The sequence below is a fragment of the Streptomyces sp. NPDC101118 genome, assembly GCF_044759445.1.
Classification (GTDB): domain Bacteria; phylum Actinomycetota; class Actinomycetes; order Streptomycetales; family Streptomycetaceae; genus Streptomyces.
The window spans coordinates 57672-143401 of sequence record NZ_JBIVZG010000022.1 but is presented as its reverse complement, the minus strand read 5'-3'; the positions used below and the strand labels follow the sequence as shown (position 1 = coordinate 143401).

Below are 85730 nucleotides of genomic sequence, written 5' to 3'. Positions count from 1 at the left end.
CCGGCATCTACGACCTCACCCTCCTCAACAAGGTCCTCAAGGCCGCCGGCAAGCCCGAGGTCTCCGACGCCGGACTCGGCGCCAAGTAAGCCCGCAAGCCCTTCCGTTCCCAGGAGGTGACGACCATGGCCACCACATTCGCCAAGGCTGCCGAAGGCACCGCCCACACGGCGGCGCACGCCGCCCGCATCGAGCACGTCTCGAAGTCGTTCCCCGGCCCGGCCGGACAGCAGCTCGTCCTCGACGACATCAGCCTCGATGTCGCGCGCGGCGAGTTCGTCACCATCCTGGGTGCCTCGGGATGCGGCAAGTCCACGCTGCTCAACCTGGTGGCGGGCCTGGACCGGCCGTCCCAGGGGTCCATCGAGACCCCCGGCGGCCGCCCGGCGCTGATGTTCCAGGAGCACGCCCTCTTCCCGTGGCTGACCGCGGGCAAGAACATCGAGCTGGCCCTGCGGCTGCGCGGGGTCGCCAAGGCCGAGCGCCGCGGGGAGGCCGAGCGCCTGCTGGAGCTGGTCCGCCTCGGCGGCGCGTACGGCAAGCGCGTGCACGAGCTGTCCGGCGGCATGCGCCAGCGCGTCGCGCTGGCCCGCGCGCTGGCCCAGGACAGCGAACTGCTGCTGATGGACGAGCCGTTCGCGGCCCTGGACGCCATCACCCGCGACGTGCTGCACGGCGAGCTCACCCGCATCTGGGAGGAGACCAACGTCTCCGTCCTGTTCGTCACGCACAACGTCCGCGAGGCGGTCCGGCTCGCGCAGCGCGTGGTGCTGCTGTCCTCGCGGCCCGGCCGCGTGGCGAAGGAATGGACCGTGGGCATCCCGCAGCCGCGCCGCATCGAGGACGCGGCCGTCGCGGAGCTGTCCGTCGAGATCACTGAACACCTGCGTGGGGAGATCCGCCGCCATGGCCAGCACTGAGACCACCGAGAAGGCCGCGGCCAAGGCGGACGACCTGGCCGGCCTGGAAGCCGGCCTGGACGCCCTCGACGCCGTCGAGACCCACCGCGCGCCCGTGCGCGAGGTGCTGGTCAAGAAGGTCCTGCCGCCGCTCCTCGCCGTCACCCTGGTCCTGGTCGTGTGGCAGGTCCTGGTGTCGGCGAAGGTCACCGACGAGACCAAGCTGCCCGCGCCGTCCGCGGTCTGGGACAGCCTGTCCGAACTGTGGCTCCAGGGCACCCTGCTGGAGGTCATCTGGACCTCCGTCTCCCGGGGTCTGCTGGGCTTCCTGCTCGCGCTGGCCATCGGCACCCCCCTCGGCCTGCTGGTCGCCCGGGTCAAGGCCGTCCGCGCGGCGATCGGCCCGATCCTGTCCGGCCTGCAGTCCCTGCCGTCGGTGGCCTGGGTGCCGCCGGCCGTCCTCTGGTTCGGCCTCAACGACGCGATGATGTACACCGTCATCCTGCTGGGTGCCGTCCCGTCCATCGCCAACGGCCTGGTCTCCGGCGTGGACCAGGTGCCGCCGCTGTTCCTGCGGGCCGGCCGCACCCTGGGCGCCACCGGCTTCAAGGGCGTCTGGCACGTGGTGATGCCGGCCGCGCTGCCGGGCTACCTGGCGGGCCTGAAGCAGGGCTGGGCCTTCTCCTGGCGCTCGCTGATGGCCGCCGAGATCATCGCCTCCTCGCCCGACCTGGGCCTCGGCCTCGGCCAGCTGCTGGAGAACGGCCGCAACAACATCGACCTCCCGGGCGTGTTCCTGGCCATCCTGCTCATCCTCGTCGTCGGCATCGCCATCGACCTGCTGATCTTCAGCCCGGCCGAGCGGTACGTGCTGCGCAGCCGCGGCCTGCTGGTGAAGTGAGCCCGCCGTGTACGACGTCTCCATCCTGCCCACCACGTCCGGCGCGGTCCGCCCGGCGCCCGGGCCGGCTCTCGGTCCGGCCGGCGGTCCGGCGGTCGATCCGGCCCGCGGTCCGGCGGTCGATCCGGCCCGCGGTCCGGCCGGCGGTCCGGCCCGCGGCCCGGCCGGCGGTCCGGCCCGCGGCACGGCGGTGCCCGGCCCTGCCGGCGGCCCGGCGCTGCTGGTCATAGCCCACGGCAGCCGCGACCCGCGGCACGCGGCGACCGTGCACGCCCTCACCGGGCTCGTGCGGGAGCTGCGGCCCGGGCTGCGGGTGGAGACGGCGTACCTGGACTTCAACGCGCCGTCCGTCCCCGGGGTGCTCGCCGCGCTGCACGCCTCGGGGGTGCGGGAGGTCGTCGCCCTCCCGCTCCTGCTCACCCGCGCCTTCCACGCGAAGGCCGACATCCCGGCGGTGCTGGCGGAGGCCACGTCCCGGCTGCCGGGACTGGAGGTCCGGGTGGCGGACGTCCTGGGCCCCGACCCCCTGCTGCACGCCGCGCTCGAACGGCGGCTGTGGGAGGCGGGCCTCTCTCCGGCGGACCGCGCGACGACGGGCGTCGTCCTCGCGTCCGCCGGTTCCTCAGACCCGGAGGCGATCGCAGCGATCGCTGAAACCGCGCGGGAGTGGCGGCTCACCGGTTGGTGCGCCGTGCGGCCTGCGTTCGCCTCCGCGGCCCTGCCGACCACGGCAGAGGCCGTACGGGCGCTCCGCGCCGAGGGCGTCCGGCGCGTCGTCGTCGCCCCGTACGTGATCGCTCCCGGCAGGCTGCCGGACCGCATCGCGGCGGGCGCCGCCGGAGCGGACCTCCTGGCACCCGTCCTGGGTGCCGCCCCGGAGCTGGCGGCGCTGGTCCTCGCCCGTCACGACGCGTGTGCCGCCGTGGCCCCGGCCGCCCTCTCCGCCTGACCGGTCCGGTGCCGGGTGCGGGCCGTTGCCGGTCCCGTGCCAGGTGCGGGTCCCATGCCGGTCCCGTGCCAGGTGCGGGTCCCATGCCGGTCCCGTGCCAGGTGCGGGTCCCATGCCGGTCCCGTGCCAGGTGCGGTGCCGTGCAGGATGGGTGCCGTGCAGGATGCGGTGCTGGCCGTCTGCCGGGTGCGGGCCGTTGCCCTGCGGGGCTTTCTCCCCGCCCCGCCCCTTCTCCGTTTCCCGGGCTTCGCCCGGACGCTTTCGGGGGCTCCGCCCCCGGACCCCCGCTCCTCAAACGCCGGAGGGGCTGGATGTGCCGGCGGCACGGGATATGCCTGCAGCGCGGATGTGCTGGTGGCGCGGGATGTGCCTGCGGCGCGGGATGTTCCGGCGGGGGCTGGGTTCGCGCAGCGAAATCCAGCCTCGCCGGCATTTGAGGCACGGGGTCCGGGCGGAGCCCCGGTTTCGCTCCAGCCTCGCCGGCGTTTGAGGCGCGGGGTCCGGGCGGAGCACCGGTTTCGCTCCAGCCTCGCCTTCGCTCCAGCCTCGCCGGCGTTTGAGGCGCGGGGTCCGGGGCGGAGCCCCGGTTTCGGGAAGGGGCGGGGTGGGGAACCGGCTCCGCGCAGCGGCAACGGCCCGCACCACCACGGCCCCGCACCCGGCACGGAACCCGCGCCCCCGGCAACGAACGGCACCCGGAACAAGACCGGCGCCCCCGGCACGCAACGGCACCCGGCACGGGACCCGCGCCCCCGGCAACGCACCGCACCGCACCGCACCCGGCACGGGACCGGCACGGGACCGGCACGGGACCGGCTAGCGCCGCGTCACCGCCTCGTCGGCCAGCACGGTCAGGTCCCCGATGGACATCGCACCCGGCGGGAGCCCCTCGCGCGCGAAGATGTTCGCCGCGTGCCGCAGCGTGTCGTTGACCGGCGTCGGCACCCCGTGCAGCCGGCCCAGCAGCGAGATCTCGCCGTTGAGGTAGTCGGCCTCCACCGTGCCCGTGCCCCGCCTCAGGCTCTGCCAGGACGACCCGCCCCGCACCCCCGGCGGCGGCACGATCTTCCCGTCCCGCGCGGCGGACTGCTCCGCGTCGCTCACGACCTGGATGCGGGCCGCGGCGAAGACGGCCCGGGCCTCCGCCACCGCGCGCGCGGCCAGCAGCGCCTTGGCCGGGTGCGGCTCGGGCCCGGTGGTGGCCTGGATCGCGTTGGCGACGTTGTGCAGCAGCTTGCCGTACTTCCAGCGCATCACGTCCTCGACCACCGGCGCCTCGAAACCGGCCTTCGCCAGGTCCTCCGCGATCCGGCCGGCCGTCACGTCCGTCCCGGACGGGTAGCGGCCCACGTGGAGCATGCCGGTGAGCGGCGCGCACAGCGCCTCCACCGCGCCCGGTTCCAGGAAGGACGACGGCAGCCACACGCACACCCCGTACACCCGGTCGAAGCGGCGCAGTGCCAGCCGCTCGGCCTCGACGCCGTTCTGCGTGCACACCACCGGCAGGCGCTGCGCGGCCGTGCCGCCGCCGGCGACCTCGGCGGCCGCCCAGGTGTCGAGCGCGGCCACCGCGTCCTGCGTCTTCACCGCCAGCACGAGCACGTCGTCCGGCCGCAGCTCCCCGAGGTCGGCCGGCCCCTCGGCCACGGGGAGCCGGTGCACCCGCGTGCCGTCGGCGGTGGTCAGCCGCAGGCCGTTCGCCCGCAGGGCCGCCGCGTGCGGGCCGCGCGCCACGAGCACGCTCTCGGTCCCGCTCTCCGCGAGCCGTCCGCCGATGGTGGCGCCGATCGCGCCCGCTCCGATGATGATGTAGCGCATGTTCCGAGCCTGGCACACGGAGGGCGCCGGGTTACGGTCGGGGCATGGTCGAAACGACGTACTCCATCGGTGGCGACTTCACCGTCCGACGGCTGGGTTTCGGTACGGGCGGGCTGGTCGGCCCCGGCTACTGGGGCCCGCGCGGCGAGCGGGCGGCGGCCCGCGCACTGCTGCACACCGCGCTCGACCGCGGCGTGAACCTGATCGACACGGCGGACAACTACGGTCCGGACCTGGCCGAGGAGCTGATCGCGGAGGCCCTCCACCCGTACCCGGACGACCTCTTGGTCGCGACGAAGGGCGGGGTGGTGCGCACCGGCCCGGACACCTGGCACGTGGCGGGCCGGCCCGAACAGCTGCGGGCGATGTGCGAGGCGAGCCTGCGGCGGCTGCGGACGGACCGGATCGGCCTGTACCAGCTGCACCGGCTGGACCCGGCCGTGCCGATGGCCGAACAGCTGGGCGCGCTGCTGGAGTTGCGGGCGGAGGGCAAGATCCGGCACATCGGCCTGGACACGGTCACCGCCGAGCAGCTGGAGGAGGCGCTGAAGTACGTCCCGGTGGCCTCGGTGCAGAACCGGTACAACCTGCTCGACCGTTCCTCGGAGGCGGTGCTGGAGCTGTGCGGGGAGCGGGGGATCGCCTTCCTGCCGTGGTTCCCGCTGGGCAACGGGGCGCTGACCCGGCGGGGTGCGGCGGCGCTGTCGACGGTGGCGGCGGAGCACGGGGCGAGCACCGGGCAGATCGCGCTGGCCTGGCTGCTGCACCGGTCGCCCGTGCTGTGCCCGACGCCGGGGACCGGCTCCGCGGAGCACCTGGCGGAGAACCTGGACGCGGGGACGGTACGGCTCTCGGCGCGCGAGACGGAGCTGCTGGAGGCCCTGGTCTGAGCGGAGGGCAGCCCGGCAGGCCCGCCGGCCCGGCGACTCGTCAGCCGCCGGCCCGTCAGCCGTCCACCATCTCCAGGAGCTTGAGGACGGTGTTCCAGTTGCGGGTGGTGACGTCGAGGCCCTTGAGCCGCGAGGGGCGCAGCACGGTCTCGGCCAGCTTGGAGCGGCCGAGGCCGTCCGGGGTGTGGAGGTAGATCACCCGGTCGCCGAGGGCGTACTCCTCGGGCAGCAGGGCACCGGCGTCGATGTCGGCGAAGCGTGCCGGGTCGGGGTCGCCGGAGAGCAGGGTGGCGTGCAGCTGCCTGCCCTCCAGTTCCGCGGCGGGGAACGGGCAGGCGTCGGCGACGGCCCGCAGGCGGGCCCCGTCGAGGACCAGGCAGGGCACCGCGAAGCCGAACTCGGCCTCGATGGCCTCCTCCAGGCCCCGCCGCACGGCCTCGGGGTCGGCCAGGGTGCTGTCGAAGACGGCGTTGCCGCTCTGCACGTAGGTACGGACCCCGGTGTGGCCGAGTTCCTCGATGAGGGTGCGCAGCCGCGCCATGGGCACCTTCTTGGCGCCGCCCACGTTGATGCCGCGCAGCAGGGCCACGTACGTCGTCATGCCCGCACTCTAGCGAGCCGGCGCGGTGCGAGACTTGTCCGGTTCGGCGGCGGTCATGGCGAAGGGGTACCCGGATGGACGAGGCGCGGGCCAGGGAGGTCCTCGGAGCGGCCGGCTTCGGCGAGGGCGCGGAGCTGCTCGCGCTCGGCGAGAACGCGGTCTTCGGTGCCGGGGACCTGGTGGTCCGGGTGGGCCGCGACCCGGGGCTGCTGCCGCGCGCCGAGCGGGAGCTGGCCGTCGCCGCGTGGCTGGCGGCCGCCGGGGTGCCGGCGGTACGGCCGGCCGAGCCGGCGGCGCGGCTGGTGGACGGCCATCCGGTGACCGTCTGGCACCGGCTGCCGGCGGCGGTGCGCCCGGCCGGCCCGGCGGACCTGGCGGCCCTGCTGCGCCGGGTGCACACCCTGCCCGCCCCGGACTTCACGCTGCCGGGCCGGGACCTGCTGGGCGGGGTGGAGCGGTGGCTGCGGCTGGCGGGCGACGCGGTCGACCCGGCGGACGCCGCGTTCCTGCGGGAGCGGCGGGACGCCTTCGCGGCGGAGGCCGCCGCCCTGGTGCCGCACCTGCCGCGGGGCCCGATCCACGGCGACGCCCTGCCGCGCAACGTCCACGTGGGCCCGGACGGCCCGGTCCTGGTGGACCTGGAGACCTTCTCCCTGGACCTGCGCGAGCACGACCTGGTGGTGATGGCCCTGTCCCGCGACCGGTACGGGCTGGCGCCCGAGGCGTACGAGGCGTTCTGCGCGGCGTACGGCTGGGACGTGCGCGACTGGCCCGGCTGCGCGGTGCTGCGGGGCGCTCGCGAGACGGCGAGCTGCGCGTGGGTGGCCCAGCACGCCCCCGCCAACCCGGCCGCCCTGGCGGAGTTCCGCCGCCGCGTCACCTCCCTCCGCGAGGCCGACCCGCAGCTCCGCTGGCACCCCTTCTGACCGGCGGGCCGGGCCCGGCCACCAGACGAGGGCGCCGCCGCCGACCGCCTTGGCCCGGTGTGCGGCGGCGACGATGTCGGCGAGCCGCGCCGCCGCGTAGCCGGGTCGTGGCCGCCCTCCCGGGCCGGCCGGGTGAGGTGCGGGCGCAGGGCCTCGCACTCCGCGAGGAAGTCGTCGGCCTCCGCCGGCTCGACGTGGAGGTCGCCGCGGTCGAGGCGCGGGAGGAACCGCGCCCCGAGGGCCCGTGTCCCGGCGGCCCCTACAGCCGCGTCCGCGTGCTCTCGTACCCGGCCGGGGTCCGGCCGTGCGCGGGGTCCTCCAGGAGGTCGTGGCCGCCGTCGGCGTCGAGGACGAAGGTGTGCGCCGGCAGGCTCACGGGCGCCGGTCCTCCCGGCCTACGCCGGTACCGCGGCCCGGAGGGGCCAGGTGCCGTCGACCACGGCGTCCGGGGTGCCCTGGCGGCGGAGGTAGGCCTGGAAGTTGGCGGCCCAGGAGGCGTGCCAGGTGATCTGGCGGGCGTGCAGGCTCTCGGGCGGGAGTTCCGCCACTCCCGGGTGGCGGGCGGCTATCGCGCGGGCCACCTCCACCGCGGCCAGGGCGTCGGCCGACGCGTCGTGCGCGCCGTCCAGCGTGACGCCGTAGACCGCGCAGACCGCCTCCAGCGTGCGCTTGCCCGGGCGGTAGCGGTCCACGGCGCGGTCGATGGTCAGCGGGTCCACGACGGGGCCGGTCGGGTCCCCGCCCAGCCGGTCCGCGAGGGACGGCAGGCCGTGCCGGGCCAGCTCGGCGGTCAGCAGCGTCAGGTCGAAGGCCGCGTTGTACGCGACCACCACCGCGCCCCGCCGCCACAGGTCCACCAGCACGTCCGCGACCTCGTCGGCCACCTCGCGCGCCGGGCGCCCCTCGGCCGCGGCCCGCTCGGTGCTGATGCCGTGGATGGCCGAGGCCTGCTCGGGGATCGGTATCCCCGGGTCCGCCAGCCAGCCCCGCCGGCGCGTGACCGTGCCGTCCGTCACCTCGACCACCGCGGCCGTCACGATCCGCGCGTGCTGCGGATCCGTACCCGTCGTCTCCAGGTCGAATCCGGCCAGAACTCCCCCGTGCCAGGTCATCGTCCCCCCTCACTCATCGTGGCTCCACCCTGCCACGGGCCTCTGACACCGCCGACGAGGGGGCCCGGGGGACGAGCCGGGGGGACGAGGCGCGGGCGGGCGGCCCCGGCGGGCCGCGCGCTCAGGAGACCGGCCGGGAGTCCTGCCAGACCGACTCGAACTCCTCGCGGTACGTGGGGAACAGCCCGTGCTCCGCGTCCCGCGGCACCCCGCCCCGGGCGCCGCCGCGCAGCACCAGCACCGGCGCCTCCATGCCCCGGGCCCGCCGCAGGTAGGACTGGACGACCGCTATCCCGCCGGTGCCGCCCTCCCCGTCGACCAGGTAGGCGGTGAAGCGCGGGGTCTCGTCGAAGACGTGGATGGCGAAGTTCGAGGGGTCGCCGAGCCGCGCCCGCACCCGGCGGACGTGCAGGATGTTCATCTCGACGGAGCGGCTCAGCTCGCCCTTGCGCAGGCCCAGCTCCCGCTCACGCCGCTTGACCGCGCTGCTCGCGGGGTTCAGGAAGAGCAGCCGCACCCGGCAGCCCGCCTCCGCGAGCCGCACCAGCCGCCGGCCGGAGTAGTTCTGCACCAGCAGGTTCAGGCCTATCCCGATCGCGTCCAGCCGGCGCGCCCCGCCGAACAGGTCCTCCGCCGGCAGCTGGCGCTGGAGGCGTACCCGGTCGGGGTGGACGGAGACCACGTCCGCGTACCGGTCGCCGACCAGGTCCTCCACGGCGTCGATCGGCAGCCGGTCCGCGGAGGGGCTGCCCGCGCCGCCGCCGAGCACCTCCAGGAGCCGGGCGGAGGCGCGCTCGGCCTGGGACAGCACCGCCTGGGACAGCGCCCGGTTGCGGGAGACGACGTTCCGCGTGACCTCCAGCTCGTCGAGCGCCAGCTCGACCTCGCGCCGGTCGTCGAAGTACGGCTCGAAGCAGGGCCAGTGCTGCACCATCAGCTCGCGCAGCTGCGGGAGCGTCAGGAAGCTCAGCACGTTGTCGTCGGCCGGGTCCAGCAGGTACCCCTTGCGGCGGCTGACCTCGCGGACGGCCACCGCCCGGTGCACCCACTCCTGCCCGGCGGGCCCGGCCGCGGCGACGACCCAGTCGTCCTCGCCGTGGACGGGCTCGTAGATCGGGCGCAGCACGGCCCCGACGACCGCCCGCAGCCGCTGCTCGATCAGGTTGAGCCAGATGTAGGCCCGGCCCGCGCGCTGGGCGCGGGTCCGGACCTCGCCCCAGGCCTCGGCACTCCAGTCCAGTTCGGCCCCGGTCCCCGGCCCCGGTCCGGCCTCGGCCGGCCGGGCCAGGGAGACCGCGGCGGACGGCACGCCTCCGGGGTCGTCCGTGGGGCCGCCCTCGTGACCCGCGTCACCAGGGGGAAGCTCCAGCCCTCCCGAGCTCACCCGTGCACCGCCTTCTGCTTCCGCAAGCCGCTCCAACGATCAAGGAAGGGTACTCCCCGAGCGGCGGGCGGTGCAGCCGGATGGCCCCGGACCTTTCCCAACTCTCCTACTGGGGGCGTCCGTTCTGTCCGGTCAGGGCGGACGGAGTGAGCGGATTCATAGCGGTCACGTCACGGGGGCTGAGCTGGAAGCCCTGCCAGTGGACGGGCATCGGCTGCTGGTCCTCGTCGCGGGCGACGTGGTGGAAGCCGATGTTGACCCACGCGATGGGGTTCTTCAGCGTCTCGCCGTTGACCCAGGTGTCCACGCTCTTGCCGGCGCCGGGGCCGCAGTTGCGGATGTTGTGGGTCGCGAACTGCTCGCAGGCCTTGTACTCGGTGAAGTAGACGTCGTGGCGGGTGTACGGCCGTCCGGGGTACTTCGCGGTCGCGCCCGGCACGATCTCGTAGGAGCGGGCGTGCCCGTCCTTGTTCTTGCCGGTGGCGCTGACCATCCGCCACCAGCGCATGGCCTTGGCGTCGCCGGCGAGCTCCTTGGTGACCTGCTTGCGGGTGGTGCGGGTCTTGGGCGTGCTGCCGTCGGCGCTCGGGGTGACCTCGGAGTCGTACTGCTCGACCTTGCCGCCCGGGGTGCCGTCGAGGGCGAAGTTCAGCCGCCAGAAGATGTTGTGGCTGTGGCTGGTGGCGTACGCCTTGGCGCCCTCCCCGATGGGCCAGCCGCGGCCGTCGCCGGCGTCGTAGTCGGCCGGGGAGAGGCTGCCGGTGGCGCCGACGTTGGCGCTGATCATGCCGTCGTCCTGGAAGCGCCACTCGGTGATGTACTCGTACCAGCCGACCTTGTTGACGGTGTAGACGAGCAGGTCCTTGCTCTGCGCCTGCCAGATCTGGCCGGGGGTGTCGCCGGCCATGCGGTACGCGTGCCCGCGGGCCCGGGTCGTGGCGCACAGGCCCTTCACGTCGGTCTGGGACTGGTCCCAGGAGTTGACGACCTTGACGGTCTTGATGCTGCCGCCGGGGCACTCGTCCGGGGCCATCTCCTGGAGGCCGCCGCCGAAGCCGGCGCCGGTGAGGTCGTCGTACTCGGCCTTGCCGTCGTCGTACGGGACGTGGATCTGGCCGAGCTTGGCGGAGGTCAGCACCATGATCGGGTTCGGCTCGCCCTTGGGCTGGTACGAGATCTGGTCCAGGACGAGGCCCGCCTCGCTCTCGTACCGCCAGCACATCCGCCAGGTGGTGCCGCCGGTGAGCGTCTGTTCGATGCGGTAGGCCTCGCTGCAGTCGGGCGTCGCGGCGGCCCTGGCCGCGGGGGCCTTCGGGTTCGCGGGGGCCTTCGGGGCCGCTGCGGCGGGGGCGGCGGCCGCGGTCGCGCCGCCGAGGAGGGCCGAGACGGCCAGGGCCACCGCGGCGCGCCGGCGGGCGCGGTGGGCTCGGTTCACGTGCATGGTGTGGAACTCCTGTGGCAGGAAAGAGCTGAAGGGCGGGTACGTCTCACCGGGGCTGGTCCACCGGGAGGCGGGATCCGTCACGAGAACGCGGAAGGCCCGGGGTCACCCGGGACGGCGGGCCGGAGTCCGGCCGGTGGAGCGAAGGGGTCTCAGAGCTTGTGGACGGTGCGCGCGCTGAGGTCGACGACGAGGGACCGCACGTCGATCCAGGGACCGTTCTTCACCTTCAGGAACAGCCGGACGCAGCGGTGCCTGCCGCACTCCCGGAGCTCCTTCGGTCCCGGGTTCTCCGCGTTGACGCGGTAGATCAGGGCGTTCTGGAGGGCGAGCTGCTCCGGCTTGGTCAGCGCCTTGCCGGTGGCGTCCCGGTAGTCCTTGCGCAGTCCGTCGCCCGCGGGGGCGGCGATCATCAGCCGGGTGGCCTCGACGGCCTCCTCGCGGGCCAGCGGCGGCTGGGCCTCGCGCTGGTTCTCGGTGGACTCGACCTTCCCCGTGTCGAGGTTGACCGTGTACGTGGTCAGCGTGTCGGTCTTGTAGTCGTACGAACTGAGCTGGGCGCGGCGCGGCGCCCCCTTGCGTCCGACGTCCTCGGGGCGGGTCTCGGCCAGGTCGGCGGTGAGCCACTGCGGGCCCCGGCCGCCCCGGGCGTCCTCGCTCTGCTGCCCCGCCTTCCCGGCCGCGAGCGTGCGCAGCCGCGCGAGCTCGCCGTCGGTCAGCGGGTCGCGGCCGACGCCCTTCGCCCCCTCGCGCGCGGGCGCCTCGACGGTGCCCGGCCGGGCCCCGGGCTGCAGGCCGCCGTCCTTGCCGGACTCCCCCGCGGCCCCTGCCCCCACGGCGTTCCGCCCGCCCTCGGCGGTGTCCGCGGCCCCCGCCGCGCCCGGCAGGGTGATGCCGATCATCACGGCCGTCCCGGTGACCGCGACGGCCGCTCCCGCCACGAGCTTCCCCAGATGGCGGCGTACTGTTATGGGCACATTTCCCCCTTACATGCATACCTGGTATGCGTGGTCACCCGGTAGGACGGTCACAAGTCCCCGCGGGTTGCCCTGGTTTCGGGGAAGATCTGGCAGGGGCCATCCGGTCGCCGGATCAGAGTGGAAGAGTCGCATTGATGCAGGTCTGGCCAGGACAGGCGTATCCCCTGGGCGCGACGTACGACGGCGCCGGGACCAACTTCGCGGTGTACTCGGAGGCCGCCAGACGCATCGAGCTGTGCCTGCTGCACGACGACGGCTCGGAGACCGCGGTGGAGCTGCGCGAGACGGACGCCTTCGTCCGCCACGCCTACCTGCCCGGGATCATGCCGGGGCAGCGGTACGGCTTCCGGGTGCACGGCCCGTACGAGCCCGAGCGCGGACAGCGCTGCAACCCCTCGAAGCTGCTGCTGGACCCGTACGCGCGGGCCATCAGCGGCCGGATCGACTGGAACGAGGCGGTGTACGGCTACCACTTCGGCAAGCCGGACTCCCGCAACGACCTCGACTCCGCCCCGCACACCATGAGCTCGGTGGTGGTCAACCCCTACTTCGACTGGGGAAACGACCGGCCGCCGCGCATCGACTACCACCACACGGTGCTCTACGAGGCCCACGTGAAGGGCCTCACGATGCGCCACCCGGAGCTGCCGGACGAGCTGCGGGGCACGTACGCGGCGCTGGCGCACCCGGCCGTCATCGGGCACCTGACCAAGCTGGGCGTGACCGCACTGGAGCTGATGCCGGTCCACCAGTCCGTCAACGACCACCGGCTGGTCGACGACGGGCTGAGCAACTACTGGGGCTACAACACCATCGGCTTCTTCGCCCCGCACAACGCGTACGCCTCCTGGGGCGACCGCGGGCAGCAGGTGCTGGAGTTCAAATCGGCGGTGCGGGCCCTGCACGAGGCGGGCATCGAGGTGATCCTCGACGTGGTCTACAACCACACCGCCGAGGGCAACCACCTCGGGCCGACGCTGTCCTTCCGGGGGCTCGACAACGCCTCGTACTACCGTCTGACCGGCGACGCCCGCTACTACATGGACACCACGGGGACCGGGAACTCGCTGCTGATGCGGTCCCCGCACGTGCTCCAGCTGATCATGGACTCGCTGCGGTACTGGGTGACCGAGATGCACGTGGACGGCTTCCGCTTCGACCTGGCGGCCACCCTGGCCCGCCAGTTCCACGAGGTGGACCGGCTGTCCTCGTTCTTCGACCTGGTGCAGCAGGACCCGGTGGTGAGCCAGGTGAAGCTGATCGCCGAGCCCTGGGACCTGGGCGAGGGCGGCTACCAGGTGGGGAACTTCCCGCCGCTGTGGACCGAGTGGAACGGCAAGTACCGCGACACCGTGCGGGACCTGTGGCGCGGGCAGCCGCGCACCCTCGCCGAGTTCGCGGGGCGGCTCACCGGCTCCTCCGACCTGTACCAGGACGACGGGCGGCGCCCGCTGGCCTCGATCAACTTCCACACCTGCCACGACGGCTTCACGCTGCACGACCTGGTCGCGTACAACGACAAGCACAACGAGGCCAACCGCGAGGGCAACCGGGACGGGGAGGCGTACAACCGGTCCTGGAACTGCGGGGTGGAGGGTCCGACCGAGGATCCGGTGGTGCTGGAGCTGCGCGCCCGCCAGATGCGGAACTTCACCGCCACCCTGATGCTCTCGCAGGGCGTGCCGATGCTCAGCCACGGAGACGAGTTCGCGCGCTCCCAGGGCGGCAACAACAACACGTACTGCCAGGACAACGAGGTGTCCTGGGTGGCCTGGCCCGAGCCGGGCAAGCCGGCCCCGGGGCTGCTGGAGTTCACCCGGGCCATGGTGCGGCTGCGGCGCGAGCACCCGGTGTTCCGGCGGCGCCGGTTCTTCCACGGCCGCCCGGTGGAGGGCACGCACGACGAGCTGTCGGACATCGCGTGGTTCACGCCGGAGGGCGAGCAGATGAAGGCCCGGGACTGGCAGTCCCAGCACGCGCGGGCGATGGGGGTCTTCCTCAACGGGGAGGCGATCTCGGAGCCGGGCCCGCGCGGCGAGCGGATCACCGACGACTCGTTCCTGCTGCTGTTCAACGCGAGCCCCGACGAGCTGGAGTTCACCCTGCCGGCCGGGCACGGGGCCGAGTGGTGGCTCATCGTCGACACGGCCCGCGAGGACGTGATGTCACCCGGTACCGGCCCCAGCCTGGCGGCCGGCGACCGGGTGACGCTGACGGGACGGTCCCTCGCCGTGCTTCAGCGGCCGGCGTAGTCGGGGGCGGTGGCGGCGGAGTCCGGGCGGCGGGTCCGGGCCGGGACGAAGGCCCTGCCCCGCCCCGTGCCCGCGCCCGGCGCCGGCATCCGGGTGAAGAGCGCGAGGCCCAGGCAGCAGGCCGCCGCGGCGACGGCCACCGCGAAGGCACCGGTGGGCCCGTACCGCTCCGCCAGCCGGCCCGACAGGGCCAGCGCCAGCGCCTGTCCGGCGACCAGGGAGCTGGCGGCGAAGGCCATCGCCTCGGCGAGCCGGGAGGCGCGCACGTGACGCTCGGTCAGCGCGAACGCGGTGATCAGGTGGGGTGCGTACGCGGCGCCGAGCACGGTCACGACCACGTACAGCCCGGCCAGCGATCCCGTGAACAGCAGCGGCACGGACAGCCCCAGCGCGGCTGCGGTGGCCAGGCGCCACCGCAGCCGCAGGCCGAAGCGCGCGGGTACGGCGCCCAGCGCGAGCCCGACGAACGCGCTCACCACGCCCATCGCCGCGTACACCAGCCCGGCCTGCCCCGGCACGCCGAGGCGGGCGGTGAGCGCCGCGATCCCGGCCTGGCAGGCGCCGAACATCGCGCCCTGGAGGAAGAGCGAGCCCCGCAGGGCGTACACGAGGCCGGGCGGGCGTCCGGTGCCGCGGGCCCGCCGTACCCCGTCCCCGCGGGTCCCGGCCGTGACGGCGGCGGTCGGGTGCAGGGCGAAGGCGGTGCCGAAGACGGCGACCAGGGCGGCGGCCCCGCCGAGGGCGACGGCCGGGTGGGCGACGAGCGCGGCCAGCCCCACCAGGGCCGGGCCGATGACGAAGGAGACCTCGTCCAGGGTGCCTTCCAGGGAGTGCACGGCCCCCACCACGGGCGAGCCGGCCCCGGCGCGGTGCGCGAGGGCCACCGACCGGGTGCGGGCCAGCGGCCCGACGAGCGGTACGGACGCGCCGGTGAGGGCCCCGACCGCCGCGAGCGGGACGGTGGCGAGGTCCGTCAGGGCGCCGGCGACGAGGGCGGCGGTGGCCACGGCGTTCACGCCGGCCGCCGCGAGCACCACCGGCCGCTGGCCGTACCGGTCCGCGAGGCGGCCGAGCAGCGGCCCGCAGACCACCTGTCCGGCGGAGAGCGTGCCGCCGACCACGCCCGCCGTGGCGAGCGAGCCGCTGGTCTCCGCGACCAGCAGCACGCTGCCGAACTGGGACATGGCGACGGGCAGCCTGGCGAGGAACGAGACGAAGGGGAGGAGGGGCCCGGTCAGGGCGATGACTTTTCGGTAGGTGTCGATGGTTCCAACCACCTACCGACGGTAACCGAGCGCAGTCACCCGGATGCACTGGGCAATGGCACGGAATCGCGAAGGGTGGGTACGTACGTTCTCATGACCCAGCAGTACCCGAGCCGCGCTGCGGCACCCACGTCCACCTACCGGCTGCAACTCCAGCCGGAGTTCCCCTTCGACGCGGCCCGCGCCGCCGTACCGTACCTCGCCTCGCTGGGCGTTTCCCACCTGCACCTGTCTCCCGTGCTGGAGGCGGTGCCCGGGTCGGCCCACGGCTACGACGTGGTGGACCACACGCGGGTGCGGGAGGAGCTCGGCGGGGAGGCGGGGCTGCGCGCGCTGTCGCACGCCGCACGGCGGCACGGCATGGGGCTGGTCCTGGACATCGTGCCGAACCACATGGCCGTGCCGGCCCCGGCCCGCCTGAACCGGCCCCTGTGGGAGGTGCTGAGGGAGGGTCAGGAGTCCCCGTATGCACGCTGGTTCGACATCGACTGGGAGGCCGGCGGGGGCCGGCTGCTGCTGCCGGTGCTCGGCGACGACCTGGGCCGCGACGCGCTGGAGGTGTCGGAGGGGGTGCTGCGGTACGGGCCGCACGCCTTCCCCCTGCGCGCGGGCACGGCGGGGCTGCCGCTGCCCGAGCTGCTGGCGGCCCAGTGGTACCGGCTCGGCTGGTGGCGGCTGGCCCGCACCGACCTCAACTACCGCCGGTTCTTCACCATTTCGGAGCTGATCGGGGTGCGGGTGGAGGACCCGGTGGTGTTCCGGGCCACCCACGACAAGGTGCTGGAGCTGGTGCGCGACGGGGTGGCCCAGGGGCTGCGCATCGACCACCCCGACGGGCTGGCGGACCCCGAGGCGTACCTGCGGCGGCTGGCGGACGAGACCGGGGACCGGGCGTGGACCGTGGTCGAGAAGATCCTGGCCCGCACGGAACGGCTGCCGGCCCGCTGGCCGGTGGCGGGCACCACCGGGTACGACGCGCTGTACCGGCTGGACGGGCTGCTGACGGATCCCGCGGGCGCGGCCGGACTGGCGGAGCTGTACGCCGAGTTCACCGGGCTCGCCGGGGCGGAGGGCGGTGCGTGGACGGCCACGGCCCGGCAGTCGGTGCGGGAGCTGCTGCGGCACGACCTGGTGGCCGAGGTGGAGACGCTGGTGCGGATGGCCGTCCGGGGCCGCGCGGCGGACGCGGGGGCCGTCCGGGAGGCCGTGCGCGAGCTGCTGGCGGCGGTGCCGGTGTACCGGCCGTACCCGCGGGACGGGGGCGCGGCGGTGGTGCCGGAGCCGGGGGCGCTGCGCGGCGATCCGGGGGCCCTGGCGCTCGTACGGGAGCTGGCCCTGGGCGGGGACCCGGCCTTCGAGGCGCGCTTCGCCCAGACCTCGGCGGCGCTGCGGGCCAAGTCGCTGGAGGACCGGGCGTTCTACCGGTACGCGCCGCTGCTGTCGGCCACCGAGGTGGGCGGGGACCCGGGGCGGCCGGCGGTGCCGGTCGGGGAGTTCCACGCGTACGCCGCCGGGCTCGCCCGGGACTGGCCGGACACGGGGACGGTGCTCTCCACGCACGACACGAAGCGCAGCGGCGACGTACGGGCCCGGATCGCGGTGCTCTCGCAGTGCCCCGGGCGGTGGCGGGAGGTACTGGGGCGGCTGCCGGCGGGGCCGGACCGGCAGGTGGCGTGGGTGGCCGCGCAGACGGTCTTCGGCCTCGGCGGGCGGGAGCCGGAGCGGGTGGCGCGGGCGCTGGGCAAGGCGGTGAAGGAGGCGGCGCTGCGGACCAGTTGGACCGATCCGGACCCGGAGTACGAGGCCGCGGTCGAGGAGTGGGCGGCCGGCGCGGACCTCTCGCCGGTGCTGGACCTGGCCGCCGAGCTCGCCCCGCACGCCCGGGCGAACGTCCTCTCCGCGACACTGCTGCACCTCACGATGCCGGGCGTCCCGGAGGTCTACCAGGGCTGCGAGACGGACTACCGGGCCCTGGTCGACCCGGACAACCGGGCCGCCTTCGCCCCGCCGGGCGGCACGCTCCCGCCCCCGGCCGGCCCGCCCGGCGGGGACGAGAAGCTCGCGCTCACCCGCGCCGCGCTGCTGCTGCGCAGGGCGCGGCCCGCCGCCTTCGGCGCGGACGGGGGCTACGAGCCGCTCGCCGCGCGGGGGCCGGCCGCCGGGCACTGCGTGGCGTTCTGCCGGGGCGGCGAGGCGGTGACGGTGGCCACCCGTCTCTCGCTCCGCCTCGCGGAAGCGGGCGGCTGGCGGGACACCGAGGTCCGGCTCCCGCCGGGCCGCTGGGCTCCCGTGTTCCCCTCGCCCGGACACCCGTTCTCCGGCGGCTGGCTCCCGCTGGCCGACCTCCTCGCCGGGGCTCCGGCGACGCTGCTGGCACGGGACGCCTGAGCGGGGGGATGCCGCCCGTGTTCCCGGGGAGGGGCGGGCCATGCCCCGGACCCACCCTCCTCCCGTTCACCCGGAGCCCCCGGACCCCGGAGGGCTCCGCCCCGTACGGCTGCCTCCCGTGCACGAAGCCGTCGGGGGGACGCCTTCCACGGGGCGCCAGGGAGCAGCGGCGTCAGTGGGCTCTGCCAGGGTGTGCCCCGTGGAGGAACTGGTGGAGCGTGTCGACGATCAGGATCGCGCGCTGGGGGTGCTGGTCGGCCGCCGGCAGGCCGTCCCCCACCTTCCGCACCGCGCAGTCCTGACCTTGCCCGCCTCCGCTCGCACCCCCGGCCACCCGCCGGAACACCGTCGCCGGCACGTCCTCCCCGAGCCGGCTACCCTCCCGGCGCAGCGACGAGCTTCGGGCCACCGCCCGGCCCCGCCGGCGCTTGGGGCGGGGGGCCGGGCGGAGTTCGGGGGCGGGGTCCGGGGCGCAGCCCCGGTGAACGGGAGAAGGGCGGGGTGGGGTCCGCCCCGCAGGGCCGGGACCCGCACCCGGGGCAGGCCCCTGCCGGCGGACGCCCGGCGGCGCCCGGGCCGGCGGGAAGGCCGGGCGGCGTCAGGCCGGGCCGCGTCAGGCCGGGCCGCGTCAGGCCGGGCGGCGGCCAGGTCGTTCCGGGGGGCGGAGGTCAGGCCAGGGCCTGGTCCAGGAGGGACGTGGCCGCGTCCACCGCGGCGGTCAGGGAGTCCGGGGTCGGGTTCGGCGGGAGGGCGGTCAGGACGGTGTCGATGCCGCGCAGGCCCGCCCGTGCCAGCAGCCGCTTCTCGTTCGTCACCCACTCGCCGCGCGCCGCCAGCACCGCGTGGGCGCCCTGGCAGGCGGCCGTGGCGATCGCCCCGGCCGTCTCGGTGGTCCCGCCCCGCGCGGCGAAGGCCGCCCGCGCGTAGCCGAGGGTGGCCCGCGCGTCGCCCGCCCAGCGCTCGGCCGCGCTGCGCCGCAGCGCCTCCGGGTACTCGGGCTTCGGCAGTTCCCCGCGCAGCGCCCGGTTCACGGCCAGCTCGGCCACCACGAGGTACGTGGGGATGCCGGCCAGGTGGAACATCAGCCGCTCCACCTCGAACCGCCCCTCGCGCGCCTCGGCGAGGTGGTGCTCGACCTCGTCGAGGTCCCGGTAGTGGACGTCGATGCGCCGGCCGTCCACCTCCAGCCAGGCGCCGCCGTTGAACACGCCGCCGCCCCAGCCGCCGAGTTCGGACACGTGGCCGGGCCAGCCGAGCGCCCGTACGTCCTCGGGCGAGAAGTCGCCGCGGTAGTAGACGGCGAAGTCCCAGTCGCTGTCCGGGCCGTGCGTGCCGGAGGCGCGGGAGCCGCCCAGGGCCACCGCGGCCACGCCGGGGATCCCGGCGAGCCGTCCGGCCACGTGGTCGGGGAACGACTCGTCGTCGTGGAGGTGCGCGGAAGCGGTGTTCGTGATCATGGCCGGAGCCTAGCCCGGCGGCGTGGAGACCGCACCGGCGTTCGGGGACCACCGGTACCGGGCAGCACCCCCGTCCCGCACCGCGGAGGGCCGCGCCAGCGGGTCCGGGAGCACCGGCCGGGACCTCCGGCCCGGCCCCGCCGGCCACCGGCCCCAATTCGGTACCGGGACCGCGGTACAGGGGACACTGGGCGGGCACAGCTACTGGGGTGACCCTTTTCCGTGACATGCGCTACCCCACCGCCCGCGAACTGGCCGTGACCGCCCGCGTGCTCGCGGACGAGCACCCGGAACTGGCCCGGCTGCGCCAGGTCGGCAGCTCCCGGGCCGGGCGCCCCCTGTGGCTGCTGTCGGCGGGCGAACGTACGGGCCCCCGCGACGCCCTCGTCGTCGCCGGGGCGCACGCCAACGAGCCGGTGGGCGGGGCGACCGTCCTCGCGCTGGCCCGCCGGGTGCTCCGCGAGCCGGCCCTGCGCGCCGCCGGTTCCTGGCACTTCCTGCTGTGCGCCGACCCGGACGGGGCGGCCCTGCACCGGACGCCGCGGCCGTTCACGCTGCTCGACTACCACCGCAACTTCTTCCGGCCGCCCGGGCCGGAACAGCCCGAGTGGGCGCCCTCTTTACTGCCCCCGGACCGGCTGCCGCCCGAGACCCGGGTCCTGCTCGACGTGATCGACGAGGTCCGGCCGCTGCTCCAGGTGTCCCTGCACGGCACCGACCTCGGCGGCAGCTGGGTGCAGCTCACCCGGGACATACCGGGCCTGGCGGAGCCGTTCGGGAAGTCGGCGGCCGAGCTGCGGATCCCGGTGGAGACCAGCGCCTCGGACGCGGCCGGCTGGTCCTCCCCCGGGCCCGGGATCTTCGTGATGCCGGATCCGGGCGGCGGGGGCGCGGAGGTGTTCCACCCCGAGGACACCCGCCTGTCGACCTGGTACCACGTCCACCGCCACGGAGGGACGACCGCGATCGTCGAGGTCCCGATGTGGGCCGGCGACCTGGTCGACGACCCGGCACCGCACCCCGACCCGCGGGGCGCCCTGCGCGTGCTGGCCGCGCGGCTCACCGAGGACGCGCGGCGGGTGGCCGAGGTGCTGGCCGCCGCCCGGCCCGGGCTGCCCCGGGACGACTCGGCGCTGCTGCGCGCCGTCGACTGGACCCTGGCGCTGATCCCGGCCCTCACGGAGCAGTGGCGGGACGGGGCGCCGCCGGAGGCGACGGCCGCGTACGTGGGCAGCGTCGAAGCCTTCGCGTGGCGGCTGGCGCTGCGGGCGGCCGCGATGCTGCTGCGGGTGCTGCGGGCCGCCGGTCACCCCGCCGCGCCGGGGCTGGACCGGCTGGTCACGGGCTGGTGCACGGAGTTCGGGGCCCGGTTCGAGGCGCGCTGGGTGCCGGTGGCCACGCAGGTGGAGCACCAGGCGCGAACGGCGGTGGCGGCGTACGGGAAGCTGACGGCGGTGTCCGGCTGAGCGGGCACCGGTACGGGCCTCCGGGCGCCGGTACGGGCCGTCCTCCGGTACGGGCCTCCGGCCGATGCGGGGCGGCCGGTGGCCCGTACCGGTGGGCCGCCGCGCGGGGCGCTACCGCCCGGGGTGCCAGGTGTACCGCTGCTTGGGCCGGGAGCGGGCGCCGAGGCGGTCGTAGAACGCGATCGCCCCGGTGTTCCAGTCGGGCGTCTGCCACTGCACCTCGGTCAGGCCGAGGGACCCGGCGTGGTCCCGCACCGCCGCCATCAGCGCGGCACCGAGGCCCCGGCCGCGGGCGGCCTCGGTGAGGTAGAGGCAGTCCATGTGGAGGTGGCGGGCGCCGTCCCAGAACGCGAACTCGGTGGAGAGCGCGGCGTATCCGAGGAGCTCCCCGTCGGCGTCCTCGGCGACGAGGACGGTCAGGCCGGGGTCGCGCTCCGCGCCGAAGAGGAACGGGCGGAGGCGGTCGGCGAGGCCGGGGGCGGGCGGCTCGGCCCGCTCGTACGCGGCGTGTTCACGGATCAGGTCCACGATCCGGGGCAGGTCCGCCGCGACGGCGGGGCGGACCGGGAGGGCGGGGCCGGGGCCGGTCGCGGGGTCCGGTGTGCTGGCGTGCTCGGTCATGCCCGCCATCCTGCGCGGCCGGCTCCGCGGGCCGCCGGCCGGGTCCCCCGTCGGTGTCCCCGGGGCCCGGCCCGGGCCCCGGATCCGGTTCAGTCCGTCGAGAGCCGGAAGGACATGCTGCCGAAGCCCACCTGGTCGCCGTCGCGGACCACCGTCGAACCGGTGACGCGGCGGCCGTTGACCGTGGTGCCGTTGGTGGAGCCGAGGTCGTGCAGCACCCAGAGGCCGTCCCGCATGCTCAGCTCGGCGTGGACGCGGGAGACGGTGTCGTGACTGAGGCGCAGCCCGTTGCCGGGGTCGCGGCCGATCCGCAGCGCGTGCGAGCCGGGCCGGGGCAGCAGCAGCTTGGGCAGCTTCTCCTTCTGCCAGGCCCGGCGGACGTCCACCGTGACGGCCGAGACCCGGCTCACCCAGCCGAACAGCCGCTTGCTCCACGGGTTTTCGGAGGCCAGGTCGGCGGTGAGGGCGCTCAGTTCCTCGGAGCGGCGCGCGACGAGGGCGAGTTCCATCCGGCGCAGGAAGGTGTCGTGGGACAGCTTGCCCTGGGCGGCTCCCTCGCGGAGCAGGCCGAGGGCGCGGTCCCGCTCGGCGTCGGAGAGCCGCGCGGGGTAGGTCTGGAACTCGAAACTCGATGTCACAGGGTGATTGTCGGCCCGTCAGTGCCGGAGTGTCCAGAAGAGCGCCGTCCGGCCGGGGATGATGGGCGCGGGCATGTTGGCACCGTCGGCTACGAGGGGACCGGTCCATTGCGGTTCGAGGTGTGGGCACCAGAGGCGGAACGGGTCGCGCTGCGGCTGGACGCGGGCACGCGCCCGATGGCGCGCGATCCGCGGCGGGCGGGCTGGTGGGTGGCGGAGGCGCCGGCCGCCGACGGGGACCGGTACGGGTTCCTGCTGGACGGCGACGAGGTGGTACGGCCGGACCCGCGGGGGCGGCGGCTGCCGGACGGGCCCGACGGGCAGAGCGCGGTGGTGGAGGCCGCCCGCTTCGAGATCGGTGCCATGTCACAGGTGACCGTGTTGCAGGACGCGGTGCTGTACGAGCTGCACGTCGGCACCTTCACCACCGAGGGGACCTTCGACGCGGCGGCGGAGCGGCTGGAGCACCTGGCGGAGCTCGGGGTGACCCACGTGTCGCTGATGCCGGTCTGCCCGTTCCCGGGACGGCACGGCTGGGGGTACGACGGGGTGGCTCCCTGGGCGGTGCACGAGCCGTACGGCGGGCCGGCGGGCCTGGCACGGTTCGTGGACGCCGCGCACGCGCGGGGCCTGGGTGTGGTGCTCGACGTGGTCCACAACCACCTGGGCCCGTCGGGGAACCATCTGCCCGCCTTCGGCCCGTACTTCACCGACCGGCACGCCACGCCCTGGGGCGCGGCGGTGAACCTGGACGCGCCCGGTTCCGACGAGGTGCGCGCGTACCTGACCGAGAGCGCTCTGGCCTGGCTGCGGGACTACCGGGTCGACGGGCTGCGGCTGGACGCGGTGCACGCGCTGGCGGACGACCGGGCGCTGACGTTCCTGGAGGAGCTGGCCGAGGCGGTGGACGCGCTGGCCGCCGAGCTGGGCCGCCCGCTCTTCCTGATCGCCGAGTCGGACCGGTGCGACCCGCGCACCACCACGCCCCGCTCCTCGGGCGGCCTGGGCCTGCACGCGCAGTGGAACGACGACTTCCACCACGCCCTGCACACCACGCTCACCGGCGAGTCCCACGGCTACTACGAGGACTTCGCGCGGGCCCCCCTCGCCGCGCTGGCCAAGACGATGACCCGGGCGTTCTTCCACGACGGCACGCACTCGTCGTTCCGCGGCCGGCGGCACGGGCGGCCGGTGGACCGCCGCCGCACGCCCGCGCACCGGTTCCTGGGGTACGCGCAGACCCACGACCAGATCGGCAACCGGGCGCTGGGCGACCGGCTGGCAGCGAGCCTCTCCCCCGGCCTGCTGGCGTGCGCGGCGGCGGTGACGCTGACCGGGCCGTTCGTGCCGATGCTGTTCATGGGCGAGGAGTGGGGGGCCACGACACCCTGGCAGTACTTCACCGACCACCCCGATCCTGCGCTGGCCGAGGCGGTACGGGCGGGCCGCCGCCGGGAGTTCGCGGCGCACGGCTGGGCCGCGGCCGACGTGCCGGACCCGCAGGACCCGGCGACCCGGAACCGGTCGGTGCTGGACTGGCAGGAGCCGGGCAACTCCCCGCACGACCGGCTGCTGGACTGGCACCGGACCCTGGTCGCGCTGCGGCGGCGCCAGCCGGACCTGCGGGACCCGGACCTGGCGGCGGTGCGGGTGGCCTTCGACGAGGAGCGGCGCTGGCTGACGTACCGCCGGGGCGACGTCAGGGTGGCCGTGAACTTCTCGCCTCACCCGGTGACCATCGCGCTGGGGCACAACGGCATGCGGGTCCTGGCCGCCTGGCAGCCGACGGACCCGCCGGGCTCGGACGGCCGGCTCCACCTGCCCGGCGAGTCGGCGGTGGTCCTGGGTCCCTGAGTCGGGGGCGCGACGGGCAGGCCCGCGGACAGGCCGGCCACCACGCCCCGGCGGGCGCCCGGCCGGTGCGGCGCCGGCCCCCGCCGTACCGGGGCGGGCGCGCCGCGGACCTGCGGTCAGGCCGGGGCCCTGCGGCGGGCCGGGGCGGCGGGAGCCGGGACGGCCTCCGGGTGCCGGGCGCGGTGCAGCTCGTAGTACTTGAGCTGGTCGTCCTCGGCGACCGGCCGGAGGCCCACCGCCGTCATCACCCGCTGCGATGCGACATTGTCGTGTGACGTGTCACCGCGCACGCTGTGTGCCCCCAGTTCCCATGCCAGGTCCACCAGCGCCCGCAGCGCCTCCGTCGCGTACCCCTGCCCGCGCGCCGAGGGGATCAGCCCGTACCCGATGGTGACCCCGCCCTCCTCGTCGGGCGGGCCGTGGAAGCCCAGCCCGCCGATCGCGGCCCCGTCCGACCGTCGCCGGATCTCGTACGCGCCGAACGCCCCGGGGTCGCCCGACTCCGCACACGTGGTCAGGAAGTTGCGCGCGCCCACCAGGTCGACCTCGGCCGGGTAGCCGGCCGCCCAGCGGTCGGCCGGGAGCGGTGCGCGCGCCAGGAGCCGCTCGGCGTCGGCGGCGCTCATCGGATGCAGGACCAGTCGTGCGGTTACCACGTCACCCATGACAAGGCTGACTATCACATCGTCCCGGGGTTCGCCTACGACCCGTCAGTTTCCCGTCGCGCTTTTGACGCCCGGCGTCGGCTCACGGCCTCGGGATGCGGTCTCAGCCGACGACGGCCATCTCGCGCGGCGCGTTGTTCAGCCGGCGCCCGCCGTCCTCCGTCACGGTCACGATGTCCTCGATCCGGACCCCGAACCGCCCGGCCAGGTAGATGCCCGGCTCGATGGAGAAGCACATCCCCGGCACGAGCGGCCGTTCCTCGCCCTCCACCATGTACGGCGGCTCGTGCGTGGTGACGCCGATGCCGTGCCCGGTGCGGTGGATGAACTGCTCGCCGTAGCCGGCGTCGGTGATCACCTTCCGGGCGACCCGGTCCACCTCCTGGCAGCCGATCCCGGGCCGCACCGCCTCGAAGGCCGCCTGCTGGGCCTCGCGCACCACGTCGTGCACCCGCCGCTCGGCCTCCGACGGCTCGCCGACGTGCACGGTGCGGGAGATGTCGGAGCCGTAGCCGTGCTTGAGGCCGCCGAAGTCGAGGACGACCATGTCGCCGTCGGCGATGACCCGCTCGCCGGCCTCGTGGTGCGGGTTCGCGCCGTTGGGCCCCGACCCGACCACGGTGAAGTCGACCTGGGAGTGGCCGTGACGGCGCAGCAGCCGGGCGAGGTCGGCGGCCACCTCGCTCTCCCGCCGGCCCGCGAAGCGCACGCCGAGCACCTCCGCGTACGCGGCGTCGGCGGCCTCGCCCGCGGCGGCGAGCCGGGCCAGCTCCCGCTCGTCCTTCACGGCCCGCAGCATGGGCAGCACGTCGGTGACCGCGGAGTAGGTCGTGCCGGGCAACTCCCGCTGGAGGCCGAGCAGGTGCATGGCCCAGGCGTTGTCGCTGACCGCGAAGTGCCCGTCGACGTCGAGGCTGGGGGCGGCCGCGGCGTAGGGGCTGCTGCCGTCGGACCAGTCGCGCAGGGTCAGTGCGGGCGCGCCGGGCGCGGCCTGGGCGTCGGGCGCCTCCAGCGTGGGCACCACGAGCACCGGGTCCTGTCCGGCGGCGAGCACGAGCAGCGTGAGCCGCTCGGTCTCGATGGGCTGGTAGCCGGTGAGGTGCGTGAGGTCGGGTCCCGGAGCGATCAGCAGTCCGGCGAGGCCGGCGTCGGCGGCGGCCGTCGCGGCGCGTTCCATCCGGGCGGCGTAGTCGGCGGCGGTGAAGGGGGCGGGCTCGGGGTGCTCACGGTGCGGACTCGTCATGGTCATCATCCTGGCGCCCCGTCAGGCGGCCCGCCAGCGCAGCGGCGGCTCCCTCCAGGATGCCGGAGGAGAGGAGTTCCGTACGGTGCACCAGGCGCGGGGCGGCGAGGGGTACGGCGCGTCCGGCGGGGCAGCCGCGGGCGACCCGGTCGGGCAGCAGGGCCAGGCCGTGGCCGGCCGCCGCGAGGGCGCAGAGGGTGTGGACGTCGGTGCCCTCGTAGCGCAGGGCGGGGGTGAGGCCGCCGGGGCGGGCCCCGGCGGCCGCGGCGAGGGCGTCGAGGGGGAAGCCGGCGCCGGGTGCGTCGAGCCAGCGCGCGTCGGCCAGGTCCGCCAGGCGCAGCGCGGTCCGGTGGGCCAGGGGGTGCCGCTCGGGCAGCAGGACGGCGAGGGGGCCCTCGTCGGCGCCGACGACGCCGAGGGGTGCGACGTCGGACAGCCGGAGCGGGTCGTCGGGCGCGGCGACGCCGTCGACCAGGGCGAGGTCGCACGCGCCGGTGGCGACGGCGGCGGGGATCTCCTCGCGGGGCAGGACGCGCAGGGTGACGCCGGTCGGGGGCAGCGCGGCGAGGGCGGCCGGGCCGAGCGCGAGGGGGCTGGCGGCGAGGGTCAGCTCGTCGGGCGGGGCGGCGGTGAGGCGGGCGATGTCGGCGCGTGCGGCGTCCAGGCGGAGCAGCAGGGGCCCGGCGTGTTCGAGGAGCCGTTCCCCGGCCCGGGTGGGTGCGACGGGGCGGCGCGTGAGCAGGGCGGTGCCGAGGTCGCCCTCCAGCGCGGCGATCTGCTGGGAGACGGCGGACTGCGTGTAGCCGAGGGTGTGGCCGGCCGCGGAGAAGGAGGCGAGCCGGGCCACGGTGACGAAGGTGCGCAGGAGGTGCGGGTCCATGGGCCCAGGATGGATCATGATCACCATTAGTGTTGCTGATGGGGGATGCAGTAATGATCGTTGGCGCTGAACCGCTCCGGCGTCCCAGGATGGTCCGCATGACGATCGCTCGTATCGCCCTCGTGGGCGACCGCTCCCCTCATGTGACCTCCCACGTCCGCGTTCCCGGACTGCTCGCCGCGCTCGCCGAGCGGGACCGGCTGGTGCTGGACGCGTACTGGATCCCGACCGCCGACGCGGAGGCGGAGGCCGCCTCCGGCGCGCTGGCCGGGTTCGACGCCGTCTGGGTGCTGCCCGGCAGCCCGTACGCCAGCGAGGCGGGTGCCGTCGCGGCGATCCGTACCGCCCGCGAGGCGGGCATCCCCTTCCTGGGCACCTGCGGCGGCTTCCAGCACACGCTGCTGGAGTACGCGCGCAACGTGTGCGGGCTGGCCTCGGCCGCCCACGCCGAGAACGACCCGGCTGCGGAGGACCCGCTGATCGCGCCGCTGGCCTGCTCGCTGGTGGGGCACGAGGGGGTGGTCCGGGTGGCGCCGGGCAGCCTGGCCGAGTCGGTGCTGGGCGCGGAGCGCTCGGTGGAGCGGTACCACTGCAACTACGGGCCCGACCCGCGGCACCTGCCGGCGCTCCAGGAGCACGGGCTGGTCCTGTCGGGCCGGGACGAGGACGGGCAGGTGCGGGTCGCCGAGCTGCCGGGGCACCCGTTCTTCCTGGCCACCCTGTTCCAGCCGGAGCTGTACGGGGACGGGAGCCGGCCGCACCCGGTGGTGCGGGCGCTGGCCGCGGCGGCGGTGGAGCACGCCCGGGCCCGCGCGGGCGCCGGCGTCTAGCCGTACCGGGTCCGGCTCGGTACGAAGCCCACGGCCCGGGCTCACGCAGGGCCCCGGCCGGCGCTCCACGGGGGTGGGCGGCGGCCGGCGCCCGGGCCGGACCGGGGGCCGGCGTTGCGCCGTACGGGTGGCGCGGAGGCGGTCCGCTGATCGGCTATGCTGTGCGTGCACATCGAACGGGTGGTCTGCCACCCTTCGTGGTGGGTGTAGCTCAGTTGGTAGAGCACCTGGTTGTGGTCCAGGTGGCCGCGGGTTCGAGTCCCGTCACTCACCCTGTTGATCCTGTGGGGCGTACGAGTTTCTCGTACGCCCCACAGGCGTTTCCGCCCCCGGCGGGGGCGGCTCCGGGCGGGCCCGTCAGGCGGGGCGCAGGAACGCCTCGACCTCCGTGGCCAGGGCCACCGGGGTCTCGTGCATCGGGTAGTGGCCGGCGCCCGGGACGACGCGGATCTCGCAGTTCGGGTACCAGACCTGCCAGGTGGCCCGCATCACGTCCGCGGTGAGCGCGAGGTCGTACTGGCCGACGAGGACCAGCACCGGCACGGTGCTGCCCTTGACGGCCGTGGACAGGTCGAGGGACTGCCAGCTGGCGAGGTAGCCGCCGAAGGCCTCGGGGCGGGACACCTCCAGGGAGTGCCGGACCATGCGGTCCAGCCAGTGGCGGCTCGCCCGGTTGCCGGTGACCAGGTCGAGGATGGCCAGCCGCTTGGCCGGGTCCTCGGCGGCGCCGTGGAAGAGGGCGTGGGTGGCGTCGTCCATCTCGTAGGGCGCGGCCGGCACCGGCGCGAGGCCGACCAGCCGCTCGACCCGCTCGGGCGCGCGGACCAGCACCTGCTGGATGGCCTTGCCGCCCATGGAGTGGCCGACCAGCGAGAAGGTGGCCCAGCCGAGCTCGTCCGCGAGGGCGAGCACGTCGTCGGCGATCTCCGGCAGGGTGTACCGGCCGGTCTCGTCCTTGCGCAGCCCGTAGCCGCGGTAGTCGGGGAAGGCGTACGTGAAGGTGTCCGGGTCGAGGTAGTCGAGCACGGAACCCCAGTTGGCCGAGGTGCCGAACCAGTCGTGCAGCACGATGACGTGGTTCGGCCCGGTCCCGACGGTCCGGTGGGCGATGGCCATACGGTCTCCTCGCGGTGGAGTGGCGGGGTGCGCGGGCGCACTGACGCCGTATGGTCTGCCCACCGGACCGGGGATCACACCGGGTGGTGCGGTCGCCACCGGGCCGGCCGGCGGTGGTGCCGGGTCACGCGGTGGCGGCGGTGGGTCACGCGGTGGCGATGCCGGGGTCGCTGACGCCGGAGGCGCCGGTCTCCACGTGTCCCGCGAGGCGGCGCAGGAAGGTGCTGTCGCCGTCGGAGACCACCGTCAGGTCGTACCAGCTGCGGCCGGCCCGCAGGTCGATGCTCTGCGTGAGCGTCGCGCCCGCGCGGACGGTGAAGGTCTGCGCCGTGCCGCCGTAGGCGTTGGTGACCGTCAGGTGGACGTCCGCCGCGCCCGCGTTGGTGAAGGTGAGGTCGATGTTGCCGGTGGTGGAGTTGTGGCGGGCGGTGACCTCGGGGCCGGCGGTCTTGCCGGGGTTGCGGAAGCGGCGCAGGAAGCCGTTCGGGCCGTGCACGGTCAGGTCCGTCAGGCCCTTGGAGTACTTGGTGTTCCAGCTGTCCGACAGGGACTTGCCGGCCTCCGCGGTGTACGTCCAGGGGGCGTCGGTGCGGTTGGCGGAGGTCACGTAGAACTGCGCGCCGGCCTGCGCGCCGCCGCTGAAGGTGAGCTGGTACTTGCCGGTGCTCGGGGTCGCCAGGCCGTCCACGTACGGCGCGTACCTGAGCGGGCGGGTGGGCTTCGAGCCGGGCTCCTGCTTCGGCATGGTGCCGACGGCCGGGGCGGGGGCGAGGAAGTCGGGGTGGCGGTCGCGGTCCGGCGGGTAGTAGCCGGCGGTCGGCGGCAGGACCGCGGCGCTGCTGTCCGCACGGCTGAAGTCGAAGGCCGAGGTCAGGTCGCCGCAGACGGCGCGGCGCCAGGGCGAGATGTTGGTCTCCTTCACCCCGAAGCGGCGCTCCATGAACTGCAGGACCGAGGTGTGGTCGAAGGTCTCGGAGCAGGTGTAGCCGCCGGTGCTCCACGGCGAGACGACGAGCATCGGGACGCGGGGGCCGAGGCCGTAGGGGCCGGCGACGTATCCCGTCTTGCCGGGGAAGTAGTCGAGCGCCGTGGGGGCGGTGGACAGGCCCTCGGCCGCGGAGCCGGGGGCGTACGGGGGCACGACGTGGTCGAAGAAGCCGTCGTTCTCGTCGTACGTGATGAAGAGCGCGGTACGGGCCCACACGTCGGGGTTCGAGGTGAGCGCGTCCAGCACCTGCGCGATGTACCAGGCGCCGTAGTTCGAGGGCCAGTTGGAGTGCTCGGAGAAGGCCTCGGGGGCGGCGATCCAGGAGACCTGGGGCAGCCGGCCGGCCTGCACGTCGGCGCGGAGGACATCGAACAGGCCGTCTCCCGCCTTGGCGTTGGTGCCGGTGCGGGCCTTGTCGAAGAGCGGGTTGCCGGGCTGGGCGTTGCGGTACGTGTTGAAGTACAGCAGGGAGTTGTCGCCGTAGTTGCCGCGGTAGGCGTCGTTGATCCAGCCCCAGCTGCCGGCGGCGTTCAGGCCGTCGCCGATGTCCTGGTAGATCTTCCAGGAGACGCCGGCCTCCTGGAGGCGCTCGGGGTAGGTCTTCCAGCCGTAGCCGGCCTCGGCGTTGTTGAGGACCGGGCCGCCGCCGGTGCCGTCGTTGCCGGTGTACCCGGTCCACAGGTAGTAGCGGTTCGGGTCGGTCGAGCCGATGAACGAGCAGTGGTACGCGTCGCAGAGGGTGAACGCGTCGGCCAGCGCGTAGTGGAACGGGATGTCGTTCCGGGTCAGGTACGCCATCGTGGTCGCCGTCTTGGCGGGCACCCACTGGTCGTACCTGCCCTTGTTGAAGGCCTTCTGGCCGCCGGCCCAGTCGTGGTTGAGGCCCTGGAGGAACTCCATGCCGAGGTCCTCGCCCGCCGGGCGGAAGGGCAGGATCTCCTTCTTTCCGTCGGACTGGTTCCAGACGGGCTTGCCGCTGGGCAGGGTCACCGGGCGCGGGTCGCCGAAGCCGCGTACGCCCTTCATCGACCCGAAGTAGTGGTCGAAGGAACGATTCTCCTGCATCAGGACCACGATGTGCTCGACGTCCTGGAGCGTACCGGTGGTGCCCTGGGCGGGGATGGACGCGGCCCGGGCGATGCTGTCGGACAGCATGGTCAGCGCGGCGGCGCCACCGGCCATCTGCATGAACCGGCGTCGGTTGAGTTCTGCCATCGGGGTGTCGACCTCTGGGGTGTGAGGGGGGAGGCAAGGGGCGCCCCTAGAACAGCGCTCAAGGGGTACCGCCCGGAGACTCCCCCGTGACGCCCCGCGGTACGCCAGGCGAACGCCTCCCCCCGTTCACACCCGTCACGGCCGCACCGGGGCGGGTGTGAAACCGGGGGTGGGGGTGGGGTGGTGGGGTGCGGGAGGGGCCGGGCTCGGTGGCCGGGGCGCGGTCGTCGAGGTGCGGCCGCTGGGGTGCGGCCGCTGGGGTGCGGTCGCTGGGGTGCCATCGTCGGGGCGGTCAGCTCCGGTCCCCGCGGGGGGCGTGGAGGGGACGGTGGAGGGGGCGGCGGGCCACGCCGAGGACGGCGTCGGCACGGAAGTAGCCGGCCTGGCGGGAGTCGACGCTCGCGGCGGGGTTGTCGCCGAGCAGCACGAGGTGCCCGGGCGGCACGGTGTCCTCCGGGACGTCGGCGAGGGCGGGTACGGCGGCCCGGGGCACGGGGTCGCCGGGGACGGCGGCCACCCGCTTGATGATCCGGACCGGCGCGCCCCCGGCGGTGCCCTGGGTCAGCACCACGGCCGTGCCCGGCCGCGGCGCGGCCCAGCGGCGCACCAGCACACGGTCACCGTCCTGGAAGGCCGGCTCCATGCTGGCCCCGCGCACGGTGACCAGGACGAACGCCCGCGCGGGCAGAGCCGCGAGGGTGAGCAGCACGGCACCCGCGGCGGTGTACGCGGCCGCCCCGTACACCCCGACGGCGAGCAGCACCCCGGCCGCGCCCCAGCCGGCGGACGCGAGGAGGGGCAGCACGGGGAGCCGCCGGGAAGCCCGGCGCCCGGGCCGGGGCCCGGGGTGCGCCGGGCCGCCTCCCGGCGCCCCGGCAGGCGATGCCCGGACCGGCGGCGGCCCCTGGTGCACCGTCAGTTCCCCTTCGGGCCCGGCGCGTTGCGCGTCCCGGGTCGCGCTCAACGGCTGAACGGACACCGTCCGGGGCCCCGGAGCTTCCGGGACACCACGGTGGCCGGACCCACCGGACCGCCCGGACCGGCTCGGGGCGTGGCGTGGCGGCGGCGGAGGGACTGGGCCACGGGACGACCCGCCCGGAGCGTCGGCGGGACCGCCCCGGTGCGGGGCGGGCCCGTGCGGGGCGGGGTCGTACAGGGCAGGGTCGTCGGCCGTCATGCGGCGTCCCCTGGGGCGAGGGCGCGGCCGTCCGGCGCCACGGCCGGCGGGGCGGGTGCCGGGAGGGGCGCGCCGGCGGGGAGCTGCGGGGCGTCGCGGTAGCCGGCCGCCTGGAGGGCGAACAGGCGGGCGTACGCGCCGCCGGTGGCGGTGAGGGCACGGTGGTCACCGCGCTCCACGATCCGGCCGCCGTCCAGGACGACGATCAGGTCGGCGTCCCGCACCGCGCCCAGCCGGTGCGAGATCAGCAGGCTGGTGCGGCCCCGGCGGTGCCGGCGCAGGGCGGTGTGGATCTCGTGCTCGGCGGCGGCGTCCAGGCCGGCCGAGGGCTCGTCGAGGACCATCAGGTCGCAGCGTTCGCGCAGCAGGGCCCGCGCCAGGGCGAGGCGCTGCCACTGCCCGCCGGACAGCTCGACCCCGGCGGCCGGGTCGCGGGGCGGCCCGTCCGGGAGGCCCGCGACGTCCTCGTACGGGTCCTGCGTGCCGCCCGCGAGGGTGTCCTCGCGGCCTGCCGCCGGCGCTCCGCCCAGCGCGGCGGTCCGGGCGTCCCCGGCGGTGTCCCGCGCACCCCCGGAGGTGTACGGGACGTCCTCGGAGGCGTCCCTCCGACCCTCCCCCGGCCCCTCCGACGGGCCGTCCGGGGCCGGGCTCGGGAAGAACAGACGGGTGAGCAACGTGTCGTAACCCTGTGGGAGTTCACGGATCCGGCGGTCGATGCCGGCGCGTTCGGCGGCGGCCCGGATGCGGACCGGGTCGTCGAGGGCGTCGAGGTCGCCGAGCGCGATGTTCTCGGCCGCCGTCAGGTCGTACGTCATGTAGTCCTGGAACACGGCGCCGATCCGGCGGCGCAGCGCGGCCGGGTCGAGGTCCCGCAGGTCCGTGCCGTCCCACAGGATCGCACCCCGGGTCGGGTCGTACATCCGGCACAGGAGTTTGACCAGGGTCGACTTGCCCGCGCCGTTGAGCCCGACCAGGGCCAGGGAGCGCCCGTACGGGATGGTCAGGCTGACGCCCCGGAGCACCCAGGGGTGGCCCTCGGAGTAGCGGAACCACACGTCCCGCAGCTCGATCCCCCGCCGCAGCGGCTCCGGTGCGGCGGACCGCACGGGCACCGGCAGGTCCGGACCCGCCGTGGTGACGGCGAGGTAGTGGTCGAACATCAGCAGCGCCTGGTGGGTCCGGGCGATCTCCCCCGCCAGCGCGGTCAGCGCGCCCTGGACCCCGGCGAGCGCCGCGATGAAGACGGTGATGTCGCCGACGGACAGGGCACCGGTACGGGCGGCCCCCACGGCCCACAGCAGTCCGCCGCCGGCGACCGTGGCCGTCAGCAGGCCGAGGCCGGACTGGACGGCCAGGTCCCGCCGGTCCACGGCCCGCTGGGCGGCGTTGGCGGTGTGGCGCTCGGCGCGCATCCGGGCGCGCAGGAAGGGCCCGGTGCCGAACAGCCGTACCTCCTTGGCCGCGTCGACGGTGGTGAGGAGGTCCGCGTAGAACAGCTCGCGCCGCTCGGCCGGGCCGATGTCCCAGAACATCCGGGCGCGGCGGCGGGCCAGGGACAGCTGGGCGAGCAGCACGGGCAGCCCCGCACCCAGGACCAGGGCGGTCATCACGGGGCTGACGACGAGCAGCGAGCCGAGGAAACCGGTGATGGTGAGCGCGGCGGAGACGATGCCGAGGAGGCCGTCGACGGACTGGTTCGGGGTCATCCGGCCGGCCTGCTGGGCCAGCCGCAGCCGGTCGAGGAAGCGCGGGTCCTCGAAGCGGGCGAGCCCGGTGAACTCCTGGACGGCACCGAACAGCCGGTCCTGGGCCAGCAGTTGGACCGCGCGGTCGGTCTCGGCGCGGAGGTAGCGGGTGGCCTGCGGGGTGAGAGCGGTGAGCAGGCCGACGCCGGCGAGGGCGGCGCCGTGGCCGAGGAGCGTACGGGCCGGCGCGCCCGCCGCCATGCCGTCCAGGACGGCCTTGGTGAACCAGGCGGCGGCCACCGGCAGCGCGGCGGCGGCCAGGCTCACGGCGACGAACACCGCGAGCGCCCCGGGCGCCGCCCGCCAGGCCAGCGCCCCGGCCGCCGCCAGGCGCCGCGCGGTGGTCCGCAGCCGGGAGGCCGCGGACCGGGAAGCGGCAGGGCGGGAAGCGGCAGGGCCGGCGCCGGGCCCGGAGGCCGCGGGGGCGGCGGTTGCAGAGCCGGCGCCGGGCCCGGCGGTCGCGGGAGCGGCGGTCGCGGGAGCGGCGGTCCCGGCGCCGGGCCCGGCGGTCGCAGGGCCGGCGCCGGGGGCGGTGTTCATGCCGCGGCCTGGGGGACGCGGGCGAGCTCCACCTGGTCGGCGGTGACCAGGACCCGGCCGTCGGCGGCGGGCGCCACCCGCAGCACCGTCGGGTAGGCGGTGGCGTTGAAGGCCGCGCCGACCGGCCCGTCGGCCTCCTCCACGACCACCCGCGCGACGGGGGCGAGGGCCTCGGTGAACGCGGCCGCCGCCTCGGGCGTCCCGACCACGGTGGCGAGGACCGCGTCCCGGCCGCCGGGCAGGCTGCGCGCGTGCGCGACGAAGGCGGGCAGCTTCTTGCGGCAGGGGCCGCAGGTGGGCGAGAAGAAGGCGACGAGGGTGTCGTCGTGGAGGTCGTCGCGGCCGACCGGCACGCCGTCGACGGTGGTGGCGGTGAAGGCGCCGACCTCCTCCCCCACGGCCAGGGCCGGGGTGCCGGAGCCGAGTTCGGCGAGCAGCGCGCCCTGGTCACGCAACCGCTTGATCACGCCCAGGGTGAGGACCAGGTCCAGGGCGCACAGCGCCCCGACGAGCAGCAGGGCCGCGATCACGAACGGCATGGGGTGTCTCCTGTGGGCTGAAGAGCTGGACGATGTCGTCGAGGGCCGCGACGAGTACGGCGACCAGCACGCCGGCCGCCGCGGCGAGGGCGGCACCGCCGGGGTGCGCGGGTCCGGCCGGCCGGACCGCGAGGACGGCCCCGGCCGCCGCGAGCGCCGCGAGCAGGGTGTTGCGTACGAGGTGACGGGCGCCCAGCGGGGTGACCGACGGGCCGAAGCACCGGCAGGGCGGGGCCGCACCGCGGTGCAGGGCGAGCGCGATGGACAGGCCGAACACGGCCGGCAGGGCGGTGGCGGCCAGGAAACCGGCGACCCGGAACCGGGTGCCGGGAAGAAGCAGCAGCACGGGCACCGCGGCTTCCGCGAGGATCACCGCGGCCGCGACCGCGGGAATTCCGCGGCGGGGCGCCAGTGGCATTCCGGCGACGGAATCCGTGAATTCCAGGAAGGATTTCCGGATCGACTTCCGGCCGAATACCTTGCTCACCGCGGAGGCCAGGAAGAGGAATCCGACGAGGCAGCGGATTCCGAGGGCCAGATACACCATGGGGTCTCCCGATCGGGGCGACGGGGAGCGGACGGCACGGGGCGGACGGTCGGCGCGGCGGTGGGGCACGGGCGGCACGAGGGGCGCCCGCCGCAGCGGGCGGGACGCCCCCCTCTCGTCACCGGGCCGCTACCGCGCCGGTCAGCCGCAGTACAGGTCCGCGGTGCAGGTGTTGACGGAGCAGGACTTGCCGCCGCACTGCCAGCAGGACGGCCACCACTTCCAGCCGCAGGCCTCGGCGTCGACGGCGGGGACGAGGCGCTCCAGCAGGCCGGCGCCGAATTCCTCGAGCTTCTTCAGCATGGGGTTCTCCTTGGTCGAAGGACGCGGGATGTGACGTGTGCTGTGTGTGCTGCGTGTACCGCGTTGTTCCTCTTGCCGTCCGGCGCGTTCACCGGACTGATGAAGATTCTGCCGTCGGCACCGGCAGCCACTCTTGTAGGAATTCCGCCTCCTCGTCCTCGTTGTCTTCCTTCCGGAATCCGTCGGCATCCCATTCGGCGCGGAACCGGCGGGGCGTGTGGCCGGTCATCGCCTTGAACTCGCGGGCGAAATGGGCCTGGTCGTGGAAGCCGGCGGCCACGGCCACGGTGGCCACGGGCTCACCGGCGCCGAGCAGCCGGACGGCCTCCCGCAGCCGCAGCACCCGGGCCACCGCCTTCGGGGTGAGCCCCACCTGGGCCTGGAAGCGGCGCCCCAACTGGCTGCGGCACCAGCCGGCTTCGCGGGCCAGCTCGGCCACCGGCAGCGTGCCGCGCGAGCGGACCAGGGCCCGCCAGGCCCGCAGGACGGGCGGGGCGGGCTCGGGCGGGCCCGGCAGGAGCCGGGCCAGGGCCCCGTCGAGCAGGGCGCAGGACCCGGCCCAGTCCGGGGCGTCCGCGAGGACGGCCGTGAGGCGCCCGGCCAGCGGGCCGAGCAGCTCCCCGGCGGGCACGACCCGCCCGGCGAGCCGGTCCACGGGCCCCCCGGTCAGGGCGTGCACGGCCCAGGGCGCGAGCAGCACGCGCACGCCCCGGGCGCCCGCGCCGTACCGGAGGGTGAGGCTCTCGGTGCGGGGCCCGGCGAGCAGCGGGGCTCCGGGCGGCACCCGGGCGGCGGGGGCGGACGGTTCGAGCCGGCCCTCCAGCAGCAGGACCAGCGAGACGGCGGGTGTGGGCAGGTGGAGGCGCTCGCGCGGGGCCGGGCCGGGGCGGTGGAAGCCCTCGTAACCCCAGACCCCCTCCCGCAGCCCGGTACACGGACGCGCGGACGTCAGCGGCTGCCGCGCGGCCTGGGCGCACGACGGGTACGGCGACATGGATCCCTCTCGGCGTGGGTGGCGGGGCGTGGCGGGGCGGGGGCGTGGTGGCGCGCGGTACGCCTTCGGGCGCCGGTGCGGGGCGGTACTTCATGCGGGCGTGGGTGCGGGTGGGGCACAGGTCGTGGGGCGCCGGTGCGTGATGCGGGGCCGGCGCGTCCTGCCGGCGCAGGTGCGTCGTCGGCGTCGGCGGGGCGTTGACGATGCGAGCCCGTGTGTCGTACGGGGGGTGGGGCGCGGGTGCCTGGTGCGAGCGATGTGCCCTACGGGCGACGCGACTTGGCGGGTGACCGGCACGGTCGTGGCCGGTGCGTGGTGGGCGCGCCGGTGCGTCGTACGGCTCCGTCGCGTGGCCGGAGTCTTGCGTGGCCGTACCGGCTCCGTTGCGGGGCCGCGGCCCGCGCGGCGGGTCGGGGCGCCCCTGCGGGTCCCGGTGCGCCGGGTCAGCCGCCGGTACGGGAACCTGCGAGGCCCGGGAGGTCCGGGCCGTCGGTGTCGCGGGGGCGGCGGGTTCCCGCGGGGCCGCGGGCGCGGCCGGCGACGCGGGTTCCGTCGCTCCCGGCGGCACCGCCGGCCCGGCCGGCCCCGCCTCGTACGGTCAGGACCTGGCCGGTGAGGCCGGGGGGCTGGGCGAGGGCGAGGAAGCGGAGCGCGGCGGCGGTTCTGGCCGGGCCCGCGGTGCCGTCGGGGACGACGGCGTTGACCGTGAGCCGGTCGGCCGGCCACTGGGCGGCCCAGCCGGCCACCAGGGCGGTGAGCGCGGCCGCCGCCGCCCGCGAGGCGGGGTGGAGCGGACCTTCCCGGCGCCCGGGCGCCTCGGCGGCGGCCAGCAGCACGATCCGCCCGGGGCGGGCCGACCCCAGCATGTGGCCGGCGGCGGCGGTGGCGAGGCGGTGGCTGCCGGTGACGCCGGAGTCCAGCACCCGGCGCCAGGGGTCCTCGTCGCCCGCCTCCGGCGCGGCGACGGCGGTGCCGATCACCACGTCCGGCGGGCCGAGCTCACGGGCGGCCTCGGCCAGCGCCCGCGGGAGCGCCGCCCGGTCGGCCGGGTCGGCCGCGTACGGCAGGACGTACCGGCCTGGGCCCGCGAGCTCCCTCGCGCACCGGGCGGCGCGGTCGGCGGTGGGTGCGACCACGGCCAGCGTGCGGCCCTCCGCGGCGAGCATCGCCCGCAGCAGCCGGCCCGCGTGGTCGCCGTCGGCGCCGTCGCCGACCGCGAGCAGGATCACCCGGTCCGGGGCTCCTGGCGGGAGGTCATACAAGGGTGCTCCGCCCGGCGACGGGCTTCGGCACGGGCCAGGTGAAGTCGTCGGGCTCCTGATCGGGGAGCGCCGCGGCGACGACGGTCGGCGCGGCGGACGGCCGGGGCGCGGAGGAGGCCGCCGACGCGGCGACAGGCCCGGCAGCGGCGTTGGGCGCAGCCGGCACGGCGAAGCCGCCCGGCACCACGGACGCACCCGACACGGCGAAGGCAGCGGGCATCGCAGACGCGGCCCGGACGCCGGCCACGGCGCGCGCAGCGGACACCAGGAAGGCGCCCGGCCCGCTCGGCGCCGTCAGGGCGGCAGACGCACCCGGCGCTGCGAAGGCGGCAGGCACCACAGGCGCAGCCCGCACGGCGAGCGCGGCGGGGGCAGCGGGCACGGGGAAGGCGCCCGGCGCAACCGGCACGACAGACGAGACCGGCACCGCCACGGTGACGGGCACCACCGGCACCACAGACGCGCCCCGCACGGCAACGGCGGCACGCGCAGCCGGGACGGCAACGGCGGCAGGTGCGGCCGGCGCGGCAGCGGCGGCGGCCGGTACGGCCGCCGCGCCGCCGAGGACGGCGAGCACCGCCGCCCCGGTACAGGAGGCCAGCAGACGGGCGGCACGGGTGCGGGTGCGGATGGTCATGGGGTTCCCCTCCGTTGATGACGGGTGGTCAATTTCCGTCGCAATCCGAGGAAAACACCACCGCACGCCCGCCCGACAGCCCATCCGCCCGGCAGCCCCCTGCATGGCAGCCACATGCCAACCGGGAACCCGTCACCACCCGGAACCCTCGCGACCTGCGGGAACGTCCTGTCCCGCCGCTGGGACAGCGGCCCCGGTGTCCGGGACAGCCCCGGGCGGCTTGATCGGGACCCCCGGGAGGTCGGTGCTACGTACACTCGGGTCCAGCCGCGCGCAGCCGCCCCCACGGGACGGTGCGGGGCCGCGCCACGACCCGCCCGCTCCGGGGGAAGGGAGCCCGTCATGGCCGAGCAGCCCACGCTGGACACCGACGACCTCGCCGTCTACCGCGCCATCCTGCTGCATCAGGAGCACGACGGCGAACGACTGGCGGAGCGGCTGGAGTTGCCCAGAGAGCGCGTCGCGGCCGCCGTCGACAAGCTGATCTCGCTCGCCATGCTGCGGCCGTCCTGGGACCGGCCCGGGCTGGTCCGGGCGGTCAGCCCGGAGATCGGGTTACAGCTGCTGCTCCAGCGGGAGCAGCAGGAGCTGGCCCTCCGTCAGGACCGCATCGACCAGACCAGGGCCGCGCTGAACCAGCTGTCCACCGAGTACGCCTCGTACGAGGACGGCCCCGGCCCGGACGGCGCCGAACTCCTGCACGGCATGGACCAGATACGCACCCGGCTGGAGGCCCTCGCGAGCCAGTGCGCGGAGGAGGTGCTGTCGTTCCTGCCCGGCGGGGCGCTGCCGACGGTCGCCATCCAGGCCGGGCAGCCGCTCAACGAGCAGGCCATGCTGCGCGGGGTGCGGTTCCGCAGCGCGTACCTGCAGAGCATCACCAAGGACCGGGCGACGTACGAGTACGTGCGGCGGGTGCAGGCGTACGGCAGCGAGGTGCGGCTCGCCCCCAGCCTGCCGATGCGGCTGCTGATCGTGGACCGGCGGATCGCGGTGATCCCGGGCGATCCGGTCGGCGCCGAGCCGACGGCGCTGGTGCTGCGGAGCGCGCCGGTGCTGCGGGCGCTGCACGAGCTGTTCGAGGCGTACTGGAAGGACGCGGTGCCGCTGGACGGCGCGCCGGCCGGGGGCGACGGCGGGATCAGCCCGCAGGAGCGGGAGGTGCTGCGGATGCTGGCCAACGGCGACAAGGACGAGACCGTGGCCCGGGCGCTGGGGATCTCGGTGCGGACGGAGCGGCGGATGGTGGCCGACCTGCTGGCCCGGGTGGACGCGTCCAGCCGTCTGGAGCTCGGGGTGAAGGCGGCCCGGCTGGGCTGGGTGTGAGCACGCCGTACGACGTCACACCGCAATGTCACGTCGTACGGCGGAGGGCCGCCCGGCGCACGGTCGTACGCAGACAGTCGTACGGCGGGCGGCAGACGGCGGCGGACGCGGCCGGCACCGCCGGCACCGCCGGCCGCGCCCCGCCCGCCGCCCGCGCCCGTTCAGGCCCCCGCGGGCTCCAGCCGGTGTTCCGAGCCGACGTCCAGCACCTGCACCGTGCGGATGCGGCGGGTGCCGCGCTCCACGGTGAGGCGGACCTCCGAGCCGGTGGAGTAGTAGGTGGGCGCGGGCCCGTCCAGGGCCCAGGCCACCGTGCGGTCCGCCGTGCCCTCGTCGAGGGCGAGCAGGAGCGGGGCCCGCCCGTCGCGCCGGGTCTCGACCCGCAGCACCTCGCCGGTGAGCGTGCGCGGTGCGATCCGGCCCAGGGCGAGCTGGACGGCGTACCAGAGGGTCAGCGCCCCGAAGGCCGCGACGACCGCGGTCTCGCCCGGCAGCAGGCCCGGCCGGTCGAAGGCGTCGGCGCCCCAGCCGCGCAGGCTGGCGAAGTTGCCCGGCATCAGCGCGAGGAAGGCGGCCAGCGGGGTCCACTTGCGGAACTTGCCCGCGACCAGGACCGCGAGGAGCGCGATCAGCACCCAGCCGGCGCTCAGCAGCAGCCCCGGCCGGCGCAGCGAGTGCTCGGCGTCCGGGCCGGTGGTGACCGCCCAGGCGGGCTCGCGCAGCGTGGCGAACAGCCAGAGGCCCACGGCCACGGTCGCGGCCGCCGCGGCGAGCTGGAGCAGCCGCGCGGGCGCGGCGCCGAAGCCCGGCAGCAGCCGCGGGTAGCGGATGCGGACCTCCCGCCAGGTGCCGCCGTACGCGGACCAGACCCGGCGGCGGCTGCCGGTGCCGAAGTCGAGGAGCTGGTTGATCCGGGTGGTGACGCCGAGGGCGGCCCCGTACGACAGGTAGCGGTCCCACACGGCCACGGCGGCGGGCGGCAGCTTCGCGAAGTCCTCGTGCGCGTGCAGCCAGGCGCGTACGCCGGCCCAGTGCCCGGCCCGGTCGAGGCCGGCCTCGGTGGCGCGCTCGCCGGTGGCCTTGGCGACCAGCCACGTCAGGGGGCCGATGACCAGGGAGGCCACGGTGATCGCGGGCAGCAGCCGGCCGGTGCTCAGCACGGCCACGGCGTAGAGGGCGGTGGGCACCAGGGTGCCCGCCATCAGGGCGGCGTTCAGGCCCGGGCCGAACCGGGGCCGGGACAGCCCGAGGCGCCGTGCCTCGGCGACGATCTCCTGCCGCAGGCCGCGGTTCCAGGCGGCGGCGCGCTCGCGGCCCCGGAAGGTGACGGCGCCGAGCGGCGCGCCGGCGGTGCCGGCCCGCTCGGCGACGCGGGCGAGCACCCGGCGCTCGTACGGGCGGAGGTCCTCCGCCGCGCCCGCCACGCCCGTACCCCCGGCTCCGGGGACGTGCACGGTGGTGTGCGCGGCCCGGTCGCCGTTCTGCCGCAGTTCGACCAGGCCCCGGTGGGCCAGGTCGAGCAGGGTGGCCTCGGCGGCGTGGTCGACGGAGCGCCAGTGGTTGGCGAGCAGGCTGACGACGGCCGGCGGCTCGGGGGCGTCGCCGAACTCCTGGGTGGCGGGCCCGGTGCGGGGCGCGCCGTTGCGGGTGGCGACCAGCGCGAGGGCGAAGCCCACGAGCCAGAGCGCCAGGGCGGCGCTGGCCGCCCAGACGAGCTGCTGGGCCCAGGTCATCGGAAGCGCACCTGAACGGCCTCGCGGGCGCCCTCCTCGGCCTCGAAGAACTCGCCGCGGCGGTGCCCGCCGAGGCCGGCGACGAGGTTGCCGGGGAAGCTCTCCTGGGCGGTGTTGTAGCTCTGCACGGCGCTGTTGTAGAACTGCCGCGCGTACGCGATCTTGTCTTCGGTGCCGGTGAGTTCGCGCTGGAGCTTGAGGAAGGAGTCGCTGGCGGCGAGCTCCGGGTAGGCCTCGGCGATGGCGAGCAGCCCGCCCAGCTTCGCGGTCAGCAGGTTCTCCGCCTGCGCCCGGGCGGCGGTGTCCAGGCCGCCGGCGGTGGCGGCGCCGCGGGCGGCGGTCACCGCCTCCAGGGTGCCGCGCTCGTGCTCGGCGTACCGCGTGACGGTCGCGACCAGGTTCGGGATCAGATCGTGACGGCGCTTGAGCTGTACGTCGATCTGCGCCCACGAGGCGCCCGTCTGGTTCCGCAGCGCGACCAGCCGGTTGTACGTCATGACCAGCCACACCAGCGCACCGAGGACGACTACCGCCCCGATCACGCCGACGACACCTGTGGTGCCCATCCCCCACCTTGCCCAACTCTTGTGATGCTCATCAGGTCCGGCCCGCGTGACCGCAGGCCATCGCGCATCGTAGGGCGCCGCGCCCCCACCCGTCGAAGACATATTCGACCTACCCTGGGAACTGAGGGCAGGCGCGCGGGACCCGTCTGCCGGCCCCCGTCGGCAGCCCCCCTGGTCTGCCTCCGCTGAGAGGAGGCGGTCATGAGAGCGTCTGCACGGCGGTCCGCGATCTTCACGGGTGCGGCGGCGCTGCTGCTCACCGCGGCGACGGCGGGCACCGGTTCCGCGGCCCCGGCGAAGGACGAGGACGGGGTGCTCAAGCTCGGCTACGTCCTGCCCGAGACCGGGCAGTTGTCCTTCCTCGGCCCGCCGATGATCGAGTCCACGAACTTCGCGATCAAGACGATCAACGACGCGGGCGGTGTGCTCGGCAAGCCGATCCCGCCGGTGGTGTCGGGCGACGAGGCCGGCCAGGAGGCCGTCGCGACCCAGTCGGCGGACCGGGTGCTGGCCGCGGGCGTGGACGCCGTCATCGGCGCTGCCGCCTCCGGCATGTCCCTGTCCTTCATCGACCGGGTGACCGGGTCCGGCGTGGTCCAGTGCTCCGGTTCGAACACCGCGCCCACCTTCACCGACTACGACGACGGCGGCTACTACTTCCGCACGGCGCCCAGCGACGCCCTCCAGGGCCCGGTGCTCGCCGAGGTGATCCAGGGCGACGGCCACGAGCGGGTGGCGCTGGTCGCCCGGGCCGACGACTACGGGCGCGGCCTGCTGAAGTCCACCCAGGACGCGCTGAAGGACGGCGGCACGGAGATCGCGCTGGCCGAGACGTACGACCCCAAGGCCACCAACTTCGACCAGGTCGTCCAGAAGGTGAAGAACTCCTCGCCGGACGCCGTCGTGGTGATCTCCTTCGAGGAGGGCACCCAGATCCTCCAGGGCCTGATCGAGGCGGGCCTCGGCCCGTCCGAGAAGGGCGTGTACGGGACCGACGGCCTGCGCAGCGAGGAGCTGCCCAAGCTGGTCTCCCCGTCCGATCCGGGCGCACTGGCCGGCATGAAGGGCACCGCACCCGCGTCGGCGGCCAACGAGCAGTACGTGAAGGACCTGAAGGCGTTCGCGCCGGACCTGAAGGTGCTGCAGTTCGCGCCGCAGACCTTCGACTGCGTGACGACCATCGCGCTGGCCGCGGAGAAGGCCAAGTCGGACGACCCGGGGAACTTCGCCAAGGAGATGGTGAACGTCACCCGTGACGGCGAGAAGTGCGACTCGTTCGCGGCCTGCAAGAAGCTGCTGGCGGACGGCAAGGACATCGACTACGACGGCGTGAGCGGCCCGCTGGACTTCACCGACGCCGGTGAGCCGGGCATCGCCACCATCGAGGTCTACTCCTACACCCCGCAGGGCACGCTGCAGACCCTGCGCACCGAGGAGAGCGGCGGGGGTGAGTGAGGGGCGCGAGTGAGGGACCGGAGTGAGGGGCGGGGGCCGGGCGCGAGTGACGGGCCGGCCGGCCCGTCACCGGACGCGGGCCAGCGTGCCCAGGTACAGCTCGATGACCTTCTCGTCGTGCAGCAGCTCCAGGCCCCCGCCGGTGTAGGCGTTGCGGCCCTGGTCGAGCACGTACCCGCGGTCGCAGATCTGCAGGCAGCGGCGGGCGTTCTGCTCGACCATCAGGACGGCGACGCCCGCGTGGTTGATCTCCTTGACGCGCTCGAAGACCTGGTCCTGGTAGAGCGGCGAGAGGCCGGCCGAGGGCTCGTCGAGGAGCAGCACGCCGGGCTCCGTCATGAGGGCGCGGGCCATCGCGAGCATCTGCCGCTCGCCGCCCGACATGGCGCCGGCCTTCTGGCCCCGGCGGGCCGCCAGTACGGGGAAGATCTCCTCGACGGCCTCGGCCCGCTCGGCGAACGCGGCGGGGCGCAGGTAGACGCCCATCCGGAGGTTCTCCTCGACCGTGAGGGCGGGGAAGACGTTCTGGAGCTGGGGTACGTAGCCCACGCCGCGCCGGACCATCTCGTGGGCCGGCCGGTTGGTGACGTCCTCGCCGTGCAGCCGTACCGTCCCGGCGCGCACGCGCAGCAGGCCGAAGACGGTCTTGGCCAGGGTGGACTTGCCGGCGCCGTTGGGGCCGATCACCCCGACCAGCTCGCCGTCGCGCACCTCGACGCTGCAGCCGCGCAGCACGTCGACGCCGGGCAGGTAGCCGGCCGTCACGCCGTCGGCGGCCAGCACCGGCGGGGGGCCGTTGGTGGTCATGGCCGGTCTCCTTCCGGGGGGCCGGGGGGTACGTCGTCCGGGGAGCCGGGCGAGGGGCCCTCGCGCGGGTCCGGCGGTTCGTCGTGGCGGCGGCCGAGGTAGGCGTCCACCACGGCGGGGTTGCGGCCGATGGTGGCGGGGGGCCCTTCGGCCACCAGGCGGCCGTCGGCCATCACCGCGACCCAGTCGCTGATGCCCATCACCACGTCCATGTCGTGCTCGACGAAGCACACGGTCATCCCCTCGTCCCGCAGCCGGGTGACGTGCCCGAGCAGGGACTGGGTCAGCGCCGGGTTGACGCCGGCCATCGGCTCGTCGAGCAGCAGCAGCACCGGGTCCGCCATCAGTGCCCGGGCCATCTCCAGGAGCTTGCGCTGCCCGCCGGAGAGGGTGCCGGCGAGCTCGTCGCGGAGCCGGGTGAGCCTGAACCGTTCCAGCAGTTCGTCGGCGCGCCGGGTACGGGCCCGCTCCTGCGGCCGCCAGAGCGGGGGCAGCAGCGCCGGCAGCAGCCGTTCGCCGCGCTGGCCGCCGGCCGCGAGCAGCACGTTCTCCAGCACGGTGAGGCGGGCCAGGGTGCGGGTGAGCTGGAAGGTGCGGACCATGCCCAGCCGGGCCACCTGGTGGGCGCGGCGCCCCTGGACGGGCCGCCCGTCGAAGGTCCAGCTGCCGGAGTCGGCCCGGTCGAAGCCGCTGACCACGTTGAAGAGCGTGGACTTGCCGGCGCCGTTCGGCCCGATCAGGGCGGTGATGGTGCCGCGCTGCACCTCCAGGTGGTCGACGCGTACGGCGGTCAGCCCGCCGAAGGAGCGGGTGACCCCGTCCAGGACGAGCAGCGGGTCCGGCTTGGCGACGCCCGGTTCGGCGCGGACGGCGGAGAGGTCAGCGTTCACCGATCAGCATCTCCTTCCGGCTGCCGAGGATGCCCTGGGGCCGGAACGCGACCAGCAGCATCAGGGCCACGCCCACGAGGGCGAAGCGGACGGCGCCGATCTCGGAGGTGCTGATCACGTCGGGGGACACGTACCCGGCGTCGATGGCCTGCCGCAGCACGCTGTCGAGGAAGGTCAGCACGAACCAGAACAGCACCGAGCCCACCACCGGCCCCAGGATCCGCCCGGCGCCGCCCAGCACGAGCAGGGTGTACAGGAAGAACGTCACGGCCGGGTCGTAGCTGTCCGGGCTCACCGACTGGACCTGGACGGCCTGGAGCATGCCGGCGACGGCGCCTATCACACCGCCGAGCACCAGGCTGGTCATCTTGTACGCGTAGACGTTCTTGCCGAGGCTGCGCAGGGCCGTCTCGTCCTCGCGGACGCCCCGGATCACCCTGCCCCAGGGGCTGTGCACGAGCAGGGCCATCAGCAGGCCGGTGACCGCCACCAGACCCCAGCCGACGATCAGCACCCACAGGTCGCGGGCGCTGAAGGTCACCCTGCCGATGCCGTAGCTGCCCGGGGCGATGGGGCTGAGGTCGTAGAAGTCGCCGGCGAAGCGCTGGAGCCCGTACACGCCGCCGGTGGTCGGCTCGGCCCAGCTCGACCGGTAGAACAGCCGGAGGGTCTCCCCCGCGGCGATGGTGGTGATGGCCAGGTAGTCGGCGCGCAGCCGGAGGGTGGGCAGGCCCAGCAGCAGGGCGAGGACGACGGCCGAGGCCAGGCCCACGAGGACGCCGGCCCACAGCGGGCCGCCCCAGGTGGCGACGGTGATGGCGAGGCCGTAGCCGCCGACCAGCATGAAGCCGACCTGGCCGAAGTTGAGCAGGCCGGTGTAGCCGAAGTGCAGGTTCAGGCCCATCGCGGCGAGCGCGTACACGGCGGCGATGGGGCCGATGCCGGAGCGGATGGCGTCGGAGATCACGACCGACCAGTCCACGGTGCCACCACCCCCTCATCCGACGCGTTCGGCGCGGCCGAGGATGCCCTGGGGCCGCACGAGGAGGACGACGATCAGGGTCAGCAGCGCCCAGGCGTACTGGAGGTCCGCGGGGAACCACAGGGTGGACACCTGGGCCACGACGCCGATGACGAGGCTGCCGACCATGGCGCCGAAGGCGGAGCCGAGGCCGCCGAGGATGATGCCCGCGAACATCAGCAGCAGCAGTTTGAAGCCCATGTCCCAGGTGACGATCTCGACCAGGCCGAAGAAGACCCCGCCGAGGGCGGCGAGCCCGCCGCCAAGCATCCACACCACGCTCACGACGCGCTTGACGTCGATGCCCGAGGCCTCGGCGAGGTCGCGGTTGTCGGAGACGGCGCGGATGGCGGTGCCGATGCGGGTCTTCTGGAGCAGGGCGGCGACGCCGAGGAGCACGGCCACCGAGAGCAGGGTGACCGTGAGGTCGCGGGGGGTGATGCCGACGGGCCCCAGGTCGTACGCCTCCTGGATGTCGTACTGGGCGTAGGAGCCGGGGCGGGTGCCGTAGAAGAGCAGCACCAGGTGGCGCAGGAACAGGGACAGCCCGATGGTGACGATGAACAGGTTGATCAGCCCGGTGCCGCGGGCGCGCAGGGGCCGCCAGATCGTCCGGTCGACGGCGGCGCCGAGGAGGACGCCGACGGCCACGGCGGCGAGGGTGGCGGGGACCAGGTGCCAGTGGGGGCCGGCCGCGGAGGCGTTCAGGAAGAAGGCCGCGGTGGCGCCGATGGTCACGAACTCGCCGTGCGCGAAGTTGATCAGGTGGATGGTGCCGAAGATCAGGGAGAGGCCGACGGCGCAGATGGCGATGATGACGCCGAACTGGATGCCGTCGAGCAGCGCTTGCAGGGCGCGCGCGGCGAACCCGGGGCCGTGCGGCACCTCCTCGCCCTGCGCGGCCGCGGACCCGGCGGCCGGAACGAGGAGCGTCAGGGCGAGTGCCGGGGGGAACAGCCGCTGGTGGCGCACGGTGCTTCCGGGGGTCTCGGACCGGCGCGGGCACGGCCGGCCCTGTGCCATCAGTTTAGGCCGAGTCGTGGGGATCGGGCGGTTGGGGCGCAGGGGGGCTGAGGTGGCCCGTTTGGAGCAGCGCGGGGTGATCAATAGGATCCGCCGGTGATCACAATGCAACGGTCGGCGGCGGCGCTGCTGAGCACTCTGCTCGCCGCCTTCCTCACCATGGGACTTCAGCCAGGCACGGCGCGCGCGGACGCGCCCGACGGCCCCGCTCCGAAGGTGGAGCTGGTGCTCGACGTGAGCGGCTCGATGCGCGCCCGGGACATCGACGGCGGCACGCGCATGGCCGCGGCGAAGCAGGCGTTCAACGAGGTGCTCGACGCGACCCCGCAGGAGGTCGAGCTGGGCATCAGGACGCTCGGCGCGACGTACCGGGGCAACGACCGGCAGGAGGGCTGCAAGGACACCCAGCAGCTGTACGCGGTGGGCCCGTTGGACCGTACGGAGGCCAAGACGGCGGTGGCGACGCTGGCGCCCACCGGCTGGACCCCGATCGGCCCGGCGCTGCTGAAGGCGGCCGACGACCTGAAGGGCGGCGAGGGTTCCCGCCGGATCGTGCTGATCAGCGACGGCGAGGACACCTGCGCGCCGCTGGACCCGTGCGAGGTGGCCCGGGACATCTCGGCCCGTGGCATCCACATCACCATCGACACCCTCGGCCTGGTGCCGGACGCGAAGACGCAGGCGCAGCTGAGCTGCATCGCGGAGGCGACCGGCGGTACGTACACCTCGGTCCGGCACAAGCAGGAACTGTCCGACCGGGTCGGTCAGTTGGTGGAACGGGCGGCGAAGCCGCAGGTGACGCCGGTGGCCGTGGAGGGCGCGGCGGAGTGCGCGAAGGCGCCCGTGCTGGCCTCGGGGATCTACACCGACCGCGAGGAGTTCGGCACCCACCGCTGGTACCGGGTGGAGGTGCGGCCCGGGCAGGAGCTGCGCGCCTCGGTGAGCGTCGGCGCGGACCGTGACGTGGCCCGCGACTACGGGGTGCTGCTGAAGGCCCTGACCGTGCACGGCCGGGAGATCGTCCGCGGGCAGGAGACGGGTGACGGCCGGACGGACGTGTTGTCGACCGGCCTGCGCTACCCGCGCCCGGAGGCCGCAGGCGCCGAGGACGGGGAGACGTCGGCCGCGGAGACCGTGTGCCTGCGCCTGAGCAACTCCTTCGCGGCGGCGCCCGGCGTGAAGACCACGCCCGGTCTGCCCGTGGAGCTGACGGTGGACGTGGTGGACGGTCCGGACGAGGCCTCGGACGTGGCCGCCTTCGGGCTGGGCCGCGGCTGGTGGCTGCTGGTGACGCTGGTGCTCTTCGGGTTCCTCGGCGGCCTCGTGTGGGGCTGGGTCTCCCGCTGGCGCGTGACGGTCTGGAGGACCAACTGATGTGGATCACACGCCTGGTGGCGTCCGGGGCGACGGTGGCCGCGCTGGTGCTCGGCCCGGTGACGGCGGCCGCGGCGGACGGCACGCCGTCCCCGTCCGCGAGTGAGGGGACGAAGGCCGGACCGACGGAGGCGGGCACGTCGTTCCGTACCGCCGTGGAGGTCGGGGCGGGGCAGCGGGCCACGGCCCAGGCCTCGGCCGGCGACTACCTGTACTGGTCGTTCGCGGCGGACGCCGGGCAGCGGCCCACGGTCAAGGCCCGGGTCTCGGGCGGCTCGGGTTCGCGCTGGCAGCTGGACGTGTACGACGGCCTGCGCCGCCGGCAGTCCTGCGTGTACGGGGCGGCCGCCCGCACCACGGAGTCCGCGGCCGGCGACACGGAGCTGGCCTGCACGCTGCGTACCGTGCGGGCGTGGGCGGAGCCGTGGGCGAACGACCCGCTGCCGGGCACGTACTACGTCCGGCTGACCGCGGTGGCTCCGACGAAGGCGGACCTCGGCGTGCCGGTGCAGACCGAGGTGCTGGTGACGGCCGCCGAGGCGGGCGGATCGGCAGCGGTGGACGGCACGCTGGCGGTGCCGCTGGTGCCGGGCATCGCGAAGGAGCCGCCGGCGGGCACCGGGGCGGAGTACCGGATGGCGAAGCTCTTCTCGGGCGAGCCGGACGACGGCTGGGCCTCGGGCTGGTGGACGGACCGCTGGCTCTGGACCGCGGCCGGCGGCGTCCTGGCCGCCGTGGCCGGCGTCTTCGGCTACCGCCTCACCAGGGGCACGGGCCGCCCGTCGCACCTCCCGCCGGCCGCCTGAGGCGACCGGCACGACGAACGCCCCCGGCCCGCCGCATTCGCGGCGGGCCGGGGGCGTCGGTGTTCCGTGGCGGGTCTTCCGCGTTCCGTCGCGGGTCTTCCGCGCCTCAGGACCCGTCGGACTCCGGGTTCAGCCGGAGGGAGATCGAGTTGATGCAGTAGCGCTGGTCCGTGGGGGTCGGGTAGCCCTCGCCCTCGAAGACGTGGCCCAGGTGGGAGCCGCAGCGGGCGCAGCGGACCTCCGTGCGGATCATGCCGTGCGAGGTGTCGGCCAGCAGTTCGACCGCGTCGGAGTCCTTCGGGTCGAAGAAGGACGGCCAGCCGCAGTGGGACTCGAACTTCTCCGTGGAGCGGAAGAGCTCCGCCCCGCAGGCCCGGCAGGCGTAGACGCCGGCCGTCTTCGTGTCGGTGTACTCACCCCGGAAGGCCGGTTCCGTGCCGCCCAGCCGCAGCACCTGGTATTCGGACGGGGTGAGCTCGGCCTGCCACTGCTCGTCCGGCTTCTCCACCTCGTACGGCATGACGTGCGCTCCCTCAGTTCGCCAGGCGGGCCAGGCCGTCCAGGATGGCCGGCCCCAGGTCGGTCACATCGCCCGCACCCATGGTGAGAACGAGGTCGCCCGGCTTCGCCATTCCCGCGATGACCTCCGGCACGGCGTTCTTGTCGTGCTGGGCGGTCACGTCGGCGCCCGCGGCGCGCGCGGCGTCGATGATCAGGTCGCTGGTGACGCCCGGGACCGGGTCCTCGCGGGCCGGGTAGATGTCCAGGACCACGGAGGAGTCGGCGAGGGCGAGGGCCTGGCCCATCTCCTTGCCCAGCTCCTGGGTGCGGGAGAAGAGGTGCGGCTGGAAGACCACCAGGATCCGGGAGTCACCGGCGGCGCCGCGGATGGCCTCCAGGTCGGCGGCCATCTCGGTGGGGTGGTGCGCGTACGAGTCGATGACCTGGACGCCCGCGGCCTCGCCCTTGAGCTGGAGGCGGCGCTTGACGCCGGTGTACTTGCCGAGCGCCGAGGCCAGGCCGTCGGCCGGGATGCCGAGGGCGATGCCCGCGGCGAGGGCGGCGACGGCGTTGTGCGCGTAGTGGCGGCCGGGCACGGAGACCGTGAAGGTCAGCGGACAGCCGTCCAGGACCACGGTGACCTCGCTGGTCAGACCGCGGGGGGTGATGTCGGTGATCTGCACGTCGGCCGTCGCGGACTCGCCGTACGTGACCACGGTCAGGCCCTTGGTGCCGGAGACCCGGCCGGCGATCTCGACGGCGCCCGGCTGGTCGGCGGAGACGACCAGGGTGCCGCCGGGGACGACCTTGCCGACGAACGTCTCGAAGGAGGCGTAGATCTCCTCCATCGAGGCGTAGTTCGCGTGGTGGTCCAGCTCGGCGTTGAGGATGATCGCCACGTGCGGGTCGTACTTGTGGAAGCTGCGGTCGCTCTCGTCCGCCTCGGCCACGAAGATGTCGCCCTCGCCGTGCTGGGCGTTGGAGCCGGGCGCGTCGAGGTCGCCGCCGATGGCGTACGAGGGGTCCAGGCCCAGCGCGCCGAGGGAGACGGCCAGCATCGAGGTGGTCGTGGTCTTGCCGTGCGTACCGGCGACGGCGATCGCGCGCAGCCCGTCCATCAGGGAGGCCAGCGCGTCGGAGCGGTGCACCACGGGGATGCCGAGCTCGGCGGCGCGGGCCAGTTCCGGGTTGTCGGCGCGAATGGCGCTGGAGACGACGACGCAGGTGGCGTCGGGAGCGAGGTGGCCGGCGGCGTGCCCGATGTGGACCGTGGCGCCCAGGGCGCGCAGCGCCTCGGCGGTCGCGGACTCCTTGGCGTCGCTGCCGGCCACCGTGGCGCCGCGCTGGGCGAGGATCTTCGCGATGCCGGACATGCCGGCGCCGCCGATGCCGATGAAGTGGGGCCGTTCCATGGCGGTCGGCAGGCCGGGCGGCGTCATACGGGATCTCCCAGGTGCGGTGCGGTGCGTGCGGTGCGGTGCGGTACGGGTCGGCGCGGGGCGCCGCCCGCCAGCTTATTCGTTGTGGGCGAAGAGCTTGAGCACCGGAACGCCGACCTTGTGGCGTGCCCGGGAGGCCCAGTCGCGGTGGAAGAACTCCTCCACGAAGTGCGGTGCGGTCAGGACGATCACCTCGTCGGCGCCGGTCTCCTCGACCACGGACTGCAGCTTGTCCAGCGGATGGTCCTCGACGATCTGCCCGACGGCCTCGCTGCCCTTGTCCCGCAGGGCCTGGAGCGAGTGGGCGAGGGCCTTCTCGGCCGGGCCCCGCGCCTGGTCGCCCTCAGGCTCGTCGCCCTCCTTGATGGCCTCCGGCAGCTCGCCGAGGGCGACGTCGTCGATGGCGCGCAGCAGCCGGTCCTGGTCGCCCCGGGGCTGCATGAGCACGACGAACGAGACCGGGTCGTCTCCGTGCAGGGTGGTGACGAAGTCCACGTCTACGGGTGTCAGAGGCTTCTCGATCATCAAAACGCTCGTGAACACGGACGCCCTCTCCTTCATGGGCCGTGGCGGCCCCTGCGGAAACCATCCTGCCCCGCTGTGGCACGGGGCTGCGCAGGTAAGTGTGCCCAGCCGAAGCTAAGCGGAACGACAAATTCCGATCTCGCTCAGATCCGACGGTAGCGGGTGAAAAGGAACCCGGCCTCCTCCAGCAGGGCGGCGAGTTCGAGGCGGTGCGGTACGGCGACGGACGGGCCCGACGCGATCCGCTGGGCGGCACCCGCCGTGAGCGTCGGGGACACGGTCAGGCACAGCTCGTCCAGCACGCCGGCGGCCACGAACTGGCCCAGCAGCCGGGGCCCGCCCTCGGTCAGCTGGCGCCGCAGCCCGCGCTCCGCCAGCACGGCCACCGCACGGGCCGGGTCCACGCCCGCGCCGTCCCCGGCGAACAGCACCTCGGCCCCCGCCTTGCGGGCCGCGGCCACCCGGTCGGCCGGTGCCGCGGCCCCGGTCAGCACCAGGGTGGGCACCAGCGGCGAGGTGAACAGGGGGAGCGAGAAGTCCAGCTCCAGGCTCGCGCTGATCACGGCGATGGCCGGGGCCGGGCCCTGGCCGGCGGCGGCCCGGCGGGCGGCGAAGGCCTCCCGGGCGCGCGCGGGCCGGTACCCCTCCAGCCGAACCGTTTCCGCCCCGACCACCACCACGTCGGCGAGGGCCCGCAGCATGCCGAAGACCCGCATGTCGGTGTCGCTGGAGATGGGCTGGGAGCGGCCCTCGTGCTGGGCGGCGCCGTCCAGGCTGGAGACCATGTTGGCCCGCAGCCAGTGCGCGGGCGCACCGGGAAGGGCCCCCGCGCCCGTGCCCGGGGTTCCCGCCTCCGGCGCCGTGCCCGGGGCCGCCCCCGCGCCCGGGGCTCCCGCGGCGGCGTCGCCCGCCAGTACGGGATACGCGTAGGCGTCCGCCAGCTCGTCGAGCCCCCACTCCCGGTCGCTGGTCTCGGCTGTCTGATCGGTCACAGGGAACAGGCGTCGCATGCGGTGCAGTGTGTCACGCCCCGTAGAGTTGAGTGCTGTGTCGACCTCCCTCTCCGCGACCGGGCGGAGTCAGATAGCCGAGGCGGGCCCGCAGTCACTCTGCGCCCGCGAGCCGCACGTGCCCGCCGAGCGGCTGGTCGCCGAGATGGTGCCGCCGCCGCGGTTCGACTCCGTGCGCTTCTCGACGTACAACCCGGACCCGAACCAGCCCAGCCAGGCGCAGGCCGTCACCGTGCTCGACGCCTTCGCCGCCGGTCTGGGCGGGGCGCACGCCTCCGGCGGCGGCAAGCGGCGCTGGTTCGCCCGCAAGCCCGCCGCCCCCACCGGCCCCCGCGGCGTCTACCTCGACGGCGGCTACGGCGTCGGCAAGACGCACCTGCTGGCCTCCCTGTGGCACGCCACCCCCGCCGCCCCGGAGTACAAGGCCTTCGGCACCTTCGTCGAGCTGACGAACCTGGTCGGCGCGCTCGGCTTCCAGCAGACCGTGCGCACGCTCAGCGAGCACCGGCTCCTCTGCATCGACGAGTTCGAGCTCGACGACCCGGGCGACACGGTGCTGGTCTCCACCCTGCTCGGCAAGCTGGTCGAGGCGGGCGTGGCGCTCGCCGCGACCTCGAACACCCTGCCGGGCAAGCTGGGCGAGGGCCGGTTCGCCTCCGCGGACTTCCTGCGCGAGATCCAGGGGCTGTCGGCCCACTTCCGGCCGCTGCGCATCGACGGCGAGGACTACCGCCACCGCGGTCTGCCGGAGGCGCCCGCCCCGTACTCCGACGAGCAGGTCGCCAAGGCGGCGTACGCGACCGAGGGCGCCAGCCTGGACGACTTCCCGCACCTGCTGGAGCACCTCGCGCGGGTGCACCCCAGCCGGTACGGCGCGCTCACCGAGGACATAGCCGCGGTCTGCCTCACCGACGTGCAGCCGGTGCCCGACCAGTCGACCGCGCTGCGCCTGGTGGTGCTGGCGGACCGGCTCTACGACCGCGAGATACCCGTGCTGGCCTCGGGCGTGCCGTTCGACCGCCTGTTCAGCGAGGAGATGCTGGCCGGCGGGTACCGCAAGAAGTACTTCCGGGCCATATCCCGGCTCACCGCGCTGGCGCGCGACGCGAAGGGGCTCGTCTCCCCGTAAAGCGGCCGCGATCCCAGTAGGTTTGGCCCGGTCGGGACCGAATGGCCCCGGCCGTACAGCCTTGTCTGCCTGAAGGGATGCAAGCACCATGGCCGCCACGCGTCACGCACACGCCGTCTGGGAAGGCGATCTGCTCAAGGGCAAGGGCGAAGTCTCGCTCGACTCCTCGGGCCTCGGCACCTACCCGGTCTCCTGGCCCGCCCGCACCGACGAGGAGGCGAACGGCCGGACCAGCCCGGAGGAGCTCCTCAGCGCCGCGCACTCCGCCTGCTACAACATGGCCTTCTCCAACATCCTGGCCAAGGGCGGTACGCCGCCCACGAAGCTGACGACGAAGGCGGCCGCCACCTTCGTGCCCGGCCAGGGCATCACCGGCATCCACCTGACCGTCGAGGGCGAGGTGCCCGGCATCGACGCGGACGCCTTCGCCGCCGCGGCCGAGGACGCCAAGAAGAACTGCCCGGTCAGCCAGGCGCTGACGGGTACGACGATCACGCTCGACGCCAAGCTGGTCTGACGGGCGGACCCGGAGGCGGCCGGCGGCCGGCGGTCGGTGACGGCCCGCCGCCGACGGCGGCCGGCGGTCGCCGACTGGTCCGACCGGCCGCACTTCCCGGGCGACTTCCCGGACGGGTGACCCGCATGAACCGCCGCGCGCCGTGCGCGTGGTACCACATTCGGGTCATTCCTCCCCTCCACCCGCCGGGAGTTGCACCGTGGAAGCGACCCGACGCCAGATCCTCGCCGGGGCGGGGGCCATCGCCTTCGCCGGAGCCGTGGCCGAACTCCTCGGGAACGCACCGGGCGCGGCGTCGGACGGCACCGCGGCGGGCTCCGGCACCGAGCCGGCCACGCGCACGGGCACGGGCACGGACACGGACACGAACCCGGCGGCGGGCACCGCGGCCCGCACGGACACCGGCTACGGCCCGCTGGTGCCCGACCCGCGGGGCCTGCTCGACCTCCCGGCCGGCTTCCGCTACACCGTGCTCTCCCGCACCGGCACCCCGATGCGCTCCGGCGAGGGCCCGGTGCCCTCGCACTGCGACGGCATGGGCGCCTTCGCCGCACCGGGCGGCGGCCTGCGCCTGGTGCGCAACCACGAGAACAAGCCCACCGCCGAGTTCCCCGTCCCGCACGTCCCCGGTCTGGTGTACGACCGCGGCGGCCGGGGCGGCTGCACGGTGCTGGACCTCGGCCCGGGCGGCGCCGTGACCGGCGAGCGGGTGGGCATCGCCGGCACCGCGTACAACTGCTCGGGCGGCCCCACCCCCTGGGGCACGTGGCTGACCTGCGAGGAGAACGAGGACCGGGCCGGCACCAACGGCTACGAGGAGGACCACGGCTTCGTCTTCGAGGTCGACCCCGCCGACCCGCACCGCACCGGCGCCGTACCGCTGACCGCACTCGGCCGCTTCCAGCACGAGGCCGTCGCCGTCGACCCGCGCACCGGGATCGTGTACGAGACGGAGGACGCCTTCGAGCGGCCCTTCGGCCTCTTCTACCGCTTCCTCCCCCACCGCCCCGGCGGCGGCACCGGCTCGCTGCGCGCCGGCGGGCTCCTCCAGGCCCTGCGCGTGCCGGGCGTGCCCGACCTGTCGGCCGTCGCGGAGCCGGGCACCCGCTTCGACCGCGTGGAGTGGGTGACCGTGCCCGACCCGGGGGCCCGCCGGACGCCGGTCCGGCTCCAGGACTTCGGGCCCCGCGGCATCACCCACGCGCAGAAGCTGGAGGGCTGCTACCGCACCGGCCGGTACGTCCACTTCGTCTCCAGCTTCGCCCGCAGCCGCGAGGGCTCCGCGGCCGACCACTCCGGCCAGGTGTGGCGGTACGACCCCGAGCACCGTTCCCTGACGCTGGTCGTGGTCTTCGGGCCGGCCGCGGACACCGCGCTGCCCGGCGAGTCCCCGGACAACATCTGCCTGGCACCGGGCGGCCGGCTCATGGTCTGCGAGGACGGCGACGGCGCCCAGCACGTGTACGCCCTGACCCCCGCCGGCACCGTCTTCCCGGTGGCCCGCAACGCCCAGAACACCGGCACCGCCGCGCAGCCTGCCTACGGCGAGTTCTCGGGCGTCACCTTCTCCCCGGACGGCACCACGATGTACGTCAACTGCTACGCCCCGGGCACCACCTTCGCCGTCACCGGCCCCTGGGCGTAGGCCCTGTCTCGTCGATCATGTGTCGAGCCGGACGAGTGGGCCGGCGGCCCCACGGGCGGACCGCCCGCGCGGCGTCAGAAGGGGAGGCACGCCCTGGGGGCGGCTTCGAAGAGCGGGCGTAGCGCCGCCAGCAGGCGGGCGCCGAGGGCGTCCCGGGAGGATTCCGTGTCCGGACGGTGGTCCTCGAAGCCGGTCCAGTCGACCTGGCGGAGGACGTTCTCGAACATCCCGAGGTTCAGCGGCTCGTTCGGGTGGCCCGGCCACTCGTCCGCCTCGCGCAGGACCGTCTCCAGGAGCCCGAGCGGCATCGCGCACTCCTCGGCCTCGGCGAGCAGGACGGCGTCGTAGAGGTCCTTGGCCTGGGGGTACATGTCGCAGCTCAGCCACATGAGCTTCCAGGCCAGGGACAGTTCACGGTCCGCCGCCAGAACGCGGACGCCCGCGACCTCGGCGGGCCGGGGCGGAGTCGGCAGGCTTTCCTGAAAGACGAAGTCGAGCTGGACCTGACCGCCCGGGAGGCCCGGGGCGGTCCACGGGAGGACCAGCCGGTGGCCGGGCACCCGCTCGTACGTCCAGATGTACTCGGACACGGCACCGGCCGCCGAGATCGACAGGCCCGTGCCGCGCTCCTCGGCCAGCCGCTCCGCCGCCTCGGCGATGCCGTCGAGCAGGGCGCGGGTGCGCGGCTCCTCGATGCGCCAGGTGTCGGGGACGACGACGAAGTCGATGTCCTTGGGCGCTCGGGCGGCCGGCCCGAACCAGGCCGACATCAGCATGCTGCCGCGCAGCACGAGGGAGTCCGCCCACGGCGATCCGGCGACAGCCGCGAGCACGAGGTCGAGCGCCGACCGGCGGGCCTGCTGCCAGCGCGCCCGCAGCGCGGGGTCCTCGACCACACCGTCGCCGGGCCGGTACGCCTCGTCGAAGTGCTTGAGAGCCGGGTCGAAGACCCGGTGCCGGGCGGCGGCGTCGCCGATGCCTGCGGTCAGGGTGTGCGGCAGGTCGTTCTTGCGGTGCACGTAGTCGGAGCGGGGCTCCGTACGGCTGTCCGGCGCGTCCGGGATCGACGGCACCCACGGCTTCTCGCTCATATGATCTCCTCCAGCCATCCCTCGTCCACCGACAGATCGCTGTCGGACAGCACGAACTCCCGCTCCTGCGCCACCACTTCGTGCCCGGCGGCGGCCAGCTCCGCGACCAGCGCGCCGCACGCCCGGCCCGCCGCGTCGGCCGGGCCGGGATGCCGCTGGGTCACGAAGCGCTCGTGCCACCCGTCCGGACCCGGCAGCGCCCGGCGGGCGTTCCACGAGACATGGGCGCCGTGCGGGATGACGAGCGCTTCGAGCGCGGCACGGTCGTACCGGGCGGGCAGCGCCAGCTTGAGGTGGTGCTCGTAGTAGCCGCCGCCCCGGCCCGCGGGCTCCTCGCTCCACGGCACCGTCTCGACCTTGACCCGCACCGGCTCGAACCCGTCGGCCCGCAGCGCGGCCACGACCGCCGGATGGCTCGTGCGGTCCGGCAGCGTCAGCATCGGCTGGACGGGCATGCGGCCCCGGGCGAGGACGATGGTGGTGACCTTCAGCCCCCGCTCCGCCGCCCACCCGCCGAGCCGGGCCCGCTCCCCCTCGGTCCCGCAGCGGACCGTCACATGCGTCTCGTGGATCTCGTACACCCGGGCGAGTCTGGCACGCGGTGCGCGAGCGCCTCACCCCGGTTTCCGGCCGGGGCGGAAACGGTCCGCGGGCTCACCCGGCCGGGGAGACCGGAGCGAGCCCGGCATGATCGGCAAGACGCCCCCAGGCCCTGTCCTTCGGATCACGCCGGGGCCGCTGCCGTGGCCGACTCGCGGTTCCGGGCGGCGGGGCGGAGGATCGTACGGATCGGGAGGACCGTACGGGAGTGGCGGGAAGGGGTGCGCCGTGGGCAAGAAGGACGCGGTCGGGAAGCGGGGCGTGGCGGGGAAGGGTGCCGGGGGCGGGAAGGGCCCCGGGGGCGGTAAGGGCGGTAAGGGCGGTATGGGCGCCGGGCGGGCCGGGGGCGGCAGGCAGGCCGGAGGCAGCGAAAAGGCCGGGGGCGTGCGGGAGGCGTTGCGGCTGCGGCCCGGGAAACCGGTGGAGCTGGCCGCCTTCGATCCGGCGGGCATGCCCGTCGGGCCCGCCGGCAAGGCCGCCGGGAACGCCGCCACCGCCCTGCTCGGCGAGCGGCTGGCCGGACTGCAGGAGCGGCTGTACGCGGCGAGCACCGCGGGCGACCGGCGCCGCCTGCTGCTGGTCCTCCAGGGCATGGACACCTCCGGCAAGGGCGGCACGGTCAAGCACGTGATCGGCCAGTTCAACCCCTCCGGCTGTCGCATCAAGGCCTTCAAGGCGCCGACCGAGGAGGAGCGCGGCCACCCCTTCCTGTGGCGGATCGCCCGGGCCCTGCCCGCGCCCGGCGAGATCGGCATCTTCGACCGGTCCCACTACGAGGACGTGCTCATCGGCCGCGTCCGCAAGCTGGTGCCGCGCTCCCGGCTGGAGCGCCGGTACGACCAGATCAACCACTTCGAGGAGACCCTCGCCGAGGACGGGGTCACCGTCGTCAAGGTGTTCCTGCACATCGGGTACGAGGAGCAGCGCGCCCGGCTCCTGGAGCGCCTCGACAACCCCGAGAAGCACTGGAAGTTCAACGCGGGCGACATCGACGAGCGCGCCCTGTGGCCGGCGTACCGGAAGGCGTACGAGCTGGCGCTGGAGCGGTGCGGGACGGATGCGGCGCCCTGGTACCTCGTACCGGCGGACCGCAAGTGGTACCGCAACTGGGCGATCAGCTCGCTGCTGCTGGAGCATCTGGAGGAGCTGCACCCGGAGTATCCCCCGGGCGACTTCGACGTCGAGGAGTGCCGCAGGCGCCTGCTTGCCACATAGTCATATATTTTGCCTGCGTGACCTTTTCTGTACGAAAAGTAGCGGCCGTCGCCGCTCTCAGTGCCGCCCTCGCGGGATGCGGGGGCGGCACCGGTTCCTCCGGCACCGGAGCCCCGGGTACCGGCGCCCCCTCGGCCGGCCGGGCCGCCGCCGCGGCCCCGTCCGCCGCCGCCCCCGCGCAGCCCTCGCCCGGGCGCCCCTCGGCCGGTGCCTCCGGGGCGCCCCGGCCGGCGGGTTCGCACCCGGCCCAGGCCCCCGCGGCTCCCGCCCCCGGCAAGGCACCGACCCTCGCCCCGGGACCAGGCGGCCTGACCCCGGTCTTCGCCCGGGCCGTGAACACCGCCGACAAGGTCGTGGCCCTCACCTTCGACGCCGACATGACGGCCGACCAGGGCCCGCGCGCCCGCGGCGGCGAGCGCTTCGACAACCCGCCGCTGATCGCGGCCCTGCGCCGCCTCAAGGTGCCCTCGACGGTCTTCATGACCGGCCGGTGGGCGGAGGAGTACCCGGACCAGGCCAGGTCGATCGGCACGGACCCGCTCTTCGAGATCGCGAACCACTCGTACAGCCACTACGCCTTCAAGGAGCCGTGCTACGGGCTGCCCGCCCTCGACACGGCCGCCGCCCGCGCCGACGTGGACCGCGCCTTCGAGGCCTTCCGCAGGGCCGGCGCCCGCAACACCGTCCCGTACTTCCGCTTCCCCGGCGGCTGCTACGACGACGACGCGCTCCGCGCCCTGTCCGTCGCCGGCGTCACGGCCGTGCAGTGGGACGTGGTCAGCGGCGACGCCTTCGCCAAGGATCCGGTGGCGGTCGCCGAGCAGGTCGTCGACGGCGTGCGGCCGGGCTCGGTGGTGGTCATGCACTGCACCCGCAGCGCGGCGCCGGTCACCGAGGCCGCGATCCGGCGGATCGTGCCGGAGCTGCGCGCCCGCGGCTACCGCTTCGTCAAGGTCTCGGACCTGGTCGGCAGGTAGCCCGCCCGGGGCGACGGGACGGCCGGCAGGGCCCCGCGGCACGGCCTGGCAGACTGGGTGGGATGAGCAGCCAGCACACCACCCAGCCCCCGGCGGTCGGCGCCGACAGCCCCTTCCGCCCCGCCTCCGCCCGGGACGAGGCGCCCCAGTTCGTCCTGCCGCTGGTGGTCCGCATCGAGAAGGCCGAGCCGCCGGCCCGCACCGACGCGCTGGAGACGGCGGCCCGCGCGGTGCTGGTGCTGCTGACCGACGAGCGGGCGCACGGCGAGGGCGAGTGGGCCCGGGCGGTGCGGGACTGGCAGGACGCGCGGATCCGCAAGGTCGTGCGACGGGCGCGCGGCGCGGAGTGGCGCAAGGCCGAGGCCCTGCCCGGCATCACCGTGCACGGTGACGTGTCACAGGTGAGGGTGTTCCCGCCGGTGCCGCTGGACGGCTGGCCGAAGGAGCTGGTCAAGCTCCAGGTGTCCGGCACGGACCTGGACGACCCGGCCCCGCCCGCCGTGCCCGCGCCGGGCACCCCGGTGCTGTGGCTCAACCCGGACCTCGACATGTCCGCGGGCAAGGCGATGGCCCAGGCCGGGCACGGCGCGCAGCTGGCCTGGTGGGCGCTGGGCGGCGCGGAGCGCCGGGCCTGGCGGGAGGCCGGGTTCCCGCTGGCGGTGCGGACCGCGCCCGAGGAGCGCTGGGCCGCGCTGACGGGGTCCGGACTGCCCGTGGTCAGGGACGCCGGGTTCACGGAGATCGCGCCCGGCTCCTGCACGGTGGTGGCCGAGCACCCCGCGCTGCCGGGCGCGGGACGCCCGTAGGACGGTCTGCCGGACGCCCGTACGACGGCTGGCCGGGCACCCCCGTACGCCGGCCGGCCGGGCACCCGTGCGACGGCCTGCGGGGCGCCCGTGAGAGGGTCCCCGGGACGCCCCTGCGGGGGCCGGCGGGACGCCCGTGCGACAGCCTCGGCACGCACCGCGCGGATAAGCGCGAAGTAAGGAACCTCAAATGTTCCTCTGAACGTCCCCGTCCCTGGATTGGTGCCGCACCATCGGGGCCATGACAGCGTCACGGACCACGGTGACGAAGGAGGGGGACATGAAGCCCATGACACGCCTGGGGGCGGGCATCGGCTGGCGGCCGGAGATCGCAGACGCGATCGAGCGGCTGCCGGAACTGGACTGGGTCGAGGTCGTCGCCGAGAACATCTGCCCCGGCCACCTGCCGGAGCCGCTGGTACGGCTGCGGGAGCGCGGGATCGTGACCGTGCCGCACGGGGTGTCTCTCGGCCTGGGCGGCGCGGAACGGCCCGACGCCGGGAAGCTGGCCGACCTGGCCGCACGGGCGGAGGCGCTGGGCGCCCCGCTGGTGACCGAGCACATCGCGTTCGTCCGGGCCGGGGGCGCCCTCACGGCCTCCCCGCGGCTGGAGGCGGGGCACCTGCTGCCCGTCCCGCGCACCCGGGACGCGCTGGACGTGCTCTGCGAGAACGTCCGGATCGCGCAGGACGCGCTGCCGGTGCCGCTGGCGCTGGAGAACATCGCGGCCCTGTTCTCGTGGCCGGAGGACGAGCTGACGGAAGGGCAGTTCCTGGCGGAGCTGGTCGCGCGCACGGGGGTGCGGCTGCTGGTCGACGTCGCCAACCTGCACACCAACCACGTCAACCGCGGCGAGGACCCCCTGGCGGTGCTGGACGCGCTGCCGCTGGAGGCGCTGGCGTACGTGCACGTCGCGGGCGGCGTCGAGCGGGACGGGGTGTGGCACGACACCCACGCGCACCCGGTGCCGGAGGCGGTGCTGGAGCTGCTGGGCCGGCTGCGGGAGCGGGTGGACCCGCCGGGCGTGCTGCTGGAGCGGGACGACGACTTCCCGCCGGAGGCCGAGCTGGTGTCCGAGGTGGCCGCGATCCGCGGTGTGCTGTCCCGCCCGCGCGCCCTGTCCCTGGCCGGCCGCTCCGGTACGGGGCTCCCGGCGGAGGGCACGGAGCGCGTGGCCGGCCCGACGCGCCCGGCGGGCACGGCGCCGGCCCGGCACCCGGAGGGCACCGCCCCGGCGGACCGCACGGCGCCGGCCCGGCCCGCGGCGGGCCCCCCGCGGGAGCCGGCCCGGCACCCCGCCGGTGCCGTGCCCGAGGACGCCGCCGCCCTGCCGGAGGCGGAGACCGGCGGGGACACCGCCGCCCCGCCGGAGGACACCGGCGCCGGGCCCGCCCGGCAGCGGCTCGCGGTGGCGCAGACCGCCGTGCTGTCCGCGCTGGTGGCCGGCACCCCGGTGCCCGAGGGATTCGACGCGGCCCGGATGCGCGTCCAGGCGCGTGCGCTGGCCGGCAAGCGGGCCGGGGTGGTCGCCAGGGTGGCCCCCGAACTCCCCCGGATCCTCGGGGAGGTCCCGTACCGCAGGGCGTTCCTCGGCTACGCCAGGACGCGCCCGATGGCCGGCGGCTACCGCCGCGACGCGCTCGACTTCGCCGAGCACCTGCTCGCCGCCGGCACCCCGGCAGACGACCGGGCCCGGCGGGAGCTGACCCGGTGGTGGCACGACCGCACCGGGGCGAAGCCGCCCGGCCGCCTCACCCGCATCGTCCACCGCCTCGCGCCCCGGCGTCCGGCGGGGAGGGGAGTCTCGTGAACGTCCTCGCCGTCCTCGTCTGGGCCGCCGTGATCGGCTCCACCACCGTGCTGGCCGTCGCGGTCCGGCGCCGCCGCGGCAGCGCCGGCGCCACCCCGGCCGTGCTGCACGACCTCACCGAGGTCGCGTTCCTGGCGGGCGGGCCCCGCCGGGTCGTCGACACCGCGCTCGTCGGGCTCTGCTACGACGGCCGCATGATGATCGGCGGTCCCGGCATCGTCCAGGTCCGCTCGGGGGCCCGCGCCGCCGACCCGGTGGAGCGGGCCGTCCTGGCCGCCCACCAGGCGGCGCCGAGCGGGGCGTTGCAGTGGCTGCGGCTGACGGCCGTACGCGACCCCGCCGTGCAGGAGACCGGCGACGCCCTCGCCGCGCGGGGGCTGCTGTCCGCGCCGGGCGAGGGCGAGGCGCTCAAGCGCTGGGCGCTCGCCCACACGCTGGTGTGCCTGTTCATGATGCCGGTGGCCTTCTTCGTGACGGTGGCCCAGTGGGCGTCCACGACCGACCCGTACGTGTACGAGTTCGACGTGCCGTTCTTCGTGCTGGCCGCCCCCGCCCTGTTCCTCGGCTTCGTGGCGGGCGCGTTCCTGCGGGTGAAGGCGGCGCCGAGGATCACCGTCGCGGGTGCGGCGGCCCTACGGGCCTTCACCGTGGCCAACGTCTCGGCCACCGACCCGCAGGTGCTGGTGGCGCTGAACGGGCCCCGGCGGCTGCCCGACCCGCTGCTGCGCGCCCAGCTGCTCCAGCCCCTGGGCGCCGTCGCGCGGGGCGGCCGGCGGGGGCGGGCCGGCGGCGGCTCCCGGCACCCGCACCCGTCCTCCTGCGGTTCCGGCACGGAGGCCGTGATGGTCTGGTGCTCCACGGGCGACGCGGGCGGCGGCTGGGGCACCTCCTGCGGGGCGTCCGGGTCGAGTTGCGGGTCCTCGGGGTCCGGCTGCGGGTCGTCCGGGTCCAGTTGCGGTTCGTCCGGCTCCAGTTGCGGGTCGTCCGGGTCCAGCTGCTCGTCGTCCAGCTCGAGTTGCGGCAGTTCTTCCGGTTCGAGCTGCGGAAGCAGCAGTTCCTGATCACAGGTCCGTCACGAGCGGCTCACACCTTCGGTCCGGACCGCGCGACCGGGGACGGGGGCGGGTAGAACGGCCGCCATGTTCTGGGTCCTCTTCCTCCTGCTCGCCTGGGCCGGGGCCCTGGGGTCGTGCACCCGTCTGGTCAGGGCCGCGACCGAGGCCGCCGGTCCGGGCGACGGGTCACCCGCCGGGCCGGACCGCACCGGCCCGCACGACGACGGGCCCGGCGAGGTCCCGCTGAGCCTGTACGAGGCCGCCTACCTGGCCGGCGGGCCGCAGCGGGTGGCCTTGCTGGCGCTGCTGGCCCTGCACGGCCGGGGGAGGCTGCTGCTGGCCCGTACCGGCTGGGCCACCGTCGTCGACCCGGTGGGCCGGGACGAGGTGGAGCGGTCGGTGCTGGGGGCCTTCGGGCCGGACGGCCGGTCGGCGGTGGCGGCGGTCCGCACCGCCGCCGCGGGCGCCCCGCCGGTGCGCGCCCTCGGCGAGCGGCTGGGCCGGGCCGGCCTGGCGGTGCCGGAGGCGGCCCGGCTGGGGGTCGCGGAGGCGGTGCGCCAGGTGCAGGGGGCCACCCTGCTGGTACTGGCGCTGGGCGCGGCGGCGGTGCTGATGCCGGCGCCGGGTGCCGACCAGGTGCTGGTCGTGTGGTGGTTCGCGCTGCCGCTGGTGCTGACGGTCAGCTGCCTCGGGATCGCCCGCTTCGAGGCCCACCCGTACACGCCCTGGGCGTCGCCGGCCGGTCAGCGGCTGCTGGCGGGTCTGGACCGGGAGCGGGAGCGGGAGGACGAGCGGGGCTACCTGACGGCGGTGGCGGTACGGGGGCTGTCGGCGGTGCGGGACCCGGACCTGAGGGCGGCGCTGTCGGGCGGACGGGGAGCGGGGGCGGCGCATCGGGGTCATTGAGCCCCGACACCCGGGCCGCGTCCTTTACTTCACCCACAGGCCCCCGAATCATCCCATTGTCTGACGGATCGTCCGACGGGATGAGAAGGGGCTGCCGATGCGGGAACCCGTCCGGTACGCGGCCGCGGCCGCGGTGCTCTCCCTGGCCCTCGCCGTTCCGGCGCCCCCGGCCCACGCCGCCGCCCGCCTTCCGTCGGAGATCGCCGGCACCTCAGCGGAGATCGCCGGCACCTCCCCGGAGGCCGGCCGGGCCTCCCCCGAGGCCGCCGGTGCCGCGCTCGCCGCGCGCCGCGCCGCCGCGGCCGGTCTCTCCTTCGGCCGCTGCCCGGCCGTCGAGGACCTGCCCGACCGGGTCCGGTGCGCGCTGCTGCGGGTGCCGCTCGACTATGCACGCCCCGACGGTCCGTCACTCACCCTCACCGTGAGCCGGATCCGGGCGGCCGGCCCGGCCGCCGCCCGCCAGGGCGCCCTGGTGTACAACCCGGGCGGCCCGGGCGGCTCCGGCATGCACTTCCCGCTCCTCGCGGACCTGCCCGAGTGGCGGCGGACCGCCGCCGCCTACGACTTCGTGGGGTACGCCCCCCGCGGGGTGGGCCGCTCGGCACCGCTGTCCTGCCAGGACCCCGCGGAGTTCGCCCGCTCCCCCACCCAGGTCCCGGCCGTGCCCGGCACCGCGTACAAGACGGCCCGCCGCGCGGCCGCCCGTGCCTACGCGCGCGGCTGTGCCCGGTCCGCCGGCCCGGCCCTGCGGCACTACTCCACCCTCGCCAACGCGCGGGACCTGCACGTGCTGCGGGCCGCGCTGGGCGAGCGGAGGCTGAACTTCCTCGGTGCCTCGTACGGCACGTACCTCGGGGCCGTCTACGCGTCGCTGCACCCCTCGTACGTACGGCGGATGGTCTTCGACTCGGCGGTCAACCCCGATCCGCGGCGCGTCTGGTACCGCAACAACCTCGACCAGTCCCTGGCCTTCGAGTCGCGCTGGCGGGACTTCCGCGCCTGGGTGGCCCGGCACGACCGCACGTACCGGCTGGGCAGCACGCCGGAGGCGGTCGGGGAGAGTTACGAGCGGGTGCGGGCGGCGGTGGCCCGGCAGCCGGCGGGCGGTCTGGTCGGCACCGGCGAACTCCAGGCCGCGTACCTCGGGACGGCGTACTACGACGACGTGTGGCCGGCGCGGGCGGCGGCGCTCGCCGCCTTCCTGCGCGGGGACCCGGGCCCGCTGACCGAACAGGCGGCTCCCGGTCCGGCGACGGCGGCCGCGGACGAGAACGCCACGGCCGTCTACACGGCGGTGCTGTGCAACGACGCCCCCTGGCCGGCCGCCTGGCGGACCTGGGACCGGGACGGCACCGCGCTGGCCCGCAGGGCCCCGTTCGAGACCTGGCCGAACGTCTGGGTGAACCTGCCGTGCGCCTCCTGGCCCGCGCCCCGCCGGCCGGTGACGGAGGTGCGCGCCCGGCCCGGCGCGCTGCCGCACACGCTGGTGGTGGCGGCCGAGCGGGACGCGGCGACCCCGTACGCGGGGGCGCTGGAGCTGCAGCGGCGGCTCTCCGGCGCGGCCCTGGTGACCGAGCGCGGCGCCGGCTCCCACGGCGTGGTGGGCGGCCGGAACGGCTGCGTGGACCGCCACGTCGAGCGGTACCTGCTGACGGGCCGGATCCCGGGGTGGCGGGTGGCGTGTGCGCCGCATCCGGAGCCCGCACCGGTGTCGCTGGACTACCGGGCGGCAGGCGCCCCGAGGGGCGTGCTGCCGCCGGCCGTCTGAACTTCCGGGCGGGTCCGGCTGCGTCGTTTCGGGGGCGGGCCCCCCGATCCGCCGGAGGCAGTCATCCTCCGGCCCATCCCCCCTGGGGAGGTCAGGCGAGTCCGTCGACCAGGTCGGCGACGGACTTGCGGCGCCCGGTGAAGAAGGGCACCTCTTCACGGACGTGCATGCGGGCCTCGGAGGCGCGCAGGTGGCGCATGAGGTCCACGATCCGGTACAGCTCGTCGGCCTCGAAGGCCAGCAGCCACTCGTAGTCGCCGAGGGAGAAGGAGGCGACGGTGTTGGCGCGCACGTCCGGGAAGCCACGGGCCATCTTGCCGTGGTCGGCGAGCATGCGGCGGCGGTCCTCGTCGGGCAGCAGGTACCAGTCGTACGAGCGCACGAACGGGTAGACGCTGACGTAGTCGCGGGCCACCTCGTCGGCCAGGAAAGCCGGGATGTGCGACTTGTTGAACTCGGCCGGGCGGTGCAGGGCCATGTTCGACCACACCGGCTCCAGCGCGCGGCCGAGCTTCGTGCGGCGGAAGAGGTTGTAGGCGGTCTGCAGCTCGTCCGCGGTCTCGGCGTGCCACCAGATCATGACGTCCGCGTCGGCGCGCAGGCCGGAGACGTCGTAGGTGCCCCGGACGGTGATGTCCTTGGCGGCCAGCTGGTCGAACAGCTCCTGCACCTCGTCGGCGTAGCCGGCGCGGTCCGTCGGGAGCACGTCCTTGAGCTTGAAGACGGACCACAGGGTGTAGCGAATGACCTCGTTGAGGTCCTTGGCCTTCTTCCCCGCGTTGGGGATCTTCTCTGGTGCAGTCATGCGCCTATTGTCCCGCGTCCTGATCCGTGCTCTGCGTCAGGGTGCCCATGATCGCATCGACGGCCGTGCCGGCACTGGCGATGCAGGCCGGGACGCCCACTCCGTCGTACACCGCACCGCACACGGCGAGGCCGGGTACGGCGGCCACGGCGGCCCGGATCCTGGCCACCCGGGCGAGGTGCCCGACGGGGTACTGGGGCAGGCCGCCGTCCCAGCGGGTGACGGTGGAGGCGACCGGGCGGGCCGCCAGGCCCACGGCGTCGCCGAGGTCGGCCAGGGACACGTCGACCAGCTCGGCGTCCTCACGCTTCAGGTCGGCCTCGTCGCCGTGCCGGCCGACGGAGGTGCGCAGCAGGAACAGGTCCGGGTCGGCCTCGGCGGACCAGGCCCACTTGTTGCTGCTGAAGGTGGAGGCCTTGATCGTGCGGCCCTCGGCGTGCGGGACGAGGAAGCCGCTGCCGGTGACGGCGGGGGGCAGGCCGGTACGGCGGAAGGCCAGGGTGACCAGGGCCATCGAGGCGTACTCGACGGCGTCCAGTTCGCCGGCGGCGGCCGGGGCGGCGGTGCGCAGCAGCCGGGCGGCGGGCCCGGCGGGCACGGCGAGCACCACGGCGTCGGCGGTCAGCGCCCCGCCGCCCGCGGTGGTCACGCGCCAGCCGCCGTCGGGGAGCCGGTCCAGGGCGGAGACGGGGGTGCCGGTGCGCACGTCGGCGCCGGCGGCGCGCAGGGCGTCGGCCACGGCGAGCGGGAGGCGGCCGACGCCGCCGGCGAGGCCCTGGAAGACCGGGCCGGTGGCGGCCGCGCCGATCAGGGTCGTGGTGGCGGCGGCGTCCCCCTGGACCGCGCGGACGCTCTCGGCGAGCGTGCGGTGGGTGCGGGCGGCCTCGTACAGCTTCGGGACGGCGGCGCGCAGCGAGACGCGGTAGGCGTCGCCCGCGTAGACGCCGCCGAGCAGCGGCTCGACGAGCCGGTCGACGAGTTCGCGGCCGGCGCGGGCGGCGACGTACTCGCCGACGCCGATGTCCTCGCCGACCTCGGTCGGGGGCAGTTCGGCGTCCTGGGCCACCCGGGCGAGGCCCTCCTCGGAGAGCAGGCCGGAGGCGCGCAGCAGGCCGACGTCGCCGGTGGCGCCCATGACGTGGCCGCGGGGCATCGGCAGCAGCGTGCCGCGGGTCCACAGCGCGGCACTGGCGGTGGCGGGCGGCTGGAGGGCGTCGCCGAGGCCCACGGCGCGGGCCAGCTCCACGGCTTCGGGGCGGCGGGCGAGCAGCGACTCGGCGCCCAGGTCGACCGGGGCGCCCGCGAGCTCGCCCGCGTACAGCTTCCCGCCGAGGCGGTCCCCGGCCTCCAGGAGGGTCACGCGGACGCCCTCGCCGGTGAGGCGGTGGGCCGCGGCCAGGCCGGAGATGCCGCCGCCGATGACGACGACGCGGCGCGGCCGGCCCGGCTCCCGGCCTTCCGTCCCGCTTCGTCCCGTACGCGTGTCCGCTTCTCGCATGGGGCCATCGTCTCATTTCCCTTACCGAGGCCGGACCGTGACCGGTTCGGGACCGCCCGGCGGCAACCCGGGGCGGGTGCCGCCACGTCGAACCCGTGCAGAACGACGGACCACTACCTCGGGGATGGCCAAGATGCGCGCAGCCGCGACCGCACGACGACGTACCGCCCTTGCGCTGGCGGCCCTGTCCCTGTCGGGGGCGCTCGCGCTCACCGGCTGCGGGGCCTCGGACGGCATGGGCGGGGCCGCCAAGAGCGGCGACATGTCCGACGGCGCGCGGCGGGAGGCGGCGCCGGGGGCGGTCGCGCCCGGCGCGGACGAGAAGGGCGGCACCGGGAGCGCCGGGAGCGCGGTCACGAAGGGGCCGAAGTCGCCCGCGGTCCGCCCGCAGATCATCCGTACCGCCCAGCTGTCGGTGCAGGTGAAGGACGCGGCCGGGGCCCTGGCGTCGGCCCGCGCGGCCACCGTGGCCGCGGGCGGCTACGTGGGCAACGAGACCACCCGGCGCGACGTGTTCGGGGACGGCGGCTCCGCGCTGGTCTCCGAGGTGACGCTGCGCGTGCCGGCCGAGCGGTTCGACGGCCTGCTCGGCTCGCTGGAGGGCGGCGGGAAGCTGCTCAGCCGCAAGGTGTCGGCCCAGGACGTGACCCAGCAGGTGGTGGACGTCGAGAGCCGGGTGAAGTCGCAGCAGGCGAGCGTGGCGCGGGTGCGGGCGATGATGGACCGGGCCGGCGAGCTGAGCGACGTGGTCATGCTGGAGGGCGAACTGAGCCGCCGTCAGGCGGAGCTGGAGTCGCTGCTGGCGCAGCGGGACGCGCTGAAGGACCAGACCTCGCTCGCCACCATCACGCTGGAGCTGACCGAGCCGCAGGCTCGGCACGCGGGCGGAGAGGAGGACGAGCCCGGATTCCTGGACGCCCTGTCCGGCGGCTGGGACGCCTTCCTCGCGGTGCTGCGCTGGATCGCGCTGGTGCTCGGCGCGGCGCTGCCGTTCCTGCTGGCCGCCGGCGTGGTGGCGCTGGCGGTGACGGCGGTACGGCGCACCGCGCGCCGGATCCGGCCGGCAGCCCCCGCGGCGCCGGCCGGGCCGACGGCCCTGCCGGAACCGGCTGCCGGGGCCGGCGGGCCCGTCAAGGCGGACGTGCCGGCAGCCCGCGGCGCGGCCGACGGCGCCCCCGAGGTGACGGATCCGGCGCGCCCCGGACAGGACTGAACCCGCCTGCGCCCGTAGCGTGTTCGCAGGACACCGGCGGGCGAGGACGGGAGCTTGACCATGGCGGCGGAACGACTGGTGGTCGTCGGGGGCGACGCGGCGGGCATGTCCGCCGCGTCCCAGGCCCGCAGGCTCCGCGGCGCGGACGACCTGGAGATCGTGGCCTTCGAGCGGTCGCCCTTCACCTCGTACTCGGCGTGCGGCATCCCGTACTGGATCGGCGGCGCGGTCTCCGGGCGGGACGAGCTGGTCGCCCGTACGCCGGAGGAGCACCGGGCCCGGGGCATCGACCTGCGGACCAGGACCGAGGTCACCGAGCTGGACCTGGCCGGGCGGCGGGTGCGGGCCCGGGACCTGGAGTCCGGCGAGGAGTCGTGGACCGGCTGGGACAAGCTGGTGCTGGCCACCGGGGCGCGCCCGCTGCGGCCCCCGCTGCCCGGCATCGACGCGCCGGGCGTGCACGGGGTGCAGACCCTGGAGGACGGCCAGGCGCTGCTGGACACCCTGTCCGCCACCTCCGGCCGGCGGGCCGTGGTGGTCGGCGCCGGGTACATCGGCGTCGAGATGGCGGAGGCGCTGACCGGGCGCGGCTTCGAGGTGACGGTGCTGCACCGGGGCGCCCAGCCGATGGCCACGCTCGACCCGGACATGGGCGGCCTGGTGCACCGGGCGATGAACGGCATGGGCATCGCCACGGTCGCCCGCGCCGAGGTCACGAAGATCCTCACGGACGGGGACGGCGGGGTCAGGGCGGTGGCCACCGCCGACGGCACGGAGTACCCGGCGGACGTGGTGGTCCTGGGCATCGGCGTGGAGCCGCGCACGGAGCTGGCCCGGGCGGCCGGGCTGCCGCTGGGCGACTCGGGCGGACTGCTGACCGACCTGTCGATGCGGGTGCGCGGCCAGGAGGACGTCTGGGCGGGCGGCGACTGCGTGGAGGTGCTCGACCTGGTCTCGGGCCGGAACCGGCACATCCCGCTGGGCACGCACGCCAACAAGCACGGCCAGGTGATCGGTTCGGGGGTGGGCGGCGGCTACGCGACCTTCCCGGGCGTGGTCGGCACCGCGGTGAGCAAGGTCTGCGACCTGGAGATCGCCCGCACCGGTCTGCGGGAGAAGGACGCCCTGGCGGTGGGCCTGCGGTTCGTGACGGCGACGATCACGTCGACGAACACGGCCGGGTACTACCCGGGCGCGACGGAGATGACCGTGAAGATGCTCGCGGAACGGCGTACGGGCCGGCTGCTGGGCGTCCAGATCGTCGGCGGCCCGGGCTCGGCGAAGCGGGTGGACATCGCGGCCGTGGCGCTCACGGCGGGCATGACGGTCGAACAGGTGGTGGCCCTGGACCTCGGCTACGCACCCCCGTTCTCCCCGGTCTGGGACCCGGTCCTGGTGGCGGCCCGCAAGGCGGTCCACGCGGTGCGCGCCGCGGGGGTGTGACCCGGGCGGGGCGGGGAAGACAGCCCCGTACGCAGGGGGCTCAGGGGGGCGAATGGCGGAGACGACGGGGACGCGCCGTGCGGGAAGGACCGTCGGCAGCGCGGCCCTGACCGTCACGGTCGGCGTGGCGGTCAACCAGATCCTCGACGACGGCAAGTTCAGCTGGACCTGGCTGTACGTGTCCCTGGCGGTGGCGGTGCTGGCGTTCCTGTACTCGGAAAGCGTGCCGCGCGCCCGTGCCGGCGACGGCCGCGGCGGCCGCCGGGTCTACCTGCGGCAGCTGCGGGAGAGCGTCCGGGACATGGAGACGGTGGGCATCGCCACGCACAGTGAGTTCGTGCTGCGCATGCACCAGGTGTACGTCGACGTGAGCCTCGCGCCCGAGACCGTGCAGGCGGCCGCGGCGGCGCCGTACCTGGGCGTCGTGCGCGACGACGAGGCGGCCGGCCGGGGCAGGCGCCGCACCCTCGCCTCGGTCCTGGAAGACGCCGAGCAGGCGGACGCGACGCGGATCCTGGCCGTGATCGGCGGTCCCGGTTCGGGAAAGACCACCCTGGCCCGCAACACGGCCCTGGCGCTGTGCGAACGCGGCCGGCGGCCGTGGGCGCGGCGACTGCCGGTCCTTTTGTACTTACGGGACCACGCCGCCGCGTTGCTGGCCGAGGAGCCTCCCCCGCTGGCGGACGTCGCCGTCTCGGCCGGCTGGCTGGAAGGCAAGGTGTCCGCCGAGTGGCTGACCCGCAGGCTCGACGCCGGGCGGTGCCTGGTGCTGCTGGACGGCCTGGACGAGGTCGCCGACCCGGCCGACCGCAGCCGCGTGGTCGCCTGGGCCGTACGGCAGACGCAGCGCCACCCCCACAATGTCTACGTGGTGACGTCCCGCCCGTACGGCTACCAGTCCAACCCGCTGCCGGGCGCCGAGGTCCTCCAGGTGCGGCGGTTCACGGGGGACCAGATCTCCCGGTACCTGCACCAGTGGCACTACGCGATGGAGAGCCGGGCCCGGGCCCTCACCCGGCGCGAGGCCCGGGCGGCCGCGGACGGCCCGCTGACCCGCCTGCGGACCCGGGCCGACACCGACCGTCTCGTCCGAGCGGCCGCGGACCGGAGCGCGCGCGACCTGCTGGCCCGGCTGCGGGCCGAGTCGGCGCTGTACGACCTGGCCTCGAACCCCCTGCTCCTGACGATGATCGCCAACGTGCACCGCTACCGCGGTGAACTGCCGGGCACCCGCGCCGGCCTGTACGCGGAGATGTGCGACGTCCTGTTGCACCGCCGGTACGAGGTGCGCGGCCTGCGCGACGCCACCGGCCTGAGCGGCCCGCACAAACAGCACGTCATCCAGCACCTGGCCCTGGCGATGATGCGGGCCCGGGTCCGGGACTGGCCCGCGGCCGACGCCGCCCGGGCGATCCGCCGCCCACTGCGCCAGGTCCCCGGCGGCGTGACGCCCGAGGTGTTCCTGGAAGAGGCCCGCAAGAGCGGCCTCCTGGTCGAACGCGACCACGGCTTCTACGGCTTCGCCCACCTGACCCTCCAGGAGTACCTCGCCGCCGCCCTGCTCAGCACCCCCCGCGCCGACACCGGCCTGCTGACCGGCAACGTCGACGACCCCTGGTACCGGGAGACGGTCCTCCTGTGGTGCGCGGGCAACGACGCCACCGACGTCATCACCGCCTGCCTGGACACCGGCTCGGTCCCGGCCCTGGCCCTGGCCGCCGACTGCGTCGACCAGGCCAGGACGGTCGACCCCGCGGTCCGCGCCCGCCTGGAGGAGACGCTGGCCCCACCGTCGCCCGGCGCACCCCACGCCCCGGACCGCGAACGGCTCCTCGCCGGCATCCAGGCCACCCGCTTCCTGCGGGAGACCGTCCCGCTCGGCGACGCGGCGGCCCTGTGCACCCGTCCGGTGCCGCGCACGTTGTACGACTTCTTCGTCCGCGAGGAACGGGCGGCCGGACGCCACCATCCCTATGGCGTCGGCGGCCCCGGGGACCTCGCCGGCGTGGGCGACGGAGTCGCCGTGGGCATGGGTCCGGGCGACGCGGAGCGCTTCGTGGCCTGGCTCAACGCCCTCACGGGCAGCGGTGCCCTCCGGCTGCCGGCTCCTGAGGAGCTTCCGCGGGCCGAAGCGGCGGCCGAGCCCGATGACCCCTCCGGGGCGCCTGCCGCCTGGGCCGCCGCCCTCACCGGCCGCACCCTGTGGGTACAGGACGGCCAGAACACGCTCCTGCACCAGCCTCCCGGTACCCCCTGGCCCTACGAGCCCAGCCTCGACCAGATCGTGCGATCCCCCGCCTCGGACCGTCGGGAGGCCACGCGCCGGCTGCGGCTGTTGGTCCAGCCACCCGGGCAGCAGGCGCGGGTGGAAGGCTGGGTCAGGGTGGTCATCTCCGCTCTCGTGCGCGCCGCCGAACCGCCGGCGGATCCCGCTCTCGCCCGTCTGCGCACGGTGATCGCCCTCTCCGCCGCCCACAGCCTGGCCGGAGCCCGCGCCCGCATCGCCGACATGATGGGCCTCATCTCCGACACCACGGTCCGCGCGCAGCTGGGCGCGCTCGCAGACTCGCTGGCGTCCCGCGAGACGGGCGACATCCTCCACGCCCTCGCCTCGGCCACTGCCCTGGTCTCCGGCCAGGCATCGATCCGTGCCGACTCCCCGCACCGGCCGCACGGCACCATCGACGTCCGCTCTCTGCGCCCCGCCGATGTGTACGCTCCCGGCCTCGCCGACGACCTCGCCCGCGCCAGGGTCCTCTGCCAGGCCCTCGGGCCGGCCCTCGGCCAGGCACTCGACGACGCTCCGACCGACGCCCCCGGAACCGAGCACGCGCTGGCCGCCGGCCTCGACCTGCTCGAAGCCGACCCGGTCGGCGTGCTCGGCCCTGCCGTCGACTTCCGTCGAACGCTCGGTTCCGCCCTCGCCCCGAGCGTGGCCGAGGCGCTCGCCCTTTCCTCAGGAGCCACCCTCGACCCCGACCACAGCCGCGGCGAGACGCTCGACGCCGCCCTTGACCACGCGATCAGCTCTCACGACCGGACACTGGAGACCGTCCTCGCCGGGTTCCGCATGCTGTCGACCGTCTGGGCTCCCTCCAGCGGCGAGGAGGTGCCGTCGCCGACGCTGGCCCTGGACGGCCTGCTGCAGGACCGCATCCCGGAGTGGGTCGCGGCGTTCCTCGTCCCGGAAGATCCGACCGTTACGCTGCGCCGTACCTACCTCCAGATGGTCCCGTCCGTCTCCCGAGAGCTGGTCGACCGCGGACTCGTCCTGGTGGAGCTGGTTCTGGAGCTCCTGACCGCCGTCCGGGACCGGACAGCCCCTTCCGACGCCCGGACGATGTCGTGCGCCCGCTTCGCCCTGAACGCCGCCACCACCTCCCTGCGGCTGGCCGGTGCGGGCAAGGACGGGGCGACCCGCCTGCTGCACGAGGCCTGGCTCTCCTTGGTCGCCCAGGACCGGACCGCCGTCGCAGGCTCGGTGCCCCCCAACCAGATCCTCATGATCGTCCGCGACGACGACGTCCCTCGGCACACGCAAACGCCCGCCCGCCCCGCCGGGGCGTGAGCCCCGCGGAGCGGACGGGCGAAGGGTGGGAGCGGAGCGGCTAGCGCTGCGTGCGGGTGTGGACGTAGTCCACCAGGCGGGTCAGGGCGTCCGGGTCCGTGGTCGGGAGGACGCCGTGGCCCAGGTTGAAGACGTGGCCCTCCAGGGAGGAGGCGGCGGCGAGGACCTCGTCCGTCTTCCTCTCGACGGCCTCCGTCGTGGAGAAGAGGACGGCCGGGTCCAGGTTGCCCTGGAGCGCCTTGCCGGGGCCCACCCGGCGGGCGGCCTCGTCGAGCGCCACCCGGTAGTCGACGCCCACGACGTCCGCGCCGGCCTCGCCCATCAGGCCGAGCAGCTCGCCGGTGCCCACGCCGAAGTGGATGCGCGGGACGCCGTACGAGGCGACGGACTCCAGGACCTTCGCCGACGCCGGCATCACCGAGCGGCGGTAGTCGGCCGGGGACAGGGCGCCGACCCAGGAGTCGAAGAGCTGGACCGCGGAGGCGCCGGCCTCGATCTGGACCTTCAGGAAGGCGGAGGTGATCTCGGCGAGGCGGTCGACCAGGTCGGCCCAGAGCTGCGGGTCACCGTACATGAGCGCCTTGGTGTGCTCGTGGTTGCGCGACGGGCCGCCCTCGACCAGGTAGCTCGCGAGGGTGAAAGGCGCCCCGGCGAAGCCGATCAACGGCGTGCCGCCGAGTTCACCCGTGAGCATGCCGATGGCCTCGGTGACGTACGGGACGTCCTCGGGGGTCAGGTCGCGCAGCTGTGCGAGGTCGGCGCGGGAGCGGATCGGCTGGGCGACGACCGGACCGACGCCCGGCTTGATGTCCAGGTCGATGCCGATGGCCTTGAGCGGCACCACGATGTCGCTGAAGAAGATCGCGGCGTCGACGTTGTGGCGGCGGACCGGCTGCAGCGTGATCTCGGTGACCAGGTCGGGGCGCATGCAGGACTCGAGCATCTGGGTGCCCTCGCGGACCCGGCGGTACTCGGGGAGTGAGCGCCCGGCCTGGCGCATGAACCACACGGGGGTGTGCGGAACGGGCTCGCGGCGGCACGCCTTCAGGAAGGCGGAATCGTACGTCTGGCTCTGCTGGCCCGCGGGCCGGTCAATGGCGCTCACGGTGCAAATCTTCGCACGTATGTCGAAGTGCCCGACCCGGGGCGGGTGTCCCTGCGCTGAACGGGGCCTCCTTCCGCCTAGTCTTCCCCGCATGGCTGCGGCTCAGGGACGATTTTCAGATGGCGCTGACGGTACTGACAGCGCGGAGGAGAGCTCCGTCCCGCTCCCGTTCCGGCGGGCGGTCGACGGCTTGAGGAAGGCGCGGCTGAGGCCGGGGATCGAGATCGACCCCACCGCACCGCCCAAGAGACTGGCGCCGCACGCCTACGCACTGGAGGCGGCGGTGGTCGAGGACGACGAGGACCTGGCCGACGGCCGGCTGATCCTGCTGCACGACCCGGCGGGGCACGAGGCGTGGCACGGGACCTTCCGGCTGGTGACGCTCGTACGGGCGGAGCTGGAGCCGGAGATGGCCGCGGACCCGCTGCTGCCCGAGGTGTGCTGGTCGTGGCTGACCGGGGCGCTGGAGGCGCGCGGGCTGACGTACGGGGAGGCGAGCGGCACGGTGACGCGAGCCGGCTCGTACTACTTCGGGGGGCTGTCGGCCCGGAGACCGGCGACCCAGATCGAGATCAGGGCCTCGTGGACGCCGCGCGAGGGCGTGGGAGGGGTGCCGGACACGGCGGCCCACCTGTCGGCCTGGTGCGAGCTGCTGGCCCAGGTGGCGGGGCTGCCGCCGGCGGGACCGGCCGACACGGCCGTGGTCTCCCTGCCACAGCGGCGCGGCCCCCACCACCCGTAGGACGCGGCCCCCACCCGGCGCGGAAGCGGGCCGCACCCCCCGTGGAGGCGGACCGCACCCCGGTGGAGGCGGACCGCACCCCCCGCGGGAGCGGCCCGCACCACCCGTACGAGTGGGCCGTCCGGCCGCATCGGCGCGGCAGAGTGTCCCCCTTGCGGGGTTCTGATCACCCTACGATCGATCGCGCGTCCGAATTGCCCGAATTGTTACTCACCAAATCGTGATCATTCCCTAAAGCCGGGCGGGTGACGTGCCGAAGAGGTCAATGACCATCCGCACGGTTCGCACCGGCTTCTTCCCCGAGCCGGCCGTCCCGCCACTCCCCAGGAGGCCTGGTGTCCGTTCTTCTCGAGCAGCCCGCAAGCCTGGTCGCCTACCGCCCGAACAAGCCGACGGCCATGGTCGTCGTGGCCGACCCGCGCGTCCGTTCCACCGTGACCCGCCATCTGTGGGCCCTCGGAGTACGTGACGTGATCGAGGCGTCGTCCATCGCGGAGGCCCGCCCCCGCGTCGGCAACCCGCGCGACATCTGCGTGGCCGACGTCCACCTGCCCGACGGTTCCGGTCTCACCCTGCTGTCCGAGACGCGGGCCGCGGGCTGGCCCAACGGCCTGGCCCTGTCCGCCGCCGACGACATCGGCGCGGTCCGCAACGCCCTCGCGGGCGGCGTCAAGGGTTACGTCGTCACCGGTACGCGCACCAACCTCGGCCTGCCCAGCCGTCCCGGCGCCGCCCCCATCGGCGCCGCGGCGGCCCGGATGCACCGCCGCCCCCCGGGTGCCCCGAGCCACCCGGGCGGCTACCGCGAGCTGTCCGGCCGCGAGGTCGAGGTGCTCCGCCTCGTCGCCGAGGGCCAGTCCAACAAGGCCATCGGCGTCTCGATGGGCCTGTCCGCCCTGACCGTCAAGTCCCACCTCGCCCGGATCGCCCGCAAGCTGGGCACCGGGGACCGGGCCGGGATGGTCGCGGTCGCCCTGCGGACCGGGATCATCCACTGACCCCGGGTCCGCGAATACCCGGCATATCCACGGCAAACGGCCGGACAACGGCTTTACACAACGACCGCGCCCGTCGACGGAACGTTCCGGCGACGGGCGCGTCGTATCCACGGATACCCTTGACAGGTGACCGACGCCCAAGAGACCACACGTGACGCGACCACACCGCGCACCACCACCGGGGGCGGCCCTCCGGACGACGTCGTTTCTGCCGATGGGCTGCCGATCCCGTTGCTCGAACCCCGCGAGGGGATTCCGCCCGTGGTCGCCGACCAGGACGGCCTGGACCGGGTGATCGCGGCCTTCGCCGCGGGCACCGGCCCGGTGGCCGTCGACGCCGAGCGCGCCTCCGGCTACCGCTACGGCCAGCGCGCCTACCTGGTGCAGCTGCGCCGCGAGGGCGCCGGCTCCGCGCTGGTCGACCCGGTGGGCTGTCCCGACCTGTCGGGCCTCGGCGAGGTGCTCTCCGGCACCGAGTGGATCCTGCACGCCGCCACCCAGGACCTGCCGTGCCTGCGCGAAATAGGCATGGTGCCCACCACGCTGTTCGACACCGAGCTGGCCGGACGGCTGGCCGGCTTCCCGCGGGTGGGCCTGGGCGCCATGGTCGAGAGCGTCCTCGGCTACGCCCTGGAGAAGGGGCACTCGGCCGTCGACTGGTCCACCCGCCCGCTGCCCGAGCCCTGGCTGCGCTACGCCGCGCTCGACGTGGAGCTGCTGGTGGACCTGCGGGACGCCCTGGAGAAGGAACTGGACCGCCAGGGCAAGCTGGAGTGGGCCCGGCAGGAGTTCGACGCCATCGCCTCGGCCCCGCCCGCCCCGCCGCGCAAGGACCCCTGGCGCCGCACCTCCGGCATGCACAAGGTGCGTCGGCGCCGTCAGATGGCGGTGGTGCGGGAGCTGTGGAACACCCGCGACCGGATCGCGCAGCGCCGCGACGTCTCCCCCGGCAAGGTGCTGGGCGACGCGGCCATCGTCGAGGCGGCCCTCGCCCTGCCGCTGAACGTGCACGCGCTCGCCGCGCTGCCGGGCTACGGCCAGCGCATGGGACGGCGCCAGCTCGACCAGTGGATGGCCGCCGTGGACCGGGCCAAGGCCCTCCCCGACACCGAGCTGCCGCAGCCGGGCCAGACCCCGTCGGGTCCCCCGCCGCCGCGCTCCTGGGCGGAGAAGGACCCGGTCGCCGCGGCCCGGCTCTCGGCGGCCCGCGCCGCCGTCTCCGCCCTGGCGGAGGAGCTGAACCTGCCGCAGGAGAACCTGATCACCCCGGACACGGTGCGCCGGCTGTGCTGGGAGCCCCCGCAGCGGGTGGACCGCGACACGGTGGCCGAGGCCCTCGCCGGCTACGGCGCCCGCCCGTGGCAGGTCGAGCAGGTGACCCCGGCCCTGGTCGAGGCCCTGTCCTCCGCCCAGGCCTGACCCGCGACGTCCCGGGAGCCCCCGGCCGACCCGGCCGGGGGCTCCCGCGTCTCCGGGGCACGCGCGCCGGGCGGACCCGCGCGCCCGGCGGTGGCCCTACGGCACGGGCAGCGGCGTGACGTCGTCGTTCCCGTCCACGTGGAAGCTGCCCTTGTCCCTGCCGAACACCTTGCCGTGCTTGAGCCACTGCTTCGACATCGTGTGCAACGTCGTCCGGCGGCCCTCCCAGGGCCACTGGTGGCTGGCACAGGACACCTTGAACATCAGCTTCCTGTCGCCCGGGACGGCCTTGTACAGCTCGGTGACCGACAGGCCCGCGGTGGTCACGGTCCTGTCCAGGTCGCCGTAGACGATGCACACCGGGACGTCGCCGCCGAGCACCCCGTGCAGCGGCACCGTCTTCTTGTTCCAGCCCCACCAGAAGGCCTGGCGCTGCCGGCTCACGCCCTCCGTCCGGCCGTCGGGCAGCACCTTGCCCCAGGTGCGCCCCTTGGTGTCGCTCGCCATGATCGCGTCCCAGACCATGTCGACGAGTGCGTCGAGGTCGTCACCGTGCTGGCCCGGGCAGTCCGTCCCGGCCTCCGCCTCCAGGGCCGCCTTCAGCCCCGCCTTCGTACCGAGGTTCATCGGGTACGGAGGGGTGTTCACCGGCATCGTGGACGGCGCGCCGAACTCGGTGCCCGGGGCGCTGGCCTGGCCGTCGGCCCGGAAGACCGGCGCCTGGAGCATCAGGCTGCGGACGTTCTCCTTGTGCTGGATGGTGTACGGGCCGAGCGCGAAGGCCGCGGCCGAGTTGCCGATCAGGTCCAGCTTGCCGACACCGGGGTGCACCTCCGTTCTGATGTACTCGACGACGCGGTGGACCTCGTCCCAGTCGCTCTGCGAGTTGTTCAGCTGGAACTTGTAGTACGGGGAGCAGGGTTCGGTGAGCGGCAGGTTGGGGTCCGTCACCCGGCTGTGGTGGGCCGGGTTGGCGTTGCACGGCTCGTCCATCTTCGGGCGGGGCGAGAGTCCCATGCCCTGGAGGTCCATCACGAACACGTCGTAGCCGGCGTGCGCCAGCACCCGGGACCAGCTGTAGTCGCCGGTGCCGATGTCGTAGATCGCCAGGGCGGGCACGGTCCTGCCGTGCAGCATCAGGACGGCGCGGCGTTTCTCGATCGGGGTGCCCGGCGGCGTCCCGTCGTACTCTCGGACGAACAGGCTGACCAGGTCGTTCTCGTTCGCGGGGACGGTCGACTTGTGCTGGACGGCGTGGTCGGTGTGCTTGATGGCCATGCGGGACTCCGTTCCGTCGGCGGCTGCGCGGGGGCGGGCGCCCCCGGCGCAGCAAGGATCCGGGCCGCCGGGAGGCCGGGGCACGAGCCGGGCCGGGCGGGGGGCGAGGACGACCCCATCGGGGTGGCCGGCGGTCCGATCGGCCGGGCGCGCGACGGGCGCACGGGCCATGGTCCGGATGTGACCTTCGCCGCTCCCGGGGCAGGGGCTGTCCACATGGGTTACCCGCAAGTAGCATGGGCGAGGTGAGCGCGCGCTCAGTCGCGGTGCGCGCTCCCGCGCAGCAGTGCCATCCCGCACCTGGAGGAGAGCCAACGTGCCTCGTACCGTCAGGGACGTCGTCTTCGTCGACGGCGTCCGCACCCCGTTCGGCAAGGCGGGCCCGAAGGGCATCTACCACGAGACCCGCGCCGACGACCTCGTCGTGAAGGCGATCCGGGAGCTGCTGCGCCGCAACCCGGACCTGGACCCCAAGAAGATCGACGAGGTCGCGATCGCCGCGACCACGCAGATCGGCGACCAGGGCCTGACCCTCGGCCGCACCGCGGGCATCCTCGCGGGCCTGCCGCAGTCCGTCCCGGGCTACTCCATCGACCGCATGTGCGCCGGCGCGCTGACCGCCGTGACCGCCGTCGCGGGCGGCGTGGCCTTCGGTGCGTACGACGTCGCCCTCGCCGGCGGTGTCGAGCACATGGGCCGTCACCCCATGGGCGAGGGCGTGGACCCGAACCCGCGCTTCGTCTCCGAGAAGCTGGTCGACGAGTCCGCCCTGTTCATGGGCATGACCGCCGAGAACCTGCACGACCGGTACCCGACCATCACCAAGCTCCGCGCCGACGAGTACGCCGTGCGCTCGCAGGAGAAGGCCGCCAAGGCGTACGCCGACGGCAAGATCCAGCAGGACCTGGTCCCGATCTCGGTGCGCAACACCAACGAGGCGGCCGGTGAGACGGGCTGGGGTCTGGTCACCTCCGACGAGCCGATGCGCCCGGGCACCACGCTGGAGAACCTGGCCGGCCTGAAGACCCCGTTCCGTACGCACGGCCGGGTCACCGCGGGCAACGCCGCCGGTCTCAACGACGGTGCCACCGCCGCGATCATCGCGTCCGAGGACTTCGCCCGGGAGAACAACCTCCCGGTCAAGATGCGCCTGGTCTCGTACTCCTTCGCGGGTGTCGAGCCCGAGGTCATGGGCTACGGCCCGATCCCGGCCACCGAGAAGGCCCTGGCCCAGGCCGGCCTGACGATCGAGGACATCGGTCTCTTCGAGATCAACGAGGCCTTCGCGGTCCAGGTCCTCGCGTTCCTGGAGCACTACGGCATCGCCGACGACGACGCCCGCGTGAACCAGTACGGAGGCGCCATCGCCTTCGGTCACCCGCTCGCCTCCTCCGGCGTGCGCCTGATGACGCAGCTGGCCCGTCAGTTCGAAGAGCAGCCGCACGTCCGCTACGGCCTGACCACCATGTGCGTCGGCTTCGGCATGGGCGCCACGGTCATCTGGGAGAACCCGAACTTCAACGCCGAAGGAGACTCCAAGTGAGCACCACCGCTGAGCTCCTGAAGGGCGCGGCCGAGCTGTTCCCGGACGAGGTCGTCACGCAGGCGCACGTCCGCCACCTCGACCTGCCGTTCGGCGCGGGCCGCTTCGCCCTGATCACGCTGGACAACGGCTTCGACCACACCAAGCCGACCACCTTCGGCCCGCAGTCCCTCGCCAACCTGAACACGGCGCTGGACCAGGTCGAGAAGGAGGCCGCCGAGGGCTCCATCGTCGGTGCGGGCCTGACCGGCAAGCCGTTCATCTTCGCCGTCGGCGCCGACCTCAAGGGCGTCGAGCTGCTGAAGAAGCACGAGGAGGCCCTGGCCATCGGCAAGGGCGGCCACGACGTCTTCAAGCGCCTCGCGGCCCTGGCCGTCCCCACCTTCGCGTACTACAACGGCGCGGCGATGGGCGGCGGTGTCGAGGCCGGTCTGCACTGCACGTACCGCACGGTCTCCCGCGCGCTCCCCGCGTTCTCGCTGCCCGAGGTCTTCCTGGGCCTCGTCCCCGGCTGGGGCGGCTGCACGATCCTGCCGAACCTGATCGGTGCGGAGAAGGCGGTCTCGGTGATCATCGAGAACTCGCTCAACCAGAACAAGCAGCTCAAGGGCCAGCAGGTCTTCGACCTGGGCATCGCGGACGCCGCCTTCGACGGCGCCGACTTCCTGGAGCAGTCGCTGCTGTGGACCGCGAAGGTCCTCAAGGGCGAGACCGAGGTCGTCCGCCCCGAGATCGACCGCGGCGAGGGCTGGGACGCGGCCGTCGCCAAGGGCCGCGCCATCGCGGACTCGAAGGTGCACGGCGCCGCCCCGGCCGCGTACCGCGCCCTCGACATCATCGAGGCGTCCAAGGACGGCGACCTGCAGAAGGGCTTCGACGCCGAGGACACCGCGCTCGCGGACCTCATCATGGGCGGCGAGCTGCGCTCCGGCATCTACGCCTTCAACCTGGTCCAGAAGCGCGCCAAGCGCCCGGCCGGCGCCCCGGACAAGTCCCTGGCCCGCCCGGTCACCAAGGTCGGCGTCGTCGGCGCGGGCCTGATGGCCTCGCAGCTGGCGCTGCTCTTCCTGCGCCGCCTGGAGGTGCCGGTGGTCCTCACCGACATCGACCAGGAGCGCGTGGACAAGGGCGTGGGCTACGTCCACGCCGAGATCGAGAAGCTGCTCGGCAAGGGCCGCATCAACCAGGACAAGGCCAACCGCCTCAAGGGCCTGGTCAGCGGTGTCCTGGACAAGGCCGAGGGCTTCGCGGACGCGGACTTCATCATCGAGGCCGTGTTCGAGGAGATGTCGGTCAAGCAGAAGGTGTTCGCGGAGGTCGAGGCCGTCGCCCCGGCGCACGCGATCCTCGCCACCAACACCTCCTCGCTGTCCGTCTCGGAGATGGCCTCCAAGCTCCGGCACCCGGAGCGCGTGGTCGGCTTCCACTTCTTCAACCCGGTCGCGATCCTCCCGCTCCTGGAGATCGTCCGCGGCGAGCAGACCGACGACGCCTCCCTGGCCACGGCCTTCGGCGTCGCCAAGAAGCTGAAGAAGACCGCGGTCCTCACCAAGGACGCCCCGGCGTTCGTCGTGAACCGCATCCTCACCCGCTTCATGGGCGAGATCCAGAACGTCATCGACGAGGGCACCCCGGTCGTCACGGCGGAGAAGGCCATCGAGCCGCTCGGCCTGCCGATGTCCCCGCTGGTGCTCCTGGAGCTCGTGGGCCCGGCCATCGGCCTGCACGTCTCCGAGACCCTGAACCGAGCCTTCCCGGAGCGCTTCACGGTCTCCCCCAACCTGAAGGCGGTCGTCGAGGCCGGCAAGCGCGGCTTCTACGTGTACAACGCGGAGAACGGCTTCAAGCCGGAGCTGGACCCCGAGGTCGCCGCGCTCCTCAAGCAGGGCGACTCCGTCCTGACCGAGGAGCAGGTGCGGGACCGCGTCCTGGACGCCGTCGCGCAGGAGATCGGCCTGATGCTGGAGGAGGGTGTCGTGGCCGAGGCCCAGGACATCGACCTCTGCCTGATCACCGGTGCCGGCTGGCCCTTCCACCTGGGCGGCATCACGCCGTACCTGGACCGCGAGGGCGTCTCGGAGCGCGTGAACGGCAAGAAGTTCCTGGCCCCGGGCCTGGCGAGCGTCCCCGCCTGAGCCTGAACGGTGCCGTCCGGCTGCCCGCCCGTGGAACCACCACGGGCGGGCAGCCGTCTTTCCGGGCAGCCGTGACTGATCTTCCGGGCGGCCGTGCGGGATCCGGCGGGGGACCCCGTAGCGGATTGGGCCCCCGTCCCGGGCGCGTGGAAGAATGCCCGGTCTCGCACGCACCAGGAGACCTGGTGCCACGTCAACCCGAGTCGGAGGGACGCACCATGCACCGGCCGCGCACCCGGCTGTCCCGCCGCGCGCTCCTGCTGACCGGCGGCTCGGCCGCCGTCGCGGTCTCCGGCGGGCTGCTCGCCGGACGGCTGGCCGGCGGCCCGGACGAGTCCAGCCGCGTCGGCGTGTTCGACGCGGCCGACACCACCGAGGTGCTGGCGCCCACCCGCCTCGCCCAGACCACCGTCGCCCAGTCCTTCGCCTTCGACGACACCCGCGGCGAGGTGTACGCCGTCCAGCTCGTCCAGGGCGGGCTGCGCCTGCCGGACGAGCCGGAACGTTTCTCCAGTGAGGTGCGGGCCCGCAGCGGCGACCTGTGCGTCACCCGTGTCCCCGCGGACGGCGGGGACCTCCAGCACATGGTCCTGCGCGGCTTCGGGCACGGCGTCTCGATGGGCGTCCAGCCCACCCGCAGCGGCGTGTGGCTGTGGACCGAGTCGGACGCCGACCCCACGACCGGCTACGGGCGGGCCGTGGCGCGGATCCCCTTCGAGCCCGGCGCCGTACTGGACAGCGACGACCCGTCGGTCCGTCACCACCGGCCCGTCCCCGGCTCGTTCGCGAACCAGCCGGTCTACGACGCCGTCGAGCACCGCGTGATGGTCGCCTACCAGACCGCGCGCAAGCCCGACCGGCAGTGGTACGCCGTCTACCCCGCGGACTCCTTCGCCGCCGGACGGTACGAGGAGCTGTACGCGGTCCGCCAGGCGGGCCGGGAGCCGGACGAGACCTTCCAGGGCTGCGCGCTGTACGGCGACCACGTGTACCAGGTGACGGGCAACGAGTTCACGGACGGCAAGGGCGGCAAGGGCGGCAACCCGCGCTCGTCCGGGGGCAACACCGTGCTGTCGGCCGTCGACCTGCGCACCGGCCGGGTCGACGGCCGCGCTCCGGTCGCCGCCGCGCTCTCGCTGCCCTACCGCGAGCCCGAGGGGCTGGCGGTGCGGGTGACGGACCGGCCCCGGCTCTGCGTGGGCTTCGCCACCGGCGACTCCGGCGACCGCAGGCTGGCCGTGCACGCCTTCGGCCCGGCGGGCGCCTGACCGGAACGCGGGAACGCCCGTACCGGAGGCCCGGGGTCCGCCGGGCTCAGGCGCCCGGCAGCGGGCGCCGGTCGGAGACCTCCAGGGTGAGGTTGCCGGCCTTGGTGGCGTACAGGTGGCAGACCGGCTCCAGTCCCATGGCGTCCACGGGGCCGACGACGACGCCCTGCCGGGTGCGGTCGGTCACGGCCTCGCCG

The 85730-nt window shown here is 74.9% G+C and carries 73 protein-coding genes and 1 tRNA gene (1 of these 74 only partly in view); 34 read left to right on the top strand and 40 right to left on the bottom strand.

Translation table 11 applies throughout. From position 1 onward, the window contains the following. Positions 1–125 precede the first annotated feature (125 nt). The 3 genes from ACIQUQ_RS29170 to ACIQUQ_RS29160 all read left to right on the top strand — a co-directional run bounded on the left by ACIQUQ_RS29170 (position 126) and on the right by ACIQUQ_RS29160 (position 2749). The gene (locus ACIQUQ_RS29170) at positions 126–920 is read left to right on the top strand and encodes an ABC transporter ATP-binding protein (RefSeq protein WP_403981726.1); all 795 of its coding nucleotides are present in this window, start codon (positions 126–128) and stop codon (positions 918–920) included. After that, positions 907–1800, top strand: a complete 894-nt coding sequence (locus tag ACIQUQ_RS29165; RefSeq protein WP_403981723.1) for an ABC transporter permease — start codon at positions 907–909, stop codon at positions 1798–1800. The genes ACIQUQ_RS29170 and ACIQUQ_RS29165 overlap by 14 nt, the downstream gene beginning before the upstream one ends. Before the next feature lie 190 nt (positions 1801–1990). Continuing rightward, complete coding sequence (locus ACIQUQ_RS29160) at positions 1991–2749, top strand: sirohydrochlorin chelatase (RefSeq protein WP_403981738.1); 759 nt, start codon at positions 1991–1993, stop codon at positions 2747–2749. A gap of 816 nt (positions 2750–3565) precedes the next feature. On the opposite strand, the gene ACIQUQ_RS29155 is transcribed toward ACIQUQ_RS29160, so the two are convergent. Continuing rightward, a complete protein-coding gene (locus tag ACIQUQ_RS29155; protein ID WP_403981720.1) occupies positions 3566–4567 on the bottom strand; it encodes a ketopantoate reductase family protein in 1002 nt (333 codons plus the stop codon). Positions 4568–4611: 44 nt separating this feature from the next. Here ACIQUQ_RS29155 and ACIQUQ_RS29150 point away from each other — a divergent pair, with 44 nt between their 5' ends. Then, positions 4612–5457 (top strand): aldo/keto reductase, encoded by an 846-nt coding sequence (locus ACIQUQ_RS29150; RefSeq protein ID WP_403981718.1) that lies wholly within the window; start codon positions 4612–4614, stop codon positions 5455–5457. 55 nt (positions 5458–5512) lie between these two features. Here the strand turns inward: ACIQUQ_RS29150 and ACIQUQ_RS29145 are convergent, their stop codons facing one another. Next, a complete protein-coding gene (locus tag ACIQUQ_RS29145; protein ID WP_403981716.1) occupies positions 5513–6058 on the bottom strand; it encodes a DUF1697 domain-containing protein in 546 nt (181 codons plus the stop codon). 74 nt (positions 6059–6132) lie between these two features. Here ACIQUQ_RS29145 and ACIQUQ_RS29140 point away from each other — a divergent pair, with 74 nt between their 5' ends. Then, positions 6133–6984 carry a phosphotransferase enzyme family protein gene (locus ACIQUQ_RS29140; RefSeq protein ID WP_403981713.1) on the top strand — a complete coding sequence of 284 codons (852 nt, stop codon included), beginning with the start codon at positions 6133–6135 and terminating at the stop codon, positions 6982–6984. A 395-nt stretch (positions 6985–7379) separates the two neighbouring features. Here the strand turns inward: ACIQUQ_RS29140 and ACIQUQ_RS29135 are convergent, their stop codons facing one another. From ACIQUQ_RS29135 to ACIQUQ_RS29120, 4 genes are all read right to left on the bottom strand, one after another. Then, positions 7380–8096, bottom strand: a complete 717-nt coding sequence (locus ACIQUQ_RS29135; RefSeq protein ID WP_403981711.1) for a 3'-5' exonuclease — start codon at positions 8094–8096, stop codon at positions 7380–7382. Between the two features lie 121 nt (positions 8097–8217). Continuing rightward, positions 8218–9480, bottom strand: coding sequence for an SAV2148 family HEPN domain-containing protein (locus ACIQUQ_RS29130; protein ID WP_403981708.1), 1263 nt, complete (start codon positions 9478–9480; stop codon positions 8218–8220). A gap of 106 nt (positions 9481–9586) precedes the next feature. Then, positions 9587–10921 carry a copper amine oxidase gene (locus ACIQUQ_RS29125; protein WP_403981706.1) on the bottom strand — a complete coding sequence of 445 codons (1335 nt, stop codon included), beginning with the start codon at positions 10919–10921 and terminating at the stop codon, positions 9587–9589. 152 nt (positions 10922–11073) lie between these two features. Beyond that, entirely contained in the window at positions 11074–11898 is an 825-nt protein-coding gene (locus ACIQUQ_RS29120; RefSeq protein WP_403981704.1) for a Tat pathway signal sequence domain protein, read from the bottom strand. A gap of 137 nt (positions 11899–12035) precedes the next feature. Here ACIQUQ_RS29120 and glgX point away from each other — a divergent pair, with 137 nt between their 5' ends. Next, positions 12036–14153: a glycogen debranching protein GlgX gene (gene glgX, locus ACIQUQ_RS29115; protein WP_403981702.1), complete on the top strand. Its 2118-nt coding sequence runs from the start codon at positions 12036–12038 to the stop codon at positions 14151–14153. On the opposite strand, the gene ACIQUQ_RS29110 is transcribed toward glgX, so the two are convergent. Then, positions 14138–15430, bottom strand: coding sequence for an MFS transporter (locus ACIQUQ_RS29110; protein WP_403981700.1), 1293 nt, complete (start codon positions 15428–15430; stop codon positions 14138–14140). The two genes, glgX and ACIQUQ_RS29110, sit on opposite strands and share 16 nt — an antisense overlap. Before the next feature lie 81 nt (positions 15431–15511). Here ACIQUQ_RS29110 and treY point away from each other — a divergent pair, with 81 nt between their 5' ends. Then, a complete protein-coding gene (treY, locus tag ACIQUQ_RS29105; protein ID WP_403981698.1) occupies positions 15512–17806 on the top strand; it encodes a malto-oligosyltrehalose synthase in 2295 nt (764 codons plus the stop codon). Positions 17807–18474: 668 nt separating this feature from the next. On the opposite strand, the gene ACIQUQ_RS29100 is transcribed toward treY, so the two are convergent. After that, positions 18475–19263, bottom strand: a complete 789-nt coding sequence (locus ACIQUQ_RS29100) for a nucleotidyltransferase domain-containing protein (RefSeq protein ID WP_403981695.1) — start codon at positions 19261–19263, stop codon at positions 18475–18477. Between the two features lie 209 nt (positions 19264–19472). Here ACIQUQ_RS29100 and ACIQUQ_RS29095 point away from each other — a divergent pair, with 209 nt between their 5' ends. Further along, on the top strand, positions 19473–20729 hold the full coding sequence (locus tag ACIQUQ_RS29095; RefSeq protein WP_403981693.1) for a M14 family zinc carboxypeptidase: 1257 nt from the start codon (positions 19473–19475) through the stop codon (positions 20727–20729). A 111-nt stretch (positions 20730–20840) separates the two neighbouring features. On the opposite strand, the gene ACIQUQ_RS29090 is transcribed toward ACIQUQ_RS29095, so the two are convergent. Further along, positions 20841–21350: a GNAT family N-acetyltransferase gene (locus ACIQUQ_RS29090; protein WP_403981690.1), complete on the bottom strand. Its 510-nt coding sequence runs from the start codon at positions 21348–21350 to the stop codon at positions 20841–20843. An 89-nt stretch (positions 21351–21439) separates the two neighbouring features. Continuing rightward, a complete protein-coding gene (locus ACIQUQ_RS29085) occupies positions 21440–21988 on the bottom strand; it encodes an FHA domain-containing protein (RefSeq protein ID WP_403981687.1) in 549 nt (182 codons plus the stop codon). 108 nt (positions 21989–22096) lie between these two features. On the opposite strand from ACIQUQ_RS29085, the gene treZ reads away from it, so the two are divergent. After that, positions 22097–23842, top strand: a complete 1746-nt coding sequence (gene treZ, locus ACIQUQ_RS29080; protein WP_403981684.1) for a malto-oligosyltrehalose trehalohydrolase — start codon at positions 22097–22099, stop codon at positions 23840–23842. 116 nt (positions 23843–23958) lie between these two features. Here treZ and ACIQUQ_RS29075 read toward each other — a convergent pair whose 3' ends face one another. The 3 genes from ACIQUQ_RS29075 to ACIQUQ_RS29065 all read right to left on the bottom strand — a co-directional run bounded on the left by ACIQUQ_RS29075 (position 23959) and on the right by ACIQUQ_RS29065 (position 26630). Further along, positions 23959–24507, bottom strand: coding sequence for a GNAT family N-acetyltransferase (locus ACIQUQ_RS29075; protein ID WP_403981681.1), 549 nt, complete (start codon positions 24505–24507; stop codon positions 23959–23961). Positions 24508–24610: 103 nt separating this feature from the next. Further along, a complete protein-coding gene (locus ACIQUQ_RS29070; RefSeq protein ID WP_403981679.1) occupies positions 24611–25750 on the bottom strand; it encodes a M24 family metallopeptidase in 1140 nt (379 codons plus the stop codon). Next, positions 25731–26630 carry a LysR family transcriptional regulator gene (locus ACIQUQ_RS29065; protein ID WP_403981676.1) on the bottom strand — a complete coding sequence of 300 codons (900 nt, stop codon included), beginning with the start codon at positions 26628–26630 and terminating at the stop codon, positions 25731–25733. The genes ACIQUQ_RS29070 and ACIQUQ_RS29065 overlap by 20 nt, the downstream gene beginning before the upstream one ends. Positions 26631–26728: 98 nt before the next feature. On the opposite strand from ACIQUQ_RS29065, the gene ACIQUQ_RS29060 reads away from it, so the two are divergent. Continuing rightward, a complete protein-coding gene (locus tag ACIQUQ_RS29060) occupies positions 26729–27460 on the top strand; it encodes a hypothetical protein (RefSeq protein ID WP_403981673.1) in 732 nt (243 codons plus the stop codon). 200 nt (positions 27461–27660) lie between these two features. After that, positions 27661–27733: transfer RNA gene (locus ACIQUQ_RS29055), tRNA-His, on the top strand. Positions 27734–27817: 84 nt separating this feature from the next. On the opposite strand, the gene ACIQUQ_RS29050 is transcribed toward ACIQUQ_RS29055, so the two are convergent. From ACIQUQ_RS29050 to ACIQUQ_RS29005, 10 genes are all read right to left on the bottom strand, one after another. Then, a complete protein-coding gene (locus ACIQUQ_RS29050) occupies positions 27818–28576 on the bottom strand; it encodes an alpha/beta fold hydrolase (protein WP_403981671.1) in 759 nt (252 codons plus the stop codon). Positions 28577–28721: 145 nt separating this feature from the next. Beyond that, complete coding sequence (locus tag ACIQUQ_RS29045; protein ID WP_403981668.1) at positions 28722–30779, bottom strand: phosphocholine-specific phospholipase C; 2058 nt, start codon at positions 30777–30779, stop codon at positions 28722–28724. Between the two features lie 292 nt (positions 30780–31071). Then, a complete protein-coding gene (locus ACIQUQ_RS29040; protein ID WP_403981666.1) occupies positions 31072–31584 on the bottom strand; it encodes a S26 family signal peptidase in 513 nt (170 codons plus the stop codon). Between the two features lie 368 nt (positions 31585–31952). Beyond that, positions 31953–34241 carry an ABC transporter ATP-binding protein gene (locus ACIQUQ_RS29035; protein WP_403981663.1) on the bottom strand — a complete coding sequence of 763 codons (2289 nt, stop codon included), beginning with the start codon at positions 34239–34241 and terminating at the stop codon, positions 31953–31955. Next, positions 34238–34780 (bottom strand): TlpA family protein disulfide reductase, encoded by a 543-nt coding sequence (locus ACIQUQ_RS29030; protein WP_403981660.1) that lies wholly within the window; start codon positions 34778–34780, stop codon positions 34238–34240. Before ACIQUQ_RS29030 ends, ACIQUQ_RS29035 begins: the two co-directional genes overlap by 4 nt. Then, positions 34689–35327 (bottom strand): MauE/DoxX family redox-associated membrane protein, encoded by a 639-nt coding sequence (locus ACIQUQ_RS29025; protein ID WP_403981658.1) that lies wholly within the window; start codon positions 35325–35327, stop codon positions 34689–34691. Before ACIQUQ_RS29025 ends, ACIQUQ_RS29030 begins: the two co-directional genes overlap by 92 nt. A gap of 141 nt (positions 35328–35468) precedes the next feature. Next, a complete protein-coding gene (locus ACIQUQ_RS29020; RefSeq protein ID WP_403665024.1) occupies positions 35469–35630 on the bottom strand; it encodes a hypothetical protein in 162 nt (53 codons plus the stop codon). An 88-nt stretch (positions 35631–35718) separates the two neighbouring features. Further along, a complete protein-coding gene (locus ACIQUQ_RS29015; RefSeq protein WP_403981655.1) occupies positions 35719–36624 on the bottom strand; it encodes a helix-turn-helix domain-containing protein in 906 nt (301 codons plus the stop codon). 443 nt (positions 36625–37067) lie between these two features. After that, positions 37068–37853 carry an SDR family NAD(P)-dependent oxidoreductase gene (locus ACIQUQ_RS29010; RefSeq protein ID WP_403981653.1) on the bottom strand — a complete coding sequence of 262 codons (786 nt, stop codon included), beginning with the start codon at positions 37851–37853 and terminating at the stop codon, positions 37068–37070. A gap of 25 nt (positions 37854–37878) precedes the next feature. Then, complete coding sequence (locus ACIQUQ_RS29005; protein ID WP_403981650.1) at positions 37879–38523, bottom strand: hypothetical protein; 645 nt, start codon at positions 38521–38523, stop codon at positions 37879–37881. Between the two features lie 342 nt (positions 38524–38865). Between ACIQUQ_RS29005 and ACIQUQ_RS29000 the strand changes: the two genes are divergently transcribed. Next, positions 38866–39849 (top strand): LuxR C-terminal-related transcriptional regulator, encoded by a 984-nt coding sequence (locus tag ACIQUQ_RS29000; protein WP_403981647.1) that lies wholly within the window; start codon positions 38866–38868, stop codon positions 39847–39849. A gap of 161 nt (positions 39850–40010) precedes the next feature. On the opposite strand, the gene ACIQUQ_RS28995 is transcribed toward ACIQUQ_RS29000, so the two are convergent. Together ACIQUQ_RS28995 and ACIQUQ_RS28990 are read right to left on the bottom strand one after the other, a co-directional pair. After that, positions 40011–41582, bottom strand: a complete 1572-nt coding sequence (locus ACIQUQ_RS28995; protein ID WP_403981645.1) for a DUF2207 family protein — start codon at positions 41580–41582, stop codon at positions 40011–40013. Next, a complete protein-coding gene (locus ACIQUQ_RS28990) occupies positions 41579–42148 on the bottom strand; it encodes a LemA family protein (protein WP_403981643.1) in 570 nt (189 codons plus the stop codon). Before ACIQUQ_RS28990 ends, ACIQUQ_RS28995 begins: the two co-directional genes overlap by 4 nt. 201 nt (positions 42149–42349) lie before the next feature. Here ACIQUQ_RS28990 and ACIQUQ_RS28985 point away from each other — a divergent pair, with 201 nt between their 5' ends. Then, the gene (locus ACIQUQ_RS28985; protein ID WP_403981640.1) at positions 42350–43603 is read left to right on the top strand and encodes an ABC transporter substrate-binding protein; all 1254 of its coding nucleotides are present in this window, start codon (positions 42350–42352) and stop codon (positions 43601–43603) included. A gap of 66 nt (positions 43604–43669) precedes the next feature. Here the strand turns inward: ACIQUQ_RS28985 and ACIQUQ_RS28980 are convergent, their stop codons facing one another. The 4 genes from ACIQUQ_RS28980 to ACIQUQ_RS28965 are packed head-to-tail and all read right to left on the bottom strand — an operon-like array spanning position 43670 to position 47293. Beyond that, positions 43670–44410, bottom strand: a complete 741-nt coding sequence (locus ACIQUQ_RS28980; protein WP_403981636.1) for an ABC transporter ATP-binding protein — start codon at positions 44408–44410, stop codon at positions 43670–43672. Beyond that, on the bottom strand, positions 44407–45300 hold the full coding sequence (locus ACIQUQ_RS28975) for an ABC transporter ATP-binding protein (protein WP_403981634.1): 894 nt from the start codon (positions 45298–45300) through the stop codon (positions 44407–44409). Before ACIQUQ_RS28975 ends, ACIQUQ_RS28980 begins: the two co-directional genes overlap by 4 nt. Continuing rightward, positions 45290–46282 carry a branched-chain amino acid ABC transporter permease gene (locus ACIQUQ_RS28970; RefSeq protein WP_403981632.1) on the bottom strand — a complete coding sequence of 331 codons (993 nt, stop codon included), beginning with the start codon at positions 46280–46282 and terminating at the stop codon, positions 45290–45292. Before ACIQUQ_RS28970 ends, ACIQUQ_RS28975 begins: the two co-directional genes overlap by 11 nt. A gap of 15 nt (positions 46283–46297) precedes the next feature. Continuing rightward, positions 46298–47293: a branched-chain amino acid ABC transporter permease gene (locus ACIQUQ_RS28965; protein WP_403981629.1), complete on the bottom strand. Its 996-nt coding sequence runs from the start codon at positions 47291–47293 to the stop codon at positions 46298–46300. 147 nt (positions 47294–47440) lie between these two features. Between ACIQUQ_RS28965 and ACIQUQ_RS28960 the strand changes: the two genes are divergently transcribed. After that, on the top strand, positions 47441–48718 hold the full coding sequence (locus tag ACIQUQ_RS28960) for a VWA domain-containing protein (protein WP_403981627.1): 1278 nt from the start codon (positions 47441–47443) through the stop codon (positions 48716–48718). After that, positions 48718–49524, top strand: coding sequence for a hypothetical protein (locus ACIQUQ_RS28955; RefSeq protein ID WP_403981624.1), 807 nt, complete (start codon positions 48718–48720; stop codon positions 49522–49524). Before ACIQUQ_RS28960 ends, ACIQUQ_RS28955 begins: the two co-directional genes overlap by 1 nt. Positions 49525–49630: 106 nt before the next feature. Here the strand turns inward: ACIQUQ_RS28955 and msrB are convergent, their stop codons facing one another. The 4 genes from msrB to ACIQUQ_RS28935 all read right to left on the bottom strand — a co-directional run bounded on the left by msrB (position 49631) and on the right by ACIQUQ_RS28935 (position 52999). Next, positions 49631–50044, bottom strand: a complete 414-nt coding sequence (gene msrB / locus ACIQUQ_RS28950) for a peptide-methionine (R)-S-oxide reductase MsrB (RefSeq protein WP_403981623.1) — start codon at positions 50042–50044, stop codon at positions 49631–49633. A 13-nt stretch (positions 50045–50057) separates the two neighbouring features. Continuing rightward, positions 50058–51464, bottom strand: a complete 1407-nt coding sequence (gene murC, locus ACIQUQ_RS28945) for a UDP-N-acetylmuramate--L-alanine ligase (RefSeq protein WP_403981620.1) — start codon at positions 51462–51464, stop codon at positions 50058–50060. Between the two features lie 75 nt (positions 51465–51539). Further along, the gene (locus ACIQUQ_RS28940; RefSeq protein WP_399952436.1) at positions 51540–52007 is read right to left on the bottom strand and encodes an indole-3-glycerol phosphate synthase; all 468 of its coding nucleotides are present in this window, start codon (positions 52005–52007) and stop codon (positions 51540–51542) included. 125 nt (positions 52008–52132) lie between these two features. Beyond that, a complete protein-coding gene (locus ACIQUQ_RS28935) occupies positions 52133–52999 on the bottom strand; it encodes a pyrimidine reductase family protein (RefSeq protein WP_403981617.1) in 867 nt (288 codons plus the stop codon). Between ACIQUQ_RS28935 and zapE the strand changes: the two genes are divergently transcribed. The 3 genes from zapE (at position 52998) to ACIQUQ_RS28920 (ending at position 56290) form a co-directional block, all read left to right on the top strand. After that, positions 52998–54128, top strand: a complete 1131-nt coding sequence (gene zapE, locus ACIQUQ_RS28930; protein WP_403981614.1) for a cell division protein ZapE — start codon at positions 52998–53000, stop codon at positions 54126–54128. The two genes, ACIQUQ_RS28935 and zapE, sit on opposite strands and share 2 nt — an antisense overlap. Positions 54129–54216: 88 nt before the next feature. Beyond that, positions 54217–54645, top strand: coding sequence for an OsmC family peroxiredoxin (locus ACIQUQ_RS28925; RefSeq protein WP_399952426.1), 429 nt, complete (start codon positions 54217–54219; stop codon positions 54643–54645). Between the two features lie 199 nt (positions 54646–54844). Further along, entirely contained in the window at positions 54845–56290 is a 1446-nt protein-coding gene (locus tag ACIQUQ_RS28920; RefSeq protein WP_403981610.1) for an alkaline phosphatase PhoX, read from the top strand. Between the two features lie 74 nt (positions 56291–56364). Here the strand turns inward: ACIQUQ_RS28920 and ACIQUQ_RS28915 are convergent, their stop codons facing one another. Beyond that, positions 56365–57381: a nucleotidyl transferase AbiEii/AbiGii toxin family protein gene (locus tag ACIQUQ_RS28915; protein ID WP_403981607.1), complete on the bottom strand. Its 1017-nt coding sequence runs from the start codon at positions 57379–57381 to the stop codon at positions 56365–56367. Beyond that, positions 57378–57953 carry a hypothetical protein gene (locus tag ACIQUQ_RS28910; RefSeq protein ID WP_403981736.1) on the bottom strand — a complete coding sequence of 192 codons (576 nt, stop codon included), beginning with the start codon at positions 57951–57953 and terminating at the stop codon, positions 57378–57380. The genes ACIQUQ_RS28915 and ACIQUQ_RS28910 overlap by 4 nt, the downstream gene beginning before the upstream one ends. Positions 57954–58305: 352 nt before the next feature. Between ACIQUQ_RS28910 and ACIQUQ_RS28905 the strand changes: the two genes are divergently transcribed. From ACIQUQ_RS28905 to ACIQUQ_RS28875, 7 genes are all read left to right on the top strand, one after another. Further along, positions 58306–59196 (top strand): PPK2 family polyphosphate kinase, encoded by an 891-nt coding sequence (locus ACIQUQ_RS28905; protein ID WP_403981733.1) that lies wholly within the window; start codon positions 58306–58308, stop codon positions 59194–59196. A gap of 17 nt (positions 59197–59213) precedes the next feature. Next, positions 59214–60173, top strand: coding sequence for a polysaccharide deacetylase family protein (locus tag ACIQUQ_RS28900; RefSeq protein ID WP_403981605.1), 960 nt, complete (start codon positions 59214–59216; stop codon positions 60171–60173). Positions 60174–60235: 62 nt separating this feature from the next. Beyond that, a complete protein-coding gene (locus tag ACIQUQ_RS28895; protein WP_403981602.1) occupies positions 60236–60979 on the top strand; it encodes a peptidyl-tRNA hydrolase in 744 nt (247 codons plus the stop codon). 289 nt (positions 60980–61268) lie between these two features. Beyond that, entirely contained in the window at positions 61269–62789 is a 1521-nt protein-coding gene (locus ACIQUQ_RS28890) for a DUF692 family multinuclear iron-containing protein (RefSeq protein ID WP_403981731.1), read from the top strand. Further along, complete coding sequence (locus tag ACIQUQ_RS28885) at positions 62786–63850, top strand: TIGR04222 domain-containing membrane protein (protein WP_403981599.1); 1065 nt, start codon at positions 62786–62788, stop codon at positions 63848–63850. Before ACIQUQ_RS28890 ends, ACIQUQ_RS28885 begins: the two co-directional genes overlap by 4 nt. A 78-nt stretch (positions 63851–63928) precedes the next feature. Beyond that, positions 63929–64750, top strand: a complete 822-nt coding sequence (locus ACIQUQ_RS28880) for a TIGR04222 domain-containing membrane protein (protein ID WP_403981596.1) — start codon at positions 63929–63931, stop codon at positions 64748–64750. A gap of 97 nt (positions 64751–64847) precedes the next feature. Further along, positions 64848–66518 carry an alpha/beta hydrolase gene (locus ACIQUQ_RS28875; RefSeq protein ID WP_403981593.1) on the top strand — a complete coding sequence of 557 codons (1671 nt, stop codon included), beginning with the start codon at positions 64848–64850 and terminating at the stop codon, positions 66516–66518. Between the two features lie 91 nt (positions 66519–66609). Here ACIQUQ_RS28875 and hemQ read toward each other — a convergent pair whose 3' ends face one another. Both hemQ and hemG read right to left on the bottom strand, forming a co-directional pair. Beyond that, a complete protein-coding gene (gene hemQ, locus ACIQUQ_RS28870) occupies positions 66610–67323 on the bottom strand; it encodes a hydrogen peroxide-dependent heme synthase (RefSeq protein ID WP_399952393.1) in 714 nt (237 codons plus the stop codon). A 4-nt stretch (positions 67324–67327) separates the two neighbouring features. Continuing rightward, a complete protein-coding gene (gene hemG, locus ACIQUQ_RS28865) occupies positions 67328–68821 on the bottom strand; it encodes a protoporphyrinogen oxidase (RefSeq protein ID WP_403981590.1) in 1494 nt (497 codons plus the stop codon). 133 nt (positions 68822–68954) lie between these two features. Here hemG and ACIQUQ_RS28860 point away from each other — a divergent pair, with 133 nt between their 5' ends. From ACIQUQ_RS28860 to ACIQUQ_RS28850, 3 genes are read left to right on the top strand one after another with little or no spacing between them, the layout of a single operon-like run. Further along, positions 68955–70034 (top strand): DUF4349 domain-containing protein, encoded by a 1080-nt coding sequence (locus tag ACIQUQ_RS28860; RefSeq protein WP_403981588.1) that lies wholly within the window; start codon positions 68955–68957, stop codon positions 70032–70034. Between the two features lie 60 nt (positions 70035–70094). Beyond that, on the top strand, positions 70095–71477 hold the full coding sequence (locus ACIQUQ_RS28855; RefSeq protein WP_403981585.1) for an FAD-dependent oxidoreductase: 1383 nt from the start codon (positions 70095–70097) through the stop codon (positions 71475–71477). Between the two features lie 52 nt (positions 71478–71529). Then, positions 71530–75045, top strand: a complete 3516-nt coding sequence (locus ACIQUQ_RS28850) for an NACHT domain-containing protein (protein WP_403981583.1) — start codon at positions 71530–71532, stop codon at positions 75043–75045. A 40-nt stretch (positions 75046–75085) separates the two neighbouring features. Here the strand turns inward: ACIQUQ_RS28850 and hemE are convergent, their stop codons facing one another. Then, complete coding sequence (gene hemE, locus ACIQUQ_RS28845; RefSeq protein ID WP_403981581.1) at positions 75086–76150, bottom strand: uroporphyrinogen decarboxylase; 1065 nt, start codon at positions 76148–76150, stop codon at positions 75086–75088. A gap of 91 nt (positions 76151–76241) precedes the next feature. Here hemE and ACIQUQ_RS28840 point away from each other — a divergent pair, with 91 nt between their 5' ends. The 3 genes from ACIQUQ_RS28840 (at position 76242) to ACIQUQ_RS28830 (ending at position 79309) form a co-directional block, all read left to right on the top strand. Next, positions 76242–76892 carry a DUF3000 domain-containing protein gene (locus ACIQUQ_RS28840; protein ID WP_399952371.1) on the top strand — a complete coding sequence of 217 codons (651 nt, stop codon included), beginning with the start codon at positions 76242–76244 and terminating at the stop codon, positions 76890–76892. Positions 76893–77227: 335 nt separating this feature from the next. Continuing rightward, positions 77228–77890, top strand: a complete 663-nt coding sequence (locus ACIQUQ_RS28835; protein WP_399952367.1) for a LuxR C-terminal-related transcriptional regulator — start codon at positions 77228–77230, stop codon at positions 77888–77890. A 126-nt stretch (positions 77891–78016) separates the two neighbouring features. Then, on the top strand, positions 78017–79309 hold the full coding sequence (locus ACIQUQ_RS28830; RefSeq protein WP_403981579.1) for an HRDC domain-containing protein: 1293 nt from the start codon (positions 78017–78019) through the stop codon (positions 79307–79309). 96 nt (positions 79310–79405) lie between these two features. Here ACIQUQ_RS28830 and ACIQUQ_RS28825 read toward each other — a convergent pair whose 3' ends face one another. Next, positions 79406–80587, bottom strand: coding sequence for an alpha/beta hydrolase (locus ACIQUQ_RS28825; protein ID WP_403981576.1), 1182 nt, complete (start codon positions 80585–80587; stop codon positions 79406–79408). A 316-nt stretch (positions 80588–80903) separates the two neighbouring features. Here ACIQUQ_RS28825 and ACIQUQ_RS28820 point away from each other — a divergent pair, with 316 nt between their 5' ends. From ACIQUQ_RS28820 to ACIQUQ_RS28810, 3 genes are all read left to right on the top strand, one after another. After that, positions 80904–82130 (top strand): thiolase family protein, encoded by a 1227-nt coding sequence (locus tag ACIQUQ_RS28820; protein ID WP_403981574.1) that lies wholly within the window; start codon positions 80904–80906, stop codon positions 82128–82130. After that, positions 82127–84265, top strand: coding sequence for a 3-hydroxyacyl-CoA dehydrogenase NAD-binding domain-containing protein (locus ACIQUQ_RS28815; protein WP_403981571.1), 2139 nt, complete (start codon positions 82127–82129; stop codon positions 84263–84265). Before ACIQUQ_RS28820 ends, ACIQUQ_RS28815 begins: the two co-directional genes overlap by 4 nt. A 185-nt stretch (positions 84266–84450) precedes the next feature. Continuing rightward, positions 84451–85533: a signaling protein gene (locus tag ACIQUQ_RS28810; RefSeq protein ID WP_403981568.1), complete on the top strand. Its 1083-nt coding sequence runs from the start codon at positions 84451–84453 to the stop codon at positions 85531–85533. A gap of 46 nt (positions 85534–85579) precedes the next feature. Here the strand turns inward: ACIQUQ_RS28810 and ACIQUQ_RS28805 are convergent, their stop codons facing one another. Next, positions 85580–85730, bottom strand: the end of a protein-coding gene (locus ACIQUQ_RS28805; RefSeq protein ID WP_403981565.1) for a glycosyltransferase family 2 protein. It continues 1457 nt past the right edge of the window; the window shows 151 of its 1608 coding nt (coding positions 1458–1608); the start codon falls outside the window, past its right edge; it ends in the stop codon at positions 85580–85582.

Coding starts and splice junctions, on each gene's coding strand:
- ACIQUQ_RS29170 (WP_403981726.1), top strand. CDS start 126: ATGGCCACCACATTCGCCAAGGCTGCCGAAGGCACCGCCCACACGGCG.
- ACIQUQ_RS29165 (WP_403981723.1), top strand. CDS start 907: ATGGCCAGCACTGAGACCACCGAGAAGGCCGCGGCCAAGGCGGACGAC.
- ACIQUQ_RS29155 (WP_403981720.1), bottom strand. CDS start 4,567: ATGCGCTACATCATCATCGGAGCGGGCGCGATCGGCGCCACCATCGGC.
- ACIQUQ_RS29150 (WP_403981718.1), top strand. CDS start 4,612: ATGGTCGAAACGACGTACTCCATCGGTGGCGACTTCACCGTCCGACGG.
- ACIQUQ_RS29145 (WP_403981716.1), bottom strand. CDS start 6,058: ATGACGACGTACGTGGCCCTGCTGCGCGGCATCAACGTGGGCGGCGCC.
- ACIQUQ_RS29140 (WP_403981713.1), top strand. CDS start 6,133: ATGGACGAGGCGCGGGCCAGGGAGGTCCTCGGAGCGGCCGGCTTCGGC.
- ACIQUQ_RS29135 (WP_403981711.1), bottom strand. CDS start 8,096: ATGACCTGGCACGGGGGAGTTCTGGCCGGATTCGACCTGGAGACGACG.
- ACIQUQ_RS29125 (WP_403981706.1), bottom strand. CDS start 10,921: ATGCACGTGAACCGAGCCCACCGCGCCCGCCGGCGCGCCGCGGTGGCC.
- glgX (WP_403981702.1), top strand. CDS start 12,036: ATGCAGGTCTGGCCAGGACAGGCGTATCCCCTGGGCGCGACGTACGAC.
- treY (WP_403981698.1), top strand. CDS start 15,512: ATGACCCAGCAGTACCCGAGCCGCGCTGCGGCACCCACGTCCACCTAC.
- ACIQUQ_RS29100 (WP_403981695.1), bottom strand. CDS start 19,263: ATGATCACGAACACCGCTTCCGCGCACCTCCACGACGACGAGTCGTTC.
- ACIQUQ_RS29090 (WP_403981690.1), bottom strand. CDS start 21,350: ATGACCGAGCACGCCAGCACACCGGACCCCGCGACCGGCCCCGGCCCC.
- ACIQUQ_RS29075 (WP_403981681.1), bottom strand. CDS start 24,507: ATGGGTGACGTGGTAACCGCACGACTGGTCCTGCATCCGATGAGCGCC.
- ACIQUQ_RS29070 (WP_403981679.1), bottom strand. CDS start 25,750: ATGACGAGTCCGCACCGTGAGCACCCCGAGCCCGCCCCCTTCACCGCC.
- ACIQUQ_RS29065 (WP_403981676.1), bottom strand. CDS start 26,630: ATGGACCCGCACCTCCTGCGCACCTTCGTCACCGTGGCCCGGCTCGCC.
- ACIQUQ_RS29060 (WP_403981673.1), top strand. CDS start 26,729: ATGACGATCGCTCGTATCGCCCTCGTGGGCGACCGCTCCCCTCATGTG.
- ACIQUQ_RS29050 (WP_403981671.1), bottom strand. CDS start 28,576: ATGGCCATCGCCCACCGGACCGTCGGGACCGGGCCGAACCACGTCATC.
- ACIQUQ_RS29045 (WP_403981668.1), bottom strand. CDS start 30,779: ATGGCAGAACTCAACCGACGCCGGTTCATGCAGATGGCCGGTGGCGCC.
- ACIQUQ_RS29035 (WP_403981663.1), bottom strand. CDS start 34,241: ATGAACACCGCCCCCGGCGCCGGCCCTGCGACCGCCGGGCCCGGCGCC.
- ACIQUQ_RS29030 (WP_403981660.1), bottom strand. CDS start 34,780: ATGCCGTTCGTGATCGCGGCCCTGCTGCTCGTCGGGGCGCTGTGCGCC.
- ACIQUQ_RS29025 (WP_403981658.1), bottom strand. CDS start 35,327: ATGGTGTATCTGGCCCTCGGAATCCGCTGCCTCGTCGGATTCCTCTTC.
- ACIQUQ_RS29020 (WP_403665024.1), bottom strand. CDS start 35,630: ATGCTGAAGAAGCTCGAGGAATTCGGCGCCGGCCTGCTGGAGCGCCTC.
- ACIQUQ_RS29015 (WP_403981655.1), bottom strand. CDS start 36,624: ATGTCGCCGTACCCGTCGTGCGCCCAGGCCGCGCGGCAGCCGCTGACG.
- ACIQUQ_RS29005 (WP_403981650.1), bottom strand. CDS start 38,523: ATGACCATCCGCACCCGCACCCGTGCCGCCCGTCTGCTGGCCTCCTGT.
- ACIQUQ_RS29000 (WP_403981647.1), top strand. CDS start 38,866: ATGGCCGAGCAGCCCACGCTGGACACCGACGACCTCGCCGTCTACCGC.
- ACIQUQ_RS28995 (WP_403981645.1), bottom strand. CDS start 41,582: ATGACCTGGGCCCAGCAGCTCGTCTGGGCGGCCAGCGCCGCCCTGGCG.
- ACIQUQ_RS28990 (WP_403981643.1), bottom strand. CDS start 42,148: ATGGGCACCACAGGTGTCGTCGGCGTGATCGGGGCGGTAGTCGTCCTC.
- ACIQUQ_RS28985 (WP_403981640.1), top strand. CDS start 42,350: ATGAGAGCGTCTGCACGGCGGTCCGCGATCTTCACGGGTGCGGCGGCG.
- ACIQUQ_RS28980 (WP_403981636.1), bottom strand. CDS start 44,410: ATGACCACCAACGGCCCCCCGCCGGTGCTGGCCGCCGACGGCGTGACG.
- ACIQUQ_RS28955 (WP_403981624.1), top strand. CDS start 48,718: ATGTGGATCACACGCCTGGTGGCGTCCGGGGCGACGGTGGCCGCGCTG.
- msrB (WP_403981623.1), bottom strand. CDS start 50,044: ATGCCGTACGAGGTGGAGAAGCCGGACGAGCAGTGGCAGGCCGAGCTC.
- murC (WP_403981620.1), bottom strand. CDS start 51,464: ATGACGCCGCCCGGCCTGCCGACCGCCATGGAACGGCCCCACTTCATC.
- zapE (WP_403981614.1), top strand. CDS start 52,998: ATGCGGTGCAGTGTGTCACGCCCCGTAGAGTTGAGTGCTGTGTCGACC.
- ACIQUQ_RS28935 (WP_403981617.1), bottom strand. CDS start 52,999: ATGCGACGCCTGTTCCCTGTGACCGATCAGACAGCCGAGACCAGCGAC.
- ACIQUQ_RS28925 (WP_399952426.1), top strand. CDS start 54,217: ATGGCCGCCACGCGTCACGCACACGCCGTCTGGGAAGGCGATCTGCTC.
- ACIQUQ_RS28915 (WP_403981607.1), bottom strand. CDS start 57,381: ATGAGCGAGAAGCCGTGGGTGCCGTCGATCCCGGACGCGCCGGACAGC.
- ACIQUQ_RS28905 (WP_403981733.1), top strand. CDS start 58,306: ATGGGCGCCGGGCGGGCCGGGGGCGGCAGGCAGGCCGGAGGCAGCGAA.
- ACIQUQ_RS28895 (WP_403981602.1), top strand. CDS start 60,236: ATGAGCAGCCAGCACACCACCCAGCCCCCGGCGGTCGGCGCCGACAGC.
- ACIQUQ_RS28890 (WP_403981731.1), top strand. CDS start 61,269: ATGACACGCCTGGGGGCGGGCATCGGCTGGCGGCCGGAGATCGCAGAC.
- ACIQUQ_RS28880 (WP_403981596.1), top strand. CDS start 63,929: ATGTTCTGGGTCCTCTTCCTCCTGCTCGCCTGGGCCGGGGCCCTGGGG.
- ACIQUQ_RS28875 (WP_403981593.1), top strand. CDS start 64,848: ATGCGGGAACCCGTCCGGTACGCGGCCGCGGCCGCGGTGCTCTCCCTG.
- hemQ (WP_399952393.1), bottom strand. CDS start 67,323: ATGACTGCACCAGAGAAGATCCCCAACGCGGGGAAGAAGGCCAAGGAC.
- hemG (WP_403981590.1), bottom strand. CDS start 68,821: ATGCGAGAAGCGGACACGCGTACGGGACGAAGCGGGACGGAAGGCCGG.
- ACIQUQ_RS28860 (WP_403981588.1), top strand. CDS start 68,955: ATGCGCGCAGCCGCGACCGCACGACGACGTACCGCCCTTGCGCTGGCG.
- ACIQUQ_RS28855 (WP_403981585.1), top strand. CDS start 70,095: ATGGCGGCGGAACGACTGGTGGTCGTCGGGGGCGACGCGGCGGGCATG.
- ACIQUQ_RS28850 (WP_403981583.1), top strand. CDS start 71,530: ATGGCGGAGACGACGGGGACGCGCCGTGCGGGAAGGACCGTCGGCAGC.
- ACIQUQ_RS28840 (WP_399952371.1), top strand. CDS start 76,242: ATGGCTGCGGCTCAGGGACGATTTTCAGATGGCGCTGACGGTACTGAC.
- ACIQUQ_RS28825 (WP_403981576.1), bottom strand. CDS start 80,587: ATGGCCATCAAGCACACCGACCACGCCGTCCAGCACAAGTCGACCGTC.